The sequence below is a fragment of the Marinococcus salis genome, assembly GCF_054971365.1.
This window is the reverse complement of record NZ_JBQOJB010000009.1, coordinates 1-107,635: the sequence shown is the minus strand read 5'-3', so window position 1 is coordinate 107,635 and position 107,635 is coordinate 1. Positions and strand designations below refer to the sequence as shown.

General features: G+C 50.2%; 107 protein-coding genes and 2 pseudogenes. 88 read left to right on the top strand and 21 right to left on the bottom strand.

Going from position 1 to position 107,635, the window contains the following annotated elements:
- The first annotated feature begins 121 nt into the window (after positions 1-121).
- Both ACTTK6_RS09980 and ACTTK6_RS09975 read left to right on the top strand, forming a co-directional pair.
- Positions 122-886 carry a sulfite exporter TauE/SafE family protein gene (locus ACTTK6_RS09980; protein ID WP_079475374.1) on the top strand — a complete coding sequence of 255 codons (765 nt, stop codon included), beginning with the start codon at positions 122-124 and terminating at the stop codon, positions 884-886.
- Positions 887-1,313: 427 nt separating this feature from the next.
- On the top strand, positions 1,314-1,949 hold the full coding sequence (locus ACTTK6_RS09975; protein ID WP_079475375.1) for an NAD(P)-dependent oxidoreductase: 636 nt from the start codon (positions 1,314-1,316) through the stop codon (positions 1,947-1,949).
- 48 nt (positions 1,950-1,997) lie between these two features.
- On the opposite strand, the gene ACTTK6_RS09970 is transcribed toward ACTTK6_RS09975, so the two are convergent.
- From ACTTK6_RS09970 to trhA, 4 genes are all read right to left on the bottom strand, one after another.
- The gene (locus ACTTK6_RS09970; RefSeq protein ID WP_462833326.1) at positions 1,998-3,116 is read right to left on the bottom strand and encodes a 5-methyltetrahydropteroyltriglutamate--homocysteine S-methyltransferase; all 1,119 of its coding nucleotides are present in this window, start codon (positions 3,114-3,116) and stop codon (positions 1,998-2,000) included.
- A gap of 73 nt (positions 3,117-3,189) precedes the next feature.
- The gene (locus ACTTK6_RS09965) at positions 3,190-3,486 is read right to left on the bottom strand and encodes a hypothetical protein (RefSeq protein WP_079475377.1); all 297 of its coding nucleotides are present in this window, start codon (positions 3,484-3,486) and stop codon (positions 3,190-3,192) included.
- A 182-nt stretch (positions 3,487-3,668) separates the two neighbouring features.
- The gene (locus tag ACTTK6_RS09960) at positions 3,669-4,673 is read right to left on the bottom strand and encodes an aldo/keto reductase (RefSeq protein WP_462833325.1); all 1,005 of its coding nucleotides are present in this window, start codon (positions 4,671-4,673) and stop codon (positions 3,669-3,671) included.
- A 140-nt stretch (positions 4,674-4,813) separates the two neighbouring features.
- Entirely contained in the window at positions 4,814-5,461 is a 648-nt protein-coding gene (gene trhA / locus ACTTK6_RS09955) for a PAQR family membrane homeostasis protein TrhA (RefSeq protein ID WP_079475379.1), read from the bottom strand.
- A 158-nt stretch (positions 5,462-5,619) separates the two neighbouring features.
- Here trhA and ACTTK6_RS09950 point away from each other — a divergent pair, with 158 nt between their 5' ends.
- Positions 5,620-6,636, top strand: a complete 1,017-nt coding sequence (locus ACTTK6_RS09950; protein WP_462833324.1) for a zinc-binding alcohol dehydrogenase family protein — start codon at positions 5,620-5,622, stop codon at positions 6,634-6,636.
- Between the two features lie 50 nt (positions 6,637-6,686).
- Here the strand turns inward: ACTTK6_RS09950 and ACTTK6_RS09945 are convergent, their stop codons facing one another.
- Positions 6,687-8,276, bottom strand: coding sequence for a solute:sodium symporter family transporter (locus ACTTK6_RS09945; protein ID WP_462833329.1), 1,590 nt, complete (start codon positions 8,274-8,276; stop codon positions 6,687-6,689).
- A 339-nt stretch (positions 8,277-8,615) separates the two neighbouring features.
- Between ACTTK6_RS09945 and ACTTK6_RS09940 the strand changes: the two genes are divergently transcribed.
- Positions 8,616-9,830, top strand: coding sequence for an MFS transporter (locus ACTTK6_RS09940; protein ID WP_094908625.1), 1,215 nt, complete (start codon positions 8,616-8,618; stop codon positions 9,828-9,830).
- Between the two features lie 46 nt (positions 9,831-9,876).
- On the opposite strand, the gene ACTTK6_RS09935 is transcribed toward ACTTK6_RS09940, so the two are convergent.
- Positions 9,877-10,875 (bottom strand): LLM class flavin-dependent oxidoreductase, encoded by a 999-nt coding sequence (locus ACTTK6_RS09935; RefSeq protein WP_462833323.1) that lies wholly within the window; start codon positions 10,873-10,875, stop codon positions 9,877-9,879.
- 94 nt (positions 10,876-10,969) lie between these two features.
- On the opposite strand from ACTTK6_RS09935, the gene ACTTK6_RS09930 reads away from it, so the two are divergent.
- Entirely contained in the window at positions 10,970-11,860 is an 891-nt protein-coding gene (locus ACTTK6_RS09930) for a hypothetical protein (RefSeq protein ID WP_462833322.1), read from the top strand.
- Positions 11,861-11,869: 9 nt separating this feature from the next.
- Here ACTTK6_RS09930 and ACTTK6_RS09925 read toward each other — a convergent pair whose 3' ends face one another.
- Complete coding sequence (locus tag ACTTK6_RS09925; RefSeq protein WP_079475392.1) at positions 11,870-12,412, bottom strand: GbsR/MarR family transcriptional regulator; 543 nt, start codon at positions 12,410-12,412, stop codon at positions 11,870-11,872.
- Between the two features lie 258 nt (positions 12,413-12,670).
- Here ACTTK6_RS09925 and ACTTK6_RS09920 point away from each other — a divergent pair, with 258 nt between their 5' ends.
- From ACTTK6_RS09920 to ACTTK6_RS09910, 3 genes are read left to right on the top strand one after another with little or no spacing between them, the layout of a single operon-like run.
- On the top strand, positions 12,671-13,867 hold the full coding sequence (locus ACTTK6_RS09920; RefSeq protein ID WP_462833321.1) for a quaternary amine ABC transporter ATP-binding protein: 1,197 nt from the start codon (positions 12,671-12,673) through the stop codon (positions 13,865-13,867).
- The gene (locus ACTTK6_RS09915; protein ID WP_079475394.1) at positions 13,860-14,699 is read left to right on the top strand and encodes an ABC transporter permease; all 840 of its coding nucleotides are present in this window, start codon (positions 13,860-13,862) and stop codon (positions 14,697-14,699) included. The genes ACTTK6_RS09920 and ACTTK6_RS09915 overlap by 8 nt, the downstream gene beginning before the upstream one ends.
- A gap of 58 nt (positions 14,700-14,757) precedes the next feature.
- Positions 14,758-15,699 carry a glycine betaine ABC transporter substrate-binding protein gene (locus ACTTK6_RS09910; RefSeq protein ID WP_462833320.1) on the top strand — a complete coding sequence of 314 codons (942 nt, stop codon included), beginning with the start codon at positions 14,758-14,760 and terminating at the stop codon, positions 15,697-15,699.
- 249 nt (positions 15,700-15,948) lie between these two features.
- Here ACTTK6_RS09910 and ACTTK6_RS09905 read toward each other — a convergent pair whose 3' ends face one another.
- Positions 15,949-16,188, bottom strand: a complete 240-nt coding sequence (locus ACTTK6_RS09905; protein WP_079475396.1) for a DUF362 domain-containing protein — start codon at positions 16,186-16,188, stop codon at positions 15,949-15,951.
- A gap of 226 nt (positions 16,189-16,414) precedes the next feature.
- On the opposite strand from ACTTK6_RS09905, the gene ACTTK6_RS09900 reads away from it, so the two are divergent.
- Together ACTTK6_RS09900 and ACTTK6_RS09895 are read left to right on the top strand one after the other, a co-directional pair.
- A complete protein-coding gene (locus ACTTK6_RS09900; protein ID WP_462833319.1) occupies positions 16,415-18,193 on the top strand; it encodes an SLC13 family permease in 1,779 nt (592 codons plus the stop codon).
- A gap of 61 nt (positions 18,194-18,254) precedes the next feature.
- On the top strand, positions 18,255-18,770 hold the full coding sequence (locus ACTTK6_RS09895; protein ID WP_462833318.1) for a VanZ family protein: 516 nt from the start codon (positions 18,255-18,257) through the stop codon (positions 18,768-18,770).
- Positions 18,771-18,854: 84 nt separating this feature from the next.
- Here ACTTK6_RS09895 and ACTTK6_RS09890 read toward each other — a convergent pair whose 3' ends face one another.
- Complete coding sequence (locus tag ACTTK6_RS09890) at positions 18,855-19,241, bottom strand: single-stranded DNA-binding protein (RefSeq protein ID WP_462833317.1); 387 nt, start codon at positions 19,239-19,241, stop codon at positions 18,855-18,857.
- Positions 19,242-19,259: 18 nt separating this feature from the next.
- On the bottom strand, positions 19,260-19,826 hold the full coding sequence (locus ACTTK6_RS09885) for a transposase (RefSeq protein WP_079475400.1): 567 nt from the start codon (positions 19,824-19,826) through the stop codon (positions 19,260-19,262).
- Positions 19,827-20,170: 344 nt separating this feature from the next.
- Here ACTTK6_RS09885 and galU point away from each other — a divergent pair, with 344 nt between their 5' ends.
- On the top strand, positions 20,171-21,058 hold the full coding sequence (gene galU, locus ACTTK6_RS09880; RefSeq protein ID WP_079475401.1) for a UTP--glucose-1-phosphate uridylyltransferase GalU: 888 nt from the start codon (positions 20,171-20,173) through the stop codon (positions 21,056-21,058).
- A gap of 83 nt (positions 21,059-21,141) precedes the next feature.
- On the opposite strand, the gene ACTTK6_RS09875 is transcribed toward galU, so the two are convergent.
- The gene (locus ACTTK6_RS09875) at positions 21,142-22,077 is read right to left on the bottom strand and encodes an accessory Sec system S-layer assembly protein (RefSeq protein WP_462833316.1); all 936 of its coding nucleotides are present in this window, start codon (positions 22,075-22,077) and stop codon (positions 21,142-21,144) included.
- 213 nt (positions 22,078-22,290) lie between these two features.
- Here ACTTK6_RS09875 and ACTTK6_RS09870 point away from each other — a divergent pair, with 213 nt between their 5' ends.
- The 3 genes from ACTTK6_RS09870 to ACTTK6_RS09860 all read left to right on the top strand — a co-directional run bounded on the left by ACTTK6_RS09870 (position 22,291) and on the right by ACTTK6_RS09860 (position 25,732).
- Positions 22,291-23,406, top strand: coding sequence for a CAP domain-containing protein (locus tag ACTTK6_RS09870; RefSeq protein ID WP_462833315.1), 1,116 nt, complete (start codon positions 22,291-22,293; stop codon positions 23,404-23,406).
- A gap of 7 nt (positions 23,407-23,413) precedes the next feature.
- Positions 23,414-24,292: a ribokinase gene (gene rbsK / locus ACTTK6_RS09865; protein ID WP_079475404.1), complete on the top strand. Its 879-nt coding sequence runs from the start codon at positions 23,414-23,416 to the stop codon at positions 24,290-24,292.
- 138 nt (positions 24,293-24,430) lie between these two features.
- Positions 24,431-25,732, top strand: a complete 1,302-nt coding sequence (locus tag ACTTK6_RS09860) for a UDP-glucose dehydrogenase family protein (protein ID WP_079475405.1) — start codon at positions 24,431-24,433, stop codon at positions 25,730-25,732.
- A 66-nt stretch (positions 25,733-25,798) separates the two neighbouring features.
- Here the strand turns inward: ACTTK6_RS09860 and ACTTK6_RS09855 are convergent, their stop codons facing one another.
- Positions 25,799-26,842, bottom strand: coding sequence for an LCP family protein (locus tag ACTTK6_RS09855; protein WP_094908618.1), 1,044 nt, complete (start codon positions 26,840-26,842; stop codon positions 25,799-25,801).
- Between the two features lie 219 nt (positions 26,843-27,061).
- On the bottom strand, positions 27,062-27,700 hold the full coding sequence (locus tag ACTTK6_RS09850) for a YigZ family protein (protein ID WP_462833314.1): 639 nt from the start codon (positions 27,698-27,700) through the stop codon (positions 27,062-27,064).
- 230 nt (positions 27,701-27,930) lie between these two features.
- Here ACTTK6_RS09850 and ACTTK6_RS09845 point away from each other — a divergent pair, with 230 nt between their 5' ends.
- The 14 genes from ACTTK6_RS09845 to ACTTK6_RS09780 all read left to right on the top strand — a co-directional run bounded on the left by ACTTK6_RS09845 (position 27,931) and on the right by ACTTK6_RS09780 (position 39,294).
- Entirely contained in the window at positions 27,931-29,064 is a 1,134-nt protein-coding gene (locus tag ACTTK6_RS09845) for a sensor histidine kinase (protein ID WP_079475408.1), read from the top strand.
- Positions 29,065-29,123: 59 nt separating this feature from the next.
- Positions 29,124-29,840, top strand: coding sequence for a response regulator (locus ACTTK6_RS09840; RefSeq protein ID WP_079475409.1), 717 nt, complete (start codon positions 29,124-29,126; stop codon positions 29,838-29,840).
- A 135-nt stretch (positions 29,841-29,975) separates the two neighbouring features.
- Complete coding sequence (locus tag ACTTK6_RS09835; RefSeq protein ID WP_462833313.1) at positions 29,976-30,833, top strand: DegV family protein; 858 nt, start codon at positions 29,976-29,978, stop codon at positions 30,831-30,833.
- Between the two features lie 62 nt (positions 30,834-30,895).
- A complete protein-coding gene (locus tag ACTTK6_RS09830; RefSeq protein ID WP_462833312.1) occupies positions 30,896-32,353 on the top strand; it encodes a DEAD/DEAH box helicase in 1,458 nt (485 codons plus the stop codon).
- On the top strand, positions 32,343-33,059 hold the full coding sequence (locus ACTTK6_RS09825) for a phosphoribosyltransferase family protein (RefSeq protein WP_462833311.1): 717 nt from the start codon (positions 32,343-32,345) through the stop codon (positions 33,057-33,059). Before ACTTK6_RS09830 ends, ACTTK6_RS09825 begins: the two co-directional genes overlap by 11 nt.
- A 58-nt stretch (positions 33,060-33,117) precedes the next feature.
- Positions 33,118-33,522 (top strand): TIGR03826 family flagellar region protein, encoded by a 405-nt coding sequence (locus tag ACTTK6_RS09820; protein ID WP_462833310.1) that lies wholly within the window; start codon positions 33,118-33,120, stop codon positions 33,520-33,522.
- Between the two features lie 133 nt (positions 33,523-33,655).
- Positions 33,656-33,922 carry a flagellar biosynthesis anti-sigma factor FlgM gene (gene flgM / locus ACTTK6_RS09815; protein WP_079475413.1) on the top strand — a complete coding sequence of 89 codons (267 nt, stop codon included), beginning with the start codon at positions 33,656-33,658 and terminating at the stop codon, positions 33,920-33,922.
- Between the two features lie 46 nt (positions 33,923-33,968).
- Positions 33,969-34,454: a flagellar protein FlgN gene (locus ACTTK6_RS09810; protein WP_462833309.1), complete on the top strand. Its 486-nt coding sequence runs from the start codon at positions 33,969-33,971 to the stop codon at positions 34,452-34,454.
- Between the two features lie 32 nt (positions 34,455-34,486).
- Positions 34,487-36,088, top strand: coding sequence for a flagellar hook-associated protein FlgK (flgK, locus tag ACTTK6_RS09805; protein WP_462833308.1), 1,602 nt, complete (start codon positions 34,487-34,489; stop codon positions 36,086-36,088).
- Positions 36,089-36,106: 18 nt separating this feature from the next.
- Positions 36,107-37,006, top strand: coding sequence for a flagellar hook-associated protein FlgL (gene flgL, locus ACTTK6_RS09800; RefSeq protein ID WP_462833307.1), 900 nt, complete (start codon positions 36,107-36,109; stop codon positions 37,004-37,006).
- Between the two features lie 114 nt (positions 37,007-37,120).
- The gene (fliW, locus tag ACTTK6_RS09795; RefSeq protein ID WP_079475417.1) at positions 37,121-37,573 is read left to right on the top strand and encodes a flagellar assembly protein FliW; all 453 of its coding nucleotides are present in this window, start codon (positions 37,121-37,123) and stop codon (positions 37,571-37,573) included.
- A complete protein-coding gene (gene csrA, locus ACTTK6_RS09790; protein WP_462833306.1) occupies positions 37,567-37,794 on the top strand; it encodes a carbon storage regulator CsrA in 228 nt (75 codons plus the stop codon). Before fliW ends, csrA begins: the two co-directional genes overlap by 7 nt.
- Positions 37,795-38,143: 349 nt before the next feature.
- Positions 38,144-38,848 (top strand): response regulator transcription factor, encoded by a 705-nt coding sequence (locus ACTTK6_RS09785; RefSeq protein ID WP_079475419.1) that lies wholly within the window; start codon positions 38,144-38,146, stop codon positions 38,846-38,848.
- Positions 38,849-38,961: 113 nt separating this feature from the next.
- The gene (locus ACTTK6_RS09780) at positions 38,962-39,294 is read left to right on the top strand and encodes a hypothetical protein (RefSeq protein WP_462833305.1); all 333 of its coding nucleotides are present in this window, start codon (positions 38,962-38,964) and stop codon (positions 39,292-39,294) included.
- Positions 39,295-39,579: 285 nt separating this feature from the next.
- Here ACTTK6_RS09780 and ACTTK6_RS09775 read toward each other — a convergent pair whose 3' ends face one another.
- Positions 39,580-40,047 (bottom strand): competence protein ComK, encoded by a 468-nt coding sequence (locus ACTTK6_RS09775; protein WP_462833304.1) that lies wholly within the window; start codon positions 40,045-40,047, stop codon positions 39,580-39,582.
- Between the two features lie 280 nt (positions 40,048-40,327).
- On the opposite strand from ACTTK6_RS09775, the gene ACTTK6_RS09770 reads away from it, so the two are divergent.
- From ACTTK6_RS09770 to ACTTK6_RS09745, 6 genes are all read left to right on the top strand, one after another.
- Positions 40,328-41,425, top strand: a complete 1,098-nt coding sequence (locus ACTTK6_RS09770; RefSeq protein WP_462833303.1) for a flagellin N-terminal helical domain-containing protein — start codon at positions 40,328-40,330, stop codon at positions 41,423-41,425.
- A 121-nt stretch (positions 41,426-41,546) separates the two neighbouring features.
- Positions 41,547-43,280: an undecaprenyl diphosphate synthase family protein gene (locus ACTTK6_RS09765; protein WP_462833302.1), complete on the top strand. Its 1,734-nt coding sequence runs from the start codon at positions 41,547-41,549 to the stop codon at positions 43,278-43,280.
- A gap of 92 nt (positions 43,281-43,372) precedes the next feature.
- A complete protein-coding gene (locus ACTTK6_RS09760) occupies positions 43,373-43,744 on the top strand; it encodes a hypothetical protein (protein ID WP_462833301.1) in 372 nt (123 codons plus the stop codon).
- Positions 43,745-43,881: 137 nt separating this feature from the next.
- Positions 43,882-44,082, top strand: a complete 201-nt coding sequence (locus ACTTK6_RS09755; protein WP_462833328.1) for a putative motility protein — start codon at positions 43,882-43,884, stop codon at positions 44,080-44,082.
- A gap of 29 nt (positions 44,083-44,111) precedes the next feature.
- Positions 44,112-44,465 carry a flagellar protein FlaG gene (locus tag ACTTK6_RS09750; protein ID WP_462833300.1) on the top strand — a complete coding sequence of 118 codons (354 nt, stop codon included), beginning with the start codon at positions 44,112-44,114 and terminating at the stop codon, positions 44,463-44,465.
- A 238-nt stretch (positions 44,466-44,703) separates the two neighbouring features.
- Positions 44,704-44,982: a hypothetical protein gene (locus ACTTK6_RS09745; protein ID WP_462833299.1), complete on the top strand. Its 279-nt coding sequence runs from the start codon at positions 44,704-44,706 to the stop codon at positions 44,980-44,982.
- 102 nt (positions 44,983-45,084) lie between these two features.
- Here the strand turns inward: ACTTK6_RS09745 and ACTTK6_RS09740 are convergent, their stop codons facing one another.
- Positions 45,085-45,300 carry a hypothetical protein gene (locus ACTTK6_RS09740; protein WP_462833298.1) on the bottom strand — a complete coding sequence of 72 codons (216 nt, stop codon included), beginning with the start codon at positions 45,298-45,300 and terminating at the stop codon, positions 45,085-45,087.
- Between the two features lie 102 nt (positions 45,301-45,402).
- Between ACTTK6_RS09740 and ACTTK6_RS09735 the strand changes: the two genes are divergently transcribed.
- The 4 genes from ACTTK6_RS09735 to dgoD all read left to right on the top strand — a co-directional run bounded on the left by ACTTK6_RS09735 (position 45,403) and on the right by dgoD (position 49,016).
- Positions 45,403-46,161, top strand: a complete 759-nt coding sequence (locus ACTTK6_RS09735) for an IclR family transcriptional regulator (protein ID WP_462833297.1) — start codon at positions 45,403-45,405, stop codon at positions 46,159-46,161.
- A 127-nt stretch (positions 46,162-46,288) separates the two neighbouring features.
- The gene (locus ACTTK6_RS09730; RefSeq protein ID WP_462833296.1) at positions 46,289-46,927 is read left to right on the top strand and encodes a bifunctional 4-hydroxy-2-oxoglutarate aldolase/2-dehydro-3-deoxy-phosphogluconate aldolase; all 639 of its coding nucleotides are present in this window, start codon (positions 46,289-46,291) and stop codon (positions 46,925-46,927) included.
- Positions 46,924-47,871, top strand: coding sequence for a 2-dehydro-3-deoxygalactonokinase (locus ACTTK6_RS09725; RefSeq protein WP_462833295.1), 948 nt, complete (start codon positions 46,924-46,926; stop codon positions 47,869-47,871). Before ACTTK6_RS09730 ends, ACTTK6_RS09725 begins: the two co-directional genes overlap by 4 nt.
- Entirely contained in the window at positions 47,868-49,016 is a 1,149-nt protein-coding gene (gene dgoD, locus ACTTK6_RS09720) for a galactonate dehydratase (protein ID WP_462833294.1), read from the top strand. Before ACTTK6_RS09725 ends, dgoD begins: the two co-directional genes overlap by 4 nt.
- Before the next feature lie 37 nt (positions 49,017-49,053).
- Here dgoD and ACTTK6_RS09715 read toward each other — a convergent pair.
- The 3 genes and pseudogenes from ACTTK6_RS09715 to ACTTK6_RS09705 all read right to left on the bottom strand — a co-directional run bounded on the left by ACTTK6_RS09715 (position 49,054) and on the right by ACTTK6_RS09705 (position 50,893).
- Positions 49,054-49,878: pseudogene (locus tag ACTTK6_RS09715) on the bottom strand (alpha/beta fold hydrolase).
- Positions 49,879-49,884: 6 nt separating this feature from the next.
- Positions 49,885-50,184: a hypothetical protein gene (locus ACTTK6_RS09710; RefSeq protein ID WP_462833293.1), complete on the bottom strand. Its 300-nt coding sequence runs from the start codon at positions 50,182-50,184 to the stop codon at positions 49,885-49,887.
- 16 nt (positions 50,185-50,200) lie between these two features.
- Complete coding sequence (locus ACTTK6_RS09705) at positions 50,201-50,893, bottom strand: aspartate/glutamate racemase family protein (protein ID WP_462833292.1); 693 nt, start codon at positions 50,891-50,893, stop codon at positions 50,201-50,203.
- 559 nt (positions 50,894-51,452) lie between these two features.
- Between ACTTK6_RS09705 and ACTTK6_RS09700 the strand changes: the two genes are divergently transcribed.
- The 16 genes from ACTTK6_RS09700 (at position 51,453) to ACTTK6_RS09625 (ending at position 64,884) form a co-directional block, all read left to right on the top strand.
- Positions 51,453-51,716, top strand: coding sequence for a hypothetical protein (locus tag ACTTK6_RS09700; RefSeq protein ID WP_462833291.1), 264 nt, complete (start codon positions 51,453-51,455; stop codon positions 51,714-51,716).
- A gap of 155 nt (positions 51,717-51,871) precedes the next feature.
- Complete coding sequence (locus ACTTK6_RS09695) at positions 51,872-52,441, top strand: class I SAM-dependent methyltransferase (RefSeq protein ID WP_462833290.1); 570 nt, start codon at positions 51,872-51,874, stop codon at positions 52,439-52,441.
- A 211-nt stretch (positions 52,442-52,652) separates the two neighbouring features.
- A complete protein-coding gene (locus ACTTK6_RS09690; protein WP_462833289.1) occupies positions 52,653-53,687 on the top strand; it encodes a LacI family DNA-binding transcriptional regulator in 1,035 nt (344 codons plus the stop codon).
- Between the two features lie 57 nt (positions 53,688-53,744).
- Positions 53,745-54,758, top strand: a complete 1,014-nt coding sequence (locus ACTTK6_RS09685) for a sugar kinase (RefSeq protein ID WP_462833288.1) — start codon at positions 53,745-53,747, stop codon at positions 54,756-54,758.
- A gap of 14 nt (positions 54,759-54,772) precedes the next feature.
- On the top strand, positions 54,773-55,837 hold the full coding sequence (uxuA, locus tag ACTTK6_RS09680; RefSeq protein WP_462833287.1) for a mannonate dehydratase: 1,065 nt from the start codon (positions 54,773-54,775) through the stop codon (positions 55,835-55,837).
- Positions 55,838-56,680: an SDR family oxidoreductase gene (locus ACTTK6_RS09675; RefSeq protein ID WP_462833286.1), complete on the top strand. Its 843-nt coding sequence runs from the start codon at positions 55,838-55,840 to the stop codon at positions 56,678-56,680.
- A 15-nt stretch (positions 56,681-56,695) separates the two neighbouring features.
- Positions 56,696-57,313 carry a bifunctional 2-keto-4-hydroxyglutarate aldolase/2-keto-3-deoxy-6-phosphogluconate aldolase gene (locus ACTTK6_RS09670; protein WP_079475451.1) on the top strand — a complete coding sequence of 206 codons (618 nt, stop codon included), beginning with the start codon at positions 56,696-56,698 and terminating at the stop codon, positions 57,311-57,313.
- Positions 57,314-57,346: 33 nt separating this feature from the next.
- A complete protein-coding gene (locus ACTTK6_RS09665; protein WP_094908609.1) occupies positions 57,347-58,360 on the top strand; it encodes a TRAP transporter substrate-binding protein in 1,014 nt (337 codons plus the stop codon).
- The gene (locus tag ACTTK6_RS09660) at positions 58,357-58,836 is read left to right on the top strand and encodes a TRAP transporter small permease (RefSeq protein ID WP_079475453.1); all 480 of its coding nucleotides are present in this window, start codon (positions 58,357-58,359) and stop codon (positions 58,834-58,836) included. Before ACTTK6_RS09665 ends, ACTTK6_RS09660 begins: the two co-directional genes overlap by 4 nt.
- Positions 58,833-60,107, top strand: a complete 1,275-nt coding sequence (locus tag ACTTK6_RS09655) for a TRAP transporter large permease (RefSeq protein WP_079475454.1) — start codon at positions 58,833-58,835, stop codon at positions 60,105-60,107. Before ACTTK6_RS09660 ends, ACTTK6_RS09655 begins: the two co-directional genes overlap by 4 nt.
- A 17-nt stretch (positions 60,108-60,124) precedes the next feature.
- On the top strand, positions 60,125-61,147 hold the full coding sequence (locus ACTTK6_RS09650) for a zinc-binding alcohol dehydrogenase family protein (protein WP_462833285.1): 1,023 nt from the start codon (positions 60,125-60,127) through the stop codon (positions 61,145-61,147).
- A 381-nt stretch (positions 61,148-61,528) separates the two neighbouring features.
- Positions 61,529-62,626, top strand: a complete 1,098-nt coding sequence (locus ACTTK6_RS09645) for a sensor domain-containing diguanylate cyclase (protein WP_462833284.1) — start codon at positions 61,529-61,531, stop codon at positions 62,624-62,626.
- Between the two features lie 31 nt (positions 62,627-62,657).
- The gene (locus ACTTK6_RS09640; protein WP_079475457.1) at positions 62,658-62,924 is read left to right on the top strand and encodes a hypothetical protein; all 267 of its coding nucleotides are present in this window, start codon (positions 62,658-62,660) and stop codon (positions 62,922-62,924) included.
- A complete protein-coding gene (locus tag ACTTK6_RS09635) occupies positions 62,921-63,772 on the top strand; it encodes a GNAT family N-acetyltransferase (protein ID WP_462833283.1) in 852 nt (283 codons plus the stop codon). The genes ACTTK6_RS09640 and ACTTK6_RS09635 overlap by 4 nt, the downstream gene beginning before the upstream one ends.
- Positions 63,773-63,898: 126 nt before the next feature.
- Complete coding sequence (locus tag ACTTK6_RS09630) at positions 63,899-64,177, top strand: hypothetical protein (protein WP_079475459.1); 279 nt, start codon at positions 63,899-63,901, stop codon at positions 64,175-64,177.
- Between the two features lie 47 nt (positions 64,178-64,224).
- Positions 64,225-64,884 carry an SOS response-associated peptidase gene (locus ACTTK6_RS09625; protein WP_462833282.1) on the top strand — a complete coding sequence of 220 codons (660 nt, stop codon included), beginning with the start codon at positions 64,225-64,227 and terminating at the stop codon, positions 64,882-64,884.
- A 256-nt stretch (positions 64,885-65,140) separates the two neighbouring features.
- On the opposite strand, the gene ACTTK6_RS09620 is transcribed toward ACTTK6_RS09625, so the two are convergent.
- Entirely contained in the window at positions 65,141-65,995 is an 855-nt protein-coding gene (locus tag ACTTK6_RS09620; protein WP_079475462.1) for a MurR/RpiR family transcriptional regulator, read from the bottom strand.
- A 186-nt stretch (positions 65,996-66,181) separates the two neighbouring features.
- Here ACTTK6_RS09620 and ACTTK6_RS09615 point away from each other — a divergent pair, with 186 nt between their 5' ends.
- From ACTTK6_RS09615 to ACTTK6_RS09585, 7 genes and pseudogenes are all read left to right on the top strand, one after another.
- Positions 66,182-67,759, top strand: coding sequence for a gluconokinase (locus ACTTK6_RS09615; protein WP_079475463.1), 1,578 nt, complete (start codon positions 66,182-66,184; stop codon positions 67,757-67,759).
- Complete coding sequence (locus ACTTK6_RS09610) at positions 67,756-69,108, top strand: GntP family permease (protein WP_079475464.1); 1,353 nt, start codon at positions 67,756-67,758, stop codon at positions 69,106-69,108. The genes ACTTK6_RS09615 and ACTTK6_RS09610 overlap by 4 nt, the downstream gene beginning before the upstream one ends.
- 22 nt (positions 69,109-69,130) lie before the next feature.
- Positions 69,131-70,030 (top strand): phosphogluconate dehydrogenase (NAD(+)-dependent, decarboxylating), encoded by a 900-nt coding sequence (gene gnd / locus ACTTK6_RS09605; protein ID WP_079475465.1) that lies wholly within the window; start codon positions 69,131-69,133, stop codon positions 70,028-70,030.
- Between the two features lie 136 nt (positions 70,031-70,166).
- A complete protein-coding gene (gene fliD / locus ACTTK6_RS09600; RefSeq protein WP_462833281.1) occupies positions 70,167-72,185 on the top strand; it encodes a flagellar filament capping protein FliD in 2,019 nt (672 codons plus the stop codon).
- Positions 72,186-72,358: 173 nt separating this feature from the next.
- Positions 72,359-72,733 (top strand): annotated as a pseudogene (gene fliS / locus ACTTK6_RS09595) (flagellar export chaperone FliS); the annotation flags it as partial.
- Positions 72,733-73,089, top strand: a complete 357-nt coding sequence (locus ACTTK6_RS09590; protein ID WP_079475467.1) for a hypothetical protein — start codon at positions 72,733-72,735, stop codon at positions 73,087-73,089. The pseudogene fliS and the gene ACTTK6_RS09590, both read left to right, overlap by 1 nt.
- Before the next feature lie 98 nt (positions 73,090-73,187).
- On the top strand, positions 73,188-73,568 hold the full coding sequence (locus ACTTK6_RS09585) for a hypothetical protein (RefSeq protein ID WP_462833280.1): 381 nt from the start codon (positions 73,188-73,190) through the stop codon (positions 73,566-73,568).
- 31 nt (positions 73,569-73,599) lie between these two features.
- Here ACTTK6_RS09585 and ACTTK6_RS09580 read toward each other — a convergent pair whose 3' ends face one another.
- The gene (locus ACTTK6_RS09580) at positions 73,600-74,622 is read right to left on the bottom strand and encodes a DUF6612 family protein (RefSeq protein ID WP_462833279.1); all 1,023 of its coding nucleotides are present in this window, start codon (positions 74,620-74,622) and stop codon (positions 73,600-73,602) included.
- A gap of 84 nt (positions 74,623-74,706) precedes the next feature.
- Positions 74,707-76,131: a MocR-like pyridoxine biosynthesis transcription factor PdxR gene (pdxR, locus tag ACTTK6_RS09575; protein ID WP_462833278.1), complete on the bottom strand. Its 1,425-nt coding sequence runs from the start codon at positions 76,129-76,131 to the stop codon at positions 74,707-74,709.
- A gap of 113 nt (positions 76,132-76,244) precedes the next feature.
- On the opposite strand from pdxR, the gene gabT reads away from it, so the two are divergent.
- From gabT to ACTTK6_RS09440, 27 genes are all read left to right on the top strand, one after another.
- A complete protein-coding gene (gene gabT, locus ACTTK6_RS09570; RefSeq protein WP_462833277.1) occupies positions 76,245-77,555 on the top strand; it encodes a 4-aminobutyrate--2-oxoglutarate transaminase in 1,311 nt (436 codons plus the stop codon).
- Positions 77,552-78,931 carry an APC family permease gene (locus ACTTK6_RS09565; RefSeq protein WP_094908603.1) on the top strand — a complete coding sequence of 460 codons (1,380 nt, stop codon included), beginning with the start codon at positions 77,552-77,554 and terminating at the stop codon, positions 78,929-78,931. The genes gabT and ACTTK6_RS09565 overlap by 4 nt, the downstream gene beginning before the upstream one ends.
- 352 nt (positions 78,932-79,283) lie before the next feature.
- Positions 79,284-80,711 carry an NAD-dependent succinate-semialdehyde dehydrogenase gene (locus tag ACTTK6_RS09560; RefSeq protein ID WP_094908602.1) on the top strand — a complete coding sequence of 476 codons (1,428 nt, stop codon included), beginning with the start codon at positions 79,284-79,286 and terminating at the stop codon, positions 80,709-80,711.
- Between the two features lie 225 nt (positions 80,712-80,936).
- Complete coding sequence (gene hpf, locus ACTTK6_RS09555) at positions 80,937-81,533, top strand: ribosome hibernation-promoting factor, HPF/YfiA family (protein WP_462833327.1); 597 nt, start codon at positions 80,937-80,939, stop codon at positions 81,531-81,533.
- A 248-nt stretch (positions 81,534-81,781) separates the two neighbouring features.
- The gene (secA, locus tag ACTTK6_RS09550) at positions 81,782-84,274 is read left to right on the top strand and encodes a preprotein translocase subunit SecA (RefSeq protein WP_462833276.1); all 2,493 of its coding nucleotides are present in this window, start codon (positions 81,782-81,784) and stop codon (positions 84,272-84,274) included.
- Between the two features lie 90 nt (positions 84,275-84,364).
- Positions 84,365-85,469 (top strand): peptide chain release factor 2 gene (gene prfB / locus ACTTK6_RS09545; RefSeq protein ID WP_143745413.1). Its coding sequence is split into 2 segments (ribosomal slippage): positions 84,365-84,436 and positions 84,438-85,469, totalling 1,104 coding nucleotides; the frame shifts between segments, so codons are not numbered across the junction.
- Positions 85,470-85,538: 69 nt separating this feature from the next.
- Positions 85,539-86,417, top strand: coding sequence for a YitT family protein (locus ACTTK6_RS09540; protein WP_371862270.1), 879 nt, complete (start codon positions 85,539-85,541; stop codon positions 86,415-86,417).
- Between the two features lie 418 nt (positions 86,418-86,835).
- Entirely contained in the window at positions 86,836-88,296 is a 1,461-nt protein-coding gene (locus ACTTK6_RS09535) for a S41 family peptidase (protein ID WP_462833275.1), read from the top strand.
- Positions 88,297-88,360: 64 nt separating this feature from the next.
- A complete protein-coding gene (locus ACTTK6_RS09530; RefSeq protein ID WP_462833274.1) occupies positions 88,361-89,554 on the top strand; it encodes a hypothetical protein in 1,194 nt (397 codons plus the stop codon).
- 196 nt (positions 89,555-89,750) lie between these two features.
- Positions 89,751-91,727: an excinuclease ABC subunit UvrB gene (uvrB, locus tag ACTTK6_RS09525; protein WP_079475478.1), complete on the top strand. Its 1,977-nt coding sequence runs from the start codon at positions 89,751-89,753 to the stop codon at positions 91,725-91,727.
- A 7-nt stretch (positions 91,728-91,734) separates the two neighbouring features.
- Positions 91,735-94,620: an excinuclease ABC subunit UvrA gene (uvrA, locus tag ACTTK6_RS09520; RefSeq protein ID WP_094908598.1), complete on the top strand. Its 2,886-nt coding sequence runs from the start codon at positions 91,735-91,737 to the stop codon at positions 94,618-94,620.
- A gap of 105 nt (positions 94,621-94,725) precedes the next feature.
- Positions 94,726-95,853 (top strand): DUF4097 family beta strand repeat-containing protein, encoded by a 1,128-nt coding sequence (locus ACTTK6_RS09515; RefSeq protein ID WP_462833273.1) that lies wholly within the window; start codon positions 94,726-94,728, stop codon positions 95,851-95,853.
- 21 nt (positions 95,854-95,874) lie between these two features.
- Positions 95,875-96,081 (top strand): PspC domain-containing protein, encoded by a 207-nt coding sequence (locus tag ACTTK6_RS09510; protein ID WP_094908596.1) that lies wholly within the window; start codon positions 95,875-95,877, stop codon positions 96,079-96,081.
- On the top strand, positions 96,081-96,443 hold the full coding sequence (locus tag ACTTK6_RS09505) for a phage holin family protein (RefSeq protein ID WP_079475482.1): 363 nt from the start codon (positions 96,081-96,083) through the stop codon (positions 96,441-96,443). Before ACTTK6_RS09510 ends, ACTTK6_RS09505 begins: the two co-directional genes overlap by 1 nt.
- A gap of 199 nt (positions 96,444-96,642) precedes the next feature.
- A complete protein-coding gene (gene hprK, locus ACTTK6_RS09500) occupies positions 96,643-97,578 on the top strand; it encodes an HPr(Ser) kinase/phosphatase (RefSeq protein WP_079476989.1) in 936 nt (311 codons plus the stop codon).
- A gap of 36 nt (positions 97,579-97,614) precedes the next feature.
- Positions 97,615-98,445 (top strand): prolipoprotein diacylglyceryl transferase, encoded by an 831-nt coding sequence (gene lgt, locus ACTTK6_RS09495; protein WP_079475483.1) that lies wholly within the window; start codon positions 97,615-97,617, stop codon positions 98,443-98,445.
- A 25-nt stretch (positions 98,446-98,470) separates the two neighbouring features.
- On the top strand, positions 98,471-99,127 hold the full coding sequence (gene ppaX, locus ACTTK6_RS09490) for a pyrophosphatase PpaX (protein WP_462833272.1): 657 nt from the start codon (positions 98,471-98,473) through the stop codon (positions 99,125-99,127).
- A complete protein-coding gene (locus ACTTK6_RS09485; protein ID WP_079475485.1) occupies positions 99,124-99,603 on the top strand; it encodes an acyltransferase in 480 nt (159 codons plus the stop codon). The genes ppaX and ACTTK6_RS09485 overlap by 4 nt, the downstream gene beginning before the upstream one ends.
- Before the next feature lie 199 nt (positions 99,604-99,802).
- Positions 99,803-100,990: an ATP phosphoribosyltransferase regulatory subunit gene (locus ACTTK6_RS09480; protein ID WP_079475486.1), complete on the top strand. Its 1,188-nt coding sequence runs from the start codon at positions 99,803-99,805 to the stop codon at positions 100,988-100,990.
- Positions 100,983-101,624, top strand: coding sequence for an ATP phosphoribosyltransferase (gene hisG, locus ACTTK6_RS09475; RefSeq protein ID WP_079475487.1), 642 nt, complete (start codon positions 100,983-100,985; stop codon positions 101,622-101,624). Before ACTTK6_RS09480 ends, hisG begins: the two co-directional genes overlap by 8 nt.
- Positions 101,624-102,895 carry a histidinol dehydrogenase gene (gene hisD / locus ACTTK6_RS09470; RefSeq protein ID WP_094908626.1) on the top strand — a complete coding sequence of 424 codons (1,272 nt, stop codon included), beginning with the start codon at positions 101,624-101,626 and terminating at the stop codon, positions 102,893-102,895. Before hisG ends, hisD begins: the two co-directional genes overlap by 1 nt.
- A 1-nt stretch (position 102,896) precedes the next feature.
- Positions 102,897-103,487 carry an imidazoleglycerol-phosphate dehydratase HisB gene (gene hisB, locus ACTTK6_RS09465; protein WP_462833271.1) on the top strand — a complete coding sequence of 197 codons (591 nt, stop codon included), beginning with the start codon at positions 102,897-102,899 and terminating at the stop codon, positions 103,485-103,487.
- An 18-nt stretch (positions 103,488-103,505) separates the two neighbouring features.
- Entirely contained in the window at positions 103,506-104,150 is a 645-nt protein-coding gene (hisH, locus tag ACTTK6_RS09460; protein WP_079475489.1) for an imidazole glycerol phosphate synthase subunit HisH, read from the top strand.
- Positions 104,143-104,874, top strand: a complete 732-nt coding sequence (gene hisA, locus ACTTK6_RS09455) for a 1-(5-phosphoribosyl)-5-[(5-phosphoribosylamino)methylideneamino]imidazole-4-carboxamide isomerase (protein WP_462833270.1) — start codon at positions 104,143-104,145, stop codon at positions 104,872-104,874. The genes hisH and hisA overlap by 8 nt, the downstream gene beginning before the upstream one ends.
- On the top strand, positions 104,874-105,632 hold the full coding sequence (hisF, locus tag ACTTK6_RS09450) for an imidazole glycerol phosphate synthase subunit HisF (protein WP_462833269.1): 759 nt from the start codon (positions 104,874-104,876) through the stop codon (positions 105,630-105,632). The genes hisA and hisF overlap by 1 nt, the downstream gene beginning before the upstream one ends.
- Positions 105,629-106,258, top strand: coding sequence for a bifunctional phosphoribosyl-AMP cyclohydrolase/phosphoribosyl-ATP diphosphatase HisIE (hisIE, locus tag ACTTK6_RS09445; protein WP_462833268.1), 630 nt, complete (start codon positions 105,629-105,631; stop codon positions 106,256-106,258). The genes hisF and hisIE overlap by 4 nt, the downstream gene beginning before the upstream one ends.
- Before the next feature lie 182 nt (positions 106,259-106,440).
- Entirely contained in the window at positions 106,441-107,472 is a 1,032-nt protein-coding gene (locus ACTTK6_RS09440; protein ID WP_079475493.1) for a tetratricopeptide repeat protein, read from the top strand.
- The last annotated feature ends 163 nt before the right edge of the window (positions 107,473-107,635 follow it).

Genomic DNA, 107,635 nt, shown 5'->3' with positions numbered 1-107,635 from the left:
CAACCACTTCAACATAAAGAGCTTTATGTTGAAGTGGTTGGAAACAGGTGGAAATCATCGGTCGAAATCGGTAAAATGGCAGGGACATCTTTGGTTTTTACAGAAAGCGGGCTGCATACATATGGATGAGTTTTCATTATCGATTTTATTATTTTTGATTGTGATCGGTTTTCTCGCTGCGTTTGTCGACGCGGTAGTCGGCGGGGGCGGGCTGATTGCCATGCCGGCGCTCCTTTTTACCGGCATGTCGCCGCAGACGGCACTTGGTACGAATAAGCTTGCCGGGACGATGGGCTCCGGGACGAGCATGGTTTCGTTTCTCCGGCACGGCCAGATTAATAAACGTCTTGTATTTACACTTTTTCCGCTGGCCTTTGCGGGCTCGGTGCTCGGCGTAATCGTCGTGCAGAGGATCCCACCCGATATTCTGGAGCCGATTATTTTGATTCTGCTCGTTGTGGTAACGGTCTACACGTTGGTCAATAAAAACCTCGGAAGCCTTTCCACCTTTCAGAGTATCACTCGTAAAGTGTGGCTCATCGGTGCCGTTATCGCTGTTGTGCTTGGATTTTACGACGGGTTTCTCGGACCGGGAACAGGGTCATTTTTACTGTTTGCTTTTATTTTTCTTGGCTTTAACTTTGTCGAAGCGGCAGGGAACGCCAAAGTGCTGAACTTTGCGAGCAACATTGGCGGCCTGCTCGCATTCATCTGGTTTGATTCCATTCATTACGCGTATGGCCTGCCAATGGGGGCCGCGATGATTGCCGGCGCATATGTCGGGGCAAATGTCGCCATTAAAAAAGGATCGGCCTACGTGAAGATGCTGTTTATCATCGTGACGATCGCTTTAATTGCCAAAAATGCCTGGGATTATTTGATGTAAGAGTCTTCGAACGAAGGCTTTTTTATTTTGCTTAAAATTTTTTTATAAAAAAGTGATCCAGTAAACAACTTTGTACGTAAACTAAGTAGTTCTTGCAAAAAAGCATCATGCAGGTAAAAAGATCAACCGGCGGACCTAACATGGTCTGACCCTGAAAAAATTATCTGTTTCATCCATCATGGTGACGGCTTCTGCAGAGCCTGGCTTCCACGTTGAGTGGCTTGTTGTTTATGCCGGGCATCCATAAGAAAGTGAACCGGAGGCTTTTAGCAGCAGATTAACACATCGATGGATATAAAGGAGAGCGATTGAGCAACCGGGGCCTCAATCGCTCTCCTTTTATTTATGTTTTCCCTGCTGCGGTTGGGTTTGCTTTGCATCTCCGGTACAATAGAGGAGCAGTGTGAACAAGTAGGAGGGAACCAATATGAAAATAGTTGTATTTGGTGCGACCGGCAACACGGGAAAACGTTTTGTCCGCAAAGCTTTAAAAGAGGGCAGCGAAGTAGTAGTGTACGCCCGCCAACCGGAAAAGCTATTAATTGAAAACGATAATTTAACTGTTCATGAAGGGAAAATTACGAATTACCAGAATGTCTACGATTCTTTGAGGGGGGCTGACGCGGTAGTCAGCCTGCTCGGGCGCAAGGAAGCAGCGAAGGGAACGCCGCTCAGCACCGGTGTGTCCCACATTGTGAATGCGATGCAGGAACGCGGTATCAACCGGCTTGTGGCGGTCACGAGCTCGGATGTGAAAACGCCGCAGGACGGCACGTCCAAGCGGTTCAGCCTTATGACTGCGGGCTGGAAGGTGGCAAAATTTAAAGGCTCGAATGAGCACGCGAATGCAGCCGACATTATCCGCCAGTCGAATCTGGATTGGACGCTTGTGCGGGTGCCGGTGCTTTCCGATAAGCCTTCCGGCGAAAATGCACCGACGGTGGGCTATCCTGGTCGCCATAATTTAAAAAACACCCTGTACCGCCAGACGCTTGTCGATTTTCTGTACGAACAGCTTGAGACAAGCGATTTTTCAAAAGAATCTCCAGTGTTAAGCAACTAAAGATAATCAAAAAAGCAGGGCCGAAATTTTCGGCCCTGCTTTTTGGTGTTATCCCTGCCATACATCTTTGGCAATAGTCACAACATGCTCCAGTTTTTTCCACTGTTCGTCTTCGGTTAAAATATTTCCTTCTTCTGTCGAAGCAAATCCGCATTGAGGACTCAGGCAGAGCTGTTCGAGCGGCACATACTCAGAAGCTTCCCTGATCCTGGCTTTCACGTCGTCAGCATTTTCAAGGTCGCCGCTTTTAGAAGTAATCAGGCCAAGGATCACCTGAACGTTTTCGCGATTAATGAAGCGAAGTGGTTTGAAATCGCCGGCCCGGTCATTGTCATATTCCAGGAAAAACCCGTCAACGTTGACGCTGCCGAATAAAATATCAGCTACCGGCTCGTATCCGCCGGAAGAAAACCATGTGGAACGGAAGTTGCCGCGGCAGATGTGCATAGTAATGGTCATGTCCTCCGGCTTATAGGCTACAGATTCATTGACCGCCCGGGCATGGCGTTCCACAAGGGAACGGTGATTGATTCCTTCCTGCTCCATGTGCTTGATCTGTTCTTCGGAGCACAGGTGGGCCCAGGATGTGTCGTCAAGCTGCAGGTAGCGGCAGCCGGCGTCATAGAATGCCTGTATCGCTTTCTGATATGCTTTGGCCAGGTCATCGATCATATCTTCTGGGCCACTGTATAAATCGGTGTCGATCTCGCCCCGGAGGTGAAGCATATTCGGGCTTGGAATTGTGAACTTAGCTTCTGTACTTCCGGTAATCTGATGAAGGTAGCGGAAATCTTCAAGCATAGGATGCTTATCGCTAAAGTCAATTTTTCCAGTTACCTTGATCCCGCGTGCTTTCGTCTGCACTCCTTCAAACTGGATGCCGGAATCTTTTTCATAGGCTTCCACGCCGATCAGGTCTTCAAGAAAATCAAAATGCCACCAGGCACGACGAAATTCTCCGTCTGTCACAGCCTGAAGTCCTGTTTCTTTTTGCTTTTCAACGACGCGCTCGATTTCTTTATCTTCTACACGGCGCAGTTCTTCCGTGGAAATAGAGCCATTCGCGTAATTTTCCCGTGCGTCTTTGATGGCGGCCGTACGTAAAAGGCTTCCCACCTGATCCGCCCGATAGGGAGCTTTTGTCCGCCAGGATGCTAATTGTGCCATACTCTCTCTCCTTTAAAAACGATTGATGAAATATCTTGAAGCTTATCAAAATTTTGAATAGAAGTAAATTGTTTCAAAGGGCAACAAGCCTGGAAATAATATATAAAAATAATAAAAACAGCAGAAATAGCGCGGCGCTTCCGGAGATTAAAAAATAAAGGAAGCGTTTTTTGTTTTTCTCTTCAATATAAACGACAAAGTACCTCAGCCCTGCCACCGTGAGGCCGACAGGAAGAATTAAGAAAAGCGGGTGCGTGATGAAAACGAGAAGCTCGTGGGTGTCGAAAAACAGCCGGGTCGTCAACAACACAGCGTAAACGGTCAGAATGGCCAGGGCAGTATTGATATAGGCGTGGGCGCGTGTTGGCAAGCAAAACATCCTTTTGACGTAATTTGACTCTATTATAACAAATTAATATTCGAGCGCGTTGGCCCCGGCGTCAGGTACAGTTTGAACAACACCGTCATTACACTGTTTGGGATTAAAAAACCCGCCCTAAATGGACGGGTTCTTTTACGGTATTTCGTTTGTTTTTCAGCCAATTGATATATTTATACGTCTGAACGTTCAGGCGGGGCGTAAATATTTAATTGATTGTTCTGAAGCGAAGGGACGTGTTTGGCAAGAATATCTTCAATATGCTCCATTTCTTCCTGGTCGAGTATCCAGCCATCAACGCCTTCGGCTTCTTTGATCTGCTCCGGGGTTCTTGCGCCCCAGAGGCACATGCTTATACCGCTGTTTTCAAGTGTCCAGCGTGCTGCAAGCTGGGCGATGGTTTTGTTTCGCTCGTGAGCGAACTCCTGCAGTTCTCTGACTGCTGCCAAATAGTAGTTTCTGCTATTGCTCTGGTACAGAGGCAGACTTGCGCGGATGTCTTCATCTGTAAACGTGCTTTGGGCATCCACCTTGCCGGTCAGAAGACTGTGTGCGAACGTGCCCCAGGTAATACCTGCAATATGGTTGCGTTCGGCATATTCAAACCACGGCTTCAACTCCCGCTGGAACATATTGTACTGGTTTTGCGTGACATGAAGCGGCACGTACTGGCGCAATTCTTCCATCTCGTCCGGAGTGAAATTACTTACACCAATAGCGCGGATTTTTCCTTTTTCGTACAGCTTATTCATAACATTGCCCATATCTTCCATGCCGGTTTCATGATCCGGCCAGTGAATTTGATATAAATCCAAATAGTCCGTGTTCAGCCGGCGCAGTGTATTATCTATTTCCGTTTCTACTTTATCCGGACGCATGTCCCGGAAAAGCTCTTTGTCTTCGTTCCAGTTAACGCCGGGTTTTCCAAACAGCTGTACTTGCTCCCTTGGAGTGCCCGCCTGATTTAAAACTTTTCCAATAAACGTTTCGGAATTTCCCAGACCGTAATCCGGTGCCGTATCAATAGTGGTAATGCCTATATCGAGTGCCTGCCGGATTGTTTTCACTGCGGCCTGTTCATCCGGCTCATTCTGCCAGAGCACACCACCCATAGCCCATGTTCCCAGGCCTACACGTGACACTTCGATGTCTGTTTCTCCCAATAAGATTCGTTCCATTAATTGTTGCCTCCACTCGGTTTGTATTTAATATTAGCTTTTACCCGTGCAGAAGAAGGAGTCAAACAAAGAATAATGGCACAAGGAAATGTTGGCAAAAAAGTCTCCCGCCGGCCGGGCCGTGGGAGACGAAGAAAGGTCTATAAAGGGATGATGTAAAAAAATACGGCAGCGAAATGAGCCGTAGAGCCGGCGAGGACAAAAAAGTGCCAGACGGCATGGTGGAAAGGAAAGCTCCGCCACATGTAGAAGACGGTGCCGGCTGTGTACAATATACCTCCGGTAACGAGAAGCACGAGGCCGCCGGGTGGAAGGGCACTCACAAGCGCGGGCCAGGCAATAATGATAATCCAGCCCATACCGATGTAAAACAAGGTTGAAAGAATGCGAAAACGCTTGCTGAAAAAGGCTTTGAAAAGAATGCCGACAAAAGCAATGCCCCAGACAATGCCAAACAGCGTCCAGCTTAAGATGCCTTCCAGTGCATGAAATAGAAATGGCGTATACGTACCGGCAATGAATATATAGATGGCAGAGTGATCAAAGACCTCGAACAGGTCTTTGAGCTTTCCTGCAGGAAAGCTGTGAAGCAGAGTGGAGCAGACGTAGGAAAGAAGCATGGATGTGCCGAAGATAGAAACGCTCACCACATGGAGGGACGAAGCATTCATGGAAGCAAAAACAATCATCACAACAAGTGCAGCCACACTTAGCATTGCTCCGATGCCGTGCGTGAGCGCGTTGGCAAATTCCTCCCGTTTGGTGAATGTGTGGGTTTGATCCTGCATACGCCGCCTTCTTTCCTTAAAATTAGTGCTTTTATTATAACCTAATTCAACGGAAATTTCGAACAGGCATAAGCGGCTTCGGGTTGTTTGCCGGATGGAACTGGATGGGTATGAGAAACAAGAGTGGTTCTAACCAAGTGAAGAAAGAAGGGGTTATAGTGAAGGCAATAGGCTTTAAAAAGCACCTTCCAATTGAAGAGGACGCCAGCTTAGAAATGTTTGACGCAGCAAAGCCTGAACCGAAAGGGCGGGACCTGCTTGTGCGTGTGCAGGCAGTCTCCGTAAATCCCGTGGATACAAAAATCCGTGGTGCAAATGAAGGGGTGGAGGAAGAGCAGCCGCAGATTCTCGGCTTTGACGCTGCTGGCATAGTTGAAGCTGCGGGCGAAGAGGCTTCCCTGTTCCAGCCCGGCGATGAAGTGTATTACGCAGGCAGCAATCAGCGTTCCGGCTCCAATCAGGAATATCACCTGGTGGACGAGCGGGTCACAGGAAGACGCCCGAAACAGCTTTCCATGGCCGAAAGCGCCGCCATGCCTTTAACGGCCATTACTGCATATGAAGCGATGTTTGACCGGATCGGCATCGTGCCCGAACGGGACCGCGGTTCTTCGGTACTCGTCCTGAACGGCGCCGGTGGGGTTGGTTCTATTGCAATTCAGCTTGCTAAATGGGCCGGACTCGACGTAGTGGCTACTGCTTCGCGTGAAGAGACCACCGCCTGGTGCGAGCAAATGGGCGCAGACAAAGTGATCAATCACCATCAGCCGCTGTTAAAACAGCTTCAGGATGCAGGCTATAACGGAGTGGATTATATTCTCTGCTTTACCGACACGGCGCAGCACTGGGACGGCATGGCGGAGTGCATCCGTCCTCAGGGGGCCATCTGCTCGATTGTGGAGACAGAGGAGCCGCTCCAGCTGACCGACCTGCAGGCGAAAAGCGCCGCCTTTATGTGGGAATTTATGTTCACACGGCCGATGTACCAGACAGAGGATATGATCCGCCAGCACGTTATTTTGGGCGAGCTGGCTGATCTGTTTGACCAGGGCATCATTAAGCCAACGCTGACCGAAACGCTGACGCCGCTGAATGCCAGCCAAATGAAAGAAGCGCACCGTAAAGTGGAGTCGGGAAAAGCGATCGGAAAAATCGTGCTCGAAGACTGGGAGTAAACGAAAAAATGCCCCACAGCCTGCTTTTCGGCTTTGGGGCATTTTTTCGTTTAAGAAGCAATTCCAAGAGGAGAAAAGATAACATATAGGATAGCGATGCCGGCAACCAGGCCGGCCGCAGCTGGTTTAGCGTATTTCCAAGGCACCATATCGACAGGTGCTTCATTTTTGAATTCAAAAGGTTCGGCCATCGGTTTGAATTTACCGACAACAAGCATCACGATTACGCTGAGTGGAAACAACACGCTCAGTACATAAAGGAAGTTGAGTTCTCCGATAAAGATTTTACTGGCGCCGTACAAGATGATATGCACCGGCACAGCCACTTTTGCGGCAAATGGCGACACTCTTTTGGTGTAAAAGCCGACGACCATAATGGCAAGCACGGGGATATTGAAAAACCCGAACATTTCCTGTAGATAGTTATAAAGCCCTGATGGGGCAAACAAAATAAATGGGGAGATGAAAATAGAAACGATTGCTACAATCATCGCAAACCGCTGGCCGGAACGAACAAGAGTCGTTTCATCTGCGTCCGGGTGAAATAGCGGTTTATACAAATCAAGCGTAAACAGCGTAATCACGCTGTTAATACCCCCATTAAACGAACTCAGGACAGCCCCGAACAAAATAGCTGCGAATACGCCAGTGATTACTGGCGGCAGCAGGTCAGTCACAAGGGCCGGGTACGCGGCGTCTCCATTGGCGAGACTGTTGCCATACAGATGATAAGCGATTACGCCGGGAAGAACGAGGTAAAAGGCGCCGAATAATTTAAACAGGGCGGTAATCATGACGCCTTTTTGGCCTTCTTTTAAATTGCGTGCTGCAAGTGGACGCTGGACAATGGCCTGGTTGATACAAAAATAAAAAAGGTTATTAAATAACAGTCCCATAAATATGGTGGGCCAGGGCACCTGGGCGTCATTGCTGCCGTCGATGGCATTTAATTTTTCAGTATGTTCAGAGGTGAGCGTCCCGACTCCGTTAAACACGTTACCATTGCCGAGCGCCATGAGACCGAGTATGAGAATAAGCAGGCCCCCGGCAATTAAGCCAACGCCGTACAGGGAGTCGGCAGAAGCAATGGCCTTCAGACCGCCGAATACGATGTAGAGCATACCGACAAGCCCAATGGCGGCAGAGACAATCAAAACAGTGAAGAATTGACTCGTGCCGAGCACGCTTGAAATATCAAATATTTGATCAAGCACAAGCGAGCCGGAATACAGCACCGTCGGAAGAAATGAAGAGGCAAAGCCAAGCAGCATCAGTAAAGAAACAATCTGTCTGGTCCGCTGGTCATAACGCTTTTCAAGAAATTCGGTGACGGTGGTTACCCCCGCCCGTAAGTATTTTGGCAGAAACATAAACGCCATAAAAATGAGCGCGATCGGCGTTGTAACTTCCCAGGCCATTGAAGCCATCGATCCAGTGTACGTCTGTCCGCTCAGTCCGACAAGCTGCTCGGTAGAAAGATTGGCAAGCAGAGTAGAGGAGCCGATGGTGAGTGCCATCAGGCTGCGTCCGCCGAGAAAATAGCCTTCCTGGCTTTTCATATTAATGCTTTTTGTCCGGTAGGAGGCGTAACCGGCAATGGCTATGGTAATGAGGATGAATGTAAAAAGTGAAAACATGATGTCCCTTCTTTCCTGCTGTTAAATTATGTCGAAACGTTTTGGCTAACGCGCACGAAAAAAGGTTTACCCCGGGGGATTTCTGCGCAAACCCCTGATGTCAGCGGATTGTACAAAAAACATCATGATGACGATTCCGTAAAGCAAATACAAATATTGATAAAAAAGAAATGGTAACCTTTACATGATGTAAATAAAAAAATCAACAGAAAAAATGTGACGATTTTGTGTCGTAAGCGTTTTACAATCTAGACGTATGTAGACTCAGCCTATAGAATAAGAACTCGTTGCGGTTAAACAGGACGAAAGAATGATTGATTAATATATCAAGGAGGGATAACAATGATCGTACGCAATGGCCAAACGTTTCGCCCAATGGTGATGATTGCCATGTTTATGATTTCTACGTTCGCTATCGGTACTACCGAATACGTCGCCATGGGGATTTTATCGAATGTCTCGGATTCCTTTGGCATCACGATTTCTGCTGCAGGGCTGATTGTCAGCATGTATGCGCTCGGTGTCGCTGTGCTCTCGCCAATCGCTATATCTCTGTTGGTGAAATTTCCAAGAAAGTATGTATTGATTGGATTGATGCTGCTGTTTATCGGCTCCAGCATCGCCAGTGCCCTGGCTCCAAACTATACGGTGCTGCTGTGGGCACGCGTCTTCTCCGCATTGATGCACGGACCTTTCTTTGCCATTGCCATGGTTATGGCGAGTGAAGTTGTCCCTCCATCGAAGAAAGCCGGCGCGGTGGCTGCCATTAACGGCGGACTGACTATTTCGCTAATGATCGGGGTGCCGTTTGGAGCATATATTGGAGATTTGTTTGACTGGAGAATGGTTTTTGCCGGCATTGCCGGCCTCGGTGTTATCAGCCTGCTCGGCATCATCTTTTTCGTGCCGAATATGAACGCCGAAGAGCCAACATCGATGAGAAAAGAACTTGGCGTATTTAAGAGGAAGCAGGTGCTGTTTGCACTAGCTATTACGGTTTTCGGATATTCAGGCGTTTTCACTGCCTACACGTATATTGAACCACTGCTTCAGGATATTACCGGCCTTGGTCCGGTAGGTATAACGCTTTCCCTCTTTTTATTCGGGGTAGGGGGCGTTCTGGGCAACATGCTTTCCGGACGCCTGAACGCTGAATCACTGCTGAAGCCGCTGATGGTTGTGATGGCTTCGTTGACTGTTATTTTGTCGACTCTCACCTTAACGAGCACGATTACCTGGCTGGCTCCGATTTCGGTGCTTCTGCTTGGAATGGGGGCCTTTGGAACGGTGCCTATTCTGCAGACGACGGTTATCCGGGCGGCAGAAGGAGCGCCATCGATTGCGAGCGCTTCTGCAGTCTCTGCATTTAATCTGGCCAACGCCTTTGGAGCCTGGGTCGGCGGTGTAGTGATCAGCCTTGGTTTCAGCCTTCCGCTGATTGGTATGGCCGGTGCTGTTATTACGCTCTTAGGATTAATGCTTTCGTGGCTTTCGTTTCGCTCCAGCGAAAAAGAAGTCCAGGAAAACAGACAGGGAGTCCCGGCCACAGATTCTTAAGAACGAAAAAATCCGCTCCGCTCAATCGAGCGTGCGGATTTTTTGTTTAAAGATTGTCGGCAATATCTGCGGTATACTGAAAAGATATCTTTTTTGCTTCAAAATCATAAATGTTGGTAATGCCCATTAATTCATCGAGTCCGAGCTTATCCCGAAGCTCGCGCAGCTGCTTTTGGACCGTGGCGGGAGAGCCAATAACAGCACGGCGTCGATTGTGCCGGACTTTTTCCTGTTCCTCCTGTGTCCAGTTACTGGGGTCTACACTGTTTGGAGCAGGTACTTTCGTATTTGTTCCTTTTTCAACATTTAACAGCCATTGGTCCTGACTTAAAGCGAGGTGCTCAGCTTCTTCGTCGGTGGAAGCACAAACGATAAATACGCAGGCGGCAGTCACCGGCCGAGGCTGGCGCTCGCTTGGTACAAAAGAATCGTGATATTTTCGGACTGCGTCCACCCCCTGGTCGGGACTGATGAAATGGCCAAACATGAACCCGGCGCTTTGTTTGCCAGCGTCCCGGGCGCCGCGTTCAGACAGGCCCAGCACCCATGTTTCGGGCAGAGAGGCACTCATCGGAGAGGCTTTAATGGAGGCATAGGGGTGGTTTCCAGGAAGAGAGCGGTCAATAAACCCCTGGACTTCCTGCAGAAGGCGGGGGAAGGCGGAAAGGCTCTTTTTATGGCCATCGGTCAAAGCTTCCCGGATCGTATTGCCTCCCCCGGGAGACCTTCCGATGCCAAGGTCGATTCTGCCTGGAAATAAAGCTTCAAGCACCTTGAAGTTTTCTGCTACTTTATAAGGACTGTACTGGGGAAGCAGGACCCCTCCTGAACCGATGCGGATGCTTGAAGTAACGCTTGCCAGGTGCGACATCAGAATTTCCGGCGAAGAACCGGCCAGGCCGCTCGTGCTGTGATGCTCAGCTACCCAAAAGCGGTGAAATCCCAAGTCTTCGGCCAGTTTAACAAGTTCACGTGTGTGTTCAAAGGCTTTTTCGGGTGTTTCGCCGTCTGCAATTGGTGACTGGTCAAGAATGCTTATATTCATACGCGTTCCTCCAACTAAACAGAATGCTTTTCTATGCTAGTCCAGTGTAAAAGAAAACCGGAAAAATCTACAGTAAATGAAACGGAGGCGTTTGATGAACACAAAAGCAATCAGCCATTGGATCCAGGAAGTGTACGGTATAGCCCGGGCAACGGTTCAACAATGCGGAGCCAGTCATTATGAAGTGAAAGACGGAATGAATACAGAATGGGTTCTGATAGTTGGAAAGCTTGTCCTTTCAGAGAAAGAAACAATTCAGTGGCTTGAAGCTGAAAATGATATCGGTATAAGAAAAACGATAGATGGGAAAAAATTGCCGAGTGCAGGGGAGGATGGCCATGCCTATATGTATCAGAAGAAATCCGGGAACTGCGGAAAGGGGAAAGAGAAGTACCGGAAGCTCGGCGCCGGCTTGGCAGCAAAACACCGCAGCTGGCATGAAAAACTGCCGGGAAACGATAAAAAGAGCATTCTATTGGCAGAACAGACCGCTGAGGCAGAGCGACGACAGATGGATAAACTGCTTCCGGAAGGCCAGACGATTATTCGGCAAAGCATCGATTCGTTATTCCCCGTCATACAGCAGGCGGCCACACAACCAGGCAGCATAGGTTTTGTTTTCAGGGAAGTGAAATGGCGGACTGGGTTTTCAGCAGAGAAAGTTCTTCTTCCAGGAGCAATGCCGGGAGTCCATGTAAGGTTATACGATCTTGCGGCGCTGCTGCGGAGTATCCTGATGTCTTTTTCCGGAGAAGAGGATTATCAGTCATTTGCGAGAATGGTTTTTAATGAACTGCTGGCCGGCTATGACAGTACGTGGAGTATTCCACTTCCCTCGCTGCAGCAATTTGCCAATATTTTAGAATGGCATGATTTGTATCAGTATGCGCTGCTCTGGCAGCCGGCAGATACGGAGGCAGTTTTGGCGAGGAGAGTGCGTGAACAGATCCGGCTTGAACATCGGCTGCCACTGCTGGAAATTTAACAGCTGAGCTTATTTTGGGGGGACCATCGTAAAAATTTCACCGCTTTCAAAGATGCGTATCACTTCATCCAGCCATTCGTAATATCCGAGGGCATAGTTGATTTTTTCCAGATCGTGCTGCAGCACTTCAATAAGATACGGCTCGTCCGCTTCCTTTAAAAAAGTTTCAAAATCTTTTTTGGCCTGGCGGGCTGCTTTTTGATTATTATCCGCAGCTTCCCGCCACCGGTTCACAAAAGCAGAAGCAAATGACTGGTACCAGTCGTCGTTGGGTTGGTACAGGTCCTTGCGTACTCCCTTTTCCCACACCCGTTCCACCATATCTGCCTCCATGAGGGCCCGTATCCCTGTACTCATGCTCATTTTACTCATGCCGAGTGCTGTGCTCATATCATCCAGGGTCATGGGCCGCTTGGCAAACAACACGGTGCCGTACAAACGTCCGTTTGTATCGGAAACGCCGTACAGGCCCATATTTTGGGCAATCGTGCCAATAAACTGATGTTTCGCTTCGTCCAGTTTGTCCTGAATGTTTTTTTGTTCCCTTTCCATACTGGGCCCCCTTTTTGCATGTAGTGCTTAAAGTTTAGCAAAATGCTTTGAAATAAAAAAATTGAATATTCGGTCGTTAAATCTTTTAATCAGTAGATAAAGATAGATATAAGTATATAATTTATGTACAGTATATACTTTATGAATAAAACAGCCTCAAATGGAGTGAGGAAAGTTTTGTAACTTTTATCCTAATAATATATAGTAAAAGAGTGATAACAAATACAGAGACAGACATAGTAAAAGAGGTGTGAAACGTTGGCGAAGATAGAAGTAGAGAACTTAACCAAAGTCTTCGGCAAGCGCCCGAACCGTGCGATTAACCTGTTGGAACAGGGGAAATCGAAAGACGATATTTTAAAAGAAACGGGCTGCACGGTCGGCGTGAACCGGACCAATTTTTCGGTAGAAGCCGGGGAAATTTTTGTCATCATGGGCCTTTCCGGAAGCGGGAAATCTACACTAGTGCGACTTCTGAACCGGTTAATTGATCCGACCGAGGGAAGCGTATGGGTGGACGGTGATGATTTGGCCCGCATGGATGATAAAGGACTGAGAAAGGTACGCCGGGAAAAAATGAGCATGGTTTTCCAACAATTCGGACTATTCCCATTTCGGACAATTCTCGACAATGTAGCATACGGTTTGGAAATTCAGGGCCTGGAAGATCAGGATAAAAAGAAAAAAGCGGAGGACGCGCTGCAGCTCGTAGGCCTTGGCGGCTACGGCAACATGTACCCGGATGAACTGTCCGGCGGCATGCAGCAACGGGTCGGCCTGGCCCGGGCACTGGCAGCGGACACCGATATCCTGCTGATGGATGAGGCTTTTTCCGCGCTGGATCCATTGATCCGGAAGGAGATGCAGGACGAGCTGCTGGAACTGCAGGAACGGATGCAGAAAACGATCGTGTTCATTACCCATGACCTGGACGAAGCACTCCGGCTCGGGGACCGCATTACCATTATGAAGGATGGCCGGATTGTCCAGATCGGTACGCCGGAGGACATTCTTCAGCATCCGGCGGATGATTATGTGGCCCAGTTCGTCGAAGACGTAGACCGCTCCAAGGTGTTCACCGCCGAAGCGGTCATGAAACGTCCGGAAACGCTTACGATTGATAAAGACGGCCCCCGGGTGGCGCTGCAGCGGATGAAAAAAGAAGGCATTTCGAGCCTGTATGTGACGAATAAAGACCGGACGCTGCTCGGGATCGTGCATGCTGACGAAGTATCGAAGCTGGTGGAGCAGGGCTCGGAAGATATGCGCAGCGTGCTTCACGAAAACGTGCCGGCAGTACAGAAGGACACAGTAGTCAAGGAAATGATTGAGCTGCTTACATACAAAAATACACCGGTTGCTGTCGTTGATGAAGATAACAGGCTCTTAGGTATCGTCGTGAGAGGCTCTGTTATGGCGCTCCTGTCCGGCAAGGAGGTAGAAGCCGTTGAATAAGATTACACCGCTTCCGCTGGCTGACTGGATTGACGCGTTTGTGTCCTGGCTGACCCAGGCAGAATTTATTTTTGGGCCTCTGACGGATATTGTTGGTTACTTGATCAGCGGCTTCGAATGGTTGTTCGGCATTTTCCCGCCGTGGCTGCTGCTGTTAATCATGACCGGATTAACGTTCTGGTTCGCCGGCCGGAAAATCGGGCTCACGGTGTTTGTTCTGCTTGGGCTGCTCCTGATCTGGAACCTGGGCTATTGGGAGGACATGGTGCTCACGCTCGCCATCGTACTAACCGCCGGGCTGATTTCCATAGTGATCGGGGTGCCGGTCGGCATCTGGATGTCCCGGAGCCCGGTCGTAGAAGGCGCCGTGAAGCCGGTGCTTGACTTTATGCAGACGATGCCCGCCTTTGTGTACCTGATCCCGGCCGTGGCGTTTTTCGGGATCGGCATGGTGCCGGGGGTCGTTGCCTCCGTAATCTTCGCGATGCCGCCGACAATCCGTTTTACGAACCTCGGCATCCGCCAGGTGCCGACCGAAATCATTGAAGCGTCGGAGGCCTTCGGGTCGACGGGGAACCAGAAGCTGTTCAAGGTACAGCTCCCGATGGCCAAAACAACGATTATGGCGGGGATTAATCAGACGATCATGCTGGCGCTGTCGATGGTCGTTATTGCCTCAATGATCGGAGCGGACGGCCTCGGCACGGCCGTATACTTTGCCGTCGGCCGGAACGACGTTGGCGGCGGCTTTGAGGCCGGTCTTGCGATCGTGATTGTAGCGATTATCCTGGACCGGCTGACGCAGGGTATTGGAGCAAGTAAGCGAAAATAGGAACACCTTCCATTAATGGAAGTATCCATATAATTCAAACAAAAGGGGAGTAATTTACATGGAAAAATTATGGAGAAAAGCTGGTTTAGGCGCAGCCGGAGTTTCAATGGCTGCAATTATGACCGCGTGCGGCGGTGGCGGAGATTCCGAAGAATCCGGCGGCTCTGGCGATTCCGGATCGAGTGAAGAATCCTCTTCGGGAGGTTTTGGCGAAGAAGTAGACTACACGATTACCGGTATTGACGCTGGGGCTGGCATTATGTCTCAAACAGACCAGGCGATTGAAGATTACAACCTTAGCAACTGGAATCTCCAGGCAAGCTCAGGAGCGGCAATGACTAGTGCACTTGGGGACGCGATTGCAAATGAAGAACCGATCATTGTCACCGGCTGGACCCCTCACTGGAAATTCGCCGAATATGATTTGAAATACCTGGAGGATCCGGAGGGCTCTTACGGTGACGGTGACGATATTCATACCGTGGTGCGCCAGGGGCTCGAAGAGGATCTACCGGGGGCGTACCAGTTCCTCGATCAGTTCCAGTGGGAAGCTTCTAACATGGAAGAAATCATGGTAGAGATTCAGGACGGCACAGAACCGGCTGAAGCTGCTGCTGCATGGGTCGATGAAAACGAAGATATGGTATCTGAATGGACTGACGGCGTAGAGGAAGTCGACGGTGAAGCAATTGAACTTGTGTACGTTGCCTGGGATTCTGAAATTGCTTCTACGAACGTAGTCGGAGAAGTGCTTACCGACCTTGGCTATGATGTAACGTTAACTCAGCTTGAAGCGGGCCCAATGTTTGCGGCCGTTGCTGACGGTGAAGCAGACGGCATGGTTGCCGGCTGGTTCCCGAACACACACGCGAGCCAGATGGAAGAATACGGCGACAGCTATGAAGATCTTGGTCCGAACCTCGAAGGCGCAATCACGGGCCTGGTTGTACCGGAATATATGGATATCGAATCGATTGAAGATCTTGAATCAGAAGAATAAACGTAGAAAGCCGGAGCTCCTGAGAGCTCCGGCTTTCTTTATGGCTAACTACACCAAATACCCACAGGCATAAGCCTGCGGGCATCAGGAAGTGGCGCAATCATGAACCAGGCAGCAGATAATGCTGCCTTAAACCGGTTCAATAATCGAGGTATGGGGTGGGGTAGTAATGGTTTACCCGTTTTCACCCAATTTAATCTGCTTAATTATAAAATATAAAAATCCCGCTAATAAAAAGCGGGATCTGATCTATTCTGTACCGAAGTACTGTTTTGCTTTTTCCAGATACGGTTCTGTTTCCGGTGTCAGTTCAGTGTCCTCCACGATTGCTTCTACTGGACAGACAACTACACAGGCACCACAGTCGATACAAACGTCCGGATCAATATAAAATTGCTCTTTTCCTTCTTCGATACAGTCTACAGGACAAACATCCACGCATTCCCCTGCTTTTTCCTCTATACATGGCGATGTAATGACGAATGCCATTTTGGTTCACCTCTTTTCGAAATATTCAAGAGATTTGTGAGTACGCGCCGAAAACCTGTCTCTCCAATGAAGAAAGCCGGCGCCTAGTAAGAAACCTCTCTTCTCCTAGTGTAAAACATATAGTGTTCCTTTACAATTACCTGCCGATAAGTATAATGGGTTATGAGTCTAAAATTGATTAAACATATTAAAATACTATGGATTACACATGGAGGGAGGTGACGGCGTGTCCTGGGAGATTGCATGGGTGCTTATTATCGTATTGGCGATGGTGGGGGCGTTGATGAAAGAAATTGCGAGACCGAGTATTATTTTTCTATTCGTGCTTTCTTTGCTGTTGGTCACGGGGCTTATTACCCCGCAACAGGGGCTGAAGGGGTTTGCCAACCAGGGCATGCTGACCGTTGGCCTTCTTTGTATTGTCGCAGGGGCCGTCCAGCAGACCGGCATTGTCGACCGTTTCGTGGAAGGGGTGCTGAGTAAAGGACGCACCCCGAGGGGTTCATTAATGAGAATGCTTGTGCCATCGGCGCTTATGAGCGGTTTTTTAAACAACACACCGATCGTAGCAACGTTTTCACCGCTTGTGAAACGATGGTGTGAAAAGTATGACCTCGCTCCATCCAAGTTTCTGCTTCCTCTATCCTACGCCACGATTATTGGGGGCACGATTACACTAATAGGCACGTCCACCAACCTTGTTGTGCATGGGCTTCTGTTGGAGCGGGGCTACGCAGGGTTTCATTTTTTTCAGCTCGCCTTAATCGGCATCCCGGCAACAATTGCTGTCACCATCTTTATTTTAACGGTTGGCATAAAGATTCTGCCGGCACGGAAACCCCCGCTGTTCTATCAGAAGGAAGGCCGGCGGAAGTATATGCTGAAGCTCGAAATCACGCTGGCATACAAGCATCTCGGAGAGACACTGAAACGGGCGGGTTTTATTAACGATCCTTCGATGCAGCTGCTTGCAGTGATACCAAAAGACGCCCCGGGCAGCAGAGAGGTCGGGGAACACCATGTACTCGAGCCCGGCGACTGCCTGGTTGTTTACGGAGATCTGGCCCAGGTAGCTGTGCTTGAAAACATTGAAGGACTCAATATCAAAACAGAAGCAAACGAAGCCCAGGCATCTGAACAGCCAAAAGAACGAAAACTGATGGAAGTAATGGTAACTCATTACTCTAATATTTTATTCACCAAATTAAAAGACATATTCTTTGACCAGCGGTTTGATGCCGCAATTATCGGTATTCATCGTTATGATGAAAGCTACTCGTCGGAAATGAAAGAAATGGTGGTAAAGCCGGGGGACACGCTCCTGCTTTTGGCTGGCCCGGAATTTGAACAAAAAACGAGCGCTCATAATGATTTTCACGTACTAAAAAATAGCGTGAATCCCTTTTTAAAAGGACCGAGATGGAAAAGCTGGCTGCCGCTTGTCATGATGGTGCTGATGGTTGTTCTGGCGGCTCTGCAGATTATTCCTATTTTTTATGCAGCGCTGATTGCTGTCGCCGGCCTGCTCGTAACTGGATCACTGTCACTTACAGATGTCCACCGCTATATTCCATACGAAGTGCTGATTGTCATTGCCGCTGCTTTTGGGCTTGGAGAAGCGATGATGAGTACCGGGGCAGCCTCGCTTCTGGCTGAACAGATGATCGAATGGTTTATGCCGTTTGGCGTCCTTGGAGTATTTACTGCTCTGTATGTACTCACAAATATATTCACGGAAGTGGTAACCAATAATGCGGCGGCTATCGTTATGCTTCCGGTGGCACTGGAAACAGTGGATATTTTATCTGTATCCCCTGTAGCAGCGGCAGTCATTGTTGCGATTGCAGCATCGGCAAGCTTTATTACGCCGATCGGCTACCAGACGAATTTATTTGTATACACGCAGGGCGGCTATCGTTTTACCGATTTTATGAAAATCGGTGTGCCGGTAAGCCTGATTGTAATGACTATCACAATCAGTATTACATGGACGGTATGGGGTTAAAAATTAGAAAAACGCCCACAAGTTTTTTATACTGAAAATAAAAAGAAAGAAGGTAAGCACCTTGGAGATACGAGCAGAAAAACTGTCCGCACCCAATTGGCTGTTTGCGCTGCCGCTTGCAGGTGCTGTACTGACCATTCTTATTTCAACTTCGATGCCTTATCAGCAGCAGGACATCCGGCCGTGGCTCGAGCATGTGCCGTTTGAATGGCTGCAGCCGTATGTTTCCGTGCCTTCCTTTACTTATGGCGGGGACCCGGTGAGCGTAGCTGCTTCCGGCGTCGAAGGGTATGTGGAATTTTTTATCCGCAAGGCAAGTCATGTGTTTATGTTCACCGTTATATTTATGGCGGCACTGTTTGCAGTGTACCCGTATAGTTTTTCATTTTGGGGAAAGCTTGCAGGGGCCTATAGTTTTGTGTTTCTATTTGCCCTGGTTGACGAATTCCGGCAGCACTTCAGTCCGGACAGGCACGGCATGTGGCAGGACGTAGTCCTCGACATGACCGGAGTAACCGCTGCAGCAGTCATTGTAGTTTTAGGCTGGCTGTGGAGATATGGCTCGAAATACATGTAAAAAGTCCCCTGCAGAGGAGTGCGGGGGACTTTGTTTTCAAACGGGGAGGATAGAGCGGGGGTTTAATGGAAGGGAGAAAAATTATTAGATGCCGGCAGGGAAGGGCTCAGTATTTAAACCAATGCTTTCCGGCGGTTCTTCGGGAGAGCTGTGTTGCAGCTTTAAAAACCGGACGTCTTCGGCGTTTACTTCGACCACCTGAACACGCTTGTTGTCTTTGTTATCGTAGAGCCGGGTATTAATTCTTCCTTTTACACCGACCATAGCTCCTTTGTGACAGTATTCGCACGTCGTTTCCGCCTGCCGTCTCCATACGGTAACAGGTACGAAATCAGCATCATATTCCCCGTCCTGGTTGCGAAAGGACCGCTGGACAGCGAGGGTGAAGTTGCATACCGGGGTGCCGTCTTTCGTATAGGTTAATTCGGGATCCCGGGTGAATCTGCCGACAAGCGTCACTTGGTTAAACATGTAATCACTCCTGAATTGTTAGTAGGCCTGGAATGCAGACGTGTGGTGTAAAAAACGATGAAAGTATTCATGCCTGGGGGAGGGGAAAAATGCAAGGGTACGTTCAAGGGATAAAAAGGGGTGTTTCGGGGCGTACTCGGGCTGCGGTGCGAGATAGTCCCGGGCACTGCACCACCGGTACGTTCCCGAGTATGAATGGTCCAGCCTTTCAGTGGGAAGCAGATGTATCCGGCGGCTGTGCTCAAAAAAGGACGTTTCGTCCGGAAGAAGTTCAGAATGATAACGGGCCTGGAAGACCGGGCCGCTGGTTTCATAATGGCGCCGGTAGTGCATGGCGTAGGAAGCATGCAGCTCCCGCATAATAGTGGAGATAGAAACGTAGGTGGATTCGGCCAACAGATGAATACTGCCTGGAAGCAGGCAATAGGCGTGCAGGTCGAGCTTGGTGGTATTAATTACTTTAGCCAATAAGTATACGTATTGTTTATAATCTTTTTCGTTGGGAAATAACGTGCGGTTGGAAGCCCCAGCTGCAGTAATATAGTAGACAGTGCCTGGAAACCAAAGGCGTTCTTCCCGGGGCACGGGTATCACCTCTTTCGGTAACGATTTGCAGGGGGGATTTCACCAAGAGGAGGGGGTTGGTGAAAATAAGGCCGCAGACTGGGCCTGGGAGCAGAAAAAAACGCGGTTGCGCCTCCTTTCATGTTAGAATATAAATACTATACCATATATTCCAACAAAAGGAAGAAGCAGAATGTGACAATACTTTGGGAGCCCTGGTACAGCTTTTGGAAAATTTAAGCAGGATGATTTTATTTCATGTATTTGTATTTCCTATTCATTATGGTATGTTGAATACAGCTTGATTTGTCTTGTATTTAACCTGCGTGCAGAGCGCGCAGCACAGTTATCAAGGAGGAAAAAAGATGAAAGTACGTAAAGCTATTATTCCGGCCGCGGGGCTTGGAACACGTTTTCTGCCAGCGACAAAGGCACAGCCGAAGGAAATGCTTCCTATCGTGGATAAACCCACTATTCAATACATAGTAGAAGAAGCGATTGCTGCCGGCATTGAAGACATTATTATTGTGAGCGGACGCGGCAAACGTGCGATTGAGGACCATTTTGACGTTTCGTATGAGCTGGAGCAGACGCTTGAAAAGAAAAACAAAACGAAGCAGCTCGAAGAGGTCCAGCAGATTTCCAACATGGCAAACATCCACTATATCCGCCAGAAAGAGCCGAAAGGCCTCGGCCACGCCATCTGGTGCGCTCACCGCTTTATTGGAGATGAGCCGTTTGCCGTTCTGCTTGGAGACGATATTGTCCATTCGGATGAGCCGTGCATGAAGCAGCTCACCGACGTTTTTGATAAGTACCAGAGTTCAGTCGTCGGTGTGCAGCAGGTTCCCGACCAGGACGTCTCCAAATACGGCATCATTGATCCGAAAAGTGAAGAAGAATCAGGCGTACACAAAGTACAGGGCTTAAAGGAAAAGCCGGACCTTGCGGATGCGCCTTCCAATTACGCAGTAATGGGACGCTACGTTTTAACGCCTGAAATTTTCGATATTCTCGAAACGCTGCCGCCGGGATCGGGCAATGAAATTCAGCTGACAGATGCCATTACGAAGCTGAACGAAAGCCAGGATGTGCTGGCGTATGAATTTAACGGGGTACGCTATGATGTTGGCGACAAATTCGGCTTTGTTAAAGCAACGATCGATTTTGCCCTAAATCGGGAAGATCTGCGTGAGCCGCTTGAAGATTATCTGCAGAACAGTATTCTGCAAAAAGAAACGGACAAAAAGTAAACATTTCAACCGCAAGCGCCGCCAGGGGAGCATCCCCAGGCGGCTTTTTTGCATAAAAAAAGAGCCCGCGCCAGGCTCTTTCGTTATGCTTTATCCTCATCCTGTTTCTTTTTAATTGGATACGCTCTCCACTTGGAAAGGTCGATCTCATCCTTTTTCAGCAGACGATGCGGGAAGACAAACGTCCAGGGCCGGCTTGAAAAAGGCTGCACGGCGAAATCCTCGAGCTTAAATCCGCCCCGGGCAATAACATCCCCGTGTGCATCCTCGACCTGCAGCGGCACATTGTCGAGCTTGAGCTCGTTGTTGCCCCCATTGCGGATGAGGAGCGTCACATGGAGGTCACCGTTTTCGGACTGTACGGCACGCATGCCCATAAAGTTAACTTCACCAGGACGCGGCGGCTTCATGTCACGGATCATGTCCTTCAGCTTATCCACCTGCTGCTCGCTGAGCGCACTTTTCCAGCTGTCGGCAAGGTCAAGGTGGTGTTCGCGCTTTGGTTTTTCAACGTGAAAGCCAATTTTCCATCCGTCTTTTGGAAATTCCTGCTGAAGCTGCTCTTTAGGTGCGAAATAAAAGTTCCACGGCCGTGCGCTTCGCGGCGGAATATCGCCGACGCCTCTTAAATCGACTTTCTTTTTCGCAATCACCTGGTTGTCATTGCTCATGATTAATACGGTGGACTCCTTCAGCCGGATGGCTTTTTCCGCCCCGTTACGGATAAAAGCGGTGACAAGCATCTGGCCGTGTTCATCCCGCTGGGCGCTGATGCCGGAAAGCGCTACCTGGCCGGGCTTCAGCCGGGGTGCTTCGCCGTTTAAAAAGCGCAGGTAGTATTCATCTTCCTCCGGGATTTCGGCTTCAGGATGAAGGCTGAGCGTGGTTTCGACAGTGCGTCCGCTGTCATCGTGTGCTTCTTCTATGGTTTCCTCATCCTCCTGGGGTTGTTCTGCCAGATTTTCTGGTTTGGCAGCATCGCCCTGGGACGATTGCTTTTTTCTACCGAATAAAGCCATTTTTTTCACCCTTTTATAATCGTAGTCATGGAGCTTTTTTATAAATGTACCAGCGTTGAATATATTCTGTGCGTCTTTTTAGTATATCATTCTGCCGAATGACTTTTAAGGGAAATCTCCAGGTGCAAGTTATTATTCCCACGACTCGTTTTCCTGTACAATTGATATACAAGCGATACAAACAATAAATGAACAAATAGAGGAGATATGCACATGAAGGGTCTGGTTGGTGCGGCGGTGTTGATGGCTCTATTGGCAGCACTCGTAGTTTACAGCCCGGCGGATTCTCCGTGGAGCGGCGTCAAAGAGCGTCTCGAAGAAGCGGGTGGCACGACCTACGAAGAAACGGCCACGCAGGGCGAGAGAATGGCGCTGTTTTTATCCAATCTGCTTGGCGAAAATCTGCAGGCAGATGAAAACAGCGGAAGCGCTCCGGGGGCCGGCACGGTAGAAACAGAAGTGCCAGAAGGAACAGGGGACTGGGAAATGGCAGGAGTAAGCCTTGGGGACAGCATTGAAGAAATGGAAGCTGCACGCGGAGAAGCGAAGGATGTGCAGGCAGGCAATTATTCGTTCGACTGGCATATCTATTATAAGGATGACTATGAGCAGTACGCCCAGTACGGCGTGCAGGACGGGCGCGTAGTGGCGCTTTATTCCAACCAGCAGACGTGGCAGGACGCTGAAGGAAACGGTTGGGGAACCGGACGCGACACTATCCGGGAGACGTACGGAGAATCCATAGAAACGGTGGCCAGAGGTAAGATCCGGACAGAAACGAATGAACAGCAGCAGGGAGTCTACGAAGTGGAAGATGGGTATGCCACCTTTTTCTACGACATTCATGAAGAGAACAGGGTAAATGCCCTGCTGTTAGTAGATAAAGAGGTGGAAAGGAATTCTCCGTTCTATGCCGGGGAATCCGAAGAAGTGCGGGAGTCGTATGAACAGCTGGTGTGGCACTTAACCAACGCCCAGCGCGTCCAGCTCGGCCGGGATACGCTCGCCTACAATGATTCGGTGGCGGCGGTGGCAAGGGCACACAGCGAGAATATGGCCGAAAACCAGTTTTTCGATCACGTAAATCCGGAAGGGCAGAATCCGTTTGACCGCCTGGAAGGGAATGGTATCGGCTACATGCAGGCGGCTGAAAATATTGCTTCTGGCCAGCGGTCCCCACTGTATGCTGCAGCTGGATGGATGAATTCATATGAAGGGCACCGGGAAGCGATGCTCGGTAATTATGACGGGCTGGGAGTCGGCGTAGCATTTGACGAAGAAAACCGGCCGTTTTACACTCAGAATTTTGTTAGTCCAAGCAGGGAGTGATCAATGAATGCCGGCAAATATCGTAGTGGTAGGAAGTATTAATATGGATCTTGTTACAATAGCGGAACGGATGCCTTCCCGGGGAGAAACGATCCTCGGGGAGGATTTTCACACGTTTTTTGGAGGGAAAGGGGCTAACCAGGCGGTCGCCGCTGCCCGACTCGGGGCCCGGGTGTCAATGGTCGGAGCGGTTGGAGGCGATGCTTTTGGAAAAGAGCAGCTCGGGCATCTGAAAGCAGAGGGCATTAGTACAGAGCATGTCCGTACACGACATGGCATGGCAAGCGGTATTGCGACCATCCTTGTGTCGGAAGGGGATAACCGCATCATCGTCACGCCTGGAGCAAACGTCACTGTCCGCCCGGAAGATATTGAAGCAAGCCGGACGCTCCTGAGAGAGGCGGATGTTATTCTTGTGCAGCTCGAAATCCCGGCGCCAGCTGTGGAAAAATTGCTGTACACCGCAGAAGAGGAGCAGACGCCGGTTATTCTGAATCCGGCGCCGATGCAGCCGCTTCCCCCTGAATGCTGGAACAAAGCCGCCTACCTGACGCCGAACGAGCAGGAATTTGTCCAACTGCAAGAGGCGTATCCGGCCATTGTTGAACGCCGGGAGAATATTGTGGTGACAAAGGGAGCGGCTGGAGCGCTGATCACGCGCAAAGACGGCAGTGAAGCTGTAATCCCTGTGCGTGCGGCAGACGTGCGGGATACTACAGGAGCAGGTGATACGTTTAACGGAGCGTTTGCGACAGCCGTAGCAGAAGGCATGACCCTTGAGGATGCCTGCCGGTTTGCCAATACCGCCTCGGCCCTTTCCGTCGAGAAGGAAGGAGCCCAGACCGGCATGCCGGAACGCTTACAGGTTGAAGACCGGGACCTTTAACACGTATAAAGAAGTGGATGTAGAATAACTAGCAAAATGTGATACAATAACATTTGACAATCCCGCTTAAGCGTTAAGCGGTTATTCACGCGTATAATTAAAGTACGAAAATACATAAACTAAAGGTTGGGAAAACGTATGAAGCTAACAGTAGTAGGCACCGGCTATGTCGGCCTTGTATCAGGAACAAGCTTTGCAGAGCTTGGCAATGACGTGATCTGTGTGGATAAGATCCCGGAGAAAGTAGACCGGTTGAACAATGGGGAAATCCCGATTTATGAACCAGGGTTAAAGGAATTAGTGGACGCAAACCGCGCTGCCGGGCGGCTGCAGTTTACGACAGAACTGCAGCCCGCCGTCCGGGCTTCGGACATTGTAATCATTGCGGTGGGTACACCGGAATCGGAAACAGGGGCTGCTAACATGTCCTACGTGTACGGAGTGGCGGATGAAATTGGCGAAGCGGTAAATGATGACAAGTTCCGCGTGGTCGTGAACAAATCAACGGTGCCGGTAGGGACGGCGGACCGTGTGCGCTCGCTGATTGCCGACAAAAATCCGGATGCTAAGATCGAAGTGTGCTCCGTGCCGGAGTTCCTCCGGGAAGGTTCGGCTGTGAAGGATACGTTCAATCCCGACCGCGTCATTATCGGTACGAACTCGGACAAGGCAGCGGAGATTCTAACAGAGCTGCATCAGCCGCTTACAGACAATATTGTTGTCACGGATCCGCGCAGCTCCGAGATGATTAAATACGCCTCCAACGCCTTTCTTGCGACGAAGATTTCCTTTGTGAACGAAGTGGCTAACATCTGCGATTACTACGGGGCAGATATTAACGCGGTTACCCGTGGGATGGGGATGGACAACCGGATTGGGCCGAAGTTCTTGAATGCAGGGATCGGCTACGGGGGGTCCTGCTTCCCGAAGGACGTTAAAGCGATCAAGCACCTGGCGGAGGTTAAAGGCTACTACCCGCAGCTGCTGCAGGCGGTAAACGACGTGAATGAAAAGCAGAGCCTTCGTATGGTGGACCACCTGAACGTGATTTTTAATGAGGACATCCGCAATATTACGGTGGCGCTTCTCGGCCTGGCCTTCAAGCCGAATACCGACGACATGCGGGAGGCACCGTCCCTGAAAATCATCCGCTCGCTCCAGGAGTACGGCGTGAAAGTGCGTGCCTTTGACCCGGTAGCTGAGGACAACGCCAGACAGCTCCTCGAGGGAGATGTCTACTATGCGGAAAACGCCCTGGATGCATGCGAGGGTGCAGATGCAGCCATGCTTGTCACGGAGTGGGAAGAGTGCCTGCAGGTGACCCCGGAAAAGTTAAAAAGCATTATGAAAAAGCCGGTAATGATTGATGGCAGAAACGCATTTAAAGCAAAGGAATTTAAAGAAGCCGGCTTTATTTATCACGGCATCGGCCGGAAATAATAGAAAGAAGCCCGGAAGGAGTTCGCTCTCCTTCCGGGCTTCTTTTACCTCTGAAAAAGCAAGTGTTTACGGCGCGGTTTCCCCGTAGGTTTCTTCCTCTACAGCGGGTGCCTCATTGTACATCTGCGTGCCGGGGAGGGCCAGTGGCTCCCTGGATGCCGGTAAATCGAGCTGGTTACGCAGGTTGTTGGATATTTCGAGCGTTGCTTCCGAATTTAACTGGTAGTAATAAACCCCGTTAATCGTCGTGTCTGAGCCCTCCAGCTGGGTGGAGTCAATCTCGTTTAATGAGTCGGCGTACTGCTGCAAAGCGATCATGTTGCCGAACGTCAGGTTGGTGCTGACATTTTCGCTGACGCTGTCAAATACGTCATTATAATTATCGATGGATTCGATAGAGCCGGCCTTGCTGATCAGGCTTTCGAGCACCTCCTGCTGACGTTCACCGCGCCCAAGATCTCCGCGTGGGTCCTGTTTTCGCATCCGCACGTATTTCAGCGCTTCTTCGCCGTTCAGCGTCGCCGGTCCTTCTTCAAACGTCGTGCCTTCCTCCGTAAAATCAAATGGCACATTCACATCCACGCCGTTGAGATCGTTAATAATGTCGGTGAAAGCCGCAAAGTCTGATTTTACGTAATAGTCAACCGGAATGTTCAGCGTATCTTCAACGGTCTTAACCGCTAAATCGGTACCGCCGTAAGCGTGGGCGTGGGCAATTTTGTCTTCACCGTGGCCTTCAATGTTTACAAGCGAGTCTCTCGGAATGCTTACGAGCTTTACTTTCTTGGAATCCTTGTTGAAGGTACCGACAACCATTGCATCGGAGCGGCCTGACATCGATCCTTCTTCACGGTCATCCACCCCGAGAAATAATACCGAGAAGCTGTCCTCCGCCGGATCAACGGCCTGGTCCCGCAGATTCGATTTTTCCCCGCGTTGTAGCTCTTCTTCTGTGTCTGCGGATACGCTGTTCAGCTGCTGGAGAAAGTAGGCGGAGGCGCCTCCGGCAAGCAGAAGAAAAAGCAGTGCAACTACAGCCGCCGTTTTCCAGACGAGGGCTTTCTTTCTTCTTTTACGGAGGTTTCTCCGTTGGGATGTTGAGCTTGGCATGTCAGCACTTCTCCTTTAAATTGTATAATGGCCGGGGCATATGAACTAGCAAGAGCGCCTGCAGAGGCGCTGTTAGAGAAAAAGCAGTTATGCATTCGAAAAAAGATTGTATTCTTTTATTGTAGCCGAGGCAGCGACAATAGTAAATAAAATATATACCGAAGCGAAAGGTGTTCCGCTCCTGGGAGCGGGTTTTATTACCCGGGAAATAAAAAAGTGCTAGGACAATTCATCCGTTTCCACGAAGGCCTGTCTTCCTGCTTCTATACCGGCCTGGCCGCTGCTGATATTTACAAGCCACTCCCGGCATGCTTCCTGTTCTTCAACAGGGGCGTAAAGATGAAGCTTTACCTGCTCCTCGTAGTCAACGGTGTCAAGAATATAGGAAGAATTACGGGCTTCGTATTCCAATTTGCCGAGCAGGGTGTAATCGGCAGTCACTACGAGCTCCTGCATCAGGGTGCGCCGTACGATGCCCACGTGATTCAGCGCTTCAGAAACCGAGGAACCATATGCCCGGATCAGGCCGCCGGCGCCGAGCTTTATCCCGCCGAAATAGCGGGTAACCACAACCACGGTATCCTTCAGCTCCCGTTTTTTCAATACTTCAAGCATCGGTACGCCGGCGGTGCCGTTCGGCTCCCCGTCATCATTTGCTTTTTGAATATGGTCCTGTTCGCCAATTACATACGCTGAACAGTTGTGGGCGGCATTCCAATGCTCTTTTTTAATTCCTTCAATGAACGAATGCGCGGTTACTTCGTCTGCTGCACGGGTAATATGAGTAATAAAACGTGATTTATTTATGGTAAATTCATGCTGGCCGCTTTGTTTAATGGTACGATATGAAGTAAGCATACGGTAACATTCCTCCTAGGTAATGTCATTACCGTATAACAGGATTGTAACAGTTGCAACATTTTGGCTAGTATATACCAGGAAATGAGCGAAAATGAATCAAAATGCCAGTTGAATATGTAAATTTATGATTTTTCATTACATAGCGGAATAGGTCCAAAAGAATATGCTAAACTATTCATGAACCGTTCTATGCGGTATTGAAAATTCGCAGGCAAGTATAGAGGGTGATGGTAGCCTTGCGAAACCCAGCAGATTTAGATCAAATTATTGAGCAAATGCTCCAGACAGTAGAGAAAAGTAAAGAAGAAATCTTTGAAATCAGCGAAACCTCCAGAAAAGAACTTCATGCACTCCAGGAAGAATTAAAAGAGATACAGGAACACATTTCTGATACGATTGAACGCTCCGATCAATTGGAGGTTGAAGCGAGAGTCGCAAGAAATCAGTTAGCAGAGGTAAGCAAACGGTTCCGCCAGTTCAGTGATGAAGAAGTGCAGAAGGTGTATGAAAAAGCCAATGAGGCGCAGGTAAACCTGGCTGTGGTCCGCCAGGAGGAAAAACGCCTCCGTGACCGCAGGGACAATATCGAACGCCGCCTGATTCAACTGGATGAAACCATTGAACGGGCTGAAACGCTTGTATCCCAGGTTGGCATTGTTTACAATTTTCTCGCCGGCGACCTGCAGGACGTCGGGGAGTTTGTCGAAAACGCCCGGGAAAAGCACGAGTTCGGCCTTCAGATTATCGAAGCGCAGGAGGATGAGCGCAAGCGGGTGGCGCGTGAAATTCATGACGGCCCGGCGCAGACGCTCGCACACGTTTTGCTCCGCTCGGAGCTTGTCGAGAAAATCTCCCGTGAAAAAAGCGCGGAGGAAGCCATCCAGGAATTCCGGGAGCTCCGCGTCCTGATCCGTTCAAGTCTTGGGGAGGTCCGCAGGATCATTTACGACCTGCGTCCGATGGCGATTGATGACCTTGGCCTTGTGCCGACGCTGCAGAAATATCTGCGCCACCTTGAGGATAATACAGGCATGACGACAGAGTTTACGGCGAAGGGAAAAGAAGCAAGGGTCGCCCCGAACCTTGAGATCGGGCTGTTCCGCATTGTACAGGAAGCAGCCCAGAACGCTTATAAGCACGCAGAGCCGGATCTGCTCCGGGTGCAGCTCGAACAAAGGCCGACGAGCATTACGATCTTGATTAAAGACGATGGCAAAGGATTTGATGTGGATAAAGCCCGGGACAAGTCGTTTGGCCTGCTCGGTATGCGGGAACGTGTGAACGCGCTGGGCGGGGAGCTGACGATTGATTCCGTCATAGGCCAGGGCACGCGGGTGAAGGTGTTTGTCCCGCTTCATTAAAAGCTAAAGCACCAGTATATAAATTAAAGATAAGTGAAGAGAAGAAAGGATGAGAACGTATGCAAGAACGTATCGATGAAAAAATCAAACTGTTGTTGATTGATGACCATCAGCTTTTCCGTGAAGGCGTCAAACGCATTCTGGATATGGAAGAAAACTTCGAAATTGTCGCAGAAGGCAGCGACGGGGAAGAAGCGTTTGCGCTTGTGGAAGATTATCATCCTGACGTTGTGCTGATGGATATCAATATGCCGGGCGTCAACGGCGTCGAGGCAACCAAGACGCTGATCGAGCGCCACCCGGATCTGAAGGTGCTTATCCTGAGTATTCACGATGATGAATCATACGTGACCCATGTGCTGAAAACAGGTGCTTCCGGCTATCTGCTGAAGGAAATGGACGCTGATGCCCTGATCGAAGCTGTGAAGGTGGTCGGCTCCGGTGGCGCGTACATTCATCCGAAAGTGACGCAGAACCTGATTAACGAATACCGCCGGCTCGCTCATGAAGGCGACGATCACGGCGTGGATGACACCGAAATCGGATACAAAGAGGTGGAGTACCGCAAGCCGCTTCATATCCTGACGCGCCGGGAGTGCGAGGTGCTTCAGCTGATGACAGACGGCTACAGCAACCGGATGATCGGCGAATCACTCTATATTAGTGAGAAGACGGTGAAAAACCACGTCAGTAACATTCTGCAGAAAATGAACGTGAACGACCGGACCCAGGCAGTTGTGGAATCCATTAAAAAGGGCTGGGTGAAAGTCCGCTAAACGAGCAAGAGCTGCCGGTGTCATATCGGCAGCTTTTTTGCGCTTTGGCATTGACTTCCGTCGGGAAGTCCGTAAAATGAAATCGAACTCATACATAACCCGTATTTATAGAAAGCACGAAAGGAGAGGGCCTGCTTGCCAAATATCGCCGTAGTTACCGACAGCACATCATACTTGGACCGGGAAGAGCTCAAGCAGTGGAACATTCATGAAATTCCGCTCAATGTGGTGGTGAATGAAGAAACGATGCCGGAGACTGACTGGGACGTTGCCACGTATTTTCAGACGATGAGACATTCAGAAACGCTGCCGACCACGTCGCAGCCGTCGCCGGGAAAGATGGAGGCCCTGTACCGGGAAATTGCCCGGGAGGCCGATGAAATTATTTCGATTCATTTAAGCAGCGGCATCAGCGGAACGCACCAGACAGCTGTCGCCGTCGCTGATGACATTAAGGATACAGTCCGCGTGCACTGCTATGATTCGGAAATCAGCTGCCGGGCGCAGGGCTATTTTGTATTAACCGCTGCCCGGATGGCCTCGGAAGGACATGATATAGCGGCCATTATCGCCGAACTCGATAAAATCAAAGAAACGATGCGAGCGTACTTTATCGTTGAAGACCTGCGCCATCTGCAGCGGGGCGGACGCCTGAGCGGGGCGCAGGCACTCGTCGGCAGCATGCTGCGTATTAAGCCGGTGCTCGAATTTACTGATAAGCAGATTGTGCCATATGAAAAAGTGCGCACCTCTAAAAAAGCACTCGCCCGCATTCAGTCGATTTTTTTGGAGGAGGCTGCCAAAGGACCACTCGAAGCAAGCGTCCTTCACGCTAATGCTGAAGAGGCCGGGGAAGCATTCCGCCGCCAGCTGCAGGAAGCCTCGCCGGAGTCCCGGGTCTCTCTCGACCATTTCGGACCGGTGATCGGCACCCACCTCGGCGAAAACGCCATCGGGCTTACCTGGTACCGTCCCGAAACCCTCTCCAAGTAATTCCGGCGGCCGTCTGGCCGTCTCCTCTTTTTACACCCTCCGACGAAAGGAACCACCCTCCCATGAATAAGCTATCCTCTTTGTTTACCGGCAGTAAACGACCGGCATCTCCTTTTCACTCCCTCTCCTCTGTTTCTGAATTTCCCGATATCCCCTTGCCAGATTACGAACAAATGCAGGCCCACTGCAGCGGCCGGGCGCTTCTCGCCCAGGAACTGCCATATGAGCAAAAAATAATCGATACCTACGTGCGGGCAGGAATGCTGCAAAAGGTGCCTGCCATTACGCAGCAGGGCTCTTTTTGGCGATGCCAGCGATGCAGCAACCAGGATCCCGGCTTGTTCGGCGCCCACACATGCGCATGCGGAAGCGAGCGGTGCTTCTACTGCCGGGAGTGTCTGGAAATGGGCCGGGTGTCAGCCTGCACTCCGCTCTATTACTGGACCGGAACGGAAGCTTTCCGCGCAGTTGCCGAGCCGCTGGCATGGGCTGGCCGGCTCTCTCCCGGGCAGGCACGTGCCTCCAGCGCCGCCGCTGAAGCAGGCAGACAAAAGCGTGAGATGTATATCTGGGCCGTGTGCGGCGCGGGTAAAACCGAGATGATGTTTCAGGCCGTGGCTGAAGCGATCACACGCGGGGAACGTGTGCTGTGGGCTACCCCGCGGACAGATGTAGTAAGAGAGCTGTACCCGCGTCTTGCCGGCGTATTTCCCGGGGTGCCTGCAGCGGCCTGGTACGCCGGCAGTCCCGAAGCGCTGCCGGGAGCGCGCCTGGTGATCGCAACGGCACATCAGGCACGGCGGTTTAAGAGTGCTTTTGATGTGGCGGTGATTGACGAGGTGGACGCTTTTCCGTACGTGTTTGACCCGGGCCTCCAGCAGGCCGTGCGCGAAGCGTGCCGTCCGGAGGCCGCGGTTGTATATTTAAGTGCTACTCCCGGACAAGACGAACAGCGTCGGATGAAAAGCGGGGCACTTGCATATGTGCGGGTGCCGCGCCGGTTTCACGGCCACCCGCTCCCAGTGCCAAAGTGCCGGTGGGCCGGAAACTGGAGCCTGCAGCTCTCCCTCGGGCGCCTGCCAAACGCCCTGCTCCACTGGTGCCGGTCGCGGGACACGGTTCATCCGCTGTTTGTGTTCATTCCCTCCGTAGCGATCATTCAATCGGCGGTAGAAGTGCTCCGTTCAGAAGGATTTCGCTGTGAGGGAGTTCATGCCGGGGACGAAGAGCGGGAGGAAAAGATTACTGCTTTTCGGAACGGAACCCTTGATATACTCGTGACCACTACTATATTGGAGCGAGGCGTCACAATTCCGAAAGCGGATGTTGCGGTGCTTGGCGCGGATGACGCTGTCTTTACCGAAAGCGCCCTCGTACAGATTGCCGGAAGAGCCGGGCGGAACCCGGAGCGGCCGGAGGGTGATGTGATTTTCTTTCACTACGGGCGCACCAAGGCGATGCAGCAGACGATCCGCCATATCGAAACGATGAACCGGGAGGAGGCGCCCTATGAACACTGACGGAGCTCTGTTGTCGTTTGCGCGCGGCCGCTGTCTTTCCTGCCGGGAGCAGCTGCAGACGTCGTGGACATACAATAATCTGTTTACGTGGAAGAAGAGCCTGCTGTGCGACAATTGTACAGAGCAGCTCCCTGCTATTACCGGAGCGGCGTGCCCGGAATGCTGGGCACCAGGGCACCCAGAAGTGTGCCCCGACTGTCTGCGGTGGCGCCGGCAGAACAGCGCCGGCCGCTGGGTGAAAAATGTCTCGCTGTTTCACTACGATAGTTGGATGCAGGCGTGGACGACCCGCTGGAAATTTCGCGGCGACGCGGTGATGGCGGCGGCGTTTTATCACGATCTCCGCCGTGCCTACCGGAAGCATTTTCGCGGCTTCGTGCCGGTACCTATTCCGCTGACGCCGGAACGGATGTTAGAGCGACGGTTTAACCAGGCAGAAGTGCTCGCCGCCAGCCTTAACATTCCGTACGTTTCCGCCCTCGAACGTGCTGCAGAGGCTGCCGGCAAGCAAAGCAAGCAGACGAAACGGGAACGCCTGCAATCCGTGCGCGGCTTTACTGTTTCCCTTCCGGAAATCGTTTCCGGGCGAAACGTTCTGATTATTGACGACATTTATACGACCGGGGCGACGGTTCGCGAAGCAGCAGGAGTGCTTGAGGCAGCGGGTGCTGCGTCCGCGGCTTCGCTTACATTGATTCGTGCTTAAACTCCGGACAGGCTGTGCCGATATAAAAAGCAACACTGAATCAAAGGGGAAACGAACTATGGGCGAATTAAAAAACTGTCCGTCATGCGGCAATTTGTTTGTGCACGCGCTCCGGGCCGTCTGTCCGGAATGCCACCGGGTAGAAGAGGAGCGGTTTCAGAAGGTTTACACGCACGTGAGGAAAAGCAAACACCGCCAGTCGACCATTCTGGAGGTCACGGAGGCTACGGGAGTCAGCGAGGAGGACATTTTCCGCTATATCCGCGAAGGGCGCCTGAACCTTGCGCATCTGCCGAACTTCAGCTACCCGTGCGAAGGCTGCGGGGAGCCGATTCGCGAGCTCCGGCTGTGCCGCGCTTGTTCCGGCCGTATTTCTTCGGGGCTCGAGGCGGAAGCGAAGCAGAAGCAGTGGGAAGCCAGACAAATTAAAGACACGCGGGCGACGTACCGGGCGTGGGAATAAGGGACGAGTCAAAAAGCATGTATGTATGTTAAAATTTAAGTCTTAAGTACCAAGGAAAGCGACGCTGCCCTGGCCGATATAAAGAGTAACAAATCAGCCGGAGCAGAACGTCCGGATGGGAGGGACTTAACAGATGAAAATTCATTCCGCGCATTCCGCTAATGCCATATACCGTAATCAGAACACCCAGCAACAGAAGCCGCCGCAGGGTGAGCAGACAGGGAAAAAAGACTCCGTCGAAATTTCAGCCGCAGCCAAACAGCTGCAGCAGTCGGAGTCCATCGACCCGGCCCGCAGGGAGAAAGTCGACCAGCTGAAAGCCCAGATTGAAAACGGCACGTACGAAGTACGGCCGGAAGAGACCGCAAAAAAGATGCAGAACTACTGGAACAATCAGTAACAGGCCGTCTTCCGGCCTGTTGATACATATATAAAGGAGCGACCGCATGAGCGTACAGATAGTGGTAGAACAGCTTGGCGCACTGATCGAAGAGCACCGGGTGCTACTTGGCATATCCGAACAGAAAACGCAGATGCTGAAAAATAACAGTGCAGAAGCCCTGCAGCAGATTGTCCGCGATGAACGCCGGCAGGTGCAGCGTATCACACGGATCGAGCGGGAACGCCACCAGCAGGCTGCAGCACTTGCAGGGGCCAGCCCGGAGGACACTGTATCCATCGATGCGTTAAAGCCGCTTGCCTCCGAAGCAGAGCGAGCGCAGCTCGAGGCGGGACAGTACGAGCTGATTCAGGTGATGACTGCCCTGCAGCACCAGGAGGAGCTGAACCGGGCGATGCTTGAGGACGCGATGAAATACACGCAGGTGATGCTCAGTGCCATGCAGCCGCAGGAGTCGGCACAGTACGGCCGTCAGGGGCAGATGCCGCAGCGGGCGAAGAGGGAATACTCGGTCTTTGATTCACGGGCTTAAGCAGAGGTACACAGAAACGAGGAGGAAAACGCATGACTTCGACATTCATGGGGCTTGAAACAGCGAAACGGGCGCTCACTGCCCAGCAGCACGCGCTGCAGACGACAGGACATAACATTGCCAATGCCAATACGCCGGGGTTCACACGGCAGCGGGTCGACCTGCAGCAGAGTGATGCTTTTTCGAAAGCCGGCATGAACCAGCCAAGCACGCCAGGCCAGATGGGCGCCGGGGTGGACTCCAACACAGTCGCTCGTATCCGCGACCAGTACCTCGACGTGCAGTACCGGAGTGAAAACGCCAAGCTCGGCTACTGGGAAACGAAAAGCGAAAACCTCTCCCGCATGGAGGACCTGATGAACGAGCCGACCGAAGAGGGCGTCGCCAATGCGATGGACGAATTCTGGAAATCACTGCAGGACCTGGCGGCGAATCCAGAAGACTCCGGGGCGCGTTCGGTCGTGCGCCAGCGCGGGGAAGCAATGGTTGACACCTTTTCCTACATATCCAATTCCCTGCAGGCGAATAAAACCGACCTTGATGCCCAGATTGATAACGAAACCGGCCAGTTCAACTCGCTGCTCAGCCAGATTAACAGCTTAAACGAACAGATCGCGGGCGTCGAGCCGCACGGCAAGGTGCCAAACGACCTGTACGACGAACGCGACCGGCTGATTGACGAGCTGTCGTCTATGGCGACGGTGGAAGTAAAGCGCAATCCGAGCGGTGGAAAGGCGAACAGTAACGCTGAAGGCACGGTCGATATTTTCATGACGAGCAATACCGGCGAGCGTCTGCAGAAGCTGGTGGACGGCAACGCCCTTGCGTACCAGGAAGTGAGCGTGGGAAAATCCGCCGGCCGAAATGGGCACGTGGAAACGGCGAGCTTTGCATGGGCGAATGGCAAAGCGGGCACAAACATTCCCAGTCCTTCTGAGAGCACGAATGTATTTATGCAGTCGAGCGGCAGCATGCAGGGACTGCATGAGGCCTACGGCTACATGAACGAAGCTTCCGGAGAAGTCGAAGGCCTGTACCCGGATATGCTAGGTAACATCGACACGATGGTGACGACCTTTGCGAACGCGCTCAATGAAACCCATCGGGAGGGGTGGACGATGAACGATGTCGAAGCGGGCACAAAGGGTGCCGGCATTGACTTTTTCAGCTTTGACCCGGCGGTACTTGCATCCAAGGGTGCTGCTAGTGCGCTGCGCGTAAGCGGGGACATCAAAGCCGATTTAAACAATATTGCCGCAGCTTCAGCATCAGAAAACGGCACCGGCTATGCCGGCAACGGCTCCAACGCGCTGAACCTCGCTAACGTGAAGGATGCCAGCCTGAACTTCGGGGAAGGAACCGAAAACTCGACGAGCGTGCAGCGGTTCTACCAGGGCGTGATCGGCCAGATGGCGGTCGATGCAAGCGAAGCAAACCAGAAAACAAATATTACCCAGTCCCTGACCTCCAGCGCCGACGAGCGCCGCATGTCGGTGAGCGGGGTAAGCATGGATGAGGAAATGGCCAACATGATTCAGTTTCAGCACGCCTACAACGCGGCGTCCCGGAGCGTAACGACGTTTGACGAAATGCTCGACCGCATCATCAATAACATGGGTCTGGTCGGCCGTTAAAAAAAGGAGGAAAATGATATGCGAGTCACCCAGCAGATGATGACCCAGCGCTCCACCGGCCACATCAGCCAGAGCTATGATCAGATGATGAACCTGCAGGATCAGCTGTCTACCGGCAAAAAGATTACCCGGGCCTCCCAGGACCCCGTCGTTGCGATGAACGGGATGCGCTACCGCTCCCAGGTCGGAGAGGTAGAGCAGTTTGAACGGAACGTCGGCGAAGCGCACAATTGGCTCGACTCCAGCGATGCCGCTCTCGGGGAAGCAACCCAGGTGATGCAGCGGGTGCGTGAGCTTGTCACCCAGGCGTCGAACGACACGTACGAAGGCGAACAGCGCGGCAACATTGCCAAGGAAATCAAGGAACTGAAGGAACAGCTGATCAGCTCGGCCAATACGAAGGTTGGAGACAAGTATATTTTTAACGGCTCCAAGACGACAAAACCGCCAATTGACACTAATGCGACCGAAAACGGCGTAACGGCGGACAGCTTCACCGGCCACGGCGATGCGGTGGAAATGGAGCTCATGAAGGGCATTAAAATCGGCGTCAGCTCCGCCCCGGGTGCAGTGTTTAACGAGCAGCTGTTTAATGAACTCGAACAGCTGCAGGCGGACCTGGAAAACCCTGATACGACCGGGCAAGATCTGCAGAAATACCTGGGCACGCTTGATACGCAGATGAACAGTATTGTAAATGAGCGGGCCGAGCTCGGTGCGCGCTCCAACCGGATTGAGATGATTGAAAGCCGGCTTGCCGATCAAAAGGTCATTTCCAACAAAATTATGTCCAACAATGAAAACGCCGATCTCGAAGAAGTGATTACGAACTTAGTGAACCAGCAGACCGTGCACCAGGCGGCACTCGCCTCGGGCGGACGGATCATGCAGACGACGCTGCTTGATTTTCTAAGGTAAAGAATTTATAAAATGTGGGAAAATCTGTTTTATTATGAAGTGCGATTCAGTATACTTGAATTTGTGACTGTCATCTGTTTCGCATGAGTATTCAAATTAGAAGGGGGCCAAGGTGTGGAAATCGAAACGAAGCATTTAGGTGCTGTCACAATCGAAGAAAAAGATATTACCCGTTTTCCGCAGGGCATACCGGCGTTTGAAGACGAACGCGACTTCGTGTTTCTTCCGTTTGACGACAGTGGAAGCCTGTTTATCATGCAGTCGGTCCAGCATGCGCACATTGCGTTTATTACGGCCGATCCGTTTGTGTTTTTCCCGGATTACGAGCTTGAAGTGCCGGACGCTGTGACGGAGCAGCTGCACATCGAAAATCCGGAGCAGGTACTTGTGTACGTCACGCTGACGCTTGCGAACACGCTTGAAGAAAGCACGGCGAACCTGCAGGCACCGCTGATTATCAATGTCGAACAGAAACTCGGCAAGCAGTGGCCGATGGCCAAGTCGCCGTATGAAACGAAGCACCTGCTGTTTCAACGGGCGCAGAAAGAAGGCACAGGATCATGTTAGTACTCACACGAAAGAAAAAAGAATCGATTCGTGTCGGGGATGATATCGCGATCACTGTACTCGGAATTGAAGGGGACCAGGTGAAGCTTGGTATCGATGCCCCGGAGCATATTGATATACACCGCCAGGAAGTATACGTTTCTATCCAACAGGAAAATCGGCAGTCACTCGCGGGCGATATTACCCTTTTAAAGAAATTATCGGAAAATATGAAAAAATAATAAATGGCTATTCATTCACTACATACAACTTACGGACTAATAAAAATACTAAAAATATGGAAATGTATCTAAAAAATGTACAATAAGGAAAAATTATAGTTCTTTATTCATATTTATGATATAATTAATTTACGATAAGTGGAAAATGCCTAGGGTCATAGGGCTTCTTGTCGGAACCGATGAAGAAAAGGTAGAATTTGTATACGGCCGTTCGAGTTCAGGGGATTGGTTGTCCTGCTGCAGTTTACAGAGAGAAATTAACAGACAAAAACGCAGAGGGCATGCTTGGGGAAAGTGTGTTCAACAATAAAAAACATCACTTTCGGTGAGGTCTCAGGAGGAATACATAATGGCCAAGACTTACAGTCGTAACATCCCGGGAAGCAGGGTGCCGATTTTATTTATCGACCTGCAGGGATCAGAAGTACTGCCGCAGGCAGCAGAATCAATGGGGAAGCTGGCTGTGCGTACGAATGGGGAAGAGTGGACCACGCTCATGCAGCGCGGTTTGCAGAAAGATACGCTGTATTATACAGCGTGCAGTGATTTGGATGCGTTTGTGCGTCTTCAGGAAGCAAAACGGGCCGGATCTGCGTGCAGGATTGGTGTGAACCTGCCGGAGCGGCTCAGGCACCTGGTGGATGAGTTCATCTGCCAGGAAGTGACGATGCTTCTGGCCGCCGAGCGCGACGAAGACGACTGGCGCAAGCATTTTATGCGCGCTACGCAGTTTCAGACGTACATCGACCCGGTATTTCAGCCGCAGGTCGTCGAACGGTATCGCCGCATGAATCAGCTACAGGAAGAACCACCCGAGCAGCAGCTCGAACTCGATGTGCATAAAGCACGCGGCACGCTGTCCGAAGCAGAAATCCGGATTTTGGAAAAAATCCTCGAAGGCAAAAGCAACCGCAAAATTGCCGAGGAATGCTTTCTGGCTGTTGCCACCGTGAACAACCACGTCAGCCACCTGACGAAAAAGATGCAGGCCAACGACCGCACGCACACCATCAAGCGAGCGATCGAAGAAAACTGGGTTGAGTTTATAACGTAAAAGAAAGGCGTAGGTCCGCGGCTTAGGAGTCTCGTACGGCTGACCACGCCCTGCAAAGGAAGTTCGACTAACCTCGCCACGTCCTGTGGCAACGTCGAACTGACCCACATCCTGTGAGCCTAAGGCAGGGCAAGGTCAACGGAACGAGCGACTGCGGACCGAAGCTGGACAATGCGAAAAGCGGAGCCACCCTGGACAGCCGTTCCAGACGGCTGGCGAAAACCTGGCTGGAAGCGTCGACAGACGGTGAAGCCAGGGTGCAGCCAATGGACTGGACGGCTGGGTGGCGGAGCTGGACAGCGAGAAAAGGGAAAATATTTATTCGCTGTTTGAACCGGCTCGCGGTTTTCGGTCGGCTTGTGACGAAATCGCAAACGATCCGAAACAGCGAATGGACCCGGGTGGTAACGCTCGGAGCTAGACAGCGAAAGACGAATTTATCTTAGCGAAAGTAAGCTCGGTAAAGCTCATTACTTTTTGTGAACTATCGAGCTTACTATGTTTGAAAGTCTCTAAATTCAAGAATCAAAAAATGCCATGCTCTATCATTCAAAACGGCATTATTTTTAGTATTATTAGCGAACATGCTGACGCAGCCTTAAAATTACTTCTTAGAATTATAGCATCGTAGCTAGACAGCAACGTCGCTGAACTTTTTAAGTATTATACTTTTCTAACCAAGCATAAACAGAGCGGGAGCCCTTGTACTCCCTGCTCTGTTTTTTTGTTTTTTAGGCAGTAAACATGCTCTGGCAGTGACCCGTACGGAACAGCTGCTGCTGGATCATAAAAGTACTCGCTTTTGTCGGAAGGGAAGCACCGTCTGTAAATTGAATCATCGTTCCATCATCTGAAGTAACAAACTGACCGGGCTGCACATGGTTATAAAATATCCAGATGTTTTCTGGATCGCGCAGCGATGAAATCGGAAACGCATAAATGCCTTCCGACGGATTTACCGGTACTGGCAGCTTCTTGCGGATATGTAAGTAATGCTTTACTGCTTCGCTCCGGCCTTCAAAAGAAGATCCTCCACGCAGACACCCTCTTTTGATAATAGCGGTCGGTGTACATGAAGCCGGTATGCGGGCCCCGTCTTTTTCCCATATAATACTCTTCGCCTCTCCTTCAAAATTAGGTACAATCGCCATCGTGTTTTCATTTACTTCGTACTCTTCCAAAACCATTGTCTTCTGCATAACCCAACACCTCTAATTAAATGTATTCCACAACTATTCTGTCTGTAAATAAGTATACGAATGCTATGTGAAAATAACTAGTACTTTTTGCATAATATAACTAAAAGAATATTTTTAAGAGAATTATAGAAAATACTAAATACATAAACCGAGCAGCCGATATAAGGAGTGTAAGCAGGAATTGCCAAAACGCAGCGTACGGGCGTCAAAGCAAGTTCTGTGACATAGGCTTACCACAAGGACGTGGAAAGTACTTACACACTCAGGGAGGAATTTTACAATGATTATCAATAACAATATTCCAGCGATGAATACACATCGTCAAATGGGGATCAACCAAGGAAACATGCAGTCTTCAATGGAAAAATTGTCTTCAGGTCTCCGTATTAATAGTGCAGCAGACGATGCAGCAGGCCTTGCGATTTCTGAGAAGATGCGAGCACAGATTAACGGTTTAAATCAAGCGAGCCGGAACGCCCAAGACGGTATTTCGATGATTCAAACTGCTGAGGGTGGGCTTAGTGAGACTCACGATATTCTTCAAAGAATGAGAGAACTTGCGGTACAAGGGGCAAATGATACAAATGTTGATGTGGATAGAGAGGCAATAAAAACTGAGTTAGATCAACTCTCTGAAGAAATTGACCGTATTGCAGATAATACACAATTCAATAAACAAACTTTATTGGATGGTACATTCGGAGTAGAGAATTCAAATACTGGGACATTGGCTAAAGGTTCAGATGGTGTGACTGGTATCTCCACTGACGGTATGGCTGCAAGTACAACAATAACATTAACAGTATCTGCAAATGAAGTGACTGCTACTGATGGAGATGGTAATTCCCAGGTAGTTGATGCTGGTGCCGCCTCTGGTGTTACTGGAACTCTAAACTTTGATAATCTTGGTTTATCAGTTAATTTAGAAAACGCAACTATTGCTAATTTGGATTCCGATACTGTTATTACTAGTGCCCAAAATGATAAAAACTTAATGATTGGAGCAAATGAAGATCAAAACCTAGCTATCGGTTTCAGTGATATGACAACTTCAGGATTATCTGTAGAAAAAGCAGACTTAGTTGTAGATTCTTATGCAAATGCTCAAAATACTTTAACTAATATTGAGAGTGCTATTGAAGACGTATCTGCTGAAAGATCAAAAATGGGAGCATGGCAAAATCGATTAGATCATACAATTAATAATTTAAATACTTCTTCTGAGAATTTATCAGCTGCGGAATCACGTGTTCGTGACGTTGATATGGCTAAAGAAATGATGGAAATGACTAAATCAAATATCCTTTCCCAAGCTTCTCAATCTATGTTAGCTCAAGCAAATCAACAACCACAATCCGTACTACAATTACTTGGATAATATTTTTGAACAACTTAGAGGCTCTAGTGATAATGCTAGAGCCTCTTTCTTTACATAATCTGTGGATAAAATAGAATTATTAAATTAGACTTCACGAAATTACAAAAAGAAGGTGTTTAGGATGCTTGGTTTGCTTATCGTTGCTGTATTAGTGTGCATGGGGGTATATGGCGTATGGAGGTTCTGGCGGGAAGAGAGATTTTCCAGTAAGGTTGCAGCTATTCTTCCACCTGATTCACATCTCCAGTGGGAGATTTCTGCAAGTAATGCGAATAATAAACGGATAAACCATGAGCATATGCCAAGGTTCGTTAATGGATGGAAAGAAGCAGCAGGAATAGGGGCCGTAGGGGCTGCTCCGTCCACGTACTATTTGTCGCAGATTGATCCGACGGTCGTGGATGCTTTAGATTTCGCTTTTACAGAGGATTTATCAAACTTCAATTCGCTAACGGATCATATCGGCGATAAATACTTTGATGTGTTAAATGCGACGGGGGCAGACGGATGGATGACGAGGTTTGAAGGGTACGTCATGGAAATGCATTCCGTAGATGTACTAGAAGGTATGGGATATAAGGTAGAACTGCCAGATACAGCAAATCAGGAAGGGTGGGATGTGCTTCTGGACGGTGAACCATGGCAAATAAAAGGTGGCCAGTCTCCTGAAGTGATCGCCGCCCATTTCGAAAAATACCCGGATATTCCTGTGGTCACCAATGCTGATTTAGGGGCTTATTATGAAGGATATGACAACGTGATGGTACTAGATGATGTGTCCGCTGAAGCAATACATGAAATGGCGGAGGGGAGTTTAAATGCTGTGGACCAGCTTGATTCTACGATGGGAGTAGGTATTCCGGTTGTCAGTGTAATTATGTCTTCTTACCGGGAGGTGAAGCTTCATAGCCAAAAGAAAACGGATCTGGGCTCGTCTGTGAAAAATATAGGTCTTGATGCGGCAGGTGTCGGTGGGGGAGGTTTTGCCGGAGCACAAACAGGGGCGTTTATAGGTGCTGTTGGAGGGCCTGCAGGTGCTGCAGTCGGTGGCCTTATCGGAGGTGTCGTTGGTGCTATTGGAGGTAAGCTAGGCACAAATGCTGTAAAGGAAATGGCCATGAAAGAGGCATTTAATGATTATGAAGATAAAATTAATAAGGGCCAAGTTTTATTGGATCGAGAACAGAATAAAGAACAGTCAGCTTTAAAAGAAATGGTTACCGGGGTGAATCAGGATTTAAACCAGGCAAATGAAAAACTTCAGAAAGTATATAAGCAAAAATTTGAAAACCAGAAAAGCCACGTCGTGAAAAAGCAGCGTTTATTCCTGAAGGAAGTCCCGACTGTATTAAGTTCCATTAAACAGGAACTTTATGAAATCGAAAGAAAATTGGATGAGGGATACGAAGAACGTTCTTTTCTGAAAAAGTTAATTTTCCCAAGCTATGAAGACGTAGCTTACAGGAAAACAAAATTGTGGTTTAAAGAACGCTATATGATTCTGGACAGAGCGCTGACAAAATTTTCACAGGAAAAATGGAAGCAACCTGTTACGAACGAAGAAGTGCAAAGAATGTACACTGAGGCTGTTAATTTTTTGAAGTATCATGAAGTAAAGTCGCAGAACCTGGATAAAACCTTAGCGCACATTATTCAGGAAGCGGAGAAAGCAGATAATAACCGGGACCGAATGAAAAAAGATTTCTACCTTCACATTTTGCGTGCAGAAGAGATGATTAGAGGGGAAGCAAAACAGTCATTTAAAAGGTTAGCCGAAAAAGCTGTAATCGAAAAAGAACGAATCAGTAAAGCTTACGATAACTATATGTACGAGCGGGAGAAACTGGGGCGCTAATAATTATAATTTTGCGATTCAGGTCTCACTCCCCAGGATTTGTAGATTTCTACCGATAGAATATTAAATAAAATTTAGAAAGCAGGTAACCTATGGAAAACTATTTGGAAGTCATGAAACAGAATCTGAGCGTTATCGAAACAATGGTGGAAGGTTTAACTTATGTGCAAAAACGACTTAGTGAAAGAAGCTATCCGGAAGCCGTTCAGCTTATGGAAGATATGGTTATCGGTTTCACTGCAGTAGAGCGCTCGACCCGGCCGGTATTGAAAAATACCGAAAATACTGAGGTGGCGGAAAAATACTTTAACAACGTTCGTGCCAATTTAGACCTTGTTGTTACTCATTTAGAAAATCACTCATACGCCAGACTCCAAGAAGTTTTTCAATTTACATTAATCCCTAATGTAAAAAAACTGCAGCGCGAGCTGGAGCAGCTTTTCCAGCCGTACGTATTATCTTAAGCTCCAACACTACACTCCTGCGAATTTCTGCCGATACTATAAACAACTGAGGCAATCTTACACCATAAGACTATACATCCAGAGGTTCCGGCGCCCCGGGGCCTTTTTTATACTTTTTTAGGAAAGGAGGTGATGGTATCGATGTCGGCAGTGTTTCAATCATAAGCAGTCAATTGCAGGCGCAGCAACAGGCGAACATATCGCTCATGCGCCAGTCGATGGAAACGGCATCGAAGCAAAGCGCCGAGCTGCTCGATGACATGGCTGGCGGCAACCAGGCCGGGACCATGCAGAGCGTGGCATCCGGCAAAGGCCAGTCGATCGACGTAAAAGGATAGGGTTCATCCCAGGAGGAGGTAGGCGGGAGATGGATGTTTCTATTCGATCAGCCGGGGGCGAGGGAGCTTCGCCCAAGCGGGAAGCGGGCGTGATGGACGCGTCGAAAGTAACGCTGAACGAATTGGTGGCAGCAGAAACCAATTCCGCGCTTCACATAACAAAGAAGGAAGTGGAAAAAACAGTCGAAACGCTAAGTGCGATGCTCGATCCACATTTAACACGGTTGAAGTTCAACGTACACGAAGAGACCGATCGTGTGTATGTGCAGGTTATCGACCGCGAAACGGAGGAAGTCGTGCGGGAAATACCGCCAGAGTCACTTCTGGATTTTAACGCTTCAATCCTTCGCCAGGCCGGGCTGTTGGTAAACGAAAAAGGGTAAGTGAAAAGCGTCTTCCTTCGGGGAGGCGTTTGTCTAATGTAATGCGTTTATAAAATAACCTGGGCAAAAACAATCTGAATTTAAGCCGCTGTTTTATAAAAATTTAATATGAAGGTGCAATAATTATATTGTAATTTTCTGTAAGCCATTATATTATTTAAGTACAACTATTTTACTAATTTTTATATATTTTCTTTTTAAATTTTCTTTTTAAATTACTTTAAAGGAGGAAAAAACCATGGCTTTAGACAGAATAAGAAGAGTTGAGTCAAGGCGCGAAATGGAAAGCGTAACGGATGATTTTGTAACAATGGGATATGAAGTAATTTCTCGTGGAGAGTCGTCAATCAGAATGCGTCAGCATGGCGGCTGGGGTTCACTGGGTGGCCATTTGATTGTTGGCCTATTAACTGTCTGGTGGTCGTTTGGAATAGGGAATATAGTTTACGCGGTATATAAGCGGTATAGTGGAGAAAAGGTACTTCTTAAATTAGAAGAGCTAGATAAAGAAGCATAGAAGCTAGCCGAAAGTCCTTATTCTTTTAAATTGTTCAGAGTAGCTTTAATTAAAGTTAAGAGGCAAGTCGTCTGCGCCTACCCCTCGGGATAAGCGCTTTTTTTATTTCTCCTCCCGATATTTTCGAAACTTCCGCACGGAACCAACACAAAGAAGCAGGGCAATAGCTGATGCAACGCTTACCTTGCTTGCCATACTTGGGGGTTCGCCGGCGGAGAGACCGTTGATACCGATCAGCATCGCAAACATCATGGCAAAATTCCCGATAATACTCGCAACCAGATTCCAATGCTCATCCACAAACACACGGGAATACATACAAAAATCCTTTCCTTACTTTTCCATTTGTCGTGTAGTTTTATACTAACATACAGGGAAAATATGCTACGATGACAGCAGTACCGAAAGGAGGAAGGATGCATGAATACGAACGGAGTACAATCCGTCGACCGCGCCCTCCGGATTATCGACCTGCTCGCGGAAGCGCCGGAAGGGCTTGGCGTGACGGAGCTTTCGAACCGCCTGGACGTTGCCAAAAGCACAGTACACCGGCTGCTGGGTTCACTTCTGCAGAGGGGCTACGTGAAGCAGGGAAGCGAGCGCGATGTGTATACGCTCGGGTTCACATTCATGGAAATGGGTGAGCGGGTGGCGGAATCCATCGATGTGCGGAAAGCGGCGGGAGAAATCATTCATGATCTCGCGAAAGCCACCGCAAGCACCGTGCACCTCGTGCAGCTCGAAGGATCGCAGGTCGTCTACATCGATAAAGTGGAAACGTATGCGCGGCTGCGGCTGTTTTCGCGTGTCGGGCGCAAAGCACCGCTCTACTGCACCGGGGTCGGTAAAGCACTGCTGGCGTTTCAGCCCCTGCACGTGCAGGAAAAGCTGATAGATGAGCAAGAGATGGTCCGGCATACTCCGCATACGATTACGTCCAAAGAAGCGATGATGAACGAGCTGGAAAGAATCGCGCAGGAAGGCGTGTCCTACGACCGGGAGGAGCATGAATTAGGCATTCAGTGTGTGGCGGCTCCAGTATTTGATTTTCACCGGTGGGCGGTCGCGGCGATTAGTGTCACCATGCCTCATATGAACGCAGAGACAATGGACTGGGAAAAAACCGTGCAGCAGGTGCAGCGGGCGGCGACAGCCATATCACGCGAGCTTGGCCATTAAAAGAACGCTTTCAATCTGCCGCGCGGTCTGCTACACTATAAGCGATATATCCCATATGGGGATTTTCTTTTTATTCATAATACGGAACATTGTTCCTTAATAAGGAACAAAAGGAGGCCGCAGGCTGATGAGTATTATTCAGACGATTGAACAGGAAAAAATAGTACCGATTATCCGAAGCAACGATAAAACGCAGCTGCAGCAGGTGATTGAGTCCTTATATGCAGGCGGGGCACGCGTACTTGAAGTGACGATGAACACGCCGGGAGCGCTCGCGGCGATTGAATGGGCGAAGGCGACGCACAGTGATCTGCATATTGGCGCAGGCACGGTACTGGACGCTGAATCTGCGCGTACTGCCATTTTGTCCGGCGCAGAGTTTCTGCTCGCACCGACGCTTGACGCGAAAACCATCGAAACGGGCAGCCGCTACGGTGTTCCGGTCATTCCGGGGGTGCTCACCCCGACCGAAATTCTGCAGGCGACCGAGGCCGGAGCGGAAATGGTGAAAATTTTCCCAATCCGCGCACTCGGAGCGTCGTATTTGAAAGACGTTCAAGGTCCGTTTCCGCATGTGCGCGCAATGGCCGTTGGCGGGGTGTCAATCGACAACATGCAGCAATACCTGCAGCAGGGCTGGCACGCGGTCGGCGTCGGCAGCCAGGTGGTCGATCCGAAGGCAATGGAACGCGGGGATATGAAGCAGCTCACCCGCAATATGGAACAGGCCCGCGCCATCCTCCGTGAAGGCGGTGGAGACCAATGAACGTTATCGTCATTGATGGGGGGACCACCAATACGCGTCTCCGGGTCGTGGACGCCGAGACGCTCGAGGTCCAAAAGCGCATCTCGCTCGATCAGGGCGTGCGCAATCAGGCGATGGAGCAGGACTTTTCACTGCTCGAGCGGCTGATTGATAACGAGCTAGATACGCTGGCGGCACAGTTTACGTTCCGTGACGTGATCGGCTACGGGATGCTGACGGCGAACATTGGCATGCGCGAAGTGCCCCACGCCCCGTCGCCGCTTACGATGGAGGAGCTTGCTGCACAAACGGTGCATGAGCGCTACAACGCCCGGCGCTGGCACTGGATCACCGGCATGAAAAATGGCGAAGAGCCGGTTGACGTGATGCGCGGTGAAGAGGTTGAGGCGTTTGGCATGCTGCGCCATACACCGGCTGAAGGCAGCGGGCTAATTATCCTGCCGGGCTCGCATACGAAATACATCCGGGTCGAAGACGGCTCGCGGCTGCTCAGCTGCACGTCCACCCTGGCCGGCGAAACGCTCTCCGCACTTCGGACGTCCACGATTTTATCCGACTCGGTCGGGCCGAAGCTCGTGGAAGCGCTCGAGCCGGAGGTGCTGATGGAAGGCTGGGAGCTGGCGGAAACAGAAGGGTTCACGCGGGCGGCGTATTACGTACGTCTGCGCCATCTGTTTGCTGATTACACGGAAAACGCCCGGGCGAATCTCTTGCTCGGTGCGGTATTATATGAGGATATGAAAGCATTTGAACACGCCGCTGACGGCGCCGGCTGGCTGTATCTCGGCGGGCATGGTGCAATGCAGGAGGCGTACCGGCATGTGCTCGAGCAGAAGCAGGGGCGCCCGGTCCATGTCTTTACGAAACACGATCTTGAAAAAGCTTCGCTGCAGGGAGCCCTGCAACTGGCCAATCTGGAACAAACGAAAGGGGAATCCCGATGAAAATCCGATCCTACGAACTATTTCAGGTGCCGCCGCGGTGGCTGTTTTTAAAAATTACGACAGACGAAGGCCTGGAAGGCTGGGGCGAGCCGATTGTGGAAGGACGCGCAGCTTCGGTCAAGGCGGCTGTCGATGAACTGATGGAATACATGATCGGGGAGGATCCGATGCGGATCGAGGACCACTGGAACAAGCTGTACCGCTCCGGATTCTACCGCGGCGGACCGATTCACATGAGTGCGCTCGCCGGCATCGACCAGGCGCTCTGGGACATTAAAGGCAAGTACTACAATGCGCCAATTTATGACCTGATGGGCGGCGCCTGCCGTGACAATATTAACATTTACTCCTGGATCGGCGGTGACCGTCCGAGCGACGTCGGCGCAGCGGCGAAGGAAACCGTGGATTCCGGCTTCCGGGCAATTAAAATGAACGGCACGGAGGAAATGCAGTACATTGATTCGTTCGATAAAGTCGAAGAAGCGGTGGCGCGCGTAGCGGCTGTACGGGAAGCCGTGGGCACAGGCGTTGGCATCGGCATCGATTTTCACGGGCGGGTGCACCGGCCGATGGCGAAGGTGATTGCCAAAGAGCTCGAGCCGTATCATCCGATGTTTATCGAAGAGCCGGTGCTGACCGAAAACATGGAGGCGCTGCAGGAGCTGCGCCAGCATACGCACATTCCGATTGCGACCGGGGAGCGTATGTATTCGCGCTGGGATTTTAAGCATATTCTCGCGAACGGCTGGGTCGATATTATTCAGCCGGACCTCTCACACGCCGGCGGCATCACCGAAGGCAAAAAAATCGCGACGCTGGCAGAAGCATATGACGTGGCCCTGGCGCCGCACTGCCCGCTCGGCCCGATTGCGCTTGCAGCCTGCCTGCAGGTGGACGCGACAAGCCACAATGCCTTCATTCAGGAGCAGAGCCTCGGCATTCACTACAACCAGAGCAACGACCTGCTTGACTACATTGAAGACAAAAGCGTATTTGCCTACGAAGACGGCGCGGTGAAAATGCCGCAGGGGCCGGGTCTTGGCATTACGATCAACGAAGACTACGTGCGCGAGCGCGCCAAGGAAAGCCACAATTGGAAAAACCCAGTGTGGCGGCATAAAGACGGCACAATTGCCGAATGGTAACAAGAAATCCAGCATGCGCGAGGCGTGCTGGATATTTTTATTTCTCTCGTGAAAAGTCGCTGATACAGGCGAGCAGGTGTGTCGGTGCATCCTCCTGCACGAGGTGGCCGGCACCGGGAATAAGCTCCAGACGCGACCCCGGGATAGCCGCGTGCAGCGTATGGGCACGGTTGACCGGAATCCAGGCGTCATTTTCACCCCATACAATTAGGGCAGGGGCAGATACGTCCCCATAACGAGACTCGATGTCGTCAGTGTATTTTTGGTCGGCCTGGGCCATCTGCCGGTAAAAGGCGTTTTGACCCTCCGTGCCGAGCCACGGCGCTTTAATGCCTGCAAGCGTTTCCTCCGGCATCGGCTTATAGGCCGCACCCTGCACATAGGCCTCGACCATCGCTTCGTGGATAAAGTCCGGAATGCCCTGGAAGGCGTCCATATGATTGGACACGTGGATGAAAAACGAAGACCCCCACGGCGCCACGGCCACCGGGTCGACCAGAATCATTTGTTGAAAGGCGCGTCCGTTTAACAAATGAGCACGAAGTACGGTCGTACCGCCAAAGTCATGGCCGACGATAATGGGAGCGTCGAGGCCCCAGGCGTCCAGCAGTTCATCTAAAATCTGGTTCTGCACGCCGAGCTAGACGTCCTGGCCCTCCCGCTTTTCTGACTGTCCGTATCCGAGCAGGTCGTAGTAGTAGACGGTATACGAGCGAGCCAGGGCCGGAAGCAGGTGGCGCCAGTTAAACGACGACCACGGTGTACCGTGCACGAGCACGAGCGGCGGCCCGCTCCCCTGCACGTTATAGCGGACATTTCCATACGTAGTGCGGATTTCTTCGGTTAAGCTCCAGTGCTGCATAAACGTTCACTCCTTTGAAGTTTTTAACGCTTTACGAATGCCAAGGAGGCATACGCCGGATCCGGTGCCGAGCCACACCATCGCAGCAAGAAACGCGAAGCTGAGGGCGATCAAAGGGTCGGTAGCTTTCCACCAGCCGTACCCAGCTGCCCCTGCCGCACCCAGCAGCAGAAACGTACAGAAAACAGTCACGGCAAGTCCTGGATGCCGGCGATTTTGGGCGAGCATACGAATGAATACAACAAGAAATGCAGCTGCGAAAAAGACAGCGGCCATCACGCCGTAATGCTGAAACCATTCCATCATAATCCCTCCGTAATGGTTAGTGACTGAGCGCCTCGTTCACGGCTTCAAGCGCGTGGACACGGGTCGTATCGATCACCGAAAGTTCAGTGTCCTCCGAAGTGACCAGCATGCCAAGCTCCGTGCAGCCTAAAATAATACCTTCGGCTCCGGCTTGTTTGAGCTGTCCGATGACCCGGAGCATATAGCGTTTGGATTCCGGCCAGACCGTTCCGCGGCAGAGCTCCTCAAAGATAATGCGGTTGATCTCTGCGCGTGCTTCCGGATCGGGCACCGTCACCTCCAGGCCGCCTGCACGGAGTCCGTCGGTGTAAAACGGTTCCTCCATCGTATATTTAGTGCCAAGCAGGCCGACACGTGAAAGCTTTTGCCGGCGGATCTCCCGGACAGCTGCTTCAGCAATGGGCAGCACTGGGATATTTATGCAGCCTTCGATCGTTCCGATGACCTTGTGCATCGTGTTCGTGCAGAGCACGATAAAATCTGCGCCGCCGCGCTCAAGAGCCGCGGCCGCCTCTCCGAGCCGTTCTCCCGCTTCCTCCCAGCTGCCTGTGGCCTGGATCTGTTCAATTTCTTCAAAGTCAACGCTGTACATGAGGCACCGGGCCGAATGCAGCCGCCCAAGCCGTCGGTTTACCTCTTCATTAATCAGCTGGTAGTATAGCGCGGACGACTCCCAGCTCATGCCTCCGAGCAGCCCGATCATCTGCATGCTTTCCGTCTCCTTTCTGTCTAGTTGCTCACATCTGGTGTTATATGCTTATATTACCATTTTTATCATACTTCATTGGCATGACATAGTAACTGTGTTATGTTTAAAATACTAGACAATAGTTTTAGCATGAATTTGGTAACTGCATTTTAAGCTCAGGGTGGTTAACATTCTGGACAAAAGCGCCAGTTAATGTACTGCCAGTAAAGCGGCGTTAGTAGATGTATGAATGACGATATACGATAAAAGAAGGCATGAAAAGCTAGCACCTGCATGTTTGCGGCCGGAGCTTTGGTTCGTCATTAAAACAATTTTTAAATAATATCGAGCAGAAATCTTCAGACAGTCAGCGCTGATGGAGAAGCTGCAGAAGTCTATATTTCTGTGGTTTTTTGTATTTGTACGGATACAATGACACGAGGCCAGGTGCCGATGCACGAAATAATACGCGGCAAGTAGCTGAAAAGAAAATGCTTTTCGGCGCAGCCAGTACTAAGAAAGCTTCTTAGTACTGGCTTTTTATTTGCCGCTCCATATTTACAGAAAAGAGGCTGAAACAATGAACTCTCCCGCATTTGTTTACTGCTACAGTTCGAAGGAACGCGAAGTAATTGTCGGCCGGCGTGAGGACATGAACACAGAAGGGTGGAAACAACGGGGGTACACGGTTGTGGAATGCGGCGATACAGAAAAATTATACGAGAGCGTAAAAGGATTTAAAGCGAACGAATGGATTGTCACCATTATGTCGAATCCCTCGTTGTTCGAAAAGTTTTTGCATGAATCCTCTGATAGTAAAGCAGGCAAACAAAAAAACAGGTAATGCCCTTATAGAGACGCAGAGGAGCTGTCCCATTCAGTGGGCGGCTCTTTATGATGAGCAGGAATATGGACATGCGAAGCAGCCAGTGCTATATTTAATTAAAGATAATAAGAGTCTTTAATATCTTTGTTGTCTTCACAGAAAGGGGCAGAACGATGACATACCATCATCACTCATTCTCTGATAAACAGGCATATTTGGATGGAAAAGAAAGACGGGAAGCACTCCCGCCGGAAAAGGTGCTTGACCTTGTTACATTTGGTGATTCCGGCCGTGTGCTGGACTTAGGGGCCGGGACTGGATATTTAACTCTCCCTGCTGCAGAAAGAACAGAAGGAAGGGTTTATGCGCTGGACCGCGACCGGGAAATGCTCGAACTCATTGAAGCGAGGGCAGCCCAGGATTCACTCACCAACATACAGACCATAGAGGGAGAGATGAACCAGCTGCCGTTCGCTGAGGCTTCAGTCGAAGTGGTCCTGGCTTCGCTCGTGCTCCATGAAGCGCCGTCTCTTGCAACGGTGCTGGAGGAAGTGCAGCGGGTGCTCGTGCCGGGCGGCAGCCTGGTAATTGTTGAGCTGGAGGATAACTCCTCCCATGCACACAACGCTCCCCGCGTTTCCCCGGAACAGATGGAGGAGGCAGTCAGCCGCGTTGGGTTGCACGTAACTGGTCACTCATTTCCGGTATCCGGGTTTTACACAGTAACGGCTAAAAGAGCGTAGGAAAACAGTACTAATGTCTTTACTTCCATCGTGCCAAAGGGACGCTATCATAATCAAAAAGAAGGTAAATAAAGGGAGCTGTCTTCAAGAAAAGGCAGTTCCCTTTGGCTTAGACGAAAAATATTAGTCCAAATTTACAAAAAAATCTTGTAAAAAGAAAATGTGATCGTTTACAATAAATTTACTAAACCGATTTAGGAAGCTGGGGGATATGACAAAAAAACGCTCTTCTCATTTAACAATGTCAGATGTAGCTAAAAAAGCAAACGTTTCCAAAAGTACCGTTTCCCAGTATTTGAACGGCCGGTATGAATTTATGTCTAAGAAAACGAGAGACATGATTCAGCGGGTAATTGAAGAAACAGGGTACTCCCCTAATGTGGTTGCCAGAAGCCTGAAAGTGAAAAAAACATCAACCATTGGTGTTATTGTGGCAAATATACTTCATAAATTTTCTACGGAAATTATACGGGCAATTGAAGACGCTTGCATGGAGGCGGACGTGCACGTAATTGTTTGTAACGCTGACGACGATCCTGAAAAGGAACGAAAATATATTAAAGCATTAATGGCAAAACAGGTGGACGGATTTATCGTGTTTCCTACTGGGGACAATATTGATATGTATGAACTTCTGGAGGAAAGAAACATACCGCTTGTGTTTTTGGATCGGATCATTCCTGATTTAGCTGTTAATACGGTGTTGCTTGACAATTTTAAAGCGGTAGATACAGCTGTACAGGTCTTTGCCCAGGCTGGCCATACAAGAGTTGCCATCGTCACCATGCCGGCTACGGCTTATGTTACTCCCCGGCTTGAACGTATCGAAGGCTTTCGCATAAGTATGGAGCGGTACGGCCTGGAGATGCAGGAAAACCACATCATCGATCAACCTCTGGATAGAATTCAGCAGGAAGTGACTGGAATGATGAGCGGCCCGGCTCCGCCGACGGCGGTCCTTGCTGGTAATGACCTTGTTTTGTTGGAAATTTTAAATGAGTGCAAAAACAGCGGCCGCCACATTCCAGAAGAATTTAGTTTAATTAGCATTGATGATGTTTCCTACGCGAATGTATACCAGCCGTCTCTTACGGCCATAAAACAGCCAAGTGCAGAGATTGGAGAAAAGGGAGCGGAAATTTTGCTTCAAAAAATTCGTGGAGAAATTAATGATCAGCAGATTGTTCGAATGGCTCCTACGTTGATTGCCAGAGAGTCAGTGAAGGAATTAATAGAAGAAAACTAAAATTTTTTCTATTAAACTAAACCGATTTAGTTAATTTGTTCGATAAAGGAGAAAACAATGGGAAAAATTATGGCACTTGGAGAAATGATGATGCGCTTTTCTCCTCCCGGCACAGAAACACTAAAACAACATACGAGTCTCGAAACCTTCTACGGCGGGGCGGAAATTAACGTGGCCGTGGCATTAAGCAACCTCGGTACAGAAGCAGAAGTGATCACCGCGCTTCCCGATAATCCTGTAGGAGATGCAGCTCTGGCCTATCTGCGGAAGGAAGGCGTGCAAACAGGAGCTGTTCAGCGGGAAGGTAACCGGCTGGGAACGTACTTTGTGGAAAAAGGAACAGCCGAGCGCCCTTCGAAGATAACCTATGACAGGGCTTATTCTTCCTTTTCCCGGTGGAGCCCGCAGGAGACCATCAGTGACAACTGGTTTCAGGACTGCCAGATACTGCATATTTCGGGAATCACTCTGGCTATCAGCCAGGAGGCGCGCGAGACAGCGTACGCTCTTGCGAAAAAAGCAAAGGAATATGGAGTGCAAATCAGCTTTGACTTTAACTACCGGAGCAAGCTGTGGAGCATCGAGCAGGCCCGGGAAGCGTTTGAATACTTTCTTCCGATGGTGGATATATGCTTCGCCGGGGTGAAGGACCTTACGAACATTTTAAATTATAACGTCTCCGGTGATGCAGACCGGGAGGAAAAGGCGTACAGAGCCTTTATGCAGGATTACGGAATTACCTGGCTGGCTTCTTCGCGTCGCCGCCCATTCACCAATTTGCAGCACCAATTATCCGGGCTGCTGCTGCACGCTTCAGGCGGGCGTGCTGAAGCGCCGGTTTACGATGTGTCCGTTTATGACCGGATTGGCGGCGGCGATGCGTTTTCAGCCGGCATCCTGCACCAGATTCTGGAGTCCCCGGAAGCATCAAAGAATATGTCTGAAATGATTACATTTGCAGTAGCAGTTGGCGTACTCGCGCATACGGTGCCGGGAGATGCGTTCTGCTTACCTAAAGAAGACGTTAACGCTTTTCTAAACAGCCAACAAGGCAGCGATATAGCTCGTTGAAGGGAGAAAGAATAATGGATATTGGATTTCGATGGTACGGCGAAGGCAATGACAATGTACAGCTGGAAAACATCAGGCAGATTCCCGGAACGACACAGATCGTCTGGGCGCTTCACCATAAGGCTGCCGGTGAAGTATGGGAAAAAGAAGAAATACAGCGCGAAATACAGCTGATCGAATCCCACGGCTTTAAAGCAGAAGTGGTGGAAAGTGTGAACGTTCATGAAGATATTAAATTAGGGCTTCCGAGCAGGGAAGAATACATCGCCAACTATATCGAAACGATAAAAAATCTGGGCGGCGCCGGAGTAAAAGTGATCTGCTACAATTTCATGCCGGTGTTTGACTGGATTCGGACCGATTTGGCTAAAGAAATGCCGGACGGCTCAACGGCGCTGTTTTATGAAAAAGATCTTCTGAATGACGCCAGCCCTCAGGACATCATCGAACGGGTGCTTCAGAATCCCGAATTTACGATGCCGGGCTGGGAACCGGAACGATTGAGTAAAATCGAAGACACCATTCAGCAGTATGAAAGCGTATCGGAAGATGATTTATTTTCCAACCTGCAGTACTTTTTAGAACGAGTCATCCCCGTATGTAAAGAGCACGATGTCCGCTTGGCCATTCACCCGGACGATCCGCCGTGGTCCGTGTTTAACCTCCCGAGAATCGTCTCCAACCAGGAGCAGCTGCAGCGAATACTCTCGCTGGTGGATGAGGAGCACAACGGTCTGACCTTATGCAGCGGAGCACTGGGAGCGAATAAAGAAAACGATGTGCCGGCGATGATTCACGCGTTTCAAAACAGAATCCATTTTGCCCACGTCCGTAACGTTTACCGGTACGACAACGGGGACTTTATTGAATCCTCCCACCGAGAAGAAGACGGCTCCGTGCCAATCACAGATATCATGAATGCTTACTATGACATTGGCTACAAAGGATGCATCCGGCCGGACCACGGCCGCCACATCTGGGATGAAGAGGGGCGCCCCGGCTACGGCCTGTATGACCGCGCGTTAGGTATCATGTATATGCTTGGGATCTGGGACCAGAAACGAAAGGAGCAAAAATAAATGACACATACTTCGCTAAAGGGAAAAGTTGCAATTGTCACAGGAGGCGGAGGCGTTCTATGCGGACAGATGGCTGAGGCTCTGGGAGCACAGGGCGCCCGGGTTGTTGTATTAAGCAGAAAGCAGGAGAACGCCCAAAAAGTAGCTGACAAAATTACTGAAGACGGTGGGGAAGCTATTGCCTTTGCCTGTGATGTGATGAAGAAAAGCGACATTGAAGCAGCGAATGAAAAAATCCAGGAGCATTACGGACAGTATCATATCCTGATCAACGGCGCCGGAGGAAACCACCCGGAAGCCGTGACTACAAATGAAGCGTTCCGCTGGGAGGACGTCCAGGACCCGGAAGCAAACTCTTTTTTCGATATTACAGAAGAAGGCATGAATCACGTGCATGATTTAAATTTCACAGGATCAGTGCTTGCTACGCAAGTTTTCCTGAAACACATGATTCATGAAGAGGAAAGCACCGTTATCAATATCTCTTCGATGAGCGCGCCGAGCCCAATGACCAAGGTGCTTTCCTACAGTGCTGCTAAAGCCGGCATTGAGAATTTCACCCAATGGCTGGCCGTACACATGGCCAAGCACAATATCCGCTGTAACGCTGTGGCACCGGGATTCTTTTTAACGAAGCAGAACCGGAAAATGCTTTTGGATGATAACGACCAGCTGACCGAGCGTTCATCGAAAATCATCAATCATACCCCAATGGAACGCTTTGGGCAGCCGGAGGATTTAACCGGCACGCTATTATGGCTGGCCGACCCGTCTTATTCAAGATTTGTCACAGGAATTACGGTGCCTGTGGATGGCGGATTCATGGCCTATTCGGGCGTTTAAAAGGAGCGGAAACAAATGAAAAAATGGCAGGCAATACAAAAAGTAGAAGAGAATAAAATCGTGGCAGTCGTGCGCGGGGAAACAAAAGAAGAAGCGGAAATGATTGCAGTAGGCGCCCAAAAAGGCGGCATAGATTTGCTGGAAATCACCTTCACTGTTCCGCATGCTGATAAATTGATTGAAGAATTATCGGAGCGGTACGGATCGGAGGCGGTCGTAGGTGCAGGAACGGTGTTGGAGCCTACAACCGCCAGGCTGGCGATACTCGCGGGGGCCTCTTTTATTGTGTCCCCTCATTTCTCCCTGGATATAGCGAAAATATGTAATTTATATCAGGTGCCTTACATGCCGGGCTGCTATACGACGACAGAAATTATTGAAGCACTGCAGGCGGGCTCGGACATTATAAAGGTGTTTCCGGGGAATATGGCTTCGCCTTCTTTTATCAAAACTATGAACGGGCCGGTGCCGCAGGCCCAGCTGATGCCTTCCGGCGGGGTGAGCCAGCATAACATTAAAGAATGGATTCAAAACGGAGCAGCGGCCGTAAGTGCGGGCAGCAGCCTGTATTTTGATGACGAGGAAAGTGTCCGGCAGGCAGCAGCAGGTTTGGTTGAGGCTTTAAACAACTAAGAAATTTTCATGTCCAAAATGAGGAGGATCCGCATGAAAATATGGAAAAGCTTTTTAGTAGGGACAGCTTCTGTACTGGCGCTGAGTGGATGCAGCACTCAGCCCAGTGCGGAAGAACAAGAAGTAACAACGTGGAAACTGAATCATTTTTCGGACAGCAACCATTATTGGAACGAAACATCGGAATATTTTGCTGACCGTGTGGAAGAATATACCGACGGGAGCGTCAACATTGAAGTTTATGCGAACGGGCAGCTGGGCGATGAAGTTAATACTATTAACAGCATTCAGCACGGGGCGATCGACATGACGATCACCGGGGAAACGCTGGAAAACTGGACACCGAGCGCGATGCTGATGGCTACTCCTTACGCTTTTAACAGCCAGGAGCATATGAGAAGCACGGTCGAAGGTGAAATTGGGCAGGAAATTGAAAGCGATATCAAGGAAAACGCCGGCCTGACGCCTCTATTCTATATGGAGCGCTCGCCAAGAAACTTAACTTCCAACCGCCCGATTTCTGCACCGGAGGATTTGAATGGGCTTGATATGAGAGTGCCTAATGTTCCGCTGTTTATTGATGCTTGGTCGGAAGCCGGGGCCCAGCCGCAGTCCATCAGCCTGAGCGAGGTGTTCACCGCTCTGCAGCAGGGGGTTATAGACGGCCAGGAAAACCCTAATGATCTTATTCAAAGTAACGGATTTTATGAAGTACAGAACTACATCAATGAAACCCAGCACGTCCGTTCCTGGATCTACGTGGTTATAGGAAACGACCAGTTCGAAGCGCTGACGCCGGAGGAACAGGACGAAGTACAACGTGCGGCAGAGGACGCCCAGGAATACTCCCAGGAATTATTCACCGAACAGGTGGAAACCGTGGAGCAGACGCTTCGGGATGAAGGCGTGCAGTTTAATGAAAACGTGGACCAGAAAGCATTTCAGCAAGCCATGCAGCCTGCTATCAGGGAATATTTTGACCAAGAGCAGTACGAGATGTATCAGCAGATTGTGGAGCAGGGCAAAGAAAGGGAGAATAGCGAATGAGGTGGATTAATACATTGGATAGAGCCATACAGGGCATTGTCTTATTGCTTTTTAGCGCTTTGCTGCTTGTAGTGATCTTTCAGATAGTTATTCGCTTCCTTCCGGTGACCGTGCTGTGGACCGAGGAGATTACAAGATATCTTTTTGTTTACACGATTGCGTTCGCCGCTCCGCTGGCATTGTATCGAAAAGAATTTATAAAAGTGGATTTTATCTATTCGTTTTTATCGGCAAAGCAGCGGGCGGTTTACGAAACCATTGTACATACCCTGATCGGCATCGTAGCAGCGTATTTAGTCGTAGAAGGCATCAACTTTTATCTGCTGGGTACTTTCTTTAGTTCGCCTGCCTCTGGCATTCCTATGCAATACGTTTATGCGGCGGTACCTGTACTGGGGTTATTGCTTCTTTGCTACTCTGTTCTTTTTGTGATTTCTCAATGGACGTCGACAAATATAGAAGCAGGTGAGAAATAATGGCTTTTTTGTTAGTTGGTTTATTTTTAGTATTATTGCTTGCCGGCATGCCCATTGTTTTTAGTCTTGCCGTTTCATCATTAGTGTATTTGTTAATTAATGGGGAGTCGTTAACCATTATTCCCCAGACAATGTTTGCAGGGATAAACTCCTTTACACTTGTAGCCATACCAGCATTTATTCTGGCTGGAAACTTAATGAACGAAGGCGGCATTACGGACAAAATCATACAGTTTTCCAAGGCATCTGTCGGAAGGGTCCGCGGCGGACTGAGTTTAACGAACGTCGCTTCTTCGTTAGGCTTCTCTGGCATTTCCGGAACTGCCCTGGCCGATACAGCAAGCATCGGTTCAGTGCTTATTCCTGCGATGAAAAAGGAAGGCTATGGTCCGGGCTTTTCCGCGGCCGTAACGTCGATGTCTTCGACTGTAGGACCGATGATCCCGCCTTCTTTGCCGATGATTATTGTCGGAACGCTTGCAGGAGCGTCTATTGGAGATTTATTCCTGGCAGGGGCGATTCCCGGCTTACTGCTGGCCTTAGGCTTTTTCATTGTCGCTTACGTGGTATCGGTGAAGCGTTCTTACCCGAAAGAAAATCCGGTATCGACGAAAGAGCTTTTCAAGTCATTTTTGGGCGCTTTTTGGGCGCTTTTGATGGTTTTCATCATTTTATGGGGTATTCTTGGAGGATATTTCACGCCAACAGAAGCCGCAGTCGTAGCAGTATTGTACGCTTTTGTCATTGGCGCCGCAGTCTACCGCAAATTACATTTAAGAAACTTCCCGAAATTATTGATCGATACCATTGTCGCCACTGCCGCCATCCTGCTTTTAGTAGGGTTTGCCAATCTGTTTGGCTGGATACTGGTCAGTGAAGGGATCCCAACGATGCTGGCGGACGGGCTCTTGTCCCTTACAGATAACGGTGTGTTGATTATTTTAATGCTGCTCCTGCTTTTATTGATTGTAGGCATGTTCATGGAAACCATTGCTGCGCTCACTATTCTGTTTCCGGTACTGTTGCCAGTAGCCGAATCAATTGGAATGGATACCGTGCACTTTGGCGTAGTGATGGTACTTGCGTTAATGATCGGTCTATCTACACCGCCGGTAGGGGTTTGTTTATTTGTGGCAGCTGACCTGGCGAAGGTTTCTGTAGGAAAAGCGTTCAAGGAATTGATTCCATTTCTCGGTGTGTCCCTGGCAGTACTGCTATTGGTCAGCTTCATTCCATCAATATCTTTATTCCTGCCTGGGTTATTTGAATAATAGAAAGGAAGAATAATATGAAAGCTATACAAGTTTCAGAACCTGGCCAGCTAAATGTGATAGAAATCGAAAAGCCACGGATAGAAAACGAACATGAGGTGCTCGTGAAGGTCCATGCAGCCGGGATCTGCGGTTCGGACATGCATATCTATCACGGCAGCAACCCTTTCACCGTGTACCCCCGTATTATCGGTCACGAAGTAGCAGGGGAAGTAGCCGAAATAGGAGAAAGCGTTCATTCTTTACAAGTCGGGGACAAGGTTTCCCTGGAGCCAATTCAGAGCTGCGGGGAATGCTATGCATGTAAGCAGGGCCAGCCCAATGTGTGTGAAAACCTGGAAGTGTACGGTGTGCACCGGGACGGCGGGATGAGAGAATTTATGTCTGCTCCTGAGAAAAATTGGCATAAATTAGATGAAGAAACGTCCTGGAACGAAGCTGTGCTGACAGAGCCTTTAACGATAGGGGCGCAGGCAACTGCAAGAGGAAGCGTGAAAGAGGGAGATACGGTGCTGATTACGGGCGCAGGTCCGACAGGCATCAGCTGTCTTCTTGTCGCCAAATTGAAAAAAGCACGGGTGATTATGACGGACCTGAACGATGAGCGATTGAATTATGCCTCTTCGATCGGGGCGGACGTCACTATTAATCCTGGAAATGAGCCGGACGTGTTTGACCGGGTAAGCCAGGAAACAAACGGAATGATGGCGAATGTGGTAATCGATGCAGTAGGAACGGAAAAAACGTTTGAACAGGCGGTTTCGATGGCCTCTATTGCAGGCCGGGTAGTGACGCTAGGTTTTAATAAAGCTCCTTCTTCCCTTACTTCCCTGGACATTACGAAAAAAGAGCTGATGATTGTTGGCTCAAGGCTGCAGTCCAATAAGTTCCCAGAGATTATTGAGTATATTAATCAGGGGGAATTGGATGTAAAATCAATGGTTTCTCACCGCTTTAATTTTCAGGATGTGCAGCAGGCATTTGAGCAGTTGGAAAATGCCCCGAATGAAGTGAGAAAGGCTGTTCTTGCATTTGGATAAAGAAGCCAATAATTTTCGGTCATCAGCTGCATGCTAAAAACGTGAAAATAACAATTAATCTATGTAAAGAGCTGTTAAATTAAAACAGCTCTTTTTATTTAGGAAAATTCTCACGAAGGTAGAGAGGTTTATATACAGAAATAATTGGTTAATAGGGTTACTAATCATAATACTTAAAAGAAATACATGCGTATAAAAAATTATGTTAAAATATGGATACCAAACGGCTATTAAAAAAGCTGAAACTGCACCCTTTTTGATTATATATACCTAAAACTTAAGACATGTGATAAAATGAGTCAATACTATGAATATTATCGCGCTGAGGCATAAAGGCTTAAAGGATTTATGCGGAGGCTTTCGAGCAGGGCGGGGTGTAAAATGAAGCATAAGGAAATAGCGCAGATTAAAACCCAGGAAGTGGCAAAGCGTGTCACGCTGGCGATGCTCGTCTTAGTTCCGGCATTTATGCTGGTGAATTTTTACGATGTATTTTTTCTGGGAGCACCACTTGAAACAGACTGGCTGATTGTTCGTTTGCTTACTGGCATAATTATCCTTAGCTGTCTGCTTTGGTTTGTGTTTAAGCGCAGTGTAGACCAACGGGTGCAGCGAAACTATTACCATGCCCTGTTTGACCAGCCGCTCTCTCCAGTATTTCTGCTGAACAGCCGTGGCAGCGTGATTGAAGTAAATGAAAAACTGCTTGAAATGCTTAACAAGGAACGGGACACCGTGATTGGCCAGTCGATGAATGAATTAAATTTCACAGACTACGACTTGGTCCAGAGATATACTGACCGGGTTATGAAAGGACATTCCCAGCATTTTGAAGTAAATCTGCGGCGCCAGGATGGGACGGTGATGGAGCTCGAAGTCATGGCAAGCCCTGTTTTTATGTATCGACGAATCATTGGAATGATTGGCATTATCCGGGACCGCACCAAGCATAACGCAAATATCCGTAAGCTCGAGCGTATGGCGAATGTAGACGGCTTAACGGGCCTTGCCAACCGCAGGGCGTTCAATAATGCCTTTCACCGCTATTGGATCGAAGGCTTGGAACGCCAGTCTCCGCTTGCAGTCATGATGATCGATCTGGATGAATTTAAGAACTTCAATGATACGTATGGCCACCTGGAGGGGGACGAGTGCTTAAAGCAGATTGCCGGGGCTATCCACGGAGTATGCGTGCGTTCCGGAGGAGTGGCCTCCCGGTTCGGCGGAGAAGAGTTTGCTTTGTTGCTGCCGAAAACGAATAATAAAGAAGCCCGGGCTATTGCCCATGAGATAAGTGAAGAAGTAGACAGGCTGAATATCCGTCATGAAACGTCGAGTGTGAGTCCGAAGGTGACGGTCAGCATCGGCGTGAATGTCGTTATACCAGCCCTGCACCGCAGCCGGGAGAACATGATGCTGAAAGCGGATGAAGCCCTGTATGAAGCAAAAAGCCATGGGAAAAATACAGTGAAACTGTAAAAAGGGCCCGTGCAGGCGAGAGGTGAAGAAAGTGAACGCCAAACAGCAAAAAGCTGTGAACAAAAAATCAATTTATGCAGGGCGCTTAAAGAAGGATCTCTTCGGCAGCGCCCTGCTTCTGTTGATGACCATTATTCATTGGATCTCCGCTCCATTTACGACAGATGCATACCTCTTTTACGGAGTGATTTATGTAATTATGGCCACAGAGGATTTGTATATTTACTGGAAGATGAAAGCAGAGCAGGCGTGGATAGACAAAAGCATGACGGATACAGAAAAGAGGGCAGGCAGATGACACTTACGATGCAGCAGCTGACCGAAGAAGACATTCCGGAACTCGTGCAGCTGCTACGGGAAGTTGGCTGGGACTACGACGGAGCGGAAATGAAAGCAGTGCTCGCGGCGGGAGTAGTGTACGGACATAAAACGCCGGAGGGCAGGGTGATGTCCAGTGCGGCAGTGATTCCATATGGGAAGGCAGCTGCTGCGCTCGGCCTCGTTATTGTGAGGAAGAGCTGCCGTCGTCAGGGGCTGGCAAAGGAAGCAGTGAAGGCATGCTTAAATACAATTCCAGTAAACGCTGGTGTCCTGCTGTTTGCTACGAAAGAAGGGAAGCCGCTCTACCGGCAGCTCGGGTTTGAGGAAGCGGGCAAGGTTTACAAATATGTTGCCCCGGGCCAGGTGGTGAAGAAAACCAGCATTGTTCGGCCGTCCAGCATAAGAACGTACGAAGCCCACGACTGGAACAGCTTACAGCAGCTCGATCTTGGGGCGTTCGGCCAGGACCGGAGTGCCTTTTTGCGTCACCGGATCACCCAGGCCCACCAGGCGCTAATATTATTGGATGACCAAAACCATCCGGCTGGCTTTGGCCTGTCGATCTGGCATGAAGGGCAGCTGCTGCTGGGGCCAATCGCGGCACCGAATGAAAAAGCGGCAGCAGAGCTGCTCGAACAGTTGATCGAATCGCATCCGGTGAAAGTGCGGGTAGATCTTACCGGAGAAAACAGGATCATGACGGAGACACTCCGACAGTGTGGTTTTGAAAAACAGAGCGAGCCGCTTATGATGGCCCGGGCTCCTTCGATTATAGAACCCCGGAATGGAAATCTGTATGCGATTGCTTCGCAGATTTTCGGATAGAGGTTCGTGTGCGTACTGCCTAAATTAGGGTGTTTGATGGCAAATTATGTTACTTTATTAGAAGAGAAGTGCGGGCATGGGCATTTGGCCGGCTTTTATTAATGGGGGCACAATGGGAGAGATATCATGATCAGTGGACCATTTACAACATCTATACTTCCGGGAGTGATAGCTCTCTTCTTTACACTGGTATTTGTAATGAAAGGATGGGCACTCTGGGTTAGGATGCTGCCGGGTATTGCGCTAATGGCTTCGGCTTTGTCACTTTTTTATTATGGTTATATGCGTATCCAGGGATTTGAGGGGGCATCATACGGGATTCTTGGAGGATTTCTAAGCCTTTATGCTGTGGTGTGCTTTGTGATTGCCGGCTGGGATTTGCGAAACAGCAATTTTTTTAAGTAGAAGGATCGTTTTTTGGGTACATAAACTGTAAAGGGAGGTGCAGCGGTATGTGCGGAAGATACACGTTGTTTCATTCCAGGGAGGCGCTGGAGCGGGCCTTCGGCACATCGTTCCCGGAAGGGCCGGAAAGCTACAACATAGCTCCGTCCCAGAAAGTGATGGCAGTGGCGTCCTCCGCAGAACAGACGAAAGCAGGCTGGCTGCAATGGGGGCTCATTCCTTCTTGGGCAGATGATAAAAAAATCGGACATAAAATGATCAACGCCCGGGCAGAAAGTGTCGATACTAAACCGGCATTCCGCCGCCTGCTCGAACGCCGGCGCTGCCTCGTGATTGCTGATGGTTTCTATGAATGGGACCGCGAAGGCGGGACAAAGCAGCCGTACCGAATCACGGTCGATGATGAGGAGCCGTTTGCCTTTGCCGGACTGTGGGACAGATGGGAAAGCGAAAATGAAACAATCACGTCCTGTACGATTATTACAACCGAAGCCAACGATATGATGCAGCAAATTCACCACCGGATGCCGGTCATTCTGAATGAAGAAGCAAGAAAAGTCTGGCTCGATCCTGATGAAACCGATAAAAAAGTGTTGAAGTCACTCCTGCAGCCGTTTGACGCTTCGCGTATGGCCATGTATCCCGTAAGTACTGAAGTAAACAGCCCGAAGCATAATTATGCTGCATTGGTAGAACGTATTGAATAACGATTGCAACCCGGCTTTTCCTATTTTCAGGAGAAGCCGGGTTGTCTTTTATTTAGGGATCTGCGGAGCAGGGCAGTTCGATGATGTCACCATCGAACTTCCTTACAATAAGGGTGGCTCCGCCTTTCTTGCTGTCCAGCTTTGCCACCCAGCCGTCCAGTCCATTGGCTGCATCCTGACTTCACCGTCTTACGACGCTTCCAGCCAAGATTACGCCAGCTGTCTGGAACGGCTGTTCAGGGTGGCTCCGCTTTTCCTATAGCTTTTTCCGGGCGACGGCTTTGCGTATTTTGGCCACGGCTTCTTGAGCCTGGTCTTTCTTTTTGATGCAGTAATTCACATACAGGCCATCGAGCAGGGAGAGTTCGGCAAGTCTGGAGGCAAGGGCTTCGGAGCGGTATTCAGTTTCCCTGGAGATTGTCTGCAGGGTCAGGTCTGCTTTTTGGCTGATCGGCGTTTTCGCATAGCTTGTAATGGCAATAATGCGGGCTCCCTGCTCTTTGGCCACATCCATCGCTTCAAGAACGTCTTCATTGGCTCCCGAATGCGAAATCACAATAGCAACGTCGTTTGGCTTCAGCTGGGATGCGGCCATTACCTGCCAGTGGGCATCGGTATAGGCATGGCTTGGCAGCCCGGTGCGCATAAACTTATGCTGGCCGTCCTGGGCTGTGACGCCGGAGCCGCCGCTTCCATAGAAGTGGAGCTCCGACGCTTCAAGCAGGTACTCGACCGCCTGACGGACGGTGGTCTCATCAAGCACCTCCTGCGTGTAGGTGAGGGCATTTTTGTTGCTTTGAAACACCTTGGCCATCACCTCGACCTCGGTATCGCTTTCCTGGATTGTTTCATGAATATCTTCGATTGGTTCGATAATATCGGAGGCGAGCGCGATTTTCATCGCCTGGTAGCCCTTAAAGCCGAGCCGCTTGCAGAAACGAAACACGGTAGCGTCTGCAAGGGAAAGCTGGTCGGCTACCTGATTGATGGTCGAATGAACGATAGTTTCGGGATTTTGCAGCATATAGTCAGCGATTTGTTTTTCTTTATCACTGAAGCTGTTGTACAGCGATTGGATCCGCTGGCGGACGTGAGTCGTTTCGGTAGCCATAAGTACCCCTCCGGAGGAAAAAGTCTTGCTTATATCATAAAGGAATAAATTTCAATTTTCTATAATAAATCATGAAAAAAATTTTCTTAAAACGCTTGCATAGAATTTTATTTCACGTATAATAACGAGTTGAGAAAAATATTTTCATTATCTGAAAGCGTTACCGAAAGCGAGGGAGTAGATGTTATGGCTGAATCACTTACAGCCGGTGTGGATATAGGTACAACGAGTACGAAAACGCTGGCTTATGATACGGAGGGAAAAATCTGGGCGGAACGGGAGCTTGAATATCCAATTTATTCTCCGGACCCGGCCTGGAAGGAGCAGGATCCTTACGAAATTTTGCGTGCCGTTGAACAGACGCTGAAAAACGTCATCGAAGACGTTGCTAAAGAAGGAAAGCATATTGGAACGATCGGCTTCAGCGCTGCGATGCATAGTATTCTTGCAGTGGACGACAGCGGCGAGCCGCTGACGCAGGCGCTTACCTGGGCCGATCAGCGGTCAGTACATGAAACCGAAAAAGTAAAGGCCGAAAACGGGCAGGATATTTTTGAACGTACGGGGACGCCGATCCACCCCATGGCACCGCTCACCAAGATTATGTGGTTTCAGAAATACCGGGAAGAAATCGCTGCAAAGGCAGCAAAGTGGATTTCGGTGAAGGAATTTCTGTTCTATAAATGGTTCGGGGAATACATCGTTGATTACTCTATCGCTTCTGCCTCGGGCCTTTTCAATATCCATAAAAAGCAGTGGGATGACAGAGCGCTGGCGCTTGCCGGTATTACGGAAAACCATTTATCCATACCGGTAAGCACGACGTATCATCGCAGCGACTTGAACAAAGACGTCTGCAAGCGTCTGCATTTGCAGGAAACGACCACAGTCGTAATCGGGGCAAGCGATGGTGTGCTTGCAAACGTCGGGTCCGGGGCGCTCGAGGAAGGTGTGGTTGCGTGTTCGATTGGTACAAGTGGAGCGATACGTACGGTCATCGACCGGCCGTATACGGATCCGAAGGGGCGGATCTTCTGCTATGCGCTCACCGATGAGCTGTGGGTGATCGGCGGCCCAATTAACAACGGCGGTATTGCGCTGCGCTGGATGCGGGATAAAATTATGCCGGATCTAAAGGAACAGTGCCGGAAAAACGGTACAGACCCGTACGACGTACTGACGGAAATGGCAGAAAGCGTGATGCCCGGCTCCGACGGCCTGCTGTTTCTCCCGTATATGACCGGCGAACGAGCTCCGTTCTGGAACAGCGACACCAAGGGCGTGTTCTTCGGACTGACGCTTCATCACGGGCGTGAACAGATGGTCCGGAGCGTCATGGAAGGCGTCATGATGCAAATGTACGCCGTCGTCGTAGCCCTGATTGAGGCCGGTATCAACATTAAGGAATTCCGTGCCAACGGCGGGTTCGCCCGCTCGGAGCTGTGGAAGCAGATGATGGCAGACATATTCGAAAGCGACATTGTCGTTCCGGACAGCCATCAGAGCGCCTGCTTCGGCGCTGCCTGGCTCGCCATGACGGCAACCGGTCAGAAAGAAAGCCTGGACACGATTCACGAGCTTATTCCGATTGAAACACGGCAGTCTCCGATCATGGACAATGTGACGGCGTACCGGGATTTAAAGCCGATCTTTCTGCGGCTTGCACGCAATCTTCAATCTGAATTTTCCGCGATTGCCGACGTGCAGCGTGCACACGCAGAGGGCAAACGCACACTTTCTACTGAAAAAGGAGAAATACTATGACGACTTCAGCACCGTGGCTCATTATTGTAGCCGTTTTAGCAATTGTTGCACTGTTATTTTTAGTTATGAGGACGAAGCTTCAGGCCTTTATCGCTTTGCTCGTCGTTAGTTTCCTCGTCGGGATTGCTGTTGGCATGCCGCCGGGCGAAATTATAACAACCATTGAAGAAGGAATGGGCGGCACTCTCGGATTTATTGCCGTCGTTATCGGTCTTGGGGCCATGTTTGGGGAAATGCTTCGTGTCTCCGGCGGCGCCGAACGTCTGGCACTGACGCTCGTTGATAAATTTGGAGAAAAGAACGTCAGCTGGGCTCTTGCGCTTACAGGCTTTATCGTATCTATTCCCGTCTTTTTGGACGTTGCCCTTGTTATCTTAATTCCAATTGTGTACAGCCTTGTCCGTAAAACGAAAAAATCGCTCGTGTACTACGGTATTCCGCTCGTAGCCGGTCTTGCCGTTACGCACAGCTTTATTCCGCCAACGCCGGGACCGATTTCGGTTGCTTCAATTATCGGCGCTGACCTCGGCTGGGTTATTCTGTTTGGCGCACTTGCCGGTCTTCCGGCAGTAGCGATTGCCGGCCCGATGTTCGGGAAATACATGGCGAAAAAAATCGACATCGGCGTTCCGGAATACATGATGGAACAGATGAGAAACGTGGAGTACGACCGCGAGCTGCCGAGCTTCCGCAGCGTTCTTGCTATCATCCTGCTTCCTCTTGTGCTGATTTTGCTTAACACGGGATCCGGAGTTTTCCTATCAGAAGAAAGCACAGCGTATGAAATACTGTCCTTTATCGGGGATCCGTTCTTCGCCCTGACCGTGGCGGCACTTTTAACCTTTTATGTATTCGGTATCCGCCGGGGTTATTCGAAAGAAGAAGTGCAGCAGATTACGACGAAAGCCCTCGAGCCTGCCGGGATTATTATTCTTGTTACCGGTGCCGGTGGCGTGTTCGGTGAAATGCTGATCCAGTCCGGTGTCGGCGACGTGCTTGCAAATGCGATGGAGAATGCAAACATGCCGATTCTTGTCTTTGCCTTTATAACAGCTGTACTTGTCCGTGTAGCCCAGGGTTCTGCAACTGTTGCGATGGTAACAGCCGCCGGCCTTGTAGCGCCGCTGCTTGAAACATACAACGTCAGCGAGCCGATGCTCGGACTGCTCGTTATTACAATTGCTTCCGGTGCGACAGCCTTCTCCCACGTGAACGACTCCGGGTTCTGGCTAGTCAGCAGGTACTTTGGCCTGAACGAAAAACAAACGCTGCAGACATGGACCGTCATGGAAACAATTATCGGTTTTGTTGGTTTTGGTGTAGCACTGATTTTAAGTATCTTCGTATAAATAGAAAAAGGGAGTGGAGAACATGAAAGCAGGAATTATTGGATTAGGTAAAATGGGGTACAATATCGGTCTGCAGATGCTTGATAAAAATCATGACGTTGTTGCCTACGATCTGTCCGAAGAATTTCGCAGCAGTTTTCAAAACGACGGAGGCGGCACGGCCTCTTCGGTGCAGGATCTGGTGGACCAGCTTCCAAAGCCGCGTATCATCTGGGTGATGGTGCCGGCGGGGGATGCCACGGATCAGGTGCTTACCGAAACGGCCTCGTACCTCGATGAAGGAGACATTTTAATCGACGCCGGCAACTCTCACTATAAGCGGACGCTTGCTCATTATGAAGCGCTTGAAGCAAGAGGAGTCCACTTCTTTGATGTTGGTACAAGCGGCGGCATTTCCGGTGCCAGAAACGGCGCCTGCCTGATGATCGGCGGACGCAAGGACATTTTTCCGGTATTGGAGCCGCTCATGCAGGACCTGTCGGTGGAGAACGGTTATCACTACACCGGGGAAGGCGGCAGCGCCCACTATCTGAAAATGGTGCATAACGGCATCGAATACGGCATGATGGCCGCGATGGGCGAAGGGTTTGAACTGCTTGAAAAAGGGCCGTTTGACTACGACTACGAGCAGGTGGCCCGCGTCTGGAACAACGGCTCGGTCATCCGCGGCTGGCTGATGGAACTGATGGAAGAAGCCTTCCGCGGTGATGCCAGGCTCGATGATATCCGCGGCGTGATGCATTCCTCCGGCGAAGGCAAGTGGAGCGTAGAGTCTGCGCTTGAATACGAGGCAACGACCCCGGTCATTGCGCTCTCGCTTATGATGCGCTATCGTTCGCAGGAAACCGATACCTTTAACGGCAAGGTGGTTGCAGCTCTCCGTAAAGGGTTTGGCGGCCATGCCGTTGAAAAAAGTGAATAGCAATGTCCCAGAGGCCCGGAGGTAATCCGGGTCTTTTTTCATATTTTAGAAAAACTGCGTTAAATGCTTCAACTGGCTTTCGTTATTTCCGATAGTAACAATAACGAAGAAAACGGCAGAAGGGAGCCTATCATTCATGCGAGTATCCGGGTTTGCTTCAGGAATGGATATTGACCAGGTAGTTAAAGATTTAATGCGTGCGGAGCGCCAGCCGATCAACAAGCTGAATCAAAAGAAGCAGACGCTCGAGTGGCAGACGGAAATGTACCAGGAAGTCAACAAACAGTTTTTTGATTTCCGGAATACGATTTTTGATTCGATTATGAAGAAGTCCTCGATGACAGCCCGCTCGGCCACCTCCACCAATGAAAGCCGGGTGAGCGCCACGGCTTCAGCCAGTGCCGGCAACGCCACTTATTCCATCAGCGAAGTCAAGCAGCTGGCCAAATCAGCGTCGCAGAGCAGCTCTGAACGGGCGACCGGTCCCGGTTTTTCCGCTTCGGAGGCTATCGGCAGCCAGACATTTGCGACCGGGAAAGAACCGCAATGGAGCAAAGGCGTGATTCAAAGCAAAACAATCAACGCCGACGGCAGCACGTCCTACAGTGTGGAAGGCAGCAAGCTTAAACAAAATTCGGACGATATGATCGTGAAGGTGAGCGGCAAGCAGTACGAGGTAGTAACCGGCACGGATCCGCTCGAGCCTGGTCAGGTACGGGCCAGCTTTAACAGCGACCAGATTGATTTGGAGTTTAGTTCGGCGGTGACGAGCGGCAAAAGCATCAGCGTCCAGTATGCCGCGACCAATGAAACCAAAACAATTGACGCAGCTACCGCGACTTCTTCCTTTTCGCTCGGCAAAGGGGCGATTGACCCAGAGACGCTGGATATCAGCGTAAACGGAGGCGCCACACTGACGATTGTCACGGATCCGGAGCAGGAGCTTAAGACCGGGGAAGCCTATGTGGATACGAAAACCGGCAGAGTCACGCTCGGCGAAGCGGTAACCGGAACGATTGAAGCGACATTCACCCAGCAGTATTCTACCAATACGATTACCACCTTTGATAAAGACGGTAAGGAGCAGAAAAATAAATTCACGTTCACAAGTGCGCAGTCGATGAACAATATTATGAGCACGATCAGCTCTTCCGGGGCGGGCGTTAGTGCGTTTTATGACGAACATTCCGGCAAAGTGGCGCTCACCCGGTCGGAGACAGGCGATTTTAACAAAAACGGCGATGAAATGCTTTTTTCAGGGGGATTTCTTAACAACACCCTGGGCCTGAACAACGTAGAAGGTGAGTCCCGCCAGGGCGAACAAAATGCTGTGTTTACGATGAACGGGCTCGAAACCGAGCGGCCCAAAAATACGTTCGAGGTCAACGGGATGAGCATTACGCTTAAAGAAACGTTTGCTGAAACGGACGGGGCGGTAACGCTTGGCTCCGATACGAACACTGACGGTGTTATGGATACAGTTAAAGGCTTCATCGAAGAATATAATAAAATTATCGAAGATGTAAACGGCAAGCTGAATGAAAAAGTAAACCGGGATTTTAAGCCGCTCAGCGATGAACAAAAAGAAGAAATGAGCGAAAAGGAAATTGAGCTGTGGGAGGAAAAAGCCCGGAGCGGCCTGCTCCGCAGCGACAGCTCCATATCGAACGTCATGAACAATATGCGTTCGCTTTTATATGAGCAGGTAAACGGCACCGATTCAGCCTATAATACGCTCTATTCGATCGGCATTACGACAAGCTCAAGCTACACGGATAACGGCAAGCTCGAAATCGACGAAGCCAAGCTGCGCCAGGCGATTGAAGACGACAGTGAAGGAGTTTACCAGCTGTTTGCCGCGAGCGGCTCCACAACAGAAACCCAGGGTCTCGCCCGCCGGATGAGAGAAACGCTCGACAACGGGGTGACCGCGCTTGCTGAACGGGCAGGGGGATACAAAGGCAAGCTGCTTCCGCACCAGTTTACGCTCGGACGCAATATGGAAAACATCGAAGATCGCATCGCCCAGTTTGAGGACCGGATGGTGTCGGTGGAAAACCGGTATTACCGCCAGTTTACGGCGATGGAGCAGGCGATGAGCCGGGCGAACTCGCAGTCTAACTACTTGATGCAGTTTATGAACAATGGCCAGTAAGAGTAGAACCTTCTTGAGGAGGAAGAAAATATATGAGTTTTAACCAGGCACAGGCGATGTACCAGCAGGCAATGAAGCAGACGGCTTCTCCCGAAAAAGAAAAGCCGAAGAAAACATTTTCTTCAAAACAGGCAGTCTCTGCCCCGAGACCGGCGTCAGTTAAAGCCAACCCTTATCAGCAGCAGGCAATGCAGACCGCTTCGCCGGGAGAGCTTACGCTTCTTTTATACAACGGCTGCTTGAAATTTCTCCAAAAAGCGGAGAAGGCGATGAACGAGGGAAAAGTGGAAGAGAAAAACAAGCTGATGATCCGGGCGCAGAACATTATCGGGGAACTGATGATTACGCTGAAAACGGATAGTGAGATTGGCAATAGCATGATGCAGATGTATGATTACATGTACCGACGGTTAATTGAGGCGAATGTGAGCAATGATACAAAGGTTCTGCAGGAGATTTACGGCCTTGTGGAAGAGTTTCGCGATACGTGGAAGCAGGCAATGCAAAAAGACCGGGAGCTCCGTTTCCGCGAAGGTGGCCGGGCGTAATGAGCGTTGTTCGTAAACTTTATGTCACGACCCGGGAGCTGTACGAGAAAGTGGCGCAGCCTATGCCAGTTAATGAACAGCCGAGGGATGAGTACATCGAAAGCGTGGACCTTTTCCTGCAGGCGCGGGACCAGCAGCTGAAAGGCCTGCCGCCTGTGGAGAAATGGACGGAGGCCGAGCGGCAGCTTGGGGAAGAAACGATTAAAATGAATCGTTATATTGATGGCCGTCTTGCCAGCTGGAAGCAGGTCATCCAGGAAGAGCTGCAGGGATCGCGCCAGAAACGCCGTCATATGGGGAAGTATGAGCAAAGTGGTGCGACGGCATCGGCCTATTTTTTCGACAGCAAAAACTAATACATAAAACCTTTGGGCCTGGGCCTGAAGGTTTTTTATATGTATTGAGGGCTGATTATGTTATAACCACGGTAAAGGATGAAAAGGGGCAGATAATGATGAGTGAGCATCTTCGCCGGGCAGAAGCAACATTTCTTCAGCAGTACAGTGACTGGCTGCAGATGGTACAGGAAAGCATGGTACAGGTGACAGGGTTTTACCGGGAAGGGTTCGAAGACAACGGTGATCGCCTGCTGGATAGCACGACCAGAGAATCCTCGCTTTTTTCCTCGCAGACAGTGACGATGGCCTATTTGTTCGGGCAGGAAGAGGAGTGGAGGCAGGATCTCGAAGCCTTTGAGCAGGCGACCGAAGAAGTACGGAGCTTGATCGAGGCAGAAACAATGAGCAGTGAAGAAAAAATGCGCTACGTCGCTTCGGTGTATATGCCGGTGCTTGAGCGCTGGAAGCTGCGGGTAACAGCGCTTGCGCGTAAATAAACAGGCAGAGATAAGCCTCTCTGCCTGTTTATTATTCATCACTGCCCTGCTCAGAAAGAGGCGGCAGGCCGAGCTTCTGTTCAAGCGTCGGCAAAGAACCGTGCTCGATCATCCAATTCGCCGGCTGGCGGTCGGGATACATAAGCTCGGCAATGCTCTGGCCTTCAATTTGGCTGAACCGTTCGCCTTCCTCCCATTCCCGCAGATTTTCAAAATTCAGCTCTTCCGCTGTAGCGACGACGTTGGACGGAGCGCTGATCGTCTGTTCATTGTTCACTTCATCATAGGTGAAGGTAAGAGACTGAGTGGATGAAGAAGTCTGCGGGCTCTGAGAGTTATTCATGGTAATTTTAAAATCTGCCTGGATGCTTTTCGTCTGCATTGAGTCTTTATCAATAGTGATGGTATAGACTGTATCTTCCAGGTTTCCAGTGAACAGCATATCATCAATCAAGCTGTCAAAGTCGTCATTGGTAAACCCGACCGTACTTTTAACTAGTTCCCGCATTTGATCAGAATTGCCGCGCGCCTCAATGATATATTCCGATTCCTGTTCCTCCAGCTGAAAATCTGAAGCATATGCTTCAATTAGCTCGAGTACAGCTGCCGGCTCCCCGATAGATTGGCTCGAAGCGCTCAGATCCCCGGTGAATTCGTCTGGATATTTGATCCATTCTTCTTCTGCAGAATCGTATGTGAAAAAGCCCTCGGCTGTCAGGTAGCGTTCAATTTCCTTCGGCTCCTGTTCGGTCGTCCGCAGTGTCGAAGTTTCATGATAGGCAAACGGCTCCGTCCCTACCTCCACGTTAGAGGTAAGTTCGTTAGTAACCGGATCCTCCTGGCCGGGGCCGATCGTCTGGGCCATATTTATATTAATAGAATAACGATTTAATTCCTGCATATAGTCAATACTTTCAGAAAGAACCTCGTCAGAAGCCGGTTCCTCCTCTGAAGCTTGGTTTTCCGGCGTATCTGGTTCATTGTTAATGGATGAACATCCTATCGGAAGGACGAGACTTAAAGAAACAAGAAGTACGCCAAATGACTTCCTCATGGAATCTCCGACCTCCATCTAAAATTCATTTTACATATTCCCTAAGAATACCACACTTTTACATAAAAAAGAATAAGACCTCGTTCACGTTAATCTTCCACTGCCTTCCAGAGAGGGAAAGCAGGCACGGTATAGTGCCCGGACAGCTTCAGGCAAAGATGCCTTTTCAAGCCGGGCAAACCCGATCACAAGCGTTGGCGGAGCCTGATCCGGGTATTTCATAAACCGGTCAATGCCATACAGTTCGAGCTTGCCCGCGGCGGCCCGGCCTAAAATAGACGCCAAAGAGTCCTTCGTCTGCACATGCAGAAGAAAGTGAAGGCCCGACTTTTCGCCTTGAATGGGGGCGTGGCTGCCGAACACCTGATGAATTTCATGAATCAAAAGCTCCCGGATCTCTCCGTAATGGCGGCTCATACGCCGAACATGCTTCCGGTATTCGCCGGTTTCAATAAAATGGGCAAGGGTCTGCTGGTGAAGTGAAGACGCTGTTTGAATCAAGTGCGTGCCCTCCTCCTGAAAAGCCGCTGCGAGTGCCGGGGGCAGAACCATGTAGCTGATCCTAAGGCCCGGGAGAAGAGATTTGGAATAGGTGCCCATGTAGACGACGCGGTCCTGCTTATCAAGGCTTTGCAGAGCCGGGATCATGTCTCCTTCATAGCGGAATTCTGAATCGTAATCATCTTCAATAATATAGCGATCCGCCTTTTCATAGCACCAGTTCAGCAATTGAATCCGGCGGGAAACCGGCATGATGGAACCGAGCGGCATCTGATGGGAAGGAGTGACAATGACGGTGTCGGATGCTGTATTCTGCAGCGCTTTAGTCTGAAGCCCGTGGCGATCGACAGGCAGGAGTTCGGTGCGCTGCCCGCTTTTTTCAAGCAACAGCCGGATCCGCTGGTATCCAGGGTCTTCGAGGGCGTAGGAACGATCAGGACCAAGAAGATGCACAAGCAGCTGCAGCAGCGCCTGGGTACTGGCCCCGATAATGATCTGCTCCGGACGGCATTCCACTCCTCTCATCTGCCGGACAGAATAGCTGATAGCTGTTCGGAGGCGCTCCGCTCCAGCGGGCGGGTCGATGTCACACCAGGAGTCAAGAGAGGCATCGGCGGCTGCCTGCTCAGCTTTTCGCCATTGCTTGAATGGAAAGCGGAACGCATCGACACTCATATGGGAAAAAGAATACGTATAATCCCGTGCACTTGGCGGCGCAGGTTCATTCGACGCTGGCAGAGAAGGGGCGCCGAGGGAAAGGGGCTCCAGGCGTTCTACAAAATAGCCTTTTCGCTCTGCTGTATAAATGTAACCCTCGGCATGCAGCTGCATATAAGCAGAAAGCACGCTGTTCTGGCTTACGGAAAGGGTCTCTGCAAGCGAACGCTTAGAAGGAAGCTGCGTATTGGCAGATAATCTTCCCGATAAAATTTCCTGCTGAAACCATTGATATATTTGCTTATAAATAGGTGAAACTTTGTCATGGCGGGAAATAGGGATATAAAACAATGTAATGTCACGCTCCGGCTGGTACCATTTATTTTTCGTAACTGGTTCTACTCATGATACCAAAATAATTATACAATTGCGAAAAATAAAAACAATTAGGAGGCTTCGTTTCGATGAAAGCACTGCATCAGACATGGCAGGAAAAAAGAGATCAATACGTACCAAAAAGTATCGGGAACGGAAACCGCTCAATTGCAGCCAGCGGGCAGGGGGCAACAATCATTGATGAAAACGGAGCGGAGTTCATTGATTTCGCTGGTGCCATCGGCACAATGAACGTGGGACATTCGCATCCAAAAGTTGTGGAAGCGGCCAAAAAACAGATGGACAAGATCACGCACCCTGGGTTTAATGTAATAATGTACGACTCGTATATTGAACTGGCGGCTCGCCTGAGCAACCTTGCTCCGGGGGCAGAGGCGAAGAAAACAGCATTGTTTAACAGCGGGGCGGAAGCCGTGGAAAATGCGGTGAAAATCGCCCGGAAGGCAACTGGGCGGTCAGGAGTGCTCACATTCGAACGCGGTTTTCACGGACGCACAAATATGACCATGGCAATGACAGCAAAGGTAAAGCCTTATAAGCACAAGTTCGGGCCGTTCAGCCCGGAGGTGTATCATGCACCGTATCCATATATGTTCCGCCGCCCGGCTTCGATGACAGAACGCGAATACGAGCAGCACGTCATCGAAGAGCTGGATCTTTTTTTGAAAACAGAAGTAGCTCCTGATGAACTGGCCTGCATTGTGATGGAGCCCGTACAGGGAGAAGGAGGATTTATCGTTCCGCCGGCATCGTTTGTGCGCTATGTAGCGGAGCTGTGCCGCGATCACGGGATTCTGTTTGTTTCAGATGAGATTCAGGCAGGGTTTGCGCGTACTGGGAAATGGTTTGCCATCGAGCATTTCGGGGTTGAGCCCGATCTGATCACTGTTTCCAAGTCGCTTGCTGCCGGTTTTCCGCTCAGCGGAGTCATTGGAAAAGCAGAAGTGATGGACGCCGCCGGGCCTGGGGAAATCGGCGGAACTTACTGTGGAAATCCAGTGGCATGCGAGGCCGCACTTGCCGTGATCAACATAATTGAATCCGAAAGGCTGAACGAGCGGGCAGAATGGCTCGGCGCGAAGTGGGAGCAATACGCGGGTGAATGGGAAAAGTCTTACAGCTGGATCCGGGGCACTCGCCGCCTGGGCGCGATGGCCGCATTTGAAATTGTGAAGGCAGACGGTCTCACTCCGGACCCTGAAAAAACCGCCCGGGTGACGAAGAAAGCAAATGAACATGGCCTGCTGCTTTTATCCGCCGGTGTGCATGGAAATGTAATTCGTTTTCTGGCCCCGATTGTCATCACAGAAGAAGAGCTTTCCAAAGGGGTGGAAAAGCTTGAATTTGTGTTGAAGGAGATAGAAGGAGAGGTAATATGAATCAGAAAGTATTGAATCAAAAGGATGTCCTGTTTCTCGCCCTTGGCGCTATGCTTGGCTGGGGGTGGGTGGTGCTCTCCGGTACATGGATCATGGAAGCGGGTTCTCTCGGTACTACAGCAGCTTTTCTTATCGGCGGTATTCTTGTGGCCCTGATTGGACTTACCTACGCTGAACTCGCCTCGGCAATTCCGGAGTCCGGAGGAGGCCTGGTCTTCGTAGAACGTGCATTTGGCCGGAGTGCAGCCTTTGTGGCTGCATGGGGAATTCTGCTTGGTTATGTGTCAGTGGTCACGTTTGAAGCAGTGGCGCTGCCGACGGTTATCGACTATATACTGCCGCAGGACCATGCCGGCTATTTATGGACGCTGAACGGCTGGGAGGTTTATGCGACGTGGGTGCTTATTGGCTCTGGAGGCGCAGTAGCCATGACGGCGCTTAACTACTTCGGAATCAAGCCGGCGTCATTTTTCCAGTCCATCTTTACACTCGTTATTGTTGGTACGGGCGTCCTGCTTCTGGGAGGCGCTGTATTTAACGGTGATTACGGCAACGTGCAGCCGTTTTTTCAGGATGGGTCTGCTGGAGTGTTTGCTGTACTTGTCATGGTGCCGTTTCTTTTTGTCGGCTTTGACGTTATTCCACAGGTAGCTTCTGAAATCAAAGCACCAGGAAAAAGCATTGGCAGGATTCTGATTATTTCTATCGTAACCGCCGTTATTTTTTACCTGCTGATTGCTTTTGGTGTGACTCTCGGGCTTGGGCCGGAGGAATTGGCAGGCTCTTCCTTAGCTACAGCGGACGCAATGGTGAACCTTCTGGGCAGTCAGGTGTTTGGAACGATCCTCGTGCTTGGGGGCGTTGCCGGCATTATTACAAGCTGGAATGCTTTTATTATCGGCGGGAGCCGTGTGCTCGGTAAAATGGCGGACCGGAAAATGGTGCCAGCCTGGTTTGGCAAAAAACATCCAAAATACGGCACCCCGTCCAACAGTATTCTTTTCCTTGGTGCTCTGGCGTTTATAGCGCCACTGCTCGGCCGGCCGGCGCTCGTATGGATTGTTGATGCCGGAGGGATTGGAATTGTCGGTGGATATTTACTCGTTTCTATGGCCTTTCTTCGGTTGCGCAAAACAGAACCTGCGCTTGAACGTCCGTTTCGCATTGGTCCGTATAAAATTGTAGGATGGCTGGCGGTGATTTTGAGTACAGGATTTGTGCTTCTGTACTTTCCGGGTATGCCGGCAGCGCTTATCTGGCCGTATGAATGGATTATTTTAGGTGGATGGATTTTAATGGGGGCAGTGCTGTACGCGGTACAAAAACCGGTCTATCAAAAGGAAGAAGAAAGCTCCTTCAGCAGTAAGAGACCATAAGAAAGAACCCCGGCGGAAACCGGGATTCTGGTGTCCGGCACGGCCGCTTAGACAAGGGGAGCGGAGCCCGGACGGACAGAACAGTGTGGGAGGTTGCTGCTGTCAGAGGTATGAGGGGAAATATGTAGAAGAGAGCAGCCGAAGCGCTGCTGCCTAGTACTATCATATGTTCTGACTCCCCGGAATACAAGGGGATCTGCCTCTTTAGGCTTTATTTTAAAATAGGAGTGCTTTCACATGTCCTATTCTAAAATAGGAAGCAGACGATTTAGGAATGAGCAGAATAATAAATGGAATTTGCGGGTATAGAATGAACGATGCACATTCACGCATGAAAGGGAGTAATGATTGTATGTTTGGAAAAATATATATTAACGGTGAATGGAAAGAGGCAGACGAAGGAACCTTGGACGTTATCAATCCGGCGAATGGGGAAGTAGTCGGTGAGACCGCCAACGCAGGAGAAGCAGAAACGAAGGAAGCGATCAATGCTGCGCACGAAGCGTTTGATTCCTGGTCGAAAACGACCGCGTACGAACGCGCAGACATTCTCCGCAAGATTCACGGCCTGATGATGGAGCGCCAGGATGAACTCGGTGAACTGCTGACTAGGGAAATGGGGAAACCTCTTGCAGAGGCTAAAGGAGAGGTGGCCTATGCGGCTTCCTTTATTGAATGGTACGCGGACGAAGCCAAACGGGTTTATGGCGAAACAATTCCCTCCGGCTCGGAAAACAAGCGGCTAATGGTGATTCACCAGCCCGTCGGCGTTGTCGGTGCGATTACGCCGTGGAATTTCCCGCAGGCGATGATCACCCGTAAAGTAGGACCGGCCCTGGCTGCAGGCTGCACGATCGTGCTGAAGCCGGCGAAAAATACGCCGCTGTCCGCCGTTCGCTTCGTGGAAATCTGTGAAGAGGCGGGCGTGCCCAAAGGCGTGATTAACCTGGTGACCGGCCAAAGCTCGTCAGCGATCGGCAATGAATTAATGTCGAACGAAAAAGTACGAAAAGTCACCTTTACCGGCTCTACCGAAGTCGGAAGCAATTTGATGGAGCAGGGTGCTCAGGATATTAAAAAGCTGTCGCTCGAACTCGGCGGCCATGCGCCGGCCCTTGTGCTTGATGATGCGGACATTGGCAAAGCGGTAAATGGCGTCGTGGCTTCGAAATTCCGTGCCTCCGGCCAGACATGCATCTGCGTCAACCGGGTGTATGCTGATGAAAAGGTATACGAAGAATTTGTGGAAAAATTTGCAGATGCCTGCAAAGACCTGAAAGTCGGCGACGGCATGGACGAAAATGTAAAGGTCGGCCCGCTGATTGATAAGGATGCGTATGATAAAGTTGAGCGCCACGTTCAGGACGCCGTCGATAAAGGTGCGAAAGTCGTCACGGGCGGCAACGGCTATGAAAAAGACGGCGGCTACTACTTTGAGCCAACCGTGCTCCGTGACGTTAACCATGATATGATCATCATGCATGAAGAAACATTCGGGCCGGTGGCGCCGGTGCAGAAAATCACCAGTGATGAAGAGGGCGTCAAGCTGGCGAACACGACGCCATTCGGGCTTGCTTCGTATTTCTTTACCGAAAACATGTCCCGGGGCATGAAAGTGGCCGAAGGACTCGAGTACGGGATTGTCGGCTGGAACGACGGCGGCCCGTCCGCTGCCCAGGCACCATTCGGGGGCTGGAAGCAGAGCGGTGTTGGACGCGAAGGCGGCCGTCAGGGCATCATGCCATTTCTCGAAACCAAATATATTTCGATAGGACTATAATAGGAAAATGAGCTGTGCCGGAGCGTTCCGGTACAGCTTTTTTTATAATAAGTACCAGATTAAGTTACCGGTGACATTTAAAAGGGTTTTATCTGTTTCATAAGTCCTGAGACCCTATTGTTAAGCCACATTCTTTTCACTTTCTAAAAAATTTTGTTGTTTGAAAAGGATTTCGCAACAGGAATATAGAAAGTAGACACATAACGATAAGGAGGGGTTCACTTGATGAACTTTAACATTCGCGGGGAAAACTTAGAGGTGACTCCAGCTCTTCGAGGTTACGTAGAAAAGAAAGTAAGTAAGCTTGAACGTTATTTTGATACGACCCCTGTGGCGGACGTCCATGTGAATATGGAAGTTCAAAACAGCGAGAAGATTTTAGAAGTGACTATCCCTATGCCGCAGCTGCTCCTCCGTGCAGAAGAAACGCATACGGATATGTATGCGGCGATCGATCTTGCGACGGATAAGCTCGAACGGCAGATTCGAAAATATAAAACGAAAGTCAACCGCAAGTTCCGGCAAAACGGCAAAACCTCGAAAGTGTTTAAAACCAACATTGAAGAATTAAACGATGAAATTGCCAATGGCGGCGTAAAAGAAGCTCCTTTGACTGATGAAGTAACAGAAGAGGACGACGGTCTTGAAATCGTCCGGACTAAACGGTTTAACCTAAAACCGATGGATACCGAAGAAGCAATCCTGCAAATGGATATGCTCGGCCATAACTTCTTTGTTTTTGCTAATTCTGTCAGCGGTGATACCTCAGTCGTGTACAGACGTCGCGACGGACGCTACGGCTTAATTGAACCGGAAGAATAAATATATGCATTTACAAGTCCTGTGCTGAAAAGCGCAGGGCTTGTTTTGGTTTTACCGCGAGCACGGGTTCTCGTTGTAACAATAGCGGAATACTGTTAAAATGTACGATGATGCTTAGAAATACAACGATTCATTTATATATGAAAAAACAGATAAATTAAGCTTTACGCACTCCTTAACAATCAAAAATTATGCGCGTCAATCGTATTTCGGCTAGATGGTACGAAAGAGAGGACGATGATTAAACCATGAGAGGTTTATTGAAGAAAGTCATTGGAGATACAAACCAGAAATATGTAAAAAAACTGGAGAAAAAAGCCGAAAAAATAGAAGCTTTTTATGAAGATGTCCAGGTTTTGAGCGATGAGGACCTTGTCCGTAAAACAGAAGAGTTTAAAGAGCGCTACCAAAAGGGCGAAAAGCTGGAACAGCTGCTTCCGGAAGCATACGCTGTGGTGGCAGAAGCGTCGACACGAGTGCTCGGCATGACCCCTTTCCGCGTACAGCTGATGGGCGCTATCGTATTAAACGATGGCGATATTGCTGAAATGAAGACGGGGGAAGGAAAGACCCTCGTTGCCACCATGCCGGTTTATTTAAACGCAATCACCGGCAAAGGCGTGCACGTTGTTACGGTCAACGACTACCTGGCCAAGCGTGACAGTGAAACGTTAGGGGAGCTGTACCGGTTCCTCGGGTTGACCGTCGGCCTGAATTTAAAAGACATGAGTAAAGAAGCAAAACGGGATGCTTACCTGGCTGACATTACGTATGGGACAAACAACGAGTTCGGCTTTGACTACCTGCGGGACAATATGGTGCTGTATAAGGAACAAATGGTGCAGCGGCCGCTGCATTTTGCGCTCGTGGATGAAGTTGACTCGATTTTGATCGACGAAGCGAGAACACCGCTGATCATTTCAGGCTCGGTGGAGCAGTCGACCAAACTGTACGCTGCGGCGAATGTGTTTGTGAGCCGGCTGAAGGAAGAGCGGGATTATACGATCGATGAAAAAACTAAAACAGTGCTTTTGACCGACGAAGGCGTCACGCGGGCAGAAAAAGCTTTTCAAATCGAAAATCTGTACGACCAGCAGCACGTGCAGCTGCTGCACCATATTAACCAGGGGCTGAAGGCCCATGTGACGATGCACCGTGACGAGGATTACGTGGTCCAGGACGGTAAGGTTGTTATTGTGGACCAGTTTACCGGACGTCTGATGGCCGGCCGCCGGTACAGTGAAGGTCTCCACCAGGCCATTGAGGCGAAGGAAGGCATGCGGGTACAGAAAGAAAGCATGACGCTCGCATCAATTACGTTCCAGAACTACTTCCGCATGTATCAAAAGCTCGTCGGCATGACCGGGACAGCGAAAACGGAAGAAGAGGAATTCCGCAATATTTACGGCACGGATGTTATTTCAATTCCGACCAATAAGCCTGTGGTCCGTGAAGATAAATCCGATTTGATCTTTAAGACCCGGGAAGCAAAATACCGGGCGGCAGCGGAAAAGATCGCTGAACTGTACGAAACCGGCCAGCCCGTGCTTGTCGGTACGGTAAACGTGGATACGTCAGAGCTGATCTCACGCTATCTGAAAAAGAAGAACGTGCCTCATAACATCCTGAATGCAAAAAATCACGAAAATGAAGCGAAAATTATTGAAAATGCCGGTCAGCGGGGAGCCGTCACCATTGCGACCAACATGGCCGGGCGTGGGACTGACATCAAGCTCGGGGACGGCGTCGCTGATCTTGGTGGACTGTTTGTCATTGGCACCGAGCGGCACGAAAGCCGCCGGATCGACAACCAGCTCCGCGGCCGTTCCGGGCGCCAGGGAGACCCGGGGGCTTCCCAGTTTTACCTGTCAATGGAAGACGAGCTGATGCGCCGGTTTGGCTCTGATAACATGCGCGGCATGATGGAACGCCTGGGCATGGATGAAGACCAGCCGATCGAAAGCAAGCTCGTCACCCGTGCAGTGGAACAGTCACAAAAGCGGGTGGAAGGAGCCAACTATGACTCCCGGAAACAGATCCTGCAGTACGACGACGTTATGCGTGAACAGCGTGATATTATTTATGCCCAGCGGATGGAAGTGCTTGAGTCTGACAATCTGAGAGGCATTGTGCTCCGTATGCTGGAATCTACGGTGAAAAATATCGTTGCGGCTTATACGCCGGTGGAACAGGTGCCGGAGGACTGGGACCTTGAAGGCATGCTTCATTATCTGAATACGACCGTACTGAACGAGGGCGACTTGACCGAGCAGGATGTGAAAGGCCTCGAACAGGAAGAAGTCGTTGAAAAAGTATGGGAAACAGCAAAAGGCAACTATGAAGCAAAAGAACAGGAATTTGACGAAGAATCCATGCGGGAATTCGAAAAGGTGCTGCTTCTCCGTTCGGTCGACCGGAAGTGGATGAACCATATTGATCAGATGGACCAGCTTCGCCAGGGCATCCACCTGCGGGCCTACGGCCAGAATGACCCGCTTCGGGAATACAAATTCGAAGGCTTTAACATGTTTGAAGACATGATCGCCTCGATTGAAGAAGAAGTAGCCACGTACGTAATCAAATCAGAAGTGAACGAAGAGAATCTGCAGCGCCAGGAAGTTGCTAAAGGAAAAGCAGTGCGGCAGGACGAGCAGGAAGCAGAACAAGAACAGCCGAAAAATAAGAAGAAAACAGCGCCGGCAAACGGGAACCGGAAAATGCCGGTGCCGAACAAACGGTAGCAGTATACGAGAAACGGCAGCATGAATCCCCGAAGTGCTCAGCTTCGGGTTTTTTCCTTGCCACCTACATTCAGAAAGGAGATTTCTTACATGGATATGGCAGAAATTCGAAACGAACTTGAAAATATGGCTAAGCGATTAGCGGACTTTAGGGGGTCTCTTTGACTTCGAAGTAAAGGAAGAGCGCATCAGCGAACTCGAAGAAAAGATGACCCACCCCGGCTTCTGGGACGACCAGGATGCTTCTAAGAAAGTTATTGATGAAAACAATGCATTAAAGGATATTACTGAAGGTTACCGTCGTCTTGAAGAGCAGCATGAGAACCTGGAAGTATCCTACGAGCTTGTGAAGGAAGAAGACGATGAAGATTTAAAAGAAGAGCTCGAATCAGGCACAAGGCAGTTGAAAAAAGACATTAACGATTTTGAACTGCAAATGCTTCTCAGCGAGCCGTACGATAAAAATAACGCGATCCTGGAGCTCCATCCCGGTGCGGGCGGTACCGAATCCCAGGACTGGGCGTCCATGCTGCTTCGGATGTACACCCGCTGGGCAGAAAAGAAAAACTATACGGTGGAAACCCTGGATTATCTTCCGGGGGACGAAGCCGGCCTGAAAAGCGTCACCATGATGATCAAGGGCTACAACGCCTACGGCTTTCTGAAAGCAGAAAAGGGCGTGCACCGGCTCGTGCGGATTTCGCCGTTTGACTCTTCAGGGCGCCGGCATACCTCCTTTGTCTCCTGCGAAGTTATGCCGGAAATGGAAGACTCCGTAGAGGTGGAAGTGCGGACGGAGGATTTAAGAATCGATACGTACCGGGCGAGCGGGGCCGGCGGTCAGCACGTAAACACCACGGATTCCGCAGTGCGGATTACCCACCTGCCGACAAATATCATCGTCACGTGCCAAAACGAACGGTCCCAGCTGAAAAACCGGGACCAAGCGATGAAAATGCTGCGGGCAAAGCTGTATCAGCGCCAAATCGAAGAACGTCAGCAGGAAATGGATGAAATCCGCGGGGAACAGAAAGAAATTGGCTGGGGAAGCCAGATTCGTTCCTACGTGTTTCATCCGTACAACATGGTAAAAGACCATCGGACCAATGTCGAAATGGGCAACACGCAGTCAGTGATGGACGGCAACCTGGATCCGTTTATCGATGAATACCTGCGGGCGAGCATGAAAGTATAACAGAAGGCAAAATCAGCAGCCTGCGTTCGCGCAGGCTCTTTTTACGTCAAACTAAAAGGAGGAACTAAAGTGGCAAACCGAAGAAGAAAACCAATGTCAAAAACAGCATTGAAATGGGTCAACGGGTTCCAGATCTTTACTGGAACGGCTGTAGTAGCTGTTTCATATAACGCTTTTTTACTGCCGAACTCGATTGCATCTGGAGGAGTAAGCGGTTTGGCGACCCTGCTGGAGGCCGCACTGAATGTAGAGCCGGCGGTAACAATCGGTATCACCAATGTCCTCCTCTTCATCCTTGGTCTCCTGCTTCTTGGGGGACTTCAGTACGGTGCGAAAACGATCATCGGAACGCTTTTTTTGCCGTTTATTGTTTATTTCACCAGGAACTGGGACATTGGAATTGATGACCCGCTGCTTGGCGCGTTATTTGGCGGAATCGGAGTAGGCTTTGGGCTCGGACTGGTTTTTCGAGCCAGCGCTTCGACCGGAGGCACAGATCTTTTAGCTCAAATCATTCATAAATACGCCGGGGGGACGCTCGGTACCTCGGTCTTTATTATGGATGGACTGATTGTTACGGGCTCGGCATTCATTTTTGGCCTGGAGTTCGCGCTATACGCCCTTATTTCGTTATTTGTTACGGGAAGAACCATTGATGTCGTGCAGACCGGGCTGGGCTATGCGAAGGTAGCGTTTGTGATTACGAAGCATGAAGAAACGGTTCGCAAGTCTATTTTAAAAGAAGTGGATCGCGGGGTGACCAAGCTCGAAGGACGGGGAGGCTTTACCGACGATTCACGCCCCGTACTGATGTGCGTCGTTAACCGGGGGGAAGTCACCCGGCTGAAGCGCGTGATTCAGCTGCAGGACCCCGAAGCATTCGTAGTTGTAAGCAATGCTTCAGAGGTGCTGGGCCAAGGATTTGAAAATCAGGGCAACTCTGTGTAAAAAAGCGGCAGCGCCAACATTGTGTTTCGGAACCACAGAAGTTCATGCTACACTAAAGAAAAGTGGAAAGGCGCCGATAGGAGTCTTCTCTGGCTGTCAGTTCTCTGCCTGGAACTGCCGAAAGGTAGGGAAGGCAGAGGAAGACAACGGAAGAAGCGACTGCGTCTTGAAACTGGACAGCAAGAAAAGCGCAGAGTGTTTGTTCACCACCGGGGACGACTCGCCGTTTTCAATCGGCTTGAGACGAAGTCGCAAACGAGTTGAAAATGCGAATGGACCCGGATGGTAACACCCGAAGCTGGACGAAAAGAAAAGCGCAGAGTGTTTGTTTAAATTGGAGGAACAGCCCGCGCAGCTGATTCCTCTTTCATATAGTCTATGGTTTGGTTATGACTTTAATAAAGCTGGAGTGAAATAGATGAAGAAAAACATCAAAGTGACGGCAGCAATTCTGGTCACCGCAGCGGCAGCCGGGACTGGAGGCGCGGTCGTAGGTGCTTCTGTCTGGGGAGAGGAATCAGGCGCTTCCTCATCTGCGCTGTCCGAGTCCGGTTCGGACAGCGGCACGCAAAACGTTTCAGAGGAAGACTTAAATAAAATTAGTTCTGTGTACGATATGATCGATTCTGAATATATGACAGAGGTGGATGATGATGCGTTGGTGCAGGGGGCTATCGAAGGAATGATCGGCGAACTCGATGATCCTCACTCCAGCTACATGAGCGAAAGCACAGCACAGGAATTTACGCAGTCGCTGGATTCGTCCTTTGAAGGCATCGGGGCTGAAGTAAATAAATCGGGGGATGCAGTAACGATCGTTTCACCAATCGACGATTCCCCGGCAGAAGCCGCCGGACTGCAGCCCAATGATGATATTTTGGAAATTAACGGAGAAAGCACTGAAAACCTTGAACTTAATGAAGCGGTTCTGAAAATCCGCGGAGAAAAAGGAACGAACGTGAATCTCACTGTACAGCGCGGAAGCGACGAGCCTTTTAATGTTGAAGTGGAGCGCGACGAAATTCCGATCGAAACCGTAGAAGGTGAAGTGATTGAGCAGGACGGCGAAAGCATCGGTTATTTGAATGTCTCGTCATTTTCTGAAAATACAGCCAATGAATTCGAAACCCAGCTCGAACAGGTGGAGAGTGAAAACATTGATGGCCTGGTGATCGATGTCCGCGGAAATCCAGGTGGATATTTAAACGCGGTGGAAGATATCGGCAGCATGATTATTCCGGGCGGCGAGCCCGTGGTGGAGATTGAAGACCGTGAAGGCACGATTTCAGAAGTGACCTCCTCTTTAGAGGAGAACAAAGACTATCCGGTAGTTGGTGTGATTGATCAGGGAAGTGTGTCTGCTTCTGAAATTCTGGCAGCTGCGATGAAGGAGTCCGGAGGCTTTGAACTAGTAGGGCAGACGACCTATGGCAAAGGAACGGTGCAGCAGGTAATGGAGCTCGATGATGGAAGCGATGTGAAGCTGTCTGTCTCTAAATGGCTGACTCCGGATGGAAACTGGATTAATGAAGAAGGCGTGAAGCCGACCATTGAGCAAGAGCAGCCCGACTATTTCCAGGCATCTATTTTATCCATTGATGAAGCTCTGGAGCCGGATACGACCGGTGAAAACATTGCTACCGCACAAACGCTTTTAAAAGGAGCCGGGTTTGACCCGGGACGTGAGGACGGGTACTACAGCAAAGAAACAGAAGCAGCGGTACAGGATTTCCAGGAGGAACAGAAAGATTTGGAAGCCACTGGGACACTGACGCCGGAAACAGCAGATGCGCTGAATGATTTTGTGCTTGAAAATGTCCAGAACAGGGACAACGACAAGCAGCTGCAGCGCGCGCTTGATACAGTCACAGAACAATAAATGAAATTTGAATGATAACGGTGGCCGGGGCCTGCCCGGTCCGAAGAAAAGGGGGAAATAGTGGATGCAGGGAATAATCGGTGAAATTGGTCCTGCGTTAGCGTGGTTTTTTCTGAACCCGCTGACTTACATAATGATAGCAGCTATGCTTATGACTGGTTATCTCCGGGTGAAAAGAGAGCGGAAAATGTTTCATGCAAAAATGTATCCAATGCTGATGGAATTGACGATGAGTGTTATTCCGGCGATAGTAATTGCTGCTTTTGTTTCTGTCATTACTATCATTACGGGCATTTCACTGCCTCTTGGAGCAGTCCTGCTTGCGATGGTGCTCAGTGCTCTTTTGGCAGTGTCAGGCCTGCACCGCTTACTGACAGCGCTGCACGTCTGGGGAGGGGCATTTTTGGCTGCCCTTGCTTTGGATGCTGCCGGGATAGCGGTACCTTTTTTCTCCGCTGGGCCATGGCTTGGAAACGGCTTTGATGCTTTTTCTCTGATGGTCTGGCTTGCAGTGCTCACGCTTGCCGAAGGCATTTTGGTTGTCTGGAACGGGGTGAAGTTTTTTTCTCCGCTTCGGACAGTAAGCCGCCGCGGCAAGCCGATCGGCGGCCAGGTCACGCACCGTCTCTGGATGCTCCCTGTATTTTTGTTTATCCCGGGAAGTGCTATAGAGGCGGGAGGCTGGTGGCCGCTGCTTCCTGGAGGTGCGGCTTTTTCCCTTCTTTTACTTCCGGCAGTAATCGGCATACGTATGAAAACCTTTGATCGTTTGGCGGCCGTGCAGGTGCGCTCTGCCGGCTGGTGGATTATAAGAATATCAGTCCTTACCGGTGCCGGGGCAGCACTTGCTTATTTTTACAGCGGATGGGCCGTTCCGGTAATGGTGGCCGTGCTGATTCTGCTGCGGGAATGGGTAACCATTGCTGCCGGCAGCTCAGCTAAAAGCAATTTTCTTTACACTCTCCGGGGCGACGGAATCTCAGTACTTGCTGTACTGCCGGAGTCTCCCGCAGACCGGATGCACATTAAAGCGGGAGAAGTCATTCGCCGGGTGAACAGCGAAAAAGTATATGATGAAGCAAGCCTGTACCGGGCTGTGCAAAAAAATTCCGCCTACTGCCGGCTGGATGTGGAGGATATTAACGGAGAACTCCGTCAGGCACAGGCGGCGCTTTACAGTAATCAGCATCACCAGCTGGGCATACTCATGATTAATAAAGAACAAACTGCGCCGGAAAACATGCATACGGCCCAGTAAAACAGAACCCCCTCCCGGGTTCTGTTTTTTTGCATAGGGACAGGGTAAGTGTCGTTTTCTTTGCAATTGCCGGGGAGTGGAGTACAATAATAACAGCGAATATACGTTCGTTTTTATGTTGTTTCTTTCCAATCTTCATGTGGTATATAGTAAATAGACATATGACCGGAACGCAGACAGGAAGTGAGGGACTACTATGAACGAAACATTTGAACTGGCGAGTAGATACAATCCGGAGGGCGACCAGCCGCAGGCGATTGAAAAGCTGGTTCAAGGACTGAAGGACGGCAAAAGATACCAGACACTGCTTGGCGCGACCGGAACCGGTAAAACGTTTACCGTTTCCAATGTGTTAACAGAAGTGAACCGGCCCACGCTTGTTATGGCTCACAATAAAACACTCGCCGGGCAGTTATACAATGAATTTAAAGAAATGTTTCCAAATAACGCCGTGGAGTACTTTGTAAGCTATTATGACTATTATCAGCCGGAGGCCTATGTGCCGCAGACAGACCAGTTTATTGAAAAAGACGCGAGTATTAACGATGAAATCGACAAGCTAAGGCACTCGGCGACGAGCGCCTTATTTGAGCGCGAAGACGTTATTATCGTCGCCAGTGTATCCTGTATTTACGGGCTTGGTTCCCCGGAAGAGTACCGGGATCTCGTGCTTTCGCTTCGGACCGGCATGGAGATCGAACGGGACCAGATTCTCCGGAAACTCGTGGACATTCAATACGAGCGTAATGACATTAATTTTGTGCGCGGGACATTTCGCGTGCGCGGGGATGTCGTTGAAATTTTTCCGGCTTCAAGAGATGAACATTGCATTCGTGTTGAAATGTTCGGTGATGAAATTGACCGGATCACCGAAGTGGACGCCCTGACTGGTGAGGTTATTGGTGAACGCTCGCATACTGCAATCTTCCCGGCTTCCCACTTTGTGACCCGGGAAGAAAAAATGGAGCGTGCCATTAAAAATATTCAGCAGGAACTTCAGGAGCAGCTTGAAAAGTTTCGGGCGAACGGCCGGGAGCTTGAAGCCCAGCGGCTTGAACAGCGGACCAATTACGACCTTGAAATGATGCAGGAGATGGGCTTTTGCTCCGGCATTGAAAACTATTCGAGGCATTTGACTTTCCGGAACCCCGGGGATGCGCCTTATACATTGATTGACTATTTTCCGGATGACTTTTTGCTGGTGGTGGATGAGTCCCACGTAACGCTTCCACAGGTGCGCGGCATGTACAACGGGGACCAGGCGAGGAAGCAGGTGCTCGTGGACCACGGGTTCCGTCTTCCGTCCGCGATGGACAACCGTCCGCTGAAATTTGATGAATTTGAAGAGCGGATTAATCAGGCAATGTTCATTTCTGCGACACCGGGGCCGTATGAGCTTGAACATGCACCGGAAGTCATTGAGCAGATCATCCGCCCGACCGGCCTGCTTGACCCTACGGTGGAAGTGAAGCCGATTGAAGGCCAGATCGATGATTTAATCGGCGAAATTCATGAGCGCCGGGAACGGAATGAGCGGGTGCTTGTGACGACGCTCACGAAAAAAATGGCCGAAGACCTGACCAACTATTTAAAAGAACTCGGCATCCGGGTGAAGTACTTGCACTCGGACATTAAAACACTTGAACGGATCGACATCATCCGCCAGCTCCGCCTCGGCCAGTTTGATGTTCTGGTCGGCATTAACCTGCTCCGGGAAGGGCTGGACATCCCGGAAGTGTCACTGATTGGTATTCTGGATGCAGACAAAGAAGGCTTTCTGCGTGCGGAACGCTCCCTTATTCAGACAATGGGCCGCGCCGCCCGGAACGACCGCGGGCATGTTATTATGTACGCAGACAAAATCACCCGTTCGATGGACGTGGCGATTAGTGAAACAAACCGGCGCCGTGAGATCCAAATAGCGCACAACGAAAAATATGGCATTACGCCGAAAACAATCCAAAAAGAAATCCCTGCCCTGATTCAGGCTACGGTCAGTTCAGAGGATTCCTCGGATATTGATAAACCAGCTCTCGATAAAATGAGCAAGAGCGAGCGGAAGAAAGTCATTGACCAGATGGAAGACGAAATGAAACAGGCAGCGAAAGACCTGCAGTTTGAACGCGCAGCGGAACTGCGCGATATGGTATTAGAACTTAAAGCGGAAGGATGACCAACGAATGGCAGCAGATAATATTAAGATTCAGGGAGCAAGGTCCCATAATTTAAAAGATATTGACGTGACAATTCCACGGGACCAGCTGGTCGTCATGACCGGGTTATCCGGCTCCGGGAAATCTTCGCTTGCCTTCGATACGATTTATGCTGAAGGGCAGCGCCGTTACGTGGAATCATTGTCGGCTTACGCCCGCCAGTTCCTGGGTCAGATGGAAAAGCCCGATGTTGATTCCATTGAAGGGCTCTCCCCGGCCATATCGATTGACCAGAAAACTACAAGCAAGAACCCGCGTTCCACGGTCGGCACTGTGACGGAAATTTACGACTACCTGCGGCTGTTATTTGCTCGTGTCGGTACACCTTACTGCCCGTACCACCATGTGCCGATTACCTCCCAGACTATTTCACAGATGGTCGACCAGATGATGGCTTACGCTGAACGGACAAAAATGCAGATTCTCGCTCCGGTTATTGCTGGCCGGAAGGGAGAACACGTGAAAGTAATGGACCAGCTGAAGCAAAAAGGGCTGGTGCGTATTCGTGTGGACGGAGAAATGCGTGACGTTGGAGAAGAAATCAAGCTCGATAAAAATAAAAAGCATGATATTGAAGCAGTGGTAGACCGCGTTGTTATAAAGGACGGGGTCGAGTCCAGGCTCGCAGACTCCCTGGAAACCGCCCTTGAACTCGGAGAAGGGAAAGTACTTATCGATGTTGTTGGTGAAAAGGAAATGCGGTTTAATCAGCACCATTCCTGCCCGGAATGTGGCTTTTCCATTGGGGAGCTCGAACCAAGAATGTTTTCCTTTAACAGTCCGTATGGCGCCTGCCCGACCTGTGATGGTCTTGGCAGTAAGCTTGAAGTGGACAGCGACCTAGTCGTTCCTGACCCCGATCGCACGCTCCGGGAACACGCTATCGCCGTATGGGAGCCAATCAGCTCCCAGTATTATCCGCAGCTGCTCCGCTCGGCATGTGACCATTTTAATATTGATATGGACACCCCGTTCAAGGATCTCTCGGCAGAGCATAAGAAAATACTGCTCGAGGGCAACGGCCAGCAGAAAATAACCTTCCGGCACAAAAATGAGCGCGGCCAGGTCCGTGAGCGCCAGATCTACTTTGAAGGCGTGCTGAACAACGTTTCCCGCCGCTATCGTGAGAGCGGGTCGGATTTCACCCGTGAACAGATGCAGCAGTATATGAGCAACAAGCAGTGCCCAACGTGTAAAGGCCACCGCCTGAGTCTTGAAGCGCGTTCTGTGCTGGTGGGAAATATTCACGTTGGGGAATTGACGGATCTGTCGATTCAACAGGCGTATACGTATATAGAAACTATCGAGTTAACAGAAAAAGAAATGGAAATTGCCCGCTTGATTCTCCGTGAAATCAATGAGCGCCTCGGCTTTCTCATTAATGTCGGTCTCGATTATTTAACCCTGAGCCGTTCCGCCGGCACCTTGTCAGGCGGTGAAGCGCAGCGTATCCGGCTGGCGACCCAGATCGGTTCGGCGCTGATGGGGGTTCTATATGTGCTTGATGAACCTTCAATCGGACTGCATCAGCGGGATAATAACCGGCTGATACAGACGCTGCAGAACATGCGCGACCTCGGGAACACGCTGATTGTTGTCGAGCACGATGAGGACACTATGCTTGCCGCTGACCATATCATTGATATCGGTCCCGGGGCCGGCCGCCACGGTGGTCAGATTATCGCAGAAGGAACGCCGGAAGAATTAAAGGAAAACGACGATTCCCTGACCGGCCAGTATCTGGCCGGGAAAAAATTCATTCCGCTCCCGACTGAACGCCGCAAGCCTTCCGACCGCTGGCTGAAAGTGAAGGGCGCGGTGGAAAACAACTTGAAGCGGACGAATGCGGATATTCCGCTCGGCCTGCTAAGTGCGATCACCGGGGTTTCCGGTTCCGGAAAAAGCACACTGATTAATGACATTTTATATAAAGTGCTTTCACAGAAGCTTCACCGCGGTAAGCAGAAGCCGGGCGCGCATAAAAGCGTGGAAGGCATCGATCAGCTTGAAAAAGTAATTGATATCGACCAGTCGCCAATTGGACGGACGCCTCGCTCAAACCCTGCAACCTATACAGGTGTGTTTGATAATATCCGTGAAGTGTTTGCTATGACCAACGAAGCGAAAATCCGCGGTTACCAGAAGGGACGCTTCAGCTTTAACGTCCGTGGAGGGCGCTGTGAAGCATGCAAAGGCGATGGTATCATTAAAATAGAAATGCATTTTCTCCCGGACATTTATGTTACGTGCGAAGAGTGCGGCGGTCAGCGCTACAACCGCGAAACGCTCGAAATTAAATACAAAGGTAAAAATATTGCTGATGTGCTCGAAATGACTGTCGAAGAGGCAGTCGGCTTCTTTGAAAACATTCCAAAAATCCGGCGGAAAATTCAAACGTTATATGACGTTGGTTTGGGGTATATAAAACTAGGACAGCAGGCAACGACACTTTCCGGCGGAGAAGCCCAGCGCGTAAAGCTTGCTTCCCAGCTGCACCGCCGTTCTACAGGCAAATCCCTTTATATCCTTGATGAACCGACGACCGGCCTGCATGTGGATGATATCGACCGGCTGCTCAAGGTACTCCAGCGGCTCGTAGACAACGGAGATACTGTTTTAATCATTGAACACAATCTCGATGTCATTAAAACAGTGGATCATATCATCGATCTTGGCCCGGAAGGCGGAGCAGGCGGCGGCAAAATTGTGGCTACAGGCACGCCGGAAAAAGTAGCGGAGTCAAAGGCCTCCTATACTGGTTATTATTTAAAGCCGGTGCTTGAAAGAGAAAGAGACCGTATGGCCAGGCAATGGGAAGCATCAGAAGAGGCGGCCCATACCCCTTCATCGTAGAAGAATTGACTGAAACGGATAATGTTGTTCTTCGTATGTAATAGGAAACAGCAAGCCAAAACGCTACGTGCCGGTTTTGATATATTACCGAAGGAGGAACACGAAATGGATGAAGAACGTCAGCGAATACTGAAAATGATGGAAGACGGCGTTATCTCGCTTGAGGAAGGAGAGCGTCTGCTCCGGGCTAAAGGGTCAGCCCCGTCACCGGAAGCTCAGGAAGGTGGCAAAGAAGACGGGAAAGGCGGCTCTTCTGAATCCCGGAGAAGCGGCACCTATCGGACAGACAAAAAAGCGGGCGGCAGCCAGAAACGAAAAAGCAAGGAAGATCCGTTCGCGATGCTTTCGGGGTTTTTCGACCATGCACTTGACCGCGTTAAACGGTTTGACCTCGATTTTAATTTTGGGCCATCTGTAGATTTTCAGCATACGTTTGAACATGATGAAAGTGAGATTCGTTCGCTCGACACGTTTATCCAAAATGGAAGCCTGATCTGCCAGAGGTGGGAAGGGAGCACCATTCGCGTTGCCTGCCAGGTGAAAGCTTATACAGAAGAAGACGAAGATTCAGCACGGCGCGAGTTCATCGAAGGCACTGACTTTGATTCCCGAAGCGGCAAGCTCCGCTTTGCTTCAAGATCCGGCAATTATAAAGTCCAGGCGGTTGTCTACATCCCGGAGAAATCACTGGACAAAATGGACGTCTCCACGTTTAACGGGGATATCCGAATCGATGGCGTTCAGGCAGATAATCTGTACGTGAAAGCAAGCAACGGTGCGATTACAGTACTGCACGCTTCTGCTGGTTATCTGGCAGTGGAAACAGCCAATGGCACGGTGGAGCTGAAGGAGGGGAGAATCGGCAGTGCGGACGTTAAAACGTGGAATGGCTCGATTCACTACGACGGATCGCTCACAGATATTGAAGCAGAGGCGTTGAACGGAGCGATTACGGCCCGGTACACGTCAGTAAGCGAGAGAAGCCGGGCGCTTCTTTCCACAACAACGGGCAGCATCAAAGTGGTTGCGCCGAGGGAGATCCGCACGGAGGGCGTCCTCCGGACAAACGTCGGCAATTACAAGTGCCTGCTCGATAATATCGAAGTGAAAGAAGAAAAAAGCGAGTTCATGCAGAAGTATTACCAGTTTGTCTCCAACTCGGAATCGGCTCCAACGCTGCGACTGGAAGCTTCGGCAAAGACAGGAACCATTACTGTGCAGGACCATGAATAAAAAACTGAAAGGGTGATCAGATTGGCAAAGAAAAAGTTGTACAAATCCCGTGACGACCGGAAATTGACAGGTGTATGCGGTGGATTGGCAGATTACCTCGGCTGGGATTCCTCTTTAATACGAATCATAAGCGTTGTGCTTGTTATTCTGCCCGTCACTTCCTGGGTGCTGCTGATTTATCTCGTGCTGGCTATACTTCTGCCAAATGAAGAGGATGCCGTTTCCTGATGGGTTGTTTAGTACCGTTTATTGTTAACACCATTGCGCTAATGGTAGTGGCCGGGTTTTTCCCCGGATTTTCCATAGACGGCTTTGGGGCGGCCATCGCAGCCGGACTGGTGTTGACGTTGATCAATCTTGTGATTCGGCCGCTTTTAATCTTTTTCACCCTGCCGCTTTCCGTGGTGACATTCGGTTTGTTTATTTTTGTCATCAATGCCCTGATGCTGATGCTTACGTCAGCAGTTATGGGAGAAGCCTTTAACATGTCCGGCTTTGGCATGGCTTTTCTTGCCGCTGTTGTGATCGCGGTTTTAAATATGCTGATGTATAACCTTTTTGTAAATCCGCTGAGCGGAAGAAAAACGTAATCTTATTCGTGCTGCAGGAAGAATAATGCACAAAAAAGGCCCGCTCACCGGCGGGTCTTTTTTGTGCAGCGGCAAAATTGAAATCCCCCGGCGCAGGTTCCATCTTCTTTTGAAAACGTGCTACAATAACAACGTACGAGAAGAGGAAACAAACATATTCATAATACAACGGACCGATTTTTTTGAGGGAGGCAGCACGATGGCAAAAGTGACGGCAACGGATTTACAGGAGCGTTTTCAATTAGAACTGCTCGCCGGAGGAGAAGGACTGTACCGGGCAATAACCACAAGCGATATCTCCCGCCCGGGGATTGAAATGGCCGGCTTTTTTACATATTACCCCGCCCGGCGGCTGCAGCTGCTTGGACGTACTGAGCTTTCTTTTTTTCAACAGCTTCAGGATGCAGAAAAGCAGGAGCGGATGGAAAAGCTGTGTACGTATGACACTCCCGGCATTGTAATCTCGCGGGGGCTCGTGGCTCCGCCGGAGCTGATTGAAAATGCGGAAAAAACCGGTGTTCCAATCATGCGATCGCATCTGGCAAGCACGCAGCTGATCAGCCAGCTGACGAACTATCTGGATACCAAACTGGCTAAATCTACGGCTATGCACGGGGTTCTGGTGGATATATATGGCATCGGCGTTTTGATTACTGGAGCAAGCGGTGTGGGGAAAAGCGAAACCGCCCTGGACATCGTGCGCCGGGGCCATCGCCTCGTAGCGGATGACTCTGTTGAAATCCGCCAGCAAAATGGCGATACTCTTGTCGGAACAGCACCAGAGCTGATCCAAAACCTGCTTGAAATTCGCGGTCTTGGCATTATCGATGTGATGACGCTGTTTGGCGCAGGCGCTGTACGACCGTACAAACGAATCTCGCTAACCATCCATCTCGAACTATGGGATGAACAAAAGGCCTACGACCGCCTTGGGCTCGATGAAGAAACGCTCCAGGTGCTCGATACGGAAATTCAAAAGCTCACTGTGCCAGTACGGCCAGGCCGGAACCTTGCTGTTATCATCGAAGTAGCAGCGATGAATTTTCGGCTGAAGCGGATGGGCGTAAACACAGCCCAGCAGTTTTCCGATCGTTTGAAACAAATGATCGATGACGGCGATAAAGAAGAATTTTAACGAATACACATCTAGCAGACAGGAGTGGCAGGGGATATGATTTATTCATCGATGCAGCCGATTGACCGGATTGCCTTTGAGGTTGGGTCTGTACCAATTTACTGGTACGGGATACTCATCGGCCTGGGCGCTCTGCTGGGATACATATTAGCTTCCTACGAGGCGAAAAAACGGGGGCTTCCAGAAGATATTTTTGCAGATCTGCTTATTTTTGCCATACCAATTTCAATTATCTGTGCCCGTTTGTATTACGTGATCTTCGAATGGGACTATTATGCCCAAAACCCGGGCAGTATTCTGGCGGTGTGGGAAGGCGGCCTTGCGATCCATGGCGGATTGATTGGTGCAGTGCTTACGGGTATCGTTTTTTCAAAAATCAAGCGCGTTTCTTTTTGGAAGCTTGCAGACATCGCTGCGCCGAGTATTATTTTAGGCCAGGCGATCGGCCGCTGGGGTAACTTTATTAACCAGGAAGCCCACGGCGGTGAAGTGAGCCGTTCGTTTTTAGAAGGGCTGCAGCTGCCTGAATTCATTATTAACCAAATGTACATTGAGGGTGCCTACTATAATCCGACGTTTCTATATGAATCACTTTGGAATATTGCCGGGTTTTTACTGCTTTTGGGGCTGCGCCGGGTTAATCTCCGACGCGGAGAATTGTTTTTAACGTATGTTATCTGGTATTCCTTCGGACGCTTTTTCATCGAAGGCATGCGTACCGACAGCTTAATGCTGTTCGATACGATCCGGGTGGCGCAGTTAATTTCGGTGCTTTTGATAGTAGCAGCCGTGAGCCTGATTTTATACCGCAGGCAGGCAGGCCTTGCCAAAGCAAGATACTTAAGTAAAGACGGGCCCGGCATATAAGGAAGAAAGCGAAAGGGGAAGCACCATGACCAGATGGAATACACTGCTGTTTGATTTAGATGGCACGCTGATTGATACCAATGATTTAATCATTTCTTCTTATGAGCATGTGCTGACGTATTATGCGCCGGACCAATATAGCAGAGATGACATCATCAGCTGGATCGGGGTGCCGCTGGCAGACAATTTTTCAAGCATCAGCAGCAATCCGAGCCAGGTGGAACAGATGATTGATACCTATCAATCCCACAACCTGGCGAACCACGAAACGCTCGTCCGCGAGTACGACGGAGTATACGATACCATCAAAACGCTCCATGAACGCGGCTTTTCTCTTGGTATTGTGACGACAAAGCGGAAGGAAGCGGCGGTCAAAGGAGCGGAGATGCTCGGGCTCCTTCCTTTCTTTTCGACGTTCGTTACGGTGGATGATGTCACAAATCCCAAGCCGCATCCAGAACCGCTGCAAATAGCCATGACACAGCTGAACGCCCGTCCGGAGGAAACTATCATGGTCGGTGACAGCCAGTTTGATATTCTGGCCGGGAAAAATGCGGGGGTACGTACAGCGGGAGTAGCATGGACCATCAAAGGCGCATCATTTCTAAAAAATTATGAGCCGGACTGGATGCTCGCCAAAATGAGTGACCTGCTTGATATTGTCGGTGAAACAGAAAAATGAGAAAAACAGACCGTTATTTCCCGGGCAATAACACGAATGCTCTATGGCAGATGTACCGGACAGTGCCGTTTTTGAAGGCGTTCAAAAACACGGCCATTATCGAAGTTTCCCGGGCGGTTCCGTTTGTGTCTGTGAAGCGGTGGATGTACCGGCAGCTGCTCGGGATGCAAATAGGTGAAAAAACAGCGCTTGCCTATAAGGTGATGCCCGATCTAATGTTTCCCGAGAAAATCCATATTGGCAGCAACTCCATTATTGGCTATCAGTCGACGATCTTAACACACGAGCATTTAATTGATGAATACCGGCTCGGTGACGTCGTGATCGGAAATGAAGTTATGATCGGCGCCAATGTGACCATCCTCCCCGGAGTGACTATCGGAGACCGGGCTGTCGTGGCAGCAGGAACCGTCGTGCACAAAGACGTGCCCGCGCGGGCTTTTGCCGGAGGCAGTCCGATGCGGATAAGAACATAGGCTTCAAGCCGGCTTTCATAAGAGCCGGCTTTTCTCTTTTCTTGTGAGCGAAAAAGCTGATAGAACAGCTGATATTGTTATAATGAAAGCAGAAATGGAAAATTGACGGTGTAAAAAAAGATGTGTAAACTATGATTATTCTTTATTTTGTTAGTACATTAGCGAACTAAAGCACCGTGAAAAGAAAAGGAGAGAGAGTATGAGTAAGCTTTTTATGTTTGAAAAGCCGCTCGGCATGCGGGATGCGCTTCCGGGGTATTTTCAGACAAAACGGAACGTACAGCGGGTCATTAACGACGAATGGGAAAGCTGGGGGTATCTGCCTGTCGAAACGCCGACCCTGGAATATTATGATACGGTCGGGAGCGCCTCGGCGATTCTTGACCATCAGCTCTTTAAACTGCTTGACCAGCAGGGGCGGACGCTGGTGCTTCGCCCGGACATGACGGCCCCGATTGCCCGGGTCACAGCCTCGGGACTGCAGAACCAGCATTTTCCTATCCGTTTGGCTTATCATACTAACGTCTTTCGCGCGCAGCAGCTCGAGGCCGGGCGCCCGGCAGAATTTGAACAGCTTGGGGTGGAGTTGATTGGAGATGGGACTTCGAGCGCGAACGGTGAAGTCGTTTCTCTTATGATTGAAGCTTTGCGAAAAACCGGCCTGACCACGTTTCAAATTACGGTCGGGCATGTCGGCTACGTGAATGCGTTGCTTGAAGAAGTGCTCGGTAACGATGAGCGGGCCGATGACCTTCGCCGGTTTTTATACGAAAAAAACTATGTCGGCTACCGCCAGCATGTAGAAAATCTTCCGCTTTCCTCGTTGGATAAGAAAAAGCTGAACAGCCTGCTGCGCCTGCGAGGCGACTGGCGGACGCTGGATGAGGCCGTGAACCTGGTCCAGACTCCGGCAGCAAGGGAAGCAGTCGAGGAGCTGCAGGAGATGAAAGCGGTGCTTGAGCACTACGAGCTGTCCGATTACATTAAGCTCGATTTTAACTTATTTATGCATATGAGCTACTATACCGGCATTGTATTTGAAAGCTACGGCAACAATCTGGGTGTGCCGCTCGGGAGCGGCGGCCGCTATGATGAACTGCTGCAGCAGTTTAATCGTCCGGCCCAGGCTGTCGGATTCGGTCTCCGGCTTGATTTGCTTGTTGAGGCACTTGGCCTGACTGGGGCGGTGCCGTCGCAGACGTGTATTTTGTTCAGCCCGGAGCGCCGCCCGGAAGCGGTGGATCATGCGCGTAAGCTCCGCGAAACCGGAAAACGGGTCGTGCTCCAGGATATCCGAGGCGTAGAGGACGTGGATCAGCTGAGTGATTCCTACGAAGATGTCATATCCATGATCGGAAAAAAGAAGGAGGGAGCGGCGCATGAATGAATGGCTGACAATCGCGATGCCCAAAGGACGGATTTTCGAAGAAGCGGTACAGCTTCTCCGCAAAGCCGAATTCCCTATTCCGCCGGAATTTGAAGAGTCCAGAAAGCTCATCGTTGATGCTCCGGAGGCAAATATGCGCTTTATCCTGGCGAAGCCAATGGATGTGCCCACCTACGTGGAACACGGGGTGGCAGACATTGGGGTGGCCGGTAAAGATACGATGATCGAAGAAGAGCGCGACGTATATGAAGTGCTGGATCTCCATATCAGTGCCTGCTACCTGGCAGTAGCAGGACTGCCGGAGTACGAGAAGACGGATGTAAATCCAAAGGTAGCTTCAAAATACCCAAATCTGGCGACGCAGTATTTTAAGCAGCAGGGCGAACAGGTGGAAATTATTAAATTAAACGGCTCTATTGAACTGGCCCCGCTTGTCGGCCTGGCAGACCGTATTGTAGACATTGTTTCCACCGGGCAGACGCTGAAAGAAAATGGTTTAATAGAACTTGAAACGATTGTGCCGATTACGTCCCGGCTGATCGTCAATCCGGTAAGCTATCGTTTAAAGGATACCGTCATTGATGATCTGGTGGAGCGTGTTGCCCAGGTGATAGGAGTGGAAGAACAAGTATGATGAATGTGACCCCTTTGGATAAATCAGTAACACTCGAGCGCACCATTGAGGGGGGCACTGAAAAGCAGCGGGAATCAGTGGCCTCGATTATTGAAAAAGTGCGGGAAAACGGAGATAAAGGCCTCATGGAACTCACCGAGATATTTGACCGCGTTACGCTCGATGAGCTGTTTGTCCAGCAGGAAGAAATAGATGAAGCATACAACCAGGTGAATGATACAGAGCTTGAAGCGATCCGCAAAGCGATTGAAAACATAAAGGATTTTCATCAGCGTCAGCTCCGGCAGTCCTGGATGGTAACCAAAGAAGATGGGACGATGCTCGGCCAGCGGATTATCCCATTCGACCGTGTCGGTATTTATGTGCCGGGAGGAAAAGCAGCATATCCCTCCACCATTATGATGGACGCCATTCCGGCGATCGCTGCAGGCGTAAAAAGCATTACGATGTGCTCGCCTCCCGGTGAGGACCAGCGTCTTCATCCAATGGTGCTCGTCACTGCCAGCGAGTTGGGGATTGAACGTATCGTGAAGGTCGGCGGTGCCCAGGCGGTAGCCGCGCTTGCCTACGGAACAGAAAGCGTGCAGAAGGTGGATAAAATCGTTGGCCCCGGCAATATCTATGTAGCGCTGGCTAAGCGGGAAGTGTTCGGCCAGGTGGCGATTGACAGCATCGCCGGGCCGAGCGAAATCGTCGTGCTTGCTGATGAAACAGCCCGTGCCGATTATATTGCAGCCGACATGCTTTCCCAAGCGGAGCATGATGAGCTCGCCTCGGCTGTTCTTGTTACCACCTCGGAGGAGCTCGGCAGGAAAGTGGCGCAAGAGCTTGAGCGTCAGCTCGAAGATCTTCCGCGTAAAAAGATCGCTGAAGAATCTCTCGATAAACACGGAGCCATTTATGTAACGGAAACGATAGCTGAAGCAGTGGACGCTGTGAACCGGCTTGCACCGGAGCACCTGGAAATCATGACGGCCCGGCCCGAGAACCTGCTCGGCTCCATCCGCCACGCTGGAGCTGTCTTTTTAGGGCCGTATAGTGCCGAGGCGGTCGGGGATTATTTTGCCGGTCCGAACCACGTGCTTCCGACAAGCGGAACAGCACGGTTCTCGAGTCCGCTTGGTGTCGACGATTTTGTGAAGCGTTCAAGCGTGATTTCCTACAGTAAAGAAGCACTCGAGGATAACGGCGAATACATCTCTGCGATCGCCCGGATTGAGGGCCTTGAAGCACACGCACGCGCAGTGGATATCCGGAAGGGGGAAAAGTAATATGGCAGCACGCAGAGGAAGCGTCGAACGCACGACGGGAGAAACATCTATCCGGCTGCAGTTTGGCATCGATGGCGAAGGGGACGGGGTCATACAGACGAACGTGCCGTTTATGAGCCATATGCTCGATCTGTTTAAAAAGCATGGCCATTTCTCCCTTGACGTGCAGGCTGAAGGCGATGTAGAAGTGGACGATCACCATACGACAGAAGATATCGGTATTTGCCTCGGAGAAGCCTTCATGCAGGCGCTTGGAGATAAAAAAGGTATCCGCCGCTACGGCCAGGCGAAAATTCCAATGGATGACGCCCTTGCGGAAGTTGTCGTGGATTTAAGCAACCGGCCGCATCTTGAATACCGGGCAGATCTTCCCGCGGCTAAGGTAGGGACGTTTGACACCGAGCTCGTACATGAATTTTTATGGAAGTTTGCGGTGGAGTCCCGGATGAATCTGCATATAATTGTTCATTACGGGCACAACACTCATCATATTATCGAAGCGATCTTTAAAGCGATGGCACGTGCCCTTGATGAAGCGACACAGCTTGATCCAAGAGTGAAGGGCGTTCCTTCCACTAAAGGAATGCTATAAAAAAGGAGTGGAACACGCGTGATAGGAATAATCGATTACGGCATGGGCAACCTGTACAGCGTGAAAAAAGCCCTGGAGCGACTCACCATCCCTTATTTTGTGTCCGAGGATACAGAGGAGCTTGCGGAAGCAGACGGGTTAATTCTTCCCGGCGTTGGAGCTTTTCGGGATGCCATGAATTTAATCCGGGAAAACGGCCAGTTTGAATTTATTGAACACTGGGCGGCTGACGGCAAACCGCTGCTTGGCATCTGCCTCGGCATGCAGCTGCTGTTTGAAGGCAGCGAAGAACATGGGGACACAGAAGGGTTCGGCTTTCTGCCGGGTTATGCCCGCAGGTTCTCCGGAAAAGACAGCCAGGGGCGAAAACTGAAAGTGCCACACATGGGATGGAATTCGCTCACGTTTCATCAGCCGGATCACCCGCTGCTGAAAAATGTGGAAGAGGGCCATGCTTATTTTGTGCATTCCTACGTGATTGAAACCGCCGACCCGGACGTGCTGCTTGCCACCAGCGATTACGGCGAGGTAGTGCCGGCGGTGGTCGGCCGCGGCGAAATTATGGGTACGCAGTTTCACCCTGAAAAAAGTAGTACAGTCGGTATTGGAATGCTTGAAAACTTCGGCGCGATCGTCCGCGAAAGGAGCGGAGCTCATGAGTGATTTTATTGTATACCCGGCAATTGACATCCGTAACGGCAACTGCGTACGCCTTTTTCAGGGCGATTACAGCCAGGAAACCGTTTATGGAAATTCGCCATTTGAGATGGCAGCTTCGTTTGCGAAGGCGGGCGCGGAGTGGATTCATATGGTCGATCTTGACGGGGCGAAAGAAAAGCGGCGCATCAATCATGCTGACGTCGTTCGCGCCGCTCAGGAACTTGACGTCCGCATTCAAGTCGGAGGCGGCATCCGAACGGCAGAGGACGTGGACTATTACTTAGCAAGTGGAGTGGACCGGGTAATACTGGGCAGTGTCGCCCTTCAGTATCCGGATTTTGCCCGTAAAATGCTTGAGAACCATGGCAGCCGGATTGCGATCGGTCTCGACGCCAGAGACGGGTATGTTGCTGTCAACGGTTGGCTCGACACCTCTGAGGTTACGGCTGTGGAACTGGGACGGGAAATGGCTGCCCACGGAGCAGAAACGTTTATATTTACCGATATTTCAACCGACGGCACGATGTCCGGACCGAACGTGGAGGCGACGAAACAACTCGCAGAGGCGACCGGCGTGAACGTTATCGCTTCGGGGGGGATCGGCACAATGGAAGACGTACGAAACCTCGCGGACAAGCGGGATAAAGGGATCGCCGGTGTTATTGTCGGAAAAGCGATATACACCGGCAAAGTAGATGTGGCAGAAGCCGTGAAGGAGGTACAGTAATGCTCACGAAACGGATCATTCCATGTCTGGATGTGAAAGAAGGAAGGGTAGTGAAGGGCACGCAGTTTGTAGAACTGCGGGATGCCGGTGACCCAGTGGAGCTCGCGGGGTTTTATGATGAGCAGTGGGCGGACGAGCTGGTGTTTCTCGATATCTCAGCCTCACATGAAGGCCGGAAAACAATGATAGATGTCGTGGAGCAGGTGGCTGCAACCATTGCCATTCCTTTCACGGTCGGCGGTGGTATCAGCTCGGTCGATGACATGCGCAATATGCTCCGCGCAGGCGCAGATAAGGTTTCGCTCAACACGGCTGCGGTGAAAAACCCTGAACTGATTACTCAGGGAGCCACCTATTTCGGCTCGCAATGCATCGTCGTAGCGGTTGATGCGAAGTACGATGAGTCGATTGGCTCTTGGAGAATCTACACGCATGGCGGCCGCACGCCGACAGATTGGGAAGTGACCGACTGGGTTAGAGAAGTCACCGCCCGGGGTGCAGGGGAGATTCTTCTGACAAGCATGGACCAGGACGGAGCCAAAACCGGCTTTGACGAAGCTTTGACGCGAACGGTCAGCGAAACGGTGGATGTGCCTGTTATTGCTTCGGGCGGAGCCGGGGCCAAGGAGCACTTTGTAGATGTGTTTGCAAAATCAGGGGCAGACGCGGCGCTTGCTGCTTCGATCTTTCACTACAAAGAGACATCGATTGAAGAAGTGAAAGCCTTTATCCGGGAGAGAGGAGTCTTAGTACGATGAATGTCGACGAATTAACATTTGATGAAGCAGGCCTGATTCCGGCCGTAGTCCAGGACGCTATTAGTAAAGAGGTTCTGACGCTTGCCTATATGAACAAAGAATCGCTGCAGAAAACAATCGATACAAAGGAAACCTGGTTTTACAGCCGGTCCCGCCAGGAACTTTGGCATAAAGGGGAAACATCCGGAAATAAGCAGCAGGTATCAGACATCCGGTATGACTGTGACAGCGATGCCTTAAACGTGCTTGTCGAGCCAGCAGGCCCTGCCTGCCATAAGGGAAATTACAGCTGTTTTTCCCGTTCGCTGCTGTCGGAAGAAAAGCAGTCAGCCGATGGCCGGCGGTTTGCAATTATTAATGAACTTGAACAGGTGATTGCCACCCGCGAAGCTGAAATGCCGGAGGGCGCCTACACGACGTACTTGTTTACCGAAGGCGTGGATAAAATTTTGAAAAAAGTCGGTGAGGAAGCCGGTGAAGTAATCATTGCTTCCAAAAACCGGGATCACAAAGAACTCAGCTGGGAAACCGCTGATCTTCTGTACCACCTGCTGGTACTGCTGAGGGAACAGAAGCTCCCGCTTGACGATGTGCTGCAGGTGCTTGAAGAAAGACATCGTTCATAAAAAGACTATTATCAAAAATGACCGTCCTTTTCGGGCGGTTTTTTCTATAGGCTTCTTCTGGCTATTATAGTGATGGGTGAGCTGCTAAGAGTTTTCATGAAGCAGGGGGCGTGTTATAATGTCACAATTGATAAGGAACGTGAAAGAATCAGGGAAAACAAATGAAGGAAGGATGAAAGGAATTGGGCTCAAAACAAAAAAACGAAGACGCAATTATTCCTTTCTTGCAGTCAGGTGAATACTTCTTTCAGCGGGGCGTGGTGGCTTATCAGAAAAATCACCTGAAGCGTGCCGTTCTCTTTCTGGAAAGAGCTGTAGAGCTCGAGCCTTCCAAAGGATTGTTTCAATGCCAGCTTGCTGCAATATACACAGATATGGAACGATTTGAGCGCTCCAATGATATCCTGGACCGGGTACTTAAAGACATCGAGCCGGAGCGCTCTGAATGCTATTTCTTTCTGGCCAATAATTACGCCTTCCAGGGTAATTTTGAAAAAGCAGCAGAAACAGCCGGGTATTATATGAAAATCGCGCCGGAAGGAGACTTTGCAGAAGAAACGAAGGAACTGCTCGAAATGATTAAAGAAAACGAGCCCGGGCTCCTGGAGCATCCAGGCGATATGACTATTTATGAACGGGCAGTAGAACAAGCGGCTAAAGGCCGGGTGCAGGAAGCCCAGGAGCTGTTTGAAGAGCTTTTGGAACAGGAGCCCGATTACTGGGCAGCGTACCACCAGCTGGCAAAACTTCATCAGCACCGTGGAGACACACGGCAGGCAGTGCAGCTTTTAGAAAAAGTTCATCAGGAAGGTGCTTACGTGCCGGCAAGCTGCCAACTCGCTGCGTTGTATGAAAGCCTGGAGGATCATGATCGTGTAAAAGAAATAATGAAGGTGCTGACAGCAATTCTTCCGCTCGACCGGGAATCCCTGCACTGGATCAGCGCCGTTTGTGCCTATCTCGGGTATTATGAAGACGCCTGTCGTTATGCCCGGCTTTATCATAAGCGATTTGTGATCGAACGCGGATCGGTTGCGTTTTATCACGGGGCGGCGTTATATTTGCTCGGAGAAACGGGCCAGGCGGCAAAATGGTGGAAGCAGAGCCGCCAGCTTGATCACCCGGAAGTGAAAGAGCTCTACCGGGAATATGAACAGAATACACTGACCGAGCAGCGGGTAAGGGAATTAGTACAGGATGATTTCCAGCAGTAAGCAGACTACTGGACGCTGAAAACCGGCTGCCATACAATAAATACAGATGCCATAAGACAGTGATATTTAAAATAAGGGGAGTGGCCTTTATGACGGAAGAACGAATTTATGATGTGATTATCGCGGGTGCCGGCCCGGCCGGCATGACGGCGGCCGTGTACGC

Bases quoted from the DNA above. Each gene is read 5' to 3' on its own strand.
- ACTTK6_RS09980 (WP_079475374.1), top strand. From the start codon at position 122: ATGGATGAGTTTTCATTATCGATTTTATTATTTTTGATTGTGATCGGT.
- ACTTK6_RS09975 (WP_079475375.1), top strand. From the start codon at position 1,314: ATGAAAATAGTTGTATTTGGTGCGACCGGCAACACGGGAAAACGTTTT.
- ACTTK6_RS09970 (WP_462833326.1), bottom strand. From the start codon at position 3,116: ATGGCACAATTAGCATCCTGGCGGACAAAAGCTCCCTATCGGGCGGAT.
- ACTTK6_RS09960 (WP_462833325.1), bottom strand. From the start codon at position 4,673: ATGGAACGAATCTTATTGGGAGAAACAGACATCGAAGTGTCACGTGTA.
- trhA (WP_079475379.1), bottom strand. From the start codon at position 5,461: ATGCAGGATCAAACCCACACATTCACCAAACGGGAGGAATTTGCCAAC.
- ACTTK6_RS09940 (WP_094908625.1), top strand. From the start codon at position 8,616: ATGATCGTACGCAATGGCCAAACGTTTCGCCCAATGGTGATGATTGCC.
- ACTTK6_RS09935 (WP_462833323.1), bottom strand. From the start codon at position 10,875: ATGAATATAAGCATTCTTGACCAGTCACCAATTGCAGACGGCGAAACA.
- ACTTK6_RS09930 (WP_462833322.1), top strand. From the start codon at position 10,970: ATGAACACAAAAGCAATCAGCCATTGGATCCAGGAAGTGTACGGTATA.
- ACTTK6_RS09925 (WP_079475392.1), bottom strand. From the start codon at position 12,412: ATGGAAAGGGAACAAAAAAACATTCAGGACAAACTGGACGAAGCGAAA.
- ACTTK6_RS09910 (WP_462833320.1), top strand. From the start codon at position 14,758: ATGGAAAAATTATGGAGAAAAGCTGGTTTAGGCGCAGCCGGAGTTTCA.
- ACTTK6_RS09905 (WP_079475396.1), bottom strand. From the start codon at position 16,188: ATGGCATTCGTCATTACATCGCCATGTATAGAGGAAAAAGCAGGGGAA.
- ACTTK6_RS09890 (WP_462833317.1), bottom strand. From the start codon at position 19,241: ATGTTTAACCAAGTGACGCTTGTCGGCAGATTCACCCGGGATCCCGAA.
- galU (WP_079475401.1), top strand. From the start codon at position 20,171: ATGAAAGTACGTAAAGCTATTATTCCGGCCGCGGGGCTTGGAACACGT.
- ACTTK6_RS09875 (WP_462833316.1), bottom strand. From the start codon at position 22,077: ATGGCTTTATTCGGTAGAAAAAAGCAATCGTCCCAGGGCGATGCTGCC.
- ACTTK6_RS09870 (WP_462833315.1), top strand. From the start codon at position 22,291: ATGAAGGGTCTGGTTGGTGCGGCGGTGTTGATGGCTCTATTGGCAGCA.
- rbsK (WP_079475404.1), top strand. From the start codon at position 23,414: ATGCCGGCAAATATCGTAGTGGTAGGAAGTATTAATATGGATCTTGTT.
- ACTTK6_RS09860 (WP_079475405.1), top strand. From the start codon at position 24,431: ATGAAGCTAACAGTAGTAGGCACCGGCTATGTCGGCCTTGTATCAGGA.
- ACTTK6_RS09855 (WP_094908618.1), bottom strand. From the start codon at position 26,842: ATGCCAAGCTCAACATCCCAACGGAGAAACCTCCGTAAAAGAAGAAAG.
- ACTTK6_RS09850 (WP_462833314.1), bottom strand. From the start codon at position 27,700: ATGCTTACTTCATATCGTACCATTAAACAAAGCGGCCAGCATGAATTT.
- ACTTK6_RS09845 (WP_079475408.1), top strand. From the start codon at position 27,931: ATGGTAGCCTTGCGAAACCCAGCAGATTTAGATCAAATTATTGAGCAA.
- ACTTK6_RS09840 (WP_079475409.1), top strand. From the start codon at position 29,124: ATGCAAGAACGTATCGATGAAAAAATCAAACTGTTGTTGATTGATGAC.
- ACTTK6_RS09830 (WP_462833312.1), top strand. From the start codon at position 30,896: ATGAATAAGCTATCCTCTTTGTTTACCGGCAGTAAACGACCGGCATCT.
- ACTTK6_RS09825 (WP_462833311.1), top strand. From the start codon at position 32,343: ATGAACACTGACGGAGCTCTGTTGTCGTTTGCGCGCGGCCGCTGTCTT.
- ACTTK6_RS09820 (WP_462833310.1), top strand. From the start codon at position 33,118: ATGGGCGAATTAAAAAACTGTCCGTCATGCGGCAATTTGTTTGTGCAC.
- flgM (WP_079475413.1), top strand. From the start codon at position 33,656: ATGAAAATTCATTCCGCGCATTCCGCTAATGCCATATACCGTAATCAG.
- ACTTK6_RS09810 (WP_462833309.1), top strand. From the start codon at position 33,969: ATGAGCGTACAGATAGTGGTAGAACAGCTTGGCGCACTGATCGAAGAG.
- flgK (WP_462833308.1), top strand. From the start codon at position 34,487: ATGACTTCGACATTCATGGGGCTTGAAACAGCGAAACGGGCGCTCACT.
- flgL (WP_462833307.1), top strand. From the start codon at position 36,107: ATGCGAGTCACCCAGCAGATGATGACCCAGCGCTCCACCGGCCACATC.
- csrA (WP_462833306.1), top strand. From the start codon at position 37,567: ATGTTAGTACTCACACGAAAGAAAAAAGAATCGATTCGTGTCGGGGAT.
- ACTTK6_RS09785 (WP_079475419.1), top strand. From the start codon at position 38,144: ATGGCCAAGACTTACAGTCGTAACATCCCGGGAAGCAGGGTGCCGATT.
- ACTTK6_RS09775 (WP_462833304.1), bottom strand. From the start codon at position 40,047: ATGCAGAAGACAATGGTTTTGGAAGAGTACGAAGTAAATGAAAACACG.
- ACTTK6_RS09770 (WP_462833303.1), top strand. From the start codon at position 40,328: ATGATTATCAATAACAATATTCCAGCGATGAATACACATCGTCAAATG.
- ACTTK6_RS09765 (WP_462833302.1), top strand. From the start codon at position 41,547: ATGCTTGGTTTGCTTATCGTTGCTGTATTAGTGTGCATGGGGGTATAT.
- ACTTK6_RS09760 (WP_462833301.1), top strand. From the start codon at position 43,373: ATGGAAAACTATTTGGAAGTCATGAAACAGAATCTGAGCGTTATCGAA.
- ACTTK6_RS09750 (WP_462833300.1), top strand. From the start codon at position 44,112: ATGGATGTTTCTATTCGATCAGCCGGGGGCGAGGGAGCTTCGCCCAAG.
- ACTTK6_RS09745 (WP_462833299.1), top strand. From the start codon at position 44,704: ATGGCTTTAGACAGAATAAGAAGAGTTGAGTCAAGGCGCGAAATGGAA.
- ACTTK6_RS09740 (WP_462833298.1), bottom strand. From the start codon at position 45,300: ATGTATTCCCGTGTGTTTGTGGATGAGCATTGGAATCTGGTTGCGAGT.
- ACTTK6_RS09735 (WP_462833297.1), top strand. From the start codon at position 45,403: ATGAATACGAACGGAGTACAATCCGTCGACCGCGCCCTCCGGATTATC.
- ACTTK6_RS09730 (WP_462833296.1), top strand. From the start codon at position 46,289: ATGAGTATTATTCAGACGATTGAACAGGAAAAAATAGTACCGATTATC.
- ACTTK6_RS09725 (WP_462833295.1), top strand. From the start codon at position 46,924: ATGAACGTTATCGTCATTGATGGGGGGACCACCAATACGCGTCTCCGG.
- dgoD (WP_462833294.1), top strand. From the start codon at position 47,868: ATGAAAATCCGATCCTACGAACTATTTCAGGTGCCGCCGCGGTGGCTG.
- ACTTK6_RS09710 (WP_462833293.1), bottom strand. From the start codon at position 50,184: ATGATGGAATGGTTTCAGCATTACGGCGTGATGGCCGCTGTCTTTTTC.
- ACTTK6_RS09705 (WP_462833292.1), bottom strand. From the start codon at position 50,893: ATGCAGATGATCGGGCTGCTCGGAGGCATGAGCTGGGAGTCGTCCGCG.
- ACTTK6_RS09700 (WP_462833291.1), top strand. From the start codon at position 51,453: ATGAACTCTCCCGCATTTGTTTACTGCTACAGTTCGAAGGAACGCGAA.
- ACTTK6_RS09695 (WP_462833290.1), top strand. From the start codon at position 51,872: ATGACATACCATCATCACTCATTCTCTGATAAACAGGCATATTTGGAT.
- ACTTK6_RS09690 (WP_462833289.1), top strand. From the start codon at position 52,653: ATGACAAAAAAACGCTCTTCTCATTTAACAATGTCAGATGTAGCTAAA.
- ACTTK6_RS09685 (WP_462833288.1), top strand. From the start codon at position 53,745: ATGGGAAAAATTATGGCACTTGGAGAAATGATGATGCGCTTTTCTCCT.
- uxuA (WP_462833287.1), top strand. From the start codon at position 54,773: ATGGATATTGGATTTCGATGGTACGGCGAAGGCAATGACAATGTACAG.
- ACTTK6_RS09675 (WP_462833286.1), top strand. From the start codon at position 55,838: ATGACACATACTTCGCTAAAGGGAAAAGTTGCAATTGTCACAGGAGGC.
- ACTTK6_RS09670 (WP_079475451.1), top strand. From the start codon at position 56,696: ATGAAAAAATGGCAGGCAATACAAAAAGTAGAAGAGAATAAAATCGTG.
- ACTTK6_RS09665 (WP_094908609.1), top strand. From the start codon at position 57,347: ATGAAAATATGGAAAAGCTTTTTAGTAGGGACAGCTTCTGTACTGGCG.
- ACTTK6_RS09660 (WP_079475453.1), top strand. From the start codon at position 58,357: ATGAGGTGGATTAATACATTGGATAGAGCCATACAGGGCATTGTCTTA.
- ACTTK6_RS09650 (WP_462833285.1), top strand. From the start codon at position 60,125: ATGAAAGCTATACAAGTTTCAGAACCTGGCCAGCTAAATGTGATAGAA.
- ACTTK6_RS09645 (WP_462833284.1), top strand. From the start codon at position 61,529: ATGAAGCATAAGGAAATAGCGCAGATTAAAACCCAGGAAGTGGCAAAG.
- ACTTK6_RS09635 (WP_462833283.1), top strand. From the start codon at position 62,921: ATGACACTTACGATGCAGCAGCTGACCGAAGAAGACATTCCGGAACTC.
- ACTTK6_RS09630 (WP_079475459.1), top strand. From the start codon at position 63,899: ATGATCAGTGGACCATTTACAACATCTATACTTCCGGGAGTGATAGCT.
- ACTTK6_RS09625 (WP_462833282.1), top strand. From the start codon at position 64,225: ATGTGCGGAAGATACACGTTGTTTCATTCCAGGGAGGCGCTGGAGCGG.
- ACTTK6_RS09620 (WP_079475462.1), bottom strand. From the start codon at position 65,995: ATGGCTACCGAAACGACTCACGTCCGCCAGCGGATCCAATCGCTGTAC.
- ACTTK6_RS09615 (WP_079475463.1), top strand. From the start codon at position 66,182: ATGGCTGAATCACTTACAGCCGGTGTGGATATAGGTACAACGAGTACG.
- ACTTK6_RS09610 (WP_079475464.1), top strand. From the start codon at position 67,756: ATGACGACTTCAGCACCGTGGCTCATTATTGTAGCCGTTTTAGCAATT.
- gnd (WP_079475465.1), top strand. From the start codon at position 69,131: ATGAAAGCAGGAATTATTGGATTAGGTAAAATGGGGTACAATATCGGT.
- fliD (WP_462833281.1), top strand. From the start codon at position 70,167: ATGCGAGTATCCGGGTTTGCTTCAGGAATGGATATTGACCAGGTAGTT.
- ACTTK6_RS09590 (WP_079475467.1), top strand. From the start codon at position 72,733: ATGAGCGTTGTTCGTAAACTTTATGTCACGACCCGGGAGCTGTACGAG.
- ACTTK6_RS09585 (WP_462833280.1), top strand. From the start codon at position 73,188: ATGAGTGAGCATCTTCGCCGGGCAGAAGCAACATTTCTTCAGCAGTAC.
- ACTTK6_RS09580 (WP_462833279.1), bottom strand. From the start codon at position 74,622: ATGAGGAAGTCATTTGGCGTACTTCTTGTTTCTTTAAGTCTCGTCCTT.
- gabT (WP_462833277.1), top strand. From the start codon at position 76,245: ATGAAAGCACTGCATCAGACATGGCAGGAAAAAAGAGATCAATACGTA.
- ACTTK6_RS09565 (WP_094908603.1), top strand. From the start codon at position 77,552: ATGAATCAGAAAGTATTGAATCAAAAGGATGTCCTGTTTCTCGCCCTT.
- ACTTK6_RS09560 (WP_094908602.1), top strand. From the start codon at position 79,284: ATGTTTGGAAAAATATATATTAACGGTGAATGGAAAGAGGCAGACGAA.
- hpf (WP_462833327.1), top strand. From the start codon at position 80,937: ATGAACTTTAACATTCGCGGGGAAAACTTAGAGGTGACTCCAGCTCTT.
- secA (WP_462833276.1), top strand. From the start codon at position 81,782: ATGAGAGGTTTATTGAAGAAAGTCATTGGAGATACAAACCAGAAATAT.
- ACTTK6_RS09535 (WP_462833275.1), top strand. From the start codon at position 86,836: ATGAAGAAAAACATCAAAGTGACGGCAGCAATTCTGGTCACCGCAGCG.
- ACTTK6_RS09530 (WP_462833274.1), top strand. From the start codon at position 88,361: ATGCAGGGAATAATCGGTGAAATTGGTCCTGCGTTAGCGTGGTTTTTT.
- uvrB (WP_079475478.1), top strand. From the start codon at position 89,751: ATGAACGAAACATTTGAACTGGCGAGTAGATACAATCCGGAGGGCGAC.
- uvrA (WP_094908598.1), top strand. From the start codon at position 91,735: ATGGCAGCAGATAATATTAAGATTCAGGGAGCAAGGTCCCATAATTTA.
- ACTTK6_RS09515 (WP_462833273.1), top strand. From the start codon at position 94,726: ATGGATGAAGAACGTCAGCGAATACTGAAAATGATGGAAGACGGCGTT.
- ACTTK6_RS09505 (WP_079475482.1), top strand. From the start codon at position 96,081: ATGGGTTGTTTAGTACCGTTTATTGTTAACACCATTGCGCTAATGGTA.
- hprK (WP_079476989.1), top strand. From the start codon at position 96,643: ATGGCAAAAGTGACGGCAACGGATTTACAGGAGCGTTTTCAATTAGAA.
- lgt (WP_079475483.1), top strand. From the start codon at position 97,615: ATGATTTATTCATCGATGCAGCCGATTGACCGGATTGCCTTTGAGGTT.
- ppaX (WP_462833272.1), top strand. From the start codon at position 98,471: ATGACCAGATGGAATACACTGCTGTTTGATTTAGATGGCACGCTGATT.
- ACTTK6_RS09485 (WP_079475485.1), top strand. From the start codon at position 99,124: ATGAGAAAAACAGACCGTTATTTCCCGGGCAATAACACGAATGCTCTA.
- ACTTK6_RS09480 (WP_079475486.1), top strand. From the start codon at position 99,803: ATGAGTAAGCTTTTTATGTTTGAAAAGCCGCTCGGCATGCGGGATGCG.
- hisG (WP_079475487.1), top strand. From the start codon at position 100,983: ATGAATGAATGGCTGACAATCGCGATGCCCAAAGGACGGATTTTCGAA.
- hisD (WP_094908626.1), top strand. From the start codon at position 101,624: ATGAATGTGACCCCTTTGGATAAATCAGTAACACTCGAGCGCACCATT.
- hisB (WP_462833271.1), top strand. From the start codon at position 102,897: ATGGCAGCACGCAGAGGAAGCGTCGAACGCACGACGGGAGAAACATCT.
- hisA (WP_462833270.1), top strand. From the start codon at position 104,143: ATGAGTGATTTTATTGTATACCCGGCAATTGACATCCGTAACGGCAAC.
- hisF (WP_462833269.1), top strand. From the start codon at position 104,874: ATGCTCACGAAACGGATCATTCCATGTCTGGATGTGAAAGAAGGAAGG.
- hisIE (WP_462833268.1), top strand. From the start codon at position 105,629: ATGAATGTCGACGAATTAACATTTGATGAAGCAGGCCTGATTCCGGCC.